Source organism: Paenactinomyces guangxiensis (assembly GCF_016055185.1).
Classification (GTDB): domain Bacteria; phylum Bacillota; class Bacilli; order Thermoactinomycetales; family Thermoactinomycetaceae; genus Paenactinomyces; species Paenactinomyces guangxiensis.
This window is the reverse complement of record NZ_JAECVR010000001.1, coordinates 115344-230686: the sequence shown is the minus strand read 5'-3', so window position 1 is coordinate 230686 and position 115343 is coordinate 115344. Positions and strand designations below refer to the sequence as shown.

The following is a 115343-nucleotide window of genomic DNA, read 5'->3' as shown; positions in this document are numbered from 1 at the left end:
TTAATTACCCGCCAGTTCCGCTTAATGCTCCAGGTAAAGATTCTGGCCCGGCAGGGGATGTCTGAGAAAGAAATGGCCTCCCATCTCAAAGTCCACCCCTATCCGGTTAAGCTGGCTCTCCGGCAAAGTGCGGCTTTTTCCGAAGAAGCCCTTCGCTCTTTGCTTGCCAGGGCGATTGCGGCTGATCAGGAGATGAAATCGGGAAAAATAGATAAAGTGTTGGCCGTGGAACGGCTCCTGTTACAGGTGAATATCCCCGCGTGATAAACCTCTGACTGGGTGTCAGGGGTTTTTGCCATTGAGAGACCGGGAAGTATAACGAAATGGGGATATTGTATAAAACAAACATACAGGACTCGTGATTCAAGTAGAGATCCGAAAATAAGCATCTGGACAACTTTAGTGTAAAGAAAGGGCGAATCAACATGACTGAAGAAAAAAACCAGCAAATTCTCCTGGTCAAGAGACCAAAAGGAATGCCAACAGAAGAAGATTTTAAAATGGTTGACAAACCTGTTCCCCAACCGGAAGAAGGGGCGGTTCTCATTCGGACACTGTACCTGTCTGTCGATCCATATATGCGCGGCAGAATGAACGATCGCAAATCGTATGTTCCCCCTTATCAGCTAAACGAAGTGATTACCGGCGGCGTTGTCGGCGAAGTGGTTCAATCCAAAGCAGCAGACCTGAAAGAAGGCGACATAGTGCTGGGCAATCTGGGCTGGCAGAAATACTCTGTTACTGGGAGTAACCAAGTAAGAAAAATAAATCCGGATATCGCACCCGTTACAACTGCTCTCGGAATTTTGGGCATGCCGGGTCTTACCGCCTATTTCGGGTTGCTGGATATCGGTCAGCCAAAAGCGGGGGAAACCGTGGTTGTATCCGGAGCGGCCGGTGCTGTTGGTTCGGTTGTCGGACAAATAGCCAAAATAAAAGGATGCCGGGTGGTAGGCATTGCCGGCTCTGACGAAAAAAACAACTATCTGGTCAATGAATTGGGATTTGATGCAGCCATTAACTATAAAACCACCCCTGATATAAAGAAGGCCCTGGCTGATGCTTGCCCAAAGGGCGTAGATATTTATTTTGACAATGTGGGCGGCGATATTTCAGATGCGGTCATATCCCTGTTAAATCATAAAGCCCGTATTCCGTTATGCGGGCAGATCTCCCTGTATAACCTGGAAAAACCGGACATCGGTCCGCGTATTCAACCCCAACTGCTGATTACCAGTGCATTGATGAAAGGCTTTATTGTCTCCGATTATGCAGATCGCTTTGATGAGGGGATCTCCCAGCTGACGCAATGGGTGGCACAAGGTCAATGTAAATTCAGGGAAAATATTATTGAGGGGTTTGAAAATACAGTAAAAGCCTTCCTGGGATTGTTCAGCGGGGAGAACATTGGAAAACAGCTTGTAAAAGTAGCCGACCCCGGACAAAAACGTGCAGTCTCAAAATAGAATTGGTTCATGTGAAAGAGTTGAAGCAGCGAAACCGGCAGCGGGATGTTACGACGTTTGCAACAACTGGATCAAGCATTAGCGCAAAAATATGTTAAGATTTTTGATGACCCGGTTCAAACGAAGCAACAAAATCCCTTGACTGCTCTGATCAGGGAGATATACAACATTTGACGAATGACGGTTTTCCTCTGGGAAACAGTAAAAAATAGCTGTATTTGTATTAGGAGGTTGTTTATGGAAGAAAGCCGGTTACGCACACTGCGCCGGAAACAGTTGCTTTATACAAATCTGCTGTTTCTTGTCAATCTGTTGATCGTATTTGCCTTGATCGCTTTTCAGGCTGCCGCCCCGGTGGTTTACACTGTGTTGGGGCTGATCTTTCTCATTCCGCCGCTCAGTTTGCAGATCATGAAACGTCCTAACCCGTTGCTGTTCTATCTACCCGGCATGAAAGAACTGTTTCAATATGAGATGGATAAGCTGGGGAGCAACTGGCGGCGTTACTATACTTCCAGTTCGATTCTGCTGGTCGCGCTCAGTGTCTTTTTCTTTGTCCAGGCGGTTATGCAGGATGGAAATAAACTGTTTATGGAGGGAATGCCGGTCTGGTATCTGGTCGTGATTCCACTCGCCTTGATTTATATCGGGAATATGAACCTGCGGTTCCATGCCCGCCGCCTTGATGAAAAAACACCGGAGCAGCTAAAAGCCTATGCTTATGACAAGATGCTTTTTTCACTCGTGTTTGCTTCCGTTTCCGTGGTGATGACGGTGCTTGGAGCGATTGTGGTTATGTTGATGACATAGCAAAAAGCAACCAGCAGTTGATTCCGCTGGTTGCTTTTTTAATTAAGCTTCTTCGATGGGGTGTTTGATGATCCGGCTGGTCACTTCATAAGCAGAACTGAAGGAGAGTTCAGAGAGCTGCCCCTCGCCTTGACACCAGTCACCGGCAAAGTAAGCATTGGGCAGGCTGTAAAATTTGACCGGCATCAGGCGCTGATCGTCAATGCACTTGATTTCCTGGACTGTTGCCTTTTTGGAGACGCGTTTGGCGACGAGGCGATCACGCCAGCCAGGGAAATGTTTGTCGTAAACAGTTTCGATAATGCCTATTTTTTCGTCCGCTTTACCATTGGCGATCTCTTCTTCATTCAGATAGGCAACTGCTTGCATTAACTGTCCGCCCTCGGGGACACAGGTGGTATCATAGTAAGAGATATCCGTAATAAAGACGCGCTGCGCCTTTTGATAGACATACGTAAACGGGCTGGCAATCCGTTCTTTAAGCCCTACGTCATAGACCACTACCTGGGTGGCGGCATAGCGGCTATATTCATCAAAATATTTCTGTTGCGGTGTATCGCTGAACAGATTGCACAACTCTTTAGGCGGAATACAGAAAATAAAAGTATCTGCCTCATAAGTTTGTTCTTTCCCGTGAACGGCAGTGATTCGGTTCCCGTTCCAATCCAGCCCGGTTACTTTTTCTTTCGGTACAATTTTGCCGCCATTTTTCTCAATAATTTCGGCAAATGAATTTACAATCGCCTGCCAGCCCCCGCCGATATAAGACACGGCCCGATGGGTGGAGAAGAGGCGCTTGTAATATTCGAAAAAGAGCGGTGAAGGGATTTTTTCAGGTTCATTGGTAAAAAAGTTAGACGAGGCAACCGTTAACAGCAGATCTCTGACTTGTTCCGGTTCTTTTTGCAAATACTCTCCGATGGGTACACCGTCTTCTCCGCGCTCAATGGAAGCCATTGTTTTAAAAACCTCGTAGGCAAAGCGCAGTTTGTTTTGTGAATCCAGGATCTTGGTTCGATAGAGGCCTTCCAGGGTTGCCGGCATGGGAGTGGTATAAGAACCCATATCGTAAAAAGCCTTGGAAGCCGAAAAGTCTTTCCAATCCACATGGAGATGGATCTCACTTTCAAATTTACGCAAAACAGATTTATCGCGTGCATAGATCGCATGTGCGCCAAAGTTAAAATTAAAGCCCTTCAGCGGAATCGTGATGGCCCGTCCGCCGAGTTTGGGAGCTTTCTCGAGCAGGGTCACTTCGTACCCGTAATGGGCGAGCCGGGCAGCAGCACTTAAGCCTGCTAATCCTCCACCCACCACAACAACCTTTTCTGACACTGGGAACACTCTCCTCTAGTAAAACGGTTACATAATTAGCAAAAAAATAATGTTATTACTTCCATTGTAACAAGTTCAGGCTTATTCGAGTAGAGCTTCTGCCGAGTTCACAACTTTCACTATAAACTTGCTTTGTGATATCCTGCATATGACGTAAAGGGAACGATGGTGAAGAAAATGGTCAGCGCCTTTTTTGCCGGTGTCTGCTGCCGGTATGATCAAACAGATCGAACAAATTCAGGAACTTGTAAAGAAAGGGGAAGCAGTGGCTGTATGTCCCGAACAGTTAGGAGGATTATCAACACCCAGAAACCCGGCGTAGATTGTCGGAGGGGACGGGGATGAGGTACTGGACGGAAAAACAAGAGAATCGACAATCAGGAAAATGACGTGACAGAGGCATTGATCCGCGGAGCACATGAAGCTTTGGAGACGGCCAAAGCTGTTGGAGCGAAGGAAGCCATCTTAAAAGAGAACAGTCCATCCTGTAGCAGCAGCATGATTTACAACGGTGGTTCAACAGCGTCAAAATAAGCGGGATAAGGAGTGTCGGCCGCTCTCTTGCGCCGCCATGGAATATAAGTTTATTCTGAGGAAACAGGCAGGGAAATAGAAGATTGAAACCCTCCGTCGCCGGGGCGGAGGGCGCCTTGTCTCAAGACTGCACCGGTTCGCGAAGCCGCTTTTTTTCGATTTGCTTATATTGGTAGTACATCGCCAGCCGCCATGGGAGCAGCATACCGAAAGCGAGAATGAAAAATAGCCCGGCTGTCTGGAAAATGCTGATATGTTGCTCAATATAGGTATGCAGTGAAAGGCGGATGATCAGTAGAGCGATCAGAATAACAATAAAAGCGCGTGAACGCTTTAAATAGATTTGATTGTCAATCACCTGGAACTTTGATGTCTGAATAAGAGGAATGGAGAGAAAGACCGCTCCTGCCAGAAAAGCAATGATTGCCCAGCTTAGTGGAATATGTGTGGGCGGATACAAAAACATCAAAAATCCTGTACTCATCCCCAACGGAGGCAAGATAATTTTCTTAACTGATGTCGGTTTTTTAGTCGCACGCAAGCGGAAGAAGATGATCAAGGAAGCCATCAAGAGTAAAATAAGTGATGTAAGCACGTGCATGTTGACTGGTAAAACGTGCCCCATAGGCCGTCCTGCAACTTTTAACACAGAAGGATATCTCCATGTTAAGAAATAGCAGGTTTTCACCTCCTAATCTAGAAAAAAGCTAGCACAATTTTTTTAGTTTGTAAATAACATATGACCGATTTTTACTTAAAAATGGCAAAAACCTGTTGAGTCATGACTATCATTTGCCAGAAAGGAATTGCTTATACCAATAAATGACAGAAAATTTAACGGCTTGTTCTGATAAAAATAAGTTTAAAATATTTAGAATTTGGATAATATTATTTATAAAGAACATACGTCTCCCCCAGACTGATTTGTAACCCTGCATAGGGTTGTTGCGGAACAGAAAGAAAACAGGAGCATCAGTTTTGGCTCTTTAAAGAACAGATGGCGGGAGGGGTGTCGATGAAAGATGTGAAACTACCCTTTCAAGCAAGTAAGTCATTTTTTGAGAAACATGTTCTGGATGATTTTAGCCACAGTCAGGAATATAAAGGGATTGTAAAAAAATTTGATGAGGTGTTAATCCTCGGGGACCGCTTGATTGAAGCATTAAAAGGGGATAACCAGTTCTATTATGTTTAGGATTTTGCCGATTCACTGCTGCAGTTTACCATGGACAGCGGGGTTCAGCCCGAGGATCTGTTGCGGAAGATAGAGGTTTGGCTGAAAGCGATTCACCGCGTCACCTTCCCGGAGTCCTGGCAAAATTGGAAGGATCAAAAGAACTATAACCTGCCCCGTGTGATTGGATTGCTTGAATTGCTTCCGAGAAAAGAGTTGTTTTTAAGTGAGGAACAATATGAAAGTATTGATGACGGAATCCGGCAGCTTATTTTTATCGCCAAAACGGTACGCAACCCCGTCACCCACCTTCCATCCAAGCTTCATACAAAATTTCAAAGAGAATTAATACCTGCTATTTTAGCCGCAATTGTATCCCCTTTATACAAGCATTTCGATGAGATCAACAAAAGTTTACATGGTTTAATTACCTCAGACTTATCCCGTGATCCCGGTTTAGTCACATTAATTAAACAGATTGCCAGTGAGAGAAACGGTCATCTGGAGTATTTTGGCGCGCGGGACAAGCTGATTCAAAATCTTCTTGAGAAATTGGCTGTGTTTCATTCCCATACGACCGGGGAGTATCTGCTGCTTTCCGGAGGCGAGGGTTCCGGGAAATCGGCGATCTGCAGCAAGATTACTGAAGAATTGGTAAAACAGATGGTCCCGCAGGGATCACAGAAAAGAAATGTTCGCCGGTTGGCTCCCTGGTTACCCGGATGCCTCCTTCATTTTGGCAAACAATCTAATCTGCCTCACGAAATTGTGGGGTCGATTGTTGCGCAGGCAAATACATTAATTATTAACAAAGTTTCTCATGAAGAGTTGGAAGGTCTGTCAGAACAAGATGATTCCGGACTGAATTCTCCTTTGAGCTCCAAACAATATTTGCGAAGACAATCCGGCTTAAAACACCGGTCAAATAATGTTTTTCGGACAGAGACAAAAGAAATGATGCAGCTATATAACCGAGTGCTTTATCAAGCGCTGGATCATGTTGTCGCTGAGCGTGGACAAGTTATTTTAATCATTGATGCACTCGATGAGATCAGCTCCAGTGGATCGGGGTTGTCATTTTTACCCAAAACTTTACCTGTGGGAGCGAAGGTGTTATTGACAGTGAGAAGAAATACTCCGGTTGAAGCCTGGTTAAAAGATCACTTGCGAGTGACTGAGTTGATCATCCCGCTTTTTGACCGCTCCGAAATTCCGCTGGTCACAAAAGTTGAGGAAATCAATGAGGAAGCCAAGCAATTTAACGACAGAGTCTGGGAAGCGAGTAATGGCTGGCCCTTAAGGGTAGCAGAGGCTGCGAGAGAAGTGAGAGAAAAACAGTGGAATTCCAAACATGTAAATATTGATAATGATGATATTTACCGGTGGCAGGCAGACAAATGGCATGATACCAATGTAACAGAAGAGGACAGAAGGGTTTTAAGTGAAACGCTTTTGCTGCTGTCAATCTTTGAACCGGTAGCACCTCTTGATTTAGCAAGCATCCAAGTATACCTGGAACATTTCGGTTTACGTTTACGCCAGCCGGAACTGCACTTTAAATTAAAAAAGCATGTGGGCTACCAGTTGCAGGGATTGGATTTAAACCGGGTTAAGTTGCGCTTGAATGCCTTTGCCGACTTTGTGCGGAACCATTATTACAGCCGCCATGACCGCAGGAGTGCCTTACGCTCGATTGTGGAGTGGCTTTCCGAATACGATGATATCCCGATTGAGACCATTGCCAGGTTTCTGTTTTTCTGGACCGATTTCCATATGGGCCAGGACGGGAAATGTTGTAAAATTGCCGAGACACTTCCTACTAAGCTGTGGGAAAAAAATAAGATTGCTACGTTATACGAAATTGCCATTTTCTCGCTCAATGAAAAAGGAGCGATTACACCGAGCGGCATGAAATGCTTAAAACTTTCGGCCGAGGCGGGATATTATAGTGCCGAGAATTTATATAGTTCCTACCTGTTGGACGGATACGGAATCGAAAAAAATACACGGGAAGGGGAACATTTACTGAGAAAGGCAGCCATGGCCGGGCATAAACCCGCCATGTGCAATTTGGGAATCCGTTTGCTTGACGGCGCCGGTTTGGAACAGGATATAGAGGAAGGAGAAAGATGGTTAAGGAGAGCAGCAAAAGAAGGACACAACCGGGCGATGACCAATTTGGGCGGGCGTCTGCTGGACGGAAATATTTTGCCTGTGAATGTAGCGGAAGGGGAAAAGTGGCTGAAGAAAGCAGTTCAGGCAGGTTATTATCCCGCAATGGATGAACTGGGACAACGGTTGCTGGATGGAAAAGGATTGCCGGAGGATTTGAAAGAAGGGGAAAGATTGTTAAGGGAAGCTGCCGAGGCGGGATTCAACCATTCCATGTTTATGCTTGGGTCCCGGCTGTTAGATGGAGCCGATTAACACAAAATGTGGTTGAAGGGGAGCGCTGGCTAAAGAGAGCGGCAATAGCCGGATATGTCAATGCAATGAGTGAGTTGGGAGAGCGTTACCTCGACGGAAATGGCTTGTCCCGGGACAGAGAAAAAGGGGAAGAGTGGCTGAGAAATGCCGTAGCGGCCAATTATCCGTATGCCATTGATGAACTGGGGCAACGTCTCTTGGATGGAAAAGGGCTGCCCCGTGATCAAGAAGAGGGGGAGAAGTGGTTAAGAAAAGCCGCACAACTGGGGTATGAACATTCGATGTATAAGTTAGGTCTGCGCTTGCTGGATGGAAACGGGCTGACTGCCAGCCCGCAGGAAGGAAGACGGTGGTTACGAAGAGCTGCTGCTGCCGGATATGTCAAAGCCATGAGTGAGTTGGCATCCCGCCTGCTGGATGGGCGCGGAATCCCAAAAAACCAAACAGATGGAGAAAATTGGCTGCGGAAGGCGGTGAATGCCGGGGATGCCGCAGCCGCCTGCGAGTTGGGAATCCGCTTGTTAAACGGAGACGGGTTAAAGAAAAATCAGCAAGAGGGAGAGAAGTGGTTGCGGGAGGCTGCCGATTTAGGGGATGCCACGGCGATTGATGCACTGGCAGGAAAATCCGCCCAGGGAGATGATTATCCCGGGGGCCGCGATGATGGGGACATGGGATGAACCGCGAATGACAAAAATAAAATAAACAGTGCTTGACATCTGTATAAAATTGGGGCAAAATACCTCATAATCATTGATTGGTGTACGATTGCAACATAACGAAATCAAACAGCGAAGCGATGAAAGAGAAGAGTAGCATAGTGGAGCTGTCCAGAGAGTTGGCGGGTGGTGCAAGCCAAACAGAAGGCTGTGTGAATGGGCTCTGGAGCTGCGATCCGAACAGAAGGCCTCAGTAGGATTAAGCCGGTGAATCCGTTATCTTCATGGAGTGCGTCTGGCTTTACGAAGCTGACGAATCAGGGTGGTACCGCGAGCAACTCGTCCCTTTTTGGGGCGGGTTTTTTATTATCAAAAAAGGAGTGTAATCAGGAATGGAACGCGTACTTTCAGGAGTTCAACCGACAGGAAATGTCCATCTGGGCAACTATCTCGGTGCAATTAAACAATTTGTGGAGTTGCAGCATCAAGCTGACTGTTATTTCTGTGTGGTTAATCTGCATGCCTTGACCATACCGCGCGACCCGGCAGAACTGCGTGAAAAAACGTTAGAACTGGCGGCATTGTATCTGGCGGTCGGGTTGGACCCGGACAAAGTGACACTCTTTGTTCAATCACAGGTTCGGGCCCACAGTGAGGCCGGATGGTTGTTACAGTGTGTCGCCCGCATGGGAGAGCTGAACAGGATGGTTCAATTCAAAGAAAAAAGCAAAGGAGCTGATTCAGTCGTAACCGGGCTTTATACCTATCCGGTTCTTCAGGCGGCAGATATTTTGCTTTATCAGGCAAGCCGTGTTCCGGTGGGCGAAGACCAAAAACAACACCTGGAGCTGACCCGGGAACTGGCTGAACGATTTAACCGTGACTATGGGGAGGTTTTTACCATCCCCGAGCCGATGATCGGTAAAGTGGGTGCCCGTATCATGGGATTGGATCAACCGGAGAAAAAGATGAGCAAAAGTGCGGAAAGTGCTTTTAACTACATTTCCCTTTTAGATGACCCCAAGACGATTGAGAAAAAGCTGAAACGTGCGGTTACCGACTCGGAAAACGAGATCCGCTATGATCCGGAGACCAAACCGGGGGTAAGCAATCTGCTGGTCATCTATAGCCTGCTTACTGATACACCGATTACCAGGTTGGAAGAAAAATATGCAGGATCAGGATACGGGGCATTGAAGAACGATTTGATTGAAGTAACGGTCGACCATCTCACTCCGATTCAACAAAAGTATCAAGAGATTAGAAAATCTGCTGAATTGATGCAAATCCTGAAACAAGGAGCGGAAAAAGCCAGTCAGGTGGCAGAGGATACATTGCATAAAATGAAGGAAGCAATGGGTGTTATATAAGCCGTTTCAGTTTTGAAGTGTGCCATGGCCAAGTGTCGCGGCACTTTTTTTATGCCAGACTCACATTGGCAGCGATTTTGACTGATGGGTCATATATTATTTTCCGAAAATTTGATACAATAACGATATAAGTACACCATAGAGAGGGAAGAAGTCAGATGTCCAAGTATTTAAAGGAGTTTCTCTTTTTTCCCGATATTTTTATAATGTGTCTCGTTTTCTTTGCGGGAATATCGACTACGCTGACCTGGTCTGATCGTGGCTGGACCTGGTTAGCCCTTGCACTGGGAGCACTGTTGTTTGCCATCAGTGAATACCTCACTCACCGCTTTATCTTTCATCTCAAACCGCCCAAAAATCAATTTCTGCTTCAGTTGTTAAAGCGCCTGCATTATGATCACCATGAAGACCCCAATAATCTCAAACTGCTTTTTCTGCCCCTCTGGTACACGGGGCCCCAGTTTATCGCGGTCGGGATTATCGCCTTTTTCATAACGAAAGATATATCTCTGACGGTGGGCTTTTTAACCGGCGGGATTGCCTATCATCTTTACTATGAATGGAAACATTATGTGGCCCACCGCCCTGTTAAACCATTTACGTCATGGGGCAGAAAGCTGAAAAAATATCATCTCTTGCATCACTTTAAAAGTGAGCATTACTGGTATGGCGTAACCAACCCGGCTATTGATCATCTAATGGGAACGTTCAAAAACGAAAAAGAGGTAGAGACTAGCCCAACGGTAAGGAAGTTAATGGCTGAGGAATCGAAAGAGCAGGTGAAGATTGGTTAACGATGAAAAAGGAGAGTTGCATCGGAAGGGAAGTCACTGCAGGTGAAATTGCCGTGACTTCCCAACTATCTGCTTCAAATTTTCAACTGCACCCCTAATTTACCTTTTTGCAATCATTTATTTATCCATATATTTCCATACTCTCAAATACTTATTATTCTAAGCTTGTTTAATGTTCACAGATTGACTAACAGCAGAGTATTCGTGCCTTAGAACCAAAGTTTGCAGCTCTTAGAGGGTACATATCATGACACCAACCGTTTCATCACTACCAATAAACCATAAAAAAAGGGACAGAGCTTGTGCTCCATCCCTGCTGTTCGTTAACCCACTTTAAGCGAGAGTTGTTTTTTGAAGGGAGTAGGGAAAGTTCGGGCAATCTTTTTAAACAAGTCATTGGTTTCCACACCTGTAATATCATAACGATGGGAACTCCAATCGCAATGACGGGTACACCCAGGGTCTCCTTCGTCAAGGCTTTGCGCTTATTGCCTACTCCCGAACCGGGGTTGATTCCCGTATCAGCTACTTGAATCGTTGTGTTCACTCTCGACAAGGCCCGGGATGCCAAAGAATCAAAGGCGATGACAAAATCCGGCTGTGCCTTTTCGACAACTCCATGCACAATTTCAGTTGTTTCAATTCCGGTTATTCCCAGAACCCCGGGTGAAATGGCACACGCGGACCGGTAACCTTCAGAAACTTGCTCCGGTGCAAGTGTAAACAGATGTCTGGTGATAAGAGCATTTTTGATGACTAACGGACCAAACGAATCAGGAGTCACATTCCAGTTACCAAGCCCTACTAACATCACACTGTCATTGATTCCAATCCCCACTTCTTCGAGAAAGCGGTTAAATTGATTGGCAAAATGAGTTGCCACCTGTTGTTCCAGCATCGAGTCCTGAGAACGGAGAGCAGGAACCTCTAAGGTCATATATGTACCAGGTACTTTCCCCATCTCCCTTGCCCCCGTCTCATCATCGATCCAAATCCAGCTGGTGGTAATGCCGTTTTCTGTTCTTTCATCGATCCGCACTCCAGGGATCGAACTTCCGTCGCCACGCTGTTGAACCGCCATGTCGTGGGCTTCCCGCGCCAGGTCGGTACGAATGGAATATCCGCTCAGATCAACTTGATTTTGACTCATTGTTTTCCCCCTTCCACTCCATCGCTTAGCAGTATTTTTACATTCACCTGTTTTATTTATTCTCGGCCTCCCGTTATTGCTTTTTACAAGTCCACATGCTAGAATATTGCGTGTTGCATATATGGAATGCGTAGCATGATCCGGGAGGTGAAATTTTTGGCTAATATTAAATCCGCAATCAAACGCGCCAAAACCAACGAAGCTCGTCGTGCCCACAATGCGGCTCAAAAATCCGCCATGCGTACGACTTTGAAAAAGTTCCTGGTGGCTGTTGACCAACAAGATAAAGAACGGGCAAGTGAATTGTTGAAAGAAGCAACCCGCAGCTTAGACAAAGCTGTAACCAAAGGCCTTATCCATAAAAACGCAGCTGCCCGCAAAAAGTCCCGTCTTGTCAAAAAGCTGAACGCTTTAAATGCTTAATGGCCCCGCCAAAATAAAAACGACCGCATTACGGGTCGTTTTTATTTTGGTTTGACAAAAAGAAGCCCCTCGCTTTTTCTTCCTCCCGGTCGGTCGCTCATAACAATCACTCCCCGAAAAAGCCTGCTCCCTAAATGGTTACAGGATCATTTATTCCTAAGTTGTGATGTAGTCATATTGACTTACTTTCCAAAAAATGAATAACTACTCAAACTACTATTTTTGATGTACAATAATTTAATAAAGGAATAACAAAATTTCAATAGAATTAACTTTAATTAAAATATTAAATATTTTACATATTAATCAATATTAAAAAATAGTCATTTAATAAAAATGGGCAGGAATCGTAAGAATAAGCTGGTTCACGGGTGGTGTGATAATTCCGAAAATATATTAAAAAATCTTTACATCAAGAAAGGGTGTTCGATTTGAAAGAGATCCCTGTTCCCTATGTACGTGCCAATCAATGGTTTACCGTGCTTTCCGTGACTGCGGCCCTCTTACTGAGCCTTCCCGCCATCTTGTTGATCCCTCTGCTGGTTGGAGTGTACAGCTTATTATTTAAACAAAATCCGATCTTTTCGCTGACCCGGCCTTTTTTAAAAAAGCCCTTGTCTTCCTATGCAAAAGAAGACGGAGACCAACAACGGTTTAACCAATGGATCTCTGTTATCTGTCTGGGACTTGGGAGTTTTGGATTTTTCTTCGGTTTTCCCATAGTAGGATATATATTTTCGATTATGGTAGCAACTGCTTCACTTGTTGCCATCATGGGATTTTGTATCGGGTGTTTTATCCGTTACCAGTATCTTCAGTGGAAACATCGCCGACAATTCAAGTCATAATGGGGTAGGTGAACGATTCGAAGAATGAGAGGCCACATTTGAAAATTACCAATTAAGATGGATCTGCCATGCAAATAGGCAGATTTTTATTTTATGATCCAAAGAGATTGAATGATTTATTGTTCCTGCGGAAATAATATTCCTCCATAGCAGAAAGGACTGTGATATGACGATGACAGAATACAACGTTCGAATCGTACCAGCGAAGAGCAAGTTGTCTCCTGCTGAAATTGAAAGCAGGGTTACAGACTTTCAGAAAGTTTTCATTCAAGTTGCATCCAGGTACTACACAGTAAAGTTTCAAGATCAAGAGAGAAGCATGTTAGGTATGAATGATTAGGAGAGCTGAATAGGCCTTTCTTTTTTTTCTTTAGCTCAGATCATGGTTTGGCTTCCTTATTTCTAAAGATGTATAATACCTGTAATAAAGTAACGGTTGATGATCGAGGTGTGTAACTGGAATGGCGGAAAAGTTGAGAGTGGCGATATTTATGAGGGCGAGTACCAATAAGCAAACGACGCAGGGAAAAAAGAAATTGATTTCAAGATCAGGGAAAGCATCTGCAAGAACGGTTTCAGATGATGAAAATGATTTACCCCTGCAAAAGAGAAAGTGTACAGAATATATAGAAAGTAAGCCGGATTGGTTGTTTACAGGGTTGGAATATGTAGAGGCAGGGGTATCCGGTTTCCATACGCATAGTAGTAAGAGGACAGGGCTGAACCGGGCTTTTGAAGATGCGAAAAAGGGTCTGTTTGATATCCTAGTGGTTTATAAATTAGACAGGATCGGCAGAAGATCGACGGAAAGCTTAAACCATGCAATTAAGTTCTTGAGGTATTGTAGAATCTGGGTCGTCGATAAGGATAGAGAATTTACCAACAATGGGGATGCAGATGAAATCCTCAACTTTATTGAGTTCTGGTCAGCGAAAAAGTCATCCTTGGATACCAAAGTCAGGGTGTCCGACATGATGAAACTCATCCATAAGGAAGGATATTGGACAGGTGGGAATCCTCCTTATGGGTACCGAAATCATCCGGAGTTATCCAATATGTTACAGATTGAACCGAAAGAGGCGGAGGTGGTGAAAGAGATATACAGGCTATATACCTCTGAGGGTTTTGGGATGCTGAAAATTGCAGGCATCTTAAATGAGAGAGGGCTGAAAACCAAGACAGGCAGAGAGTGGAAGACCGAGAGCGTGCGAAGGATTTTAAGAAATACCATTTATAAGGGTTACTTATCCTATGGTAAGACGAAGACGGTAGAAGGCGAATTTGGTTCTTATCAGGCTTATACCAAAGAAGGAGAGGAGCTTGTCTCTGACAGGTATTGGCCGGAATATGAAATCGTTCCTGCTGAGGTTTGGGAAAAGGCACAAAAAATAAAGAAAAGCCGGTCGAATATGGTTTCCAATTGGGGAAGAAAAGTCCCAAGTCGAAAAGGTACAGGGAAAGGTCTGTTAGTGGGAATCTTAACCTGTGAGTGCGGTAGTAATATGACCTATGGGAGTCAACGGGATTGGTTGGATTCCAAGCGGACAAAAAGAGGAGAACTATATGGCATATACCGATGTTTAAAAAGACTCAAAGCAGGAGTGAAAGCCTGTGGAGCCAAAAGAGGAACCCATCGGGCCGAAAAAATTGAGTCTTTGGTTGTTGATAAAGTAAAGGACTACCTAAAAGAGTTGATCAGCTCCAATATGTTAGTTGAGATTCAAAAGCAAACCATGAATGCCTCTAAGGAAATTGAAGAGAAATTGAATCAAGCGAAACAGGATCTGGAGCAGTGGCAGAGAGCGAAAGAAAATGCTAACAATCACTTGTTAAAGATTCTGATGGGTGAGGAGTCTCCTTTTTCTGAAGCTCAGTTAAAAGAGCTGTATGAAAGAGCGGTGAAAGAGGTGAAAAATGCTGAGCGGTTGGTTGAGGAGATGAAAGCATTAAAGGATGCGAATGGACTCTCTGAAATCGATTTGCTTAAACTGCAAGACCTGCTGGCCGACTGGGGGGAATTATTTAACAAAGCGACCCATGAAGAAAAAAGGCAGATGCTAGCAAGTATTATTGATCAGGTGAAGGTATATGCAGAGACAATTGAGGTAGCGATTAACTTTGATGTAGTGAAGTTCTTTGAGGCTGTAAGCTGTGCGAAAGAGATCGTTGCCAGCCTTGAAAATGCCGCAAAAGATCACGAATCCTCTATACCGCAAAATATAGATGGTAGGGGTCCCTACTGTTGTAGATGCGGTGACAATTGCCCATGATACGATTGATTTTGTGCTTTCACACTTGAGCCGCGAGATGCAGGGGGTTCGCAGCAATCCGCTTGACCCCCACAACCGGCCGAGTGTTCGTGAACTGCAGCAACAAAATGTCCCGGCAGAAACAGGTAATCAGATGATGGGGATGTTTGGCAGTCTCAACCCGGATGAGAAACGCCAGTTGATCCACGAAGTGCTGGCCCCTCTTGGACAAAACCTGATTGTTACACCTAAGGAAGTTGATTCTTTTATCGCCAATATTGCCAAGCTGGTTGCCAACGGGATCAACTGTGCCCTGCATGAATCGGTAACAATGGACAATGTCTCGTCTCATATTCATTAATGATTACTGCAAGTTGTAAGATGTAATGCGGTTCATCCAACTGCTTTCCGTGGCAGCGGCTCTGTCTCCAGCGACAGGTGATAGTTTTGCATAAAGGATATGCTCCGGTATATCCTTTATTTCTTTGTTTCGGGTTCTACTTCTTTCAACTCTCTCATAGTTTATGGTGAGACAAGCTGATAGAAGGTGAACAGGATGAGGAACCAATACCGGGGCTTTACCACAGTAAACTTATCCAGACCGGGGCAGAGACGGGTGTTTGTTCTGCTGATTCTGGGGACTGCACTCATCTTTTCGATTGCTGGTGCTTTTGCTATGTTTCAGGCCAAAAATAGTATGCAAACTTCTGATTTAAGCAAAGTAACCTCTCATCTTTCAGACAAAACATTAGTCATGTTGATTGGAGGAGAGGTTCCTTATCTGCAGGAGCATGTACAAGCCTACGGAATTGAAAAAATGGTATCCCGGCTCATTTTTGAGATGGCGACAAGTATCGACTTTCGGGACCCGCGTACTTTTTTGGGGAGAGAACTTCCTCTGTTCGCCCTGTTTGATACTGAAATTGACGTGGCCAGTTCCGATGTGGATTACACTTCGATCCCCATTGAGTCCCCGCCTCCCCCGGAATTGGAAAAGGAAATTTTAAAAGGAATGCAGGGGTCTGAGAGTTCAAATGATGAGGAGAGTTTACCTGATGCAGAGCTCAGGCAGGGGGCAAATACAAAGCATGTGTTGATCTATAATACTCACTTCTGGGAGTCCTATTTACCGGAGCTGGGAGAAACCAATCCCGGCAAAGCCAGTGATGTAGATAAAAATGTGACTCAGATCAGCAAATATATGGCCAAACAACTTGAAAAAATGGGTGTAGGGGCAATGACTGTCCAGCGGAAGTACACCTGGAACAGTTCCTATGCAAAGTCACGTAAAATGGTGCAGAGTGTGATGAAACAAAATGACGATCTTCAATATCTCATAGATATCCATCGGGACTCTCTTCCGCGGAATAAAACAACCATCAAAGGCAAAGATGGGAAAACGTATGCGAGGCTTGCTTTTGTCGTCGGGGGGTCCAGTAAAAATTACGAAAAAAATCTGAAGCTGGCGAGATATCTGCATAATCGGGTCAATCAAATTTTTCCCGGACTTTCCAGAGCAGTGGTCATCAAAAAGCGCACGAATGGCAATAACGGTGAGTATAATCAGTCCCTTTCCCCGAACAGTACCCTGGTTGAAGTGGGCGGAGTAGGAAATAATTTTGAAGAAGCGTATCGTTCGGTAGATATTTTGGCAAAAGTGTTAACAGAGAGAGTTCTCGATGCGACACCGGTTATGGGCCAACCGCAAAAACCCTGAGTATAAATCCGGCGAGGTGAAAAAGGATGCGCGTAACGATACAAATCATCGGGCTTGCTTGTATGTTCATACTGGGAATCTTTCTGGGAATCGATTCAGCCGAAAAAAATATGCATAAGATGCAGGGAACAGAAGGGGGCCCGCGCGCAATCCAAATCACTCCGCAAGATGGAAAAATTGAGATTGCTGTTCTCGGGCAGGTTGTTGAGACAAAGAATCCGGTCAAACAGGCAGAGGAAAAAGTGGAAGAAGTCAGCGGCAAAGCTGAGGCAAAGTCCAACCGGTTAGCGGCGATTGGAAACGAGGTTGGAACGGGCATGCGCGAAATTACCCGCAAAGTGGTTGAACTCCTGTTTAGCTGGGTGGAATAATTTAAATAAAAAGGAAGCCGTCTGCTTGAATCAGGCAGGCGGTTTCTGCATCCCGGATATACATTGAAGTGCCGCTTGCAGACTGCTATAATTAAGGAATGCAGTCTTGGCCGTTTTTTCAGGAGGGAATATAACGGGGATGGATAAAAAAGAGCGTCAGGCAATGATCCGTAACTTTTCGATTATCGCGCATATCGACCATGGTAAATCAACTCTGGCTGACCGGATTTTGGAAGTGACCGGTGCCTTGACAGAACGGGAAAAACAGGATCAATTTTTAGATAAAATGGATTTGGAACGGGAGCGGGGGATTACGATCAAGCTCCAATCGGTTCGGCTTCCCTATAAAGCGAAAGACGGAAAGGAGTATATCCTCAACCTGATTGATACCCCCGGACACGTTGACTTCTCGTATGAGGTTTCGCGCAGCTTACAGGCATGTGAAGGGGCATTGCTGGTTGTTGATGCCGCACAGGGAGTGGAGGCGCAAACCCTTGCCAATGTTTATTTAGCATTGGAAAACGATCTGGAAATCATTCCTGTCATCAATAAAATTGACTTGCCAAGCGCTGAACCGGAGCGCGTGAAGCAAGAGATTGAGGATGTGATCGGCCTCGATGCCAGCGAAGCCGTTTTAGCATCGGCGAAAGCCGGCATTGGCATTGAAGAGATTCTGGAGCAGATTGTGCAGAAAGTTCCCGCTCCTGTCGGTGATTCTAATGCTCCGCTGCGTGCCCTTATCTTCGACTCACTCTATGATTCCTATAAAGGCGTGATCATTTACATGCGGGTGGTTGAAGGAACGATCAAAAAAGGCATGAAGATCAAGATGATGGCAACAGGCAAAACATTTGAAGTAACTGAAGTGGGTGTATATGCCCCTCACCCCGTGCCTGTGGACGAATTGTCTGTAGGTGAGGTTGGATTTGTCGTTGCCGGCATTAAAAATGTAAAAGATACCCGTGTGGGGGATACGATTACCGATGCCAACAATCCCGCGCCAGAGCCGCTTCCCGGATACCGGCGGATCAATCCGATGGTTTTTTGCGGGATGTATCCCGTTGAGTCAGCCGATTATGATGATTTGCGGGAAGCACTTGAGAAACTGGAACTAAACGATGCTTCCCTTTCCTACGAGCCGGAAACATCATCCGCGCTTGGTTTCGGTTTCCGTTGCGGATTCCTGGGACTGCTTCATATGGAGATCATCCAGGAACGGATCGAGCGGGAATTTGACATTCCGCTGATCACCACCGCTCCAAGTGTTGTTTATAAAGTTTATCAGACCGACGGAACCGTACTTGAGATTGAAAACCCGACCTTGATGCCGCCGCAACAAAAAATTGACCATGTCGAAGAGCCTTATGTAAAAGCGAGTATTATGGTGCCCAACGATTTTGTCGGCACGGTGATGGAGCTCTGCCAAAACAAGCGCGGCCAATATATTGATATGACTTATCTGGATACCAATCGTGTAAATATCATCTATGAACTGCCGCTGGCTGAGATCGTATACGACTTTTTCGACCAGTTGAAGTCCAGCACCAAAGGGTATGCCTCTTTCGATTATGAACTGATCGGTTACAAAACATCCAATCTGGTTAAAATGGACATTCTCTTAAACGGGGAAGCGGTGGATGCCCTCTCTTTCATCGTACACCGGGATCGTGCCTATCACCGGGGGAGGTTACTGGTAGAAAAATTGAAAAAGCTGATTCCACGGCAAATGTTTGAAGTACCTGTCCAGGCGGCCATCGGAAACAAAGTGATCGCCCGCGAAACGATCAGTGCGATACGCAAAAACGTTCTTGCCAAATGTTACGGCGGAGACATCAGCCGCAAACGGAAACTGTTGGAGAAACAAAAAGAAGGTAAAAAGCGTATGAAAGCAGTGGGAAATGTGGAAGTTCCCCAGGAAGCCTTTATGGCTGTGTTGCAGATGGATGAAAACAAATAAGCTTTTTTCCATAGCTGGGGATGAAAGACCCTTTAACATTAGGGAGAGGCAGGTTTTTGCCCTTCCCCGTAAACCACACTTGCGCAACCCTCATGGCTTGCCGGCACAACTCCGGGATGAAAGTTATCTGATTGGCGCCGCTCCGAAATCATGTTGACGGCATAGAAGTTCTTGGAGCTCCAACTCTTAGAACTTCTTGTCCCTGTGGAACTCTGCTCTGTAGCGGCAGCTAAAGTCACTCGCCGCAAATATGATTTCTCCGCTCTAAATTATTCATTGACACTTTTACAGATATACCAAAGCCGTAAGTGGTTGGAGCAGAACCGCTTACGGCTTTTTGTGGACAGGAGGAAAAAGCTTTGGCTCCAAAAGCGATATACATTCATATCCCCTTTTGTACAAACAAATGTCATTACTGTGATTTTACGGCCTATGTGGTCAATGGGCAGCCGGTAGACGAATACCTGGAAGCTCTTGAGCGGGAGATGGCAATGACGGTTCAAGAAGTTTCTCCCCGGGAAATCCAGGCCATTTTTATCGGAGGAGGAACACCCACCGTTCTCACTCCGGAACAGATGAGGAAGCTCTTGAACAGAATCTCTCGTTATTTTCCTGATTGGACAGCGGACCTGGAGTTTACGGTAGAAGCCAACCCGGGCACGACCGGACCTGAATTGCTTCAAGTGATGCGGGAAGGAGGAGTCAATCGCATCAGTTTTGGCGCACAAACTTTTCGACCGGATTTGCTGCAAAAGATCGGAAGAATACATGGGGTGGAGGACATTGAGCGGAGTGTTGATCAAGCTCGTGAAGCAGGCTTTGATAATCTCTCGCTTGATCTGATGTTCGGCCTCCCGGAGCAAACGGTGGAAGATATGGAGGAAGCACTGGAAAAAGCGGTCTCTCTGGGTCCTGATCATTTTTCTTGCTACAGCTTAAAAGTAGAAGAAGGAACCCTTTTTCATCGTCTATATGAAAGAAAAGAACTGCCGCTTCCATCTGAAGACGAGGAATTGGAGATGTACCAACTGACCCGCTCTTACCTGGACAAACAAGGTTACCGGCAATATGAAGTGAGCAACTTTGCCAAACCGGGCCGTGAAAGCCGCCATAATTCAACCTATTGGCTGAACGAGGAATACTATGGACTGGGGGCGGGAGCGCATGGTTATATGAATCGGGTCAGACATGCCAACCTCAAAGGGATTCGTGCATATATTGAAAAAGTGGAGAATGGTACGCGTCCGGTGGCAGAGCAGTATACGGTTGACAGGACGGAAGAGATGGAAAACTTTATGATCCTGGGCTTGCGGCTTTTGGATGGGGTGAGCCGAACCCGCTTTCAATCCCTGTACGGAACAACTGTGGAAGAAACCTTTGGACCGGCACTTTCCCGTTTACTTGAGCAGGGGCTGATTCAAAAAAAAGGGGACCGGATTGCGTTGACGGAGAAAGGATTGATTTTTGGCAATGAAGTATTTGCTTCCTTTCTTTAAGATGAAGGTTTTATCACGGGGAACATTGACATCATTTCGGGCGTTTGGTAATTTAAATATAGTATTTTAGCACTCAAGGTTCAGGAGTGCTAACAAGGAGGGGAGGCAGATGTTAACTGAGCGGCAAAAACTGATTCTCTGGGCGATTATTGACGATTACATCTTATCAGCCGAACCTGTGGGCTCTCGAACCATTTCCAAAAAAGAAGGAGTCGGGTTTAGTGCGGCGACAATCCGCAACGAAATGGCTGATTTAGAAGAGATGGGCTTTTTGGAGCAACCGCATACATCTGCCGGACGGATACCTTCGCAAAAGGGGTATCGTTTCTATGTTGATCATCTAACCCCGCGTATATGGAAAAAAGAAGATATCATCGCTTTACACAAACATTATGCCACAAAGATCGACCGTGTAGAGCAGGCCATTCAGCATACGACATCGATTCTATCACAATTGACAAACTATATGACGATTATCCTGGGACCGCAACTCTCCGAAAGCAAGTTGAAGCATCTACAAATTGTGCCTCTTTTTGATCGTACCGCCGTTTCCATTCTGGTGACAGATACCGGTCACGTCCATCAGCAGCGTGTAACCGTGCCGGAAGGAGTTTCGCTCGGGACGATCGAAAAGCTGGTAAACCTCTTGAACCATCGCTTAAACGGGTTGCCTTTGGGCAGTCTGAAACAGGTGGTGGAGCGTGAACTATCCGATGAATTGACCAAACATGTGGCCTACTTTGAGAATTTAACTGTTTTGCTGGATCAAATTTTGCGGACTGAACAAGAAGAGCGCGTTTACACCAGCGGAGCAACCCGGATGTTGAACCAGCCTGAGTTTCAAGATGTGGAAAAAGTGAAATCTCTTTTAGATTTGATAGAAGAAAGTGATACCATTGTCCAATTATTGAAGCCACAGCCTGTAGGAGTGCAAGTTAAAATCGGATATGAAAATCATATTGAATCTATCAACCATTGCAGTATTATCTCAGCCTCCTACATGATTAACGGCGAGCCTGTGGGCACGATAGGAGTCCTGGGCCCAACTCGGATGGATTACGGGAAGGTCATTGGTTTGATTGATTTTCTTGCTAAAGATTTTTCCGTCCGTTTGAGCACCCTTTATGATGGAGAGTAATTCTCTGCTATAAATAGAATCTGGGCGATTGATCGCCGTACGCTCTGTGCGTATTAGGGGTTCAGACGAACCCCTATCCCTATGTAAGGAAAGGAAGGGAAATCGGGGTGCCTGACAAAGATCATTTCAACTCAGACAAAGGGGAGGCTCGCCTGTCCGCACTTCAAACCAACGCCAACGCGGTTAAGGCGGTTTCTTCAGCTGTTGAATCTACTCTTGGTCCCAAAGGATTAGATACAATGTTGGTGAATGAAAATAATGAAGTCATTGTTACCAACGATGGGGTTACCATTTTAGAGCGTATGGAGGTCAAACATCCGGCTGCCCGTATGATTGTCAATGTAGCAAAAGCCCAGCAAGAGGAAATGGGGGACGGAACAACAACCGCCACCCTGCTGGCCGCCGCACTGGTGGATGAAGGGGCCAAACAGGTTGCCCGCGGAGTTCCGGTGGTCAAAGTGATTGCCGGTATTCAACGGGGAATTCGCTTCTCTTTAAATAAAATGAAGGAAAAAGCACGACCTATCTGGGAACTGGATGATGAATGGTTACAGCGAATCGCATATACTGCCAGCCGTGAAAATGAAGATATCACTCTGGCAGTCATTGAAGCCGCTCATATGGTGGGACGGGAGAAGCTGGAGGAAAAACATTTTAAGCTCTCCAGTGCGGTAATCGCACACCCCCGGGCCGAAAGCAATGTGTTTTCCGGAATTTTAGTCAATAAGACACGCATGAATTCACAGATGCCTCATTTTAAAGAAGATGTGCGGGTCCTCGTTCTTGCTGATCCCTTAGAACCAGAAATGGTTGAGGAAGAGGCACGCGGCACTGATGCCGGGTTTGCAAAACAGGAAAGGCTGAAGGAAGAGTTTTATGTAGCCCTGGAACATCTTCTTCATATTAAAGTAGGACTTGTGGTGACTGGGCGAGGGGTTGATCCCCATGCCGAAGAAGTGCTTACCGATGCAGGAATCATGGTTATTCAACGCGTCGCGCGTGATGAATTAAACAGAGTAGCGGAATATACCGGGGCAAGGCCCATCAAGCGGAATGGTCTGCGCAAACCACCAGAGGAATTGGAGAGTATGCTCGGATTTTGTGAAGAAGTGGAAGATGATGAGGTATTGGAAAAAATCCGCATCAGCGGAGGACGAGGCAAACCATTTGCTACTATTTTGGTAGGGGCAGCTACTGAGGAAGTGGTGGAAGAACGGGAGCGCATCAGCAAGGATGCAGCCTCCGCAGTACAAGCAGCTGTTCGTGGGGGATACGTCCCGGGAGGCGGAGCCATCGAACTTTCCCTTGCCCGTGATGTTGAACATTTCCGTGATACAGTGCAGGGGATGGAGAGGTTTGGGGTTTCTGCCGTTGCTGAGGCTTTGCGTCGACCGATGGCTCAGGTGGTAGCCAATGCCGGATTTAATCCGCTCGAAAAAATTGAGCAGGTCAAAGCGCTTCAGTTAAAGCGTCAGTCTGATTCTCTCGGTATCGATTGCGATCGGGGGATCGTAGCGGATATGATTGAAATGGGTGTCGTCGATCCGTTGCTTGTCAAGTACCATGCGTTAAAGGCAGCTGGAGAGGTTAGTACAGCCATCTTACGCATTCATACCATTGTTAAAATGAAAGAAGAGCTTTTCTTCTAAAACTTAGGAGGATCCGATATGGATACTGAAAACCAAGAGTTCCAGCATCTACGGAGCAAAAATTCCGATCAAGAAGAGTATCCCGAAATGAATAAAGGGAATCCGGAGGAGCTTGATCTCAATTCCTTACATATGAAAGAGGAAGCTTTTCATGAAGATGAAGCCCCTTCCGGAGAAAATGACCTGACGGAAATGGATAAACTACAGAAGCAGCTGGATCAGTATAAAGGGCTTGCAGAGCAATTACAAAAGCAAGCTGAGGAAAACCATCAACAACTTCTTCGTGCTCATGCGGATTTGGAAAATGTCCGCCGCCGGGCCCGTAAAGAGAAAGAAGATGCTCTTAAGTTTGCTGTTGTCCCTTTGCTGGAATCATTGTTGCCAGTCCTGGATAATTTTGAGCGCGCATTGGAGGCTGCTGATCAAAACAATGATTTCCGGGGTCTCCAGGAAGGTGTGGAGATGGTTTACCGCCAGTTTCTCAATGTGTTGTCTCAAGCAGGACTGACGATGATTGAAGCAGAAGGCAAACCCTTTGATCCGCATCAGCACAATGCAGTCATGCAGGTGGAAAGCGATCAACACGAACCTGGTATTGTAGTAGAAGAGTTACAGACTGGTTATCGTTATCAGGATCGCGTGATTCGCCCATCAATGGTTAAAGTAAGCAGTTAATTTGATATACTAACTTCGTGATTGGATGTAGGAGGTAGCATGTGATATGAGTAAAGTGATTGGGATTGACCTTGGAACAACTAATTCATGTGTAGCATATATGGAAGGAAATGAAGCTGTTGTTATCCCTAATGCAGAAGGTGGACGTACCACCCCGTCTGTGGTTGGCTTTTCAAAAACAGGAGAACGCCTTGTAGGTGAAGCAGCAAAACGCCAGGCAATCACCAACCCTGACAAAACGATTATCTCAATCAAACGCTATATGGGAACCGACCATAAAGTGAAAATCGATGGCAAAGAATACACCCCACAAGAAATCTCAGCCATGATTCTGCAAAAGCTGAAGTCGGATGCAGAAGCCTATCTTGGAGAAAAAGTAACCCAGGCAGTGATTACTGTACCGGCTTACTTCAACGACAGCCAGCGTCAGGCAACTAAAGACGCAGGTAAAATCGCTGGTCTTGAAGTTTTGCGGATTATTAATGAACCGACAGCGGCGGCTCTTGCTTACGGTTTAGAGAAAAATGAAGAACAGAAAATCCTTGTATTTGACCTTGGTGGAGGAACCTTTGACGTTTCCATTCTGGAAATGGATGAAGGATTCTTCCAGGTGATCGCCACCAGTGGTGACAACAAACTGGGCGGGGATGACTTTGATCAGGTGATTATCGATTACCTGGTTCAAGAATTTAAAAAGGAAAATGGTATTGATCTCATCCATGACAACATGGCGATGCAACGCCTTAAAGATGCAGCTGAAAAAGCGAAAAAAGACCTGTCCGGTGTTTTGACCACAACGATCTCTCTGCCGTTTTTAACAGCAGATGCTACCGGTCCTAAGCATCTGGAGGTAACTTTAACCCGTGCAAAATTTGAAGAGTTGAGCAGTGACCTGATTGAACGCACCTTGGGACCCACCCGTCAGGCTCTTCGCGATGCAAATTTAAGCCCGAGCGATATCGACAAAGTCGTACTGGTTGGCGGTTCCACGCGGATTCCGGCTGTACAGGAAGCGATTAAAAAGCTGATCGGCAAAGAACCAAGCAAAGGCGTTAACCCGGATGAAGTTGTATCAATGGGTGCAGCGATTCAAGGAGGCATTATCGCCGGGGATGTCAAAGATGTGGTCCTGGTTGATGTAACTCCGCTATCTCTGGGAATTGAAACCCTCGGTGGAGTATTTACCAAGATTATTGAGCGCAACACAGCAATCCCGACTGATAAATCGCAAATCTTCTCCACGGCAGCTGATAACCAGACAACCGTAGACATTCATGTCCTGCAGGGTGAGCGCCAGATGGCTGCTGACAACAAAACCCTGGGCCGCTTCCAGTTGACTGATATCCCACCGGCACCGCGCGGTCTTCCGCAAATTGAAGTGACGTTCAAAATCGATGCGAACGGGATTGTCAACGTATCTGCCAAAGATAAGGCAACCGGCAAGAGTCAGGCCATTACGATCCAATCCTCCAGTGGCTTGAGCGATGAAGAAATTGAAAGAATGGTTCGCGACGCTGAATTGCACGCTGACGAGGATAAAAAACGTAAAGAACAAGTGGAGCTTCGAAATAAGGCAGATCAGCTGATCTTCACCACTGAGAAAACAATCAAAGACCTGGGTGACAAAGTAGACGCCGCTGATGTGGATAAAGCCCACAATGCGCGGGATGAGCTGAAAAAAGCGCTGGAATCAAACGATGATGAGGCGATCAAAAAAGCGACCGAAGAGCTTGAACAGGTGGTACAACAACTGTCTGTAAAACTGTATGAAAAAATGCAACAGGAAGCCCAGGCTACACAGGGTGCAGATTCAGATACGTCCCAAGCCAAGGACAAAAAGGACGATAATGTGGTAGATGCAGAATATGAGGAAGTAAAAGAAGAGAAATAATGAGGAGAAGGGGAAAGAGATCTCCTCGACTTGGAAGTCAATGTCGAGGCTCTGCCTTGGCTTGACTTTCTCTTTTTTATGAAGGAATGAATCTTCACTCATTAGACAAAACATTTTACAGGGGATGGATAGAGGAGGTGATCATGTGAGCAAACGCGACTATTATGAGGTATTGGGCGTTGGACGTAACGCTTCAGATGATGAGATTCGCAAAGCTTACCGGAAGCTTGCCCGCAAGTATCATCCGGATGTCAACAAAGAGGCTGACGCTGAAAAGAAGTTTAAGGAAGTAAAAGAAGCCTATGAGGTGCTAGGTGACCCCCAGAAGAAAGCTCACTATGATCAATTTGGACATGCCGACCCCAGTGGCGGCTTTGGCGGAACCGGAGCCGGTTTTGGAGGCCAGGACTTCGGTTTTGGGGATATTTTCGATATGTTCTTTGGTGGTGGGCGGCGTAACAACCCAAACTCTCCGCGTCAGGGAGCAGATCTTGAATACCGTTTGCAAATTGAGTTTAAAGATGCTGTTTTTGGCAAAAACGTAGATGTAGTGATCCCGCGTACAGAAACCTGTGATACCTGCCATGGCAGCGGTGCAAAGCCGGGAACACATCCGGAAACCTGTTCTGTCTGCCAAGGTAGCGGGCAAGCGGAAGTGGTACAAAATACTCCGTTTGGCAGAATTGTTAATCGCCGGGTTTGTAATGCTTGTCAGGGAACAGGCAAAGTGATCAGGGAGAAATGCTCCAATTGTCGAGGTTCTGGTAAGATAAAGCGGAAGAAAAAGATCAATGTAAAAATTCCTCCCGGAATCCATGAAGGGGCACAGCTGCGAGTCAGCGGAGAAGGAGAGCCGGGAATCAACGGCGGTCCTCCCGGGGATTTATACATTACCCTTCTGGTGAAACAACATGATTTCTTCAAACGGGATGGAGATGACCTTACCTGTGAGTTGCCGATCACTTTTGCCCAGGCTGCCCTGGGGGACGAGGTAATCGTTCCTACCTTGAATGGGCGGGCAAGATTAAAAATTCCTGCCGGTACTCAGACAGGTACAGAATTCCGAATGCAAGGAAAAGGGGTTCCCCGTTTGCGTGGATTTGGAGAGGGAGATTTACGCGTCAAAGTTCGCGTTGTCACCCCAACCAAGCTCACAGAAGAACAAAAACAAGCATTACGGGATTTTAATCGTCTCTGTGGAGAATACATTAATGAACAAAATAGTAATTTCTTTGATAAAATGAAAAAAGCATTTCGAGGCGATTAAAAATAACCGGATGGGGAGATTCCCCGTTTAACATGGATGACAAGCATAATGGGGAGCGTTAGTTGGCGCAGCGGCCTGATGGGACAAACTATCCGGAAGCAAGCCCCAATTCCCTCCCCTTAAAGAAAATTTTGTCAACAAGCAACAAACGGGCAGTCAGCCCGTTTTTGTCTATTTTGAAGGAGGACGAATTTGAACTGGGTTGAATTAAGTGTGCATACAAGCCGGGAGGCCGTCGAAGCTGTCAGTAATCTTCTTCAGGAATTGGGGGCAGATGGTGTGGCCATCGAGGACCCCGAAGTTCTTGAACGCCAGTGGGAAACCAGCTACGGAGAGGTTATTGAACTGTCCAAAGCGGATTACCCTGAACAGGGAGTGAAGATTAAAGCATATCTGCCCGAGTTTGAATTAACAGATGTAGACACCTTGCTCAAGCAAGTGAGGAGCAGGGTGCAACAGCTTAACGAGTTTGGTATCCATCCCGGACCGGCCACCGTTGAAGCCAAAACGGTTAACGAAGAGTCCTGGGCCAGCGAGTGGAAGAACTATTATAAACCGGTGCGGGTATCAGAGAGATTAACCGTGAAGCCGATCTGGGAAGAGTATGTACCCGAGTCCGACTGGGAAAAGGTGATTGAACTCGACCCGGGGATGGCATTTGGAACGGGGACCCACCCTACGACCGTTCTCAGCATGAGATTGTTGGAAAAGTATTTGACACCGGGCATGCGTGTAATAGATGTCGGCAGCGGGAGCGGAATTTTGAGTATTACTGCGGCTAAACTGGGAGCTGAAAGTGTACTGGCTCTTGATTTAGATCCTCTTGCTGTTAAAAACACAGAAAAAAACGTGAAACTAAATAACATGCAAGGTGTTGTCACGGCCCGTGAAGGAGACCTGCTGAGAGGCGTCTCAGATACTGCGGAGTGTGTCGTGGCCAATATCCTCGCAGAAATTATCTTGCTCTTTGTCTTTGAACTCCCACGGGTTCTCGTTCCGGGAGGGATTTTCATCGCATCGGGGATTATAGAGGAAAAGGCTGACCAGGTGATTCAATCCCTGCAAGAGTTCGGTCTTGAGGTGCTGGAAACCATTCACCATGAAGGCTGGGTGGCAATTGCCGCAAAAAAATGGTAAACTGATAGGAGTGTCCAATGCAACGCTATTTTATCTCCCCCGAACAAAGGGACCGGGACCGGATCCGGATTAGCGGCGAAGATGTGCACCACATCAAAAATGTGATGAGAAGCCGTCCGGGAGATCAGCTGGTCTGTTGTGATGGCCGGGGAAATGATTATCTCGCTGAGATTATAGAGATCGATCCGGCAGCTGTTTTGTGCCGGGTGATAGACAAATCCTCTTCGCTGGGTGAGCCGGAGACAAAAGTGACGATTGCCCAGTCATTGCCAAAAGGGGATAAATTGGAATGGATTTTACAAAAAGGGACAGAGATTGGTGCTGTCCGTTTTCTACCCTTTGTATCAGAACGTACAATTGTTAAGATAGATGCCCGCAAAGCGGCGAAGAAGCGTGAACGCTGGCAGCGGATTGTCAAGGAAGCGGCTGAACAGGCCCATCGCGGTTTTATTCCCGAGGTAGCCAGTCCCGTCAGCTGGACCGGACTGCTCGAGGAAATCCACCGTACTGAAGAGGCTTTGATTGCTTATGAAAAGGGCGGAGTTCCCCTTGCCAAAAGCTTGGCGCAAATTTCCTCCAAGCAGATCCTTCTCATCATCGGACCGGAGGGAGGGTTTACGGAGTCGGAAGTTGCCGGGGCTCAGCGTGCAGGGGCGATTCCCGTCACCCTGGGATCACGCATTCTTCGTACGGAAACAGCTTCGCTGGCAGCTTTGTCTTGTATATTGTTTGCACGAAATGATTTAGGAGGTGAAACGAAATGAGAACTGTTTCTTTTCATACCCTGGGTTGCAAAGTAAATGCTTATGAAACAGAAGCGATGTGGCAAATGTTTAAAAAAGCGGGTTACCAACGGGTTGATTTTGAAGAGAAAGCGGATGTTTACCTGATCAATACCTGTACGGTAACCAACACTGGGGATAAAAAAAGCCGCCAGGTGATCCGGCGGGCGATTCGTAAAAATCCGGACGCGGTTATAGCGGTAACGGGATGCTATGCCCAGACATCCCCGGGAGAAGTGGCTGCAATCCCGGGTGTGGATATCGTGATCGGTACCCAGGGACGTGACAAATTGCTTGATTATGTGGAACAGTTCCGCCGGGAACGCCAACCGATCAACGCTGTTGGAAACATTATGAAGCAGCGTGAATTTGAAGAGCTGGATGTGCCGGCTTTCTCGGAACGCACACGCGCCTCTCTCAAAATTCAGGAAGGCTGCAACAACTTCTGTACCTTCTGCATCATCCCCTGGGCAAAAGGACTGTCCCGCAGCCGTAAACCGGAAAGTGTCTTGAATCAGGCACGCCAGCTCGTGGAAGCCGGGTATAAAGAGATTGTGCTGACCGGAATTCATACGGGTGGTTACGGCGAAGACTTTGAAAACTACAAACTGGCCGATCTCCTGTGGGATCTGGACAAGGTGGAAGGCCTGAAACGTATCCGCATCAGCTCAATTGAGGCAAGCCAGATTGATGAACGTGTGATTGAAGTGCTCAACGCCTCTAAAAAAATGTGCCGCCATTTGCACATTCCTCTCCAGGCCGGCGATGACACCGTCCTCAAACGGATGCGCCGCAAATATACAGTAGCTGAGTACAAAGAAAAAATCATGCGTTTGCATGAGGCGATGCCAAATGTGGCTATTACAACAGATGTGATCGTTGGTTTCCCAGGTGAAACAGATGAGCAGTTTGAGAACGGCTACCGTTTGATCGAGGGATTGAAGATGTACCAGTTGCATGTATTCCCTTACTCCAAACGGACAGGAACTCCGGCTGCCCGCATGACCGATCAGGTTCCGGAAGAAGTGAAACATGAAAGGGTCAAGCGCATGATTGAACTTTCTAATCATTTGTCCTATCAGTATGCTGAGAAGTTTGTCGGTGATGTTCTGGAAGTGATTCCTGAGCGTCCGTACAAAGAAGACCCGCAGAGCGGATTGTACATGGGTTACTCTGACAATTACCTGCAAGTGATCTTCCCTGCCAATGAAGAGCTGGTTGGTAAAGTATGCCGTGTTCGCATTGACAAAGCAGGTTCCGAGTATTGCCGGGGCACCTTTGTCCGCGTGATTGATGATGTTCCGAGCCCCGCTGCCGTGTAATGGCGATTATGATAAAATAAGACTGTTAACTGTATTTCGGTTAACAGTCTTATTTATTTTTGTTTTACGTTTAAAATTCACTGTTCGATTGATCGATGGCTTTTATTTAAATTAATAAGTTGATCTAAATAGATATAAGGTCTTCGAATTCTCGTTCTCTCTTTGAATTTACAATTTAGAAACAAGTGTTTATTTTCCTGAAACAATCTATTTATAAAATATAAATAAGACAGTTTATAACAGTTGGGGCCACATACAGATCGATATGGCCTAAGGAGGGGGTCATATGTTCGGCTAGGTTAGCCTTACGGAGACTTCCCCTAAGAATCGGTGTAAAGTTTCCTGAACTTGTCTCAAGCTCAGAGCCCCCCGTGAAGGAGCTGTTTCTCAACGATTTAAGGTAGGTGGTTCATGTTTGGATGTAGTAACATAAGCTTATCTTGGGAGTCTGACCCTCCCATCCATCTACATATGATGTACGTATGATTATGCCATTATTTTAGTCATCTTTTGTTTGAATATTGGGCAAATCCCATGTTGTTATTTTCAGAGTTGCAGGCGTTGGCAGATTTTTCATCATGTTGATTCGCAAACGTTTTCACAGTAGACTTGCGATGCAGGATTAAATGGATTTGCTTCAAAATTTTTAATGTACGTTTAATCGGAAAGGAAGGTACAAACAAGACCAATTCCTTTCTTTTATAGTCACGCGCCTCCACGGCACGATCCTTCTTCTTTAATATGTCTGTTTCAATGGGTTCAAGAAGTGTATCAGAGTGGGATTGAATGATGGAGGAATAACAATGAATCAACAGCTTTTTAATCAAATTCATTGTTTTCATAGCAAGCTTCTCCGATCAGGAGAAATTATCTCTCTGCATCATGATAAAGTCTATATTGTAAAAGAAGGGATCGTTTATCTATGGGAGCTTTTATCTGACGGGAGTCAAGTATTAATCGACATTTTAAAAGAGGGGCATGTTGTAGAAGTTGCTGCTTGTCAATTTAATGTTTATGAATTCCGTACCAATGAACATGCAGAGATCTGTATGCTAGACTGGGAGCAAATTCATCAACAAAAACTTACTTTAGAGATATTACAGAAATTAAGAGATTTTTCTGCTCGTTCTCAAGAGCTCACCTCTATTCAGAGGTTAAAGTATGTGAAAGATCGTTTGATTAATCTATTAATCTACCTGTCTAAACAATATAGTAAGAAGAGTAAAAATGATGATGTAGTCTTAACTGTACCTATTACTCATGAGGAGATTGCCTGTGCAATCTTATCTACAAGAGCTACGATTACAAGGCATATTAAGCAATTGGAAAAAGAAAAGAAAGTCAAATATCTATACATACGGGGGAAGCGCTACCTCCAATTGTCCGATGTGATGGTATCTGGATAACATCGAATATCACGTAAACACCCGGTTCGCCGGGTTTTTTGTCTACTTGATAAAAAAACAAAAAATCCATCTCCAGCACAGAATGAGAGGTGAGAACCCGCTCACTCAACCGAGATGGATTTTTTACAATAGCCCCATTGTATTCAAAATATAAATTATATTGTCAACAATCTACCTTTGGATCATATTAAGGTGAACAAGTTGGAGCAACCTGCCCATCCGAACCTGTATACACGTAAGTATCGGAGATGTATTGGCCTGTGCCGATTCGATCCCAAAGATCGCTTGTACCATATTTACCTGTTACCGTTTCCCCTCTAATTTGGCACTCAATGGTTACAACGTCTCCATCATACTTTTTACCTACTATGCTGTAAGACGTGCCTGGACCGGATCTTACATTCACGGGAAGACCGTTGTCTGTGTGTACAGTACCTGTAATCGTTCCATTTCCACTCGGATCTAAGTCATCAGTGGTAATGGTGACCCAGTCATTTTGTAAAGAAGCTAAGCCTAGTCGTTTCGCTACTTCCGGAGTAAGATCAATTCCGGCAGGGTTAGCAACGTTTCGATCAAACTGATCTTTTCCGTTGTTGTAATTGCTATAATATGCTGCATAAGACTCTGGTACTCCCAGATCTAACTTTTGGGAAGTACAACATAATTTAGAATAGATGCGGCGTTCAGAATCCGGGTCCCAGTAGTTATCATCTTGATTCCAAGGACCTACTTCATCTACATGAACATCAGTGATGGATTTACCAGTTGATATCCGTGTAATATCAACCGTGTATGGTGGATTGTTATATGGTGGAGACGTTTGCCAGCCTAAATTAGCAAATTTGAGATATTTATCTGGCAGAGCTACTTCTAAGGCGCCTGCTTGATTGGGATTATATTGTGTAGCAAAAACACGGATATTATTAGCAGCTGCTTCCGTTTTAAACTCTGTTATTCGCATAGTACTCTCTTTTGCCCACCAAGCTTTGATATACTGGCGGAATTTAGAATAGCGACCCTTTAACACTTGACGTACCTTTTGATCAGTATTTGTAAGCGCTTGATCATGTTTCCGGGTATAGCCTGTTTCTTTAATCTTTTGTATTTTCTCTTCCTTTGATAGCTTTTCATCTAAAACAAATTGATCTGACTCTTTTTTTAGTTCTCTTAAATAGATGAATTCGTCTGCTGCGATTTGGGCGAGCTGATTCATTTCAGAATCAGTGAGAGCAAGCTCTTTTTTCATTTGTGCAACAGCTTGTTCAACGTTTGTATCCTTGGTAAACAGCAGGTAATGAAGAACGGATTTCTGAGTCCAAGGATCGGTTTTTGAGGTCGAAGATGCCTCATAAGCTTGAGTTTGCTGTAATGGATAGATCGTACTGACCAGCAAAGCTACTACCAAAGCAAGAAGCCAAAATGGATGCAGCCCTTTACGTAGATACATCACTTTTAATCCCCCTTGTATAAAAGCTTATATGATTGTAGATTAAGGCGCGCATGTTGGCGCAACTTGACCATCTGAACCTGTATACACGTAAGTATCGGAAACATACTTGCCTTCCCCAATTTGATCCCATAAATTGCTGGTACCATATGTACCCGTTACGGTCTCCCCTTTGATCTGACATCTAATCGTTACCTTGGTTCCGTCAGCTACCTGATCTACAATACTGTAGCTGGTGCCTGGGCCTGATCTAACATTTAAATTTATTCCGCTTGTATTTACGACCCCGGTTACTCTATTTATAAAGCTGCCTAATGGGCTATAGTATAGATGGTAAAGTGGATATTTCCCTCCTGAAAGGTAGGGTTTGGCCCCGGATTCAAAGCTGACATAGAGGGAATTATTAATAATGGCTAATCCTTCACTCATCGGTGGCGCCACCATGCTGTCTACTTGGGTTCCATTTGTACCTTTGGTATACGTAATTAATTTGCTGTCATTAGTACGACCACAGGATTGACTGTAGATCACGCGATCAGCAGTCATAGCCATACCTTGAATGCGGTCCGGTGTATTCCATGTTTGTGAGGGAGAGGTGGAAGAGAGTTCGTCACTGCTGTTCAATGTGTATCCGTATACTTTTCCTCCTGAAGTGGGGGAACATAAACCGGATGAACCATGCGTATAGTCACCCACCCAAAGAACTCCATTATAATAACTTGCATAGGAAGCGTCGTGACTTAAGGAGTAGCGTTTGGCCGCAATTAATTTTCCTTGATCAGGAGTGTTGATGAGATCGTCTAATTTAACTTGCAAGAGATTGTAGCTATTACCGCTTTCTTCAGAGGCTACCCACAAATTGTTTTGACTGACTGCCAGACCTCCTACATGTCCCATTTGTGGGTTGCTTGTGCTCTCATATAAGTAAACTTGTTTCACATATTGCCTGGTAGCAGCATCAACCACAGCGATAGTACTGGCCTTTTGATTGCTGGTGTACCAGTAGTAGGATATTAGAATCCAATTCTTCTCTTTCACATAAGCAAGTCCTTGTGGAACCCATTCAGAATTGGAATCAGAATAAAGAGGCATAGCTGGACCCTTCTCAAAGATCCCAAAAAACTCCGTGTAGACGCTTGCTGCATAAGCGGATGGACTCAAAGCAAAGCTGAACATAAGAATGCAGGATAATAATAGAATCGGTTTCTTAGAAATCTTCACTAATATCCTCTCCAGTCTTTCTAAACTTTTGCAATAATTCGAGAATGATAATGACGATAGAGAAGACCTCTATCGTCATCAAGATATGGAATTAGTAGATTTTAGATTTAGCCTTAAGGGGAGGGGCAAGTAGGGGCAACTTGACCATCCGAACCTGTATACACGTAAGTATCGGAGATATATTGGCCTGTGCCGATTCGATTCCAGAGATCGCTTGTACCATATTTACCTGTTACCGTTTCCCCTCTAATTTGGCACTCAATGGTTACAACGTCTCCATCATACTTTTTGCCTACTATGCTGTAAGACGTGCCTGGACCTGATCTTACATTTACAGGCAGCCCGTTATCTGTATGGACAGTACCAGTGATTTCATCTGAAGAGCCGGGAAGCACATGGATAAAGTTCTCAACACTAGAGGTAGAGAGAGTGCGCTTACCATATCCATATTTAGTAGCCCAGTTGTACTCTTCGATCACAACTTCTGTACCATTGTTTCTTACTTCAGCTACATAAGCGACATGTCCATATGATCCACTGTTCCATTGAGCAATGGCTCCCACTTTAGGTGTTTTGTTCACTGTGTAACCAAGTGCTCTTGCATTGTTATCCCAGTTATTGGCGTTACCCCAGTGTCCGCCATTCATATAGTTGGTAAATTTAAACTTATGGTTATTGTTCATGCGATGAGCTACAAAGGAAGTACAGTTGCGTTTGTAAAAACCCCAGGGGTCCGCTGAGTTCCAACTATCATTTTTGTAAGGATAGTCATCACCAATCACTGCATTGATTGTTACGGATTCAGATGGCTGAGCGGCTGTACTCTTTGCTTCTGCATGTGTAGTTGGCGAGAGCGATAGGGAAAGCATGGTGCATATAGTAGCACCAGCTAGCAGAACCAGCTTGAACTTCTTAAACATATTTTTCTCCCTCCATATTAGTCTGATTTTACTACACTTATAGAATATTATTTTATTTGAAACTAGGATGTGTTCTAAAACACAAATGATAGGTTCTATTATTTATATGAAATTCTTAAAATGTCTGAGCTGCGTAGGATCTTTTTATCAATATATACGGAATAGTATCTTTTTATTAAAATCGAAAGTTTAATATACAAATAATACAAACAATAGTTTACAATTAATAAATATAATATTATAGAAAAACAATCCAAGTGGTTTTCATTGGTATTGGTGCCGGTATCAGATATGGTGGTTTAAAAAAAGGGTGGTGCAAATAATTTGCGCGAAATCATTGATTTTGACGATGTACAAAATGCATATCAGCGGCTGCAGGGAGTCGCCCATCAAACCCCGGTATTGACCTCACGTACGTTAAACAGCCGTTGTGGGTGTGAAGTATTTCTCAAGTGCGAGAACTTTCAACGCGGAGGCGCTTTTAAATTTCGCGGCGCTTATCATATGATCAGCCAATTGTCCGTGGAAAAACAAAAGCAGGGTGTCATTGCTTATTCTTCCGGCAATCATGCCCAGGCTGTCGCGCTGGTATCCAGGTTCCTGGGAATCAAAGCAGTGATCTGTATGCCTTTGGATGCACCCCCAGTTAAAGTAGCAGCAACACGGGAATATGGAGCTGAAATCGCCTTTTATGACCGACACAAGGAAGACCGTGTCACTTTTGCTGAACAGATTGCCAAAGAACGGAACCTGACTCTGGTACCCCCCTATGACCATCCACATATCATGGCGGGTCAGGGAACGGCAGCATTAGAGTTGTTGAGGGAAATTCCTGACCTGGATGCCATCGCGGCCCCCATCGGCGGCGGCGGTTTGATCTCCGGAACCTGTATTGCTGCACATGGCATCAATGCAAAAATAAATATATATGGAGTGGAACCGGCCGGTGCTGATGATACACTTCAATCCTTACAGATCGGTGAGCGAATTCAGATCGCTCCCCCGGACACAGTCGCAGACGGCCTCCGTTCACAGATCCCGGGTGAGCTCACTTTTCCTGTTATAAAAAACCATCTGGCAGAAATCGTTACTGTTTCTGATGAAGAGATTTTGGAAACTGTAAAATTTGCCATGTTGCGCCTTAAGATTGTGATAGAGCCGTCAGCTGCGGTTGCATTAGCCGCTGTTTTGCACAATAAATTGGCTGAAGGCTGTTCACGTATAGGGGTATTGATCAGTGGCGGAAATATTGCACCCGATTTGCTGGGAAATCTGTGGAAATAAGATTTTTACCGGATTTTATAAAAATGTGATGATGGAGCCGGGCTTGGCTGTAAGGGTTCTGACCGCTTTCATTTGACACTGGGGTGAATTGATAGAAAAAGAAGACCGATCCGCGTTCATGTGGATCGGTCTTCTTTTATCAATATTGGCCTTTTTTACTTAGTATCAAATCTATAATTTTAAGTCGTTCCCGTTCTTTTTTTTGCTCTTCTTTTATCTCCGTTTTCAAGGATTTTAGTAACGAAAAACACATGAACACCATGATAATTGCAAATGGCAGAGCAGCAACGATAGATGCTTTTTGCAGACCCTGTAAACCTCCGCTGAACAATAAGACAATAGCGATTGCCGATTGCAAAATTCCCCAGATGATCTTTACTCTGGTGGAAGGATTCAGATCACCGTTTGATGAAAACATTCCCAGCACAAATGTTGCCGAATCGGCGGAGGTTATAAAAAATGTAATAATTAACAGCGTAGCCAGCCCCATAATAATCAGTCCGAGAGGCAGGTGGTTGAGGGTGACAAACAGGGCGGAAGTTACATCTTCTTGTGCAGCAGCTGCCAGTTTGAATTTGTCAAATATCTCAAATTTCAAAGCGGTTCCTCCAAATACAGAGAACCATACAAAACTAAATGCACTGGGGATCAATAAAACCCCGAGAATAAACTCCCGAATAGTTCTCCCTTTTGAAACCCTGGCGATAAACGTTCCGACAAAAGGTGCCCAGGCAATCCACCAGGCCCAGTAGAACAGGGTCCAGCTCCCGACCCAGTCTCCCTGGGTAAAGGGGGTGAGCCGCAAGCTCATTTCGACAAGATCTTGTAAGTATCCACCCAAGGTAACGGTAAAGGTATCAAAAATAAAGGAAGTCGGGCCTGCGAACAGAACAAATAATAACAGTGCTAATGCGAGAATGATGTTGAAATTGCTCAGGATCTTAATTCCCTTATCAAGCCCGGTAGTTGCAGAAATCATATAAAGGACCGTCACGATCGCTATGATGATCAGCTGCACCCAAATCGTGTTGGGGGTCCCGGTGAGAATGTTCAATCCCCCATTGATTTGTAAGGTTCCCAGTCCCAGAGATGTGGCAACCCCAAAAACGGTGGCAATAATGGCTAATATATCAATGATCTTGCCAATGGGGCCATTTACTTTGTCCCCCAACAGCGGAGTAAAAGTCCAGCTAATCAATCCTTTATACCCCTTACGAAATTTAAAATAAGCAAGTGCTAATGAAATAATTGTATAGATGGCCCAGGGATGAAGACCCCAATGAAAGAAAGAGTAGCGCATAGCCAATTGGGCAGATCTGGGGGTTCCTCCCGTAGCCCCTTCCGGGGGTGTAAGATAATGTGAGAGTGGCTCGGCAACCCCCCAAAAAACCAGGCCAATCCCCATGCCGGCGCTAAATAGCATGGCAAACCAGCTTAAATTAGAGTATTCCGGTTCATCGTCGTTGGAACCGAGTCTAATTTTTCCATACCTGCTGAATGCCAGATAAAGTGAAAATATGAGAAATCCGAGAGTGGCGATCAGGTAAAACCAGCCGAATTTTTCGATTGTAAAATTAAAGGCTTCATTTGCTGTGCTTGCTAAAACCTCAGGATAGGCAACTCCCCATATGACAAATAGCAAGATAATGGCAATCGATATATAGAAAACCATTTCTCAACCTCCTTGAAATTTTTTAGTGATGAAGGTATGATCATCACAGCTGACGGTTTGTAAAGTTTTTACCGTATGAACTGTATAAAGTATACTAATAATAATTCAATAAATCCACCTTTCGGCGGGAGAGATTAAAAATGAACGGCTTGGAAAGAATTCAAAAAGCGCGGAATCGAGTCATTGAATCAATCGCAAAAAATATGGATCTATACGGAGTGTCCCCATCGATGGGGCGGTTATACGGGATTACTTATTTTAATGACGCTCCTATGACTCTGGAAGAAATGAGCCAGGCGCTGGGGATGAGTAAAACCAGTATGAGCGCGGGTGTAAGGTTTCTGTCTGACTTAAACATGGTAGAAAAAGTATGGGTGAAAGGGCAGCGAAAAGATCTGTACCAGGCCGAACAGGATTGGTATCAAACATTTATTGATTTTTTCTGTATTAAATGGCGCAAAGGGATCGAAATGAATAGAGAAGCGATTCGCAGATCTCTGGTTGAACTGAACCAGGTTGCAAACGATCATGATGTGGAAGAAGAAATAAGGGAGATGGCCGGGAAAGATATACAAAAGTTACATCAGGCTCTCGCTTATTATGAGTGGTTGAGCAGACTTGTGGACAGTTTTGAAACTCATGAGATATTCAATTTTATCCCTAAACCGGATTCTCACCAAAACCCATAATGATCTGATAGGCCGGTTCTTTGCGGATTGTGCTGTTTCAAAAACTGACGAAGTCACCGGAGTCCGGATGGATTGCAGAGGCCGAAAAAGCGGTTATACGAAGCTTTAAAATAGATTTGGACAGCAAAAATGACTCAAGTCAAACCTTGAGTCATTTTTGTGACCGGTCTAATATGATTTTGCGAACCACACAGTATGTTTGGCAGGTTTGCCGCAGACGATACATGCGGGCAAGACCTCCGGCGGATCAAACGGGATGTTGCGGCTTGTTGCTCCAGTCTCTTGTTTGACAGACTTTTCACAGCTGTCTTCTCCGCACCATCCGGCCAGGACAAACCCCCGTCTGTCACGAATGATTTCGGCCATCTCCGTTAAGTGTCGGGCTACATGTGAGTTTGAATCGCGAAAATCTTTTGCTTTGCTGTACATGTTAGACTGAATATCCTGTAACAGGCCGGGTACCCTGTTTAGTAGTTCAGATTCAGGGACAAACAGTTTTTCGCCAGTGTCACGGCGAACGAGAACAACTTGTTCGTTCTGTAAATCACGTGGGCCAATTTCCAGGCGTACCGGAACCCCGCGCAACTCGTACTCATTAAATTTCCACCCCGGGCTTATATCTTCCCGGGCATCAATCTTGACCCGGACCCCTGTCTGGGCCAGCCGGTCACGAAGTTTGTTGGCATATGTGACGACACGTTCCAGTTCTTTCTGGGGACCGATTGGGACGATGATAACCTGGGTGGGAGCAACTTTCGGCGGGAGGGCTAACCCTTTGTCATCCCCGTGCACCATGATAATGGCCCCCAGCATTCGTGTGCTGACGCCCCATGAGGTGGTATATACATATTTGAGCGTATTATCTTTATCCAGATATTTCATGTCAAATGCTCTGGCAAAATTTTGCCCCATGTAATGGGATGTACCTGCCTGGAGAGCTTTTCCGTCTTTCATCATCGCTTCAATCGAATATGTATTGACCGCACCGGCAAATTTCTCCGAAGGGGTTTTCTGGCCGCGGTAAACAGGAATAGCCAATATATTTTCCACGAAGTCAGTATAGAGATCCAGAATCATCAGGGTCTCCTCTTCTGCCTCCGCAGAAGTTGTGTGCGCGGTATGCCCTTCCTGCCATAAAAACTCGCTTGTCCGAAGAAACGGGAGGGTCCGTTTTTCCCAACGAACAACATTTGCCCACTGATTGATCTTGAGCGGCAAATCACGGTAAGATTGAATCCACTCGGCAAACATATGTCCAATGATTGTTTCCGATGTCGGACGGATCGCCAGTCGTTCTTCCAGTTTCTCTCCACCCGCTTCAGTTACCCACGGCAGTTCGGGATTGAAGCCTTCCACATGCTCTTTTTCTTTTTGAAAGAAGCTTTCTGGGATAAACAAAGGGAAATAGGCATTACGGTGGCCTGTTTCCTTAAAGCGGCGGTCCAGTTCCCTTTGGCAGGCTTCCCATAGTTCATATCCGTCCGGCTTGAACACGATGCAGCCGCGAACGGGAGCATAATCCATCAAGTCGGCCCGTTGAATGACATCAATATACCACCGTGAAAAATCTTCGCTTTGGCTTGTGATTTTCTGCATACAGTTTCCCCCTGCGTGAAATGTATATTTTTCCGTAAGTATACCCGATGATAACCACTTTTTAAATCACCCGAGCGAGAAACTCCATAGATTTTGTTATTTTTCACAAACTCAGGCTTTCATCCCCCCATCACTTGTTCCATTTATTTAAAATATGCTATGATCACTTAGCAAGAATAGAAAAAAGGATGGAATCAGATGAAAGAAATATCCGCCGGGGGTGTGGTCTGCCGGAAACGGAACGGTCAGATTCAGGTTTTGCTTATTGAAGACCGATACGGACGATGGACATTACCTAAAGGAAAGAAAGAAGCTGGCGAGTCAGATGAACAGACAGCTTTACGGGAAATAGAAGAAGAAACAGGGATTATAGGTAAAATCATTGAAAAACTGTATACCGCGCACTATGAATACATTCACCGGGATGCCGGCAAAGTCCGCAAAGAAGTTATTTATTTTCTGGTGGAGGCTATTGAAGGAAGAGAGACACCCCAGTTGTCCGAAATTCGCGGATTAAACTGGTGCAGTATGGAAGAGGCACTGCGGTTGCAAAAGGAAAAAGGTTATGATACAAACGATCCGGTGTTCGAAAGGGCGTTTCATCTCTTAAAGAAGAATATTTATCACTGGGATGACAAAAACGAGGGATGAAAATTTACATGCCGGGGAAACAGAATTCTGCCTTCCCTTAAACATATACTTTCACAGAAAAGAGAAAGGAAAATGTGAGATGAATGGGAAAGAGATTGCAGCGTTGATTGATCATACACTGTTAAAACCGGAGGCAACCCGGAAGCAAATTCAGGTATTGTGTGAAGAAGCAAAATCGTATGGGTTTGCCTCTGTTTGTATCAATCCGTACTGGGTAAAAGAAGCAGCCCGGCATTTGGCGGGTACCGAAGTGAAAGTATGTACGGTTGTCGGATTTCCGCTCGGAGCAACAACAAAAGAAGTGAAAGCTTTTGAAACCCGCAATGCGGTGCAAAACGGAGCCACAGAGATTGATATGGTGATGAACATCGGGGCCCTGAAATCCGGTGACCTGACAACTGTCAAAGAAGATATTCAATCCGTTGTGGAAGCTGCAGAGGGAATGACTGTAAAAGTGATCCTGGAAACAGGCCTTTTAAGCAGGGAAGAGATTGTCCGGGCCTGCGAACAGGCAAAAGCAGCAGGTGCCCACTTTGTGAAGACTTCGACCGGTTTCGGTCAGGGAGGCGCTACTGTAGAAGCGGTCGAACTGATGAGAAAAACGGTTGGCCCTGAAATGGGTGTTAAAGCATCCGGCGGGGTTCGTGATCTTCAGACAGCACAGCAGATGATTGATGCCGGTGCCAGCCGGATTGGTGCGAGCGCCAGTGTTGCCATTGTTACGGGTGGACAAGGAACGGGTGTTTATTAAGAACCCGGTTTTATTTCCAGGTGGCTGCTTTATTGGGAATAAGAAAGATAATCCCTCTGGCAAATGCTTCTGAAAATGGCAGTACAATCACCGAACAGATGATATTGAATAAAGTTTGGATATGAGCGATCTGGGCAGCAGCATCAGTGGATAAAACAGGAGCGTACTCACTGATATACGGAATGAGCGGGGCAAATATCCCCACTCCGGCTATGTTGAGCACCAGATGAGAAAGAGCTACCTGTTTGGCGGCCGTATTGGTGTTGATCACTGCCAGCAGTGCGGTTACGCAAGTTCCAATATTGCTCCCAAATACCACGGCGATTGCAAACGGAAGTGAGACCACCCCCGAAGCATAGAAGCCCATGGTGATTGCGATACACGCACTGCTGCTGTGGATCATTGCGGCGAGTAAAGTACCGACGGCAATCCCGGTCCAAATCGGATTCCCGCCGTTTTCCAGCAGCCAGGAAATCCAACCGCGTTCTTTCAACGGGACAGTGATCCACTGCATGGTTTCCATCCCCAGAAAGATACAGCCAAACCCACCGATTACCAGTCCCAGTTGAGCCATATTATTAAATGGCAGGATTCGGAGAACGGCTCCTGCGATGATGAGGGGAATGGCAAAATCCTCTACATTAAGCGCTAAGATTTGTGTGGTTACTGTAGTCCCTATGTTGGTTCCCAGTATAATTCCGATTGACTGGGCAAAGGTGAGAATGCCTGCATTCACGAAACTGATGGTCAAGACAGTTACCGCACTGCTGCTTTGCAGGAACGCAGTTGACACAATTCCGGTGAAAAAACCGCGTACCGGAGTTCGTGTAAATTTAACAAGCCCTTCACGCAGCCGATCCTGTGCCAGCCTTTCCAGGCCGTTGCGCATCAATTGCAATCCAAACATAAAAATGGTCAGCCCTGTAGCAAAAGGGATAATGATGTCTTTCATCCGATCATGCCCCCTCGTATGATTCAGTATATGGGACACAAGGGACAGGCATGACCGGCATCCAAACAAAAAAAGTATCAACGGCTTCAAAAAGAAAGTGAGAAGAAATGGCGCGGAGCTGATTTTTTCGGGACTGGATTAGCTGGTCATGGGTTTTTTCGGCATATAGGGCGGAGCGTCAAAATTGCTAAAGTCGGGGCGGTAAGGTTCAGACCAGCCCGGAAGTGCCCGCGGCCGTTCCTGTTTGGAGCCTGCCGGCTTTCCTGAAACAGGCTTTGGTGAACCAAATACTGCCCATGGTGCATTTGCCGCCTCATCAGGCGTTTGCTGGTGCAGGGGTAACTCCTCCCATTTTTTCTCATGTTGAACAGGTTCTTTTGACCAAACTGCACAGGGCTTTTGGTTGGTCTCCCATTCGTGTTCATCATTTTGATCATTTACGTGCGCCAACTCTTCTTTCAGAATCCGGCGAATGAGATTTCGCAATCGTGCCTCATTTAGCAATGGGTTGCCCCCCTTTACGGCAAATCGTGATATAGTATATGCCGACAAGGGTTTATTGGTGTTGAATGAATAAAACCAGGGTATTGCTCATCCAAATGATGCTTCACGTCTGGTATAATTGGGAATGAAGAATAGGAGGAATAAGGAATGGACAATTGTATCTTTTGTCAGATTGTCGCCGGAAAAATCCCTTCCGAAAAAGTGTATGAAGATGATGATTTGTTCGCGTTTAAAGATATTCATCCTGCTGCACCCACCCACGTGCTGGTCATTCCGAAAAAGCATATCCCTTCCTTAATGGAGCTCAAGGAGGAAGACGAGCGCCTTGCCGGAAAAATTTTACTTGGTGTGCAAAAGGTTGCACGTAAATTGGGATTGCAGGAAAAAGGGTTCCGCGTTGTCAACAATATGGGAGAAGAAGGAGGGCAAACCGTTTATCATATCCATTTCCATCTTCTTGGAGGACGGCATCTTACCTGGCCTCCGGGTTAATTTTTGACATGCTCCCGCGAAATGAGATATAATAAAGTTTGACTGTATTGTCCCAACGGAAGTTCAGGGGATCAGCTACCTGAACAAAAGAGCAACCTGTGCTCTCTCGGGCATCGTTGGAATTATATTTGTCTTCTTATGCAGGTGTTGTGGGTGCTGACCGTCTCCTCTGGGGATAAGGCCGCTGCTTGCGTAAATGTGTGGGTCTTTTCCTTCAAAGTAAGGCCATCGGCCCAAGTGGTCTTACTGACCCGTGGAGGGAGGGAATAGCATGGTCGAAACACGCGTTCGTAAAAATGAATCGTTAGATGCGGCTTTGCGCCGTTTTAAGCGCTCCTGCGCCAAAGACGGAGTGCTTTCTGAAGTGCGGAAGCGCGAGCGTTACGAGAAACCGAGTGTTCGCCGTAAAAAGAAATCGGAAGCCGCTCGTAAAAAGCGTCGGTAGTGAGGTGTCGCACCAGTGAGTCTCGTGAAACAACTGGAACAGGATATGAAGTCTGCTCTTAAGAATAAGGAGAAGACAAAACTGTCCGTGATTCGCATGCTACGTGCCTCCATTAAAAAGGAAGAAATCGACCGTAGGCACGCGCTGAGTGAAGATGATGTGCTGGAAGTGATCATGCGTGAGATCAAACAGCGGAAAGACTCACTAAGCGAATATGAAAAAGCTGGTCGTGAAGAATTGGCACAAAAAGAAAGAGAAGAAATAGAGATTCTGCAAGCGTACCTCCCTGAACAATTGTCAGAGGAAGAAGTTCGGGCTTTGGTACAGCAAGTGATCCAGGAAGTAGGGGCTGCCACCAAAGCAGATATGGGCAGGGTGATGGGTGCCATTATGCCCAGAGTGAAAGGAAAAGCTGATGGCAGGCTGGTCAACCGCCTGGTTCAAGAATCACTCCGCTGACAGCGTGTTTTTTACACGCTGATTTTTTTTAAATGGATAAAATGAGGTGACCAGGTTGGATATGATTGTAAGCATTGTCACCAATCCTTATCTTGTAACCATGCTCATCACCCTTGGACTGATCGGGGTGGGTCTTGAGTTTTTTTCTCCCGGTTTCGGAGTGCCTGGAATCATTGGTTTGGGAGCTTTTGCTCTCTATTTCTTCGGAACGTATATGGCAGGATCGTCCGGATGGGGTACACTGGCTCTCTTTGTGGCCGGGGGCATTTTGCTGATTCTTGAGATATTTGTACTTGCTTTTGGTGTTTTGGGGATCTTAGGGTTTTCCGCTATGGTTGGAGCGATTATTTCAGCCGCTTCAAGTGTTTGGATGGGTGTCGTTTCGCTGGCAATCGGAATTGTTTTAGCAGCACTTATCTTATGGTTGGCAATCAGGCTTTTCGGTTTAAAGCCGTCGTGGAATAAATTGATCCTGCAATCCTCGCAAAAAAATGAGCAAGGATATACTTCCTCAGAAGATCGCCGGGAGCTGCTGGGAAAGATTGGGGTGACCATTACTCCCTTGCGCCCGTCAGGATTTGCAGAATTTGACGGGCAGCGGGAAGACGTTGTGAGTGAGGGAGATATTGTTCCACACGGTGCCAAGGTGAAAGTGATCCGGGTAGAAGGAGCCCGGGTTGTTGTAAGAAAAGTGGAAGATCAGTAAGCGGGTCGTGTATAGTAAAGTGACATAAAATTAAAATTGAGGTGTTATAGGGATGGAAGGAATATTGGGAATTGCCTTTGTTGTTGTTCTGATTGTGATTGCCCTTTCCATTTTATTTACCTTTGTTCCTGTCATGCTGTGGATCAGCGCCATGGCCTCCGGTGTTTATGTCGGCTTGACCACACTGATTGGGATGCGGCTGCGGCGAATTGTTCCGGCCCGCATTGTGAATCCCTTGATTAAGGCGCGCAAAGCAGGATTAGACGTGGATATTTCCCAGCTGGAAACGCATTATCTGGCCGGCGGAAATGTGGATCGTGTTGTTGATGCCTTAATTGCCGCTCAGCGGGCTGACATTGATCTGGTGTTTGAACGTGCTGCGGCGATTGATCTGGCTGGACGTGACGTACTGGAAGCGGTGCAGATGAGCGTCAATCCTAAAGTGATTGAAACTCCGGTTGTGTCAGCAGTCGCAAAAGACGGGATTGAAGTGAAAGTGATTGCCCGGGTAACTGTACGCGCCAACATTGATCGCCTCGTTGGGGGGGCGGGTGAAGAAACAATTATTGCCCGTGTCGGCGAGGGGATCGTAACGACCAACGGTTCAGCCAGCACCCATAAAGAAGTATTGGAAAATCCCGATCTGATCTCCAATACGGTCCTGGCTAAAGGATTAGATGCCGGAACCGCTTTTGAAATTTTATCCATTGATATCGCTGATGTGGATATCGGCAAAAATATTGGGGCGAAACTGCAAACGGATCAAGCGGAAGCAGATAAGCAAATTGCCCAGGCGAAAGCGGAAGAACGCCGGGCTATGGCTGTTGCTCTGGAGCAGGAAATGCGTGCCCGTGTGGAAGAGATGAGAGCTAAAGTTGTTGAAGCGGAAGCCCAGGTTCCACAGGCACTGGCGGATGCGCTTCGTTCCGGTAAAATGGGTGTTATGGATTATTACACATTGCAAAACATGGAAGCAGATACGCGGATGCGCCGCTCTATTGGTGAATCGAATGATGAAGAGAACTAACGGCGGGACCGGAATGAAGGGACCTGCGGGGAGGTGTTCGGCATGGACTGGCTGATCTTTTTCATTATCCTGGCTGTTGTTGGGTGGAAAGTGTTCAAGGGATCAGTCCAAACGACCCAAAAACAGCCTCAATACGTTGCTGACTGGGAAGAGGATTTGGAAGATGATTCAACTGTCTACCACTCATCCCGCCCGATGGTTGCAACAGGCTTTGAGGGTGAAAGAAGAGAAACAGAGATGGACGAACTGCCAGATTCCCGCATTTTGCAAGATCTGTCCGGGGTTCCGGCTAAACAGCCACAACGAAAAAATAAACATCTCAAATTAAATCATAAACAATTCCGCCAGGGAATCATCATGAGAGAAATTTTGGGACCGCCGCGTGCCCGCAGGCCCTATCGGTTTAATTCCTTTCGCTAAAGGAACATACAGTTGGTCCTGAAGCTGCTGACAGAGTTGCTTTAACAACCGTCAGCAGCTTTTTTCTTTGAACACTTTCCTGATCTTAACATGGAAACATATGCGTCTGATAGAACCTTCCGCTTGTTTTCATACTAAGGTTGAGGAGGTGAATGTTATATGCCACGCCGGGCAAATACCAACAGGCTGCTCGTTCCCGGAGCTGCTGCTGTGGTGAACCAGTTTAAAGAGGAAATCGCTGCCGAGTTTGGCGTCAATTTGGGTTCTGATACAACCTCCCGTGCCAACGGTTCTGTAGGCGGAGAAATTACCAAACGCTTCGTTACTCAGGCTCAAAATGAACTGAAACAATGAAGCAGTTTCTGCATAAAAGCGGTATAGCCCGTCCTATACCGCTGTTTCTTTTGACTTTGGCGAACGACCCGCCACGTGAGTGTCTGAGTTTCAATTACATCAATTCCCGCTCGCACATCATAAAACGGACCGATGGAGCATAAGAGTTAGCAAAGGAGATGGGGGGTTGATCATGGGGGGATGGCGGGGGCACATGCGCAAATGGGCTTCTGAATGGTTTGATTTACCACCAGATCTGACAAGTGAAGTTCCCCGGATCGAAATGATTGGTCCATTTCGTCTGCAAGTGGAGAATCACCGCGGGATGTATCACTTTAGTAATCGTGAGATCAAATTGAAGATACATCAAGGTTCCATCATCATTGCCGGGGAAAATTTGATGATCAAAGCCATCTATCCTGAGGTTGTACTGATAGAAGGAACCATTCATGAATTGAGATATGAAAAGTGAGGAGAGGGCAAGGTTGCTGGAGATCCAATGGCCAAATATCCTGAAAGGAAAATTGGAACTGGAATGTTATGGCCCAAATTTGGCTTCGTTTCTAAACCAGACCGTACAAGCCGGCATCTGGGTTGAGAATATTCATTGGGTGGATGAGGGGAAAATCAAATTCACCATCCTGGTACATGACTTTTTTCGCCTTGTGGCACTTATGCGCAGGAATAAAATACGAATGAGAATTGTCAGGAAAGCAGGCGTTCCTTTTCTGGTAAACAGGGTAAAACGGCGGAAAGCTTTTTTGCTGGGTATTATTTTGTTCTTTTTTCTTATTTTTCTCATGAGTTCATTTGTATGGAAAATCCAAATTGTCGGGACAGAACGAATTCCGGAGAAGCATGTACGTACTTTATTGCAAAAAGAAGGCGTTTTTTTTGGACAACTTAAGGCTCGCCTCCCCGAAAGCAAGCAGGTCCAGTATTATTTACTGTCCCGTTTACCCCAGGCTTCCTGGGTAGGATTTCGAATTGAGGGAACCAGAGTGATTGTTACCGTTGTTGAGAAAAAAGGGATTGAATCAACTCCCGAGGCTGAGGACGGGTACGGCCCGGTTGATCTGGTATCGAGAAAGGATGCCCTGGTCTATGATATGCGGGTGGAACAAGGCAATCCGCTGGTGGAAGTTAATGATATGGTGAAAAAAGGGGACGTTCTCGTTTCCGGAAAATACGGAGTCCCTGATGACCCGGAGTCGGGAACCATTGTCGGTGCAAAGGGAAAAGTGCTGGGAGAAGTTTGGTATGAATCTGAAGTGGTTGTTCCGACTGTTCAGAAAAGAAAGGTTTACACCGGTTTTCGGGAAAAAGCAACTGCTGTGTATTTAGGCAGAACGGTGTTGCGAAATCCATTTGGCAACGAACTGCCCTATAAACAATATGAAACTGTGCAGAAAGTAAAATCCATCCAGTTTGGAACATGGAGACTGCCGTTTGGATGGGTTGAGATCGAATATTTGGAAATGAAATGGATACAGAAAAAATTGACCGAACAGGAAGCTGCCAATCTTGGAAAAAGACAAGCAAAGGAGGAATTATTACAAAAGCTGGGTCGGGATGGGCGGATTCTAGAGGAAAAAGTTTTGCACCAACGCGAAGAGAATGGTAAAGTTTATTTGAAAGTACACTTTGATGCCATTGAAAACATAGCGGTTCCACAACCGATTCTGCAAGGAGAATGAACCATTGCAATCAAACGAGAACACGATTAAAATTCGTCTGCGTGATCCTGCGGAAGCACTCAGTTTGTTCGGTCCACACGATGCTTTTCTCAAACATATTGAAGCAAATACCTCAGCCAAGATTGTCTCCCGCGGGGAAGAAGTGATCATCTCCGGCTCAGCGGAAGAATGCGGAGTGTTAAATCACTTATTCCATACCCTGTTATCGTTGATTCGACAGGGCATTCAACTGACGGAGCGTGATGTGCTTTACGCTCAGCGTTTAGCGGCCCAGGGGATTGCAGATGAACTACTGGAACTTTTTCATGAGCAAATTGGAGTCACCCAAAAAGGAAAACCGGTTCGTGTGAAAACACTGGGTCAACGCCATTACGTAACCGCCATAAAAAAAGCCGATATTGTTTTTGGCATCGGCCCTGCCGGAACAGGGAAGACATTTTTAGCAGTGGTAATGGCTGTAACAGCGTTAAAAGAGAATCGTGTCAAACGGATCGTGCTGACCCGTCCGGCAGTGGAAGCAGGTGAAAACTTAGGCTTTTTGCCCGGTGATCTGCAGGAAAAAGTAGACCCGTACCTGAGGCCTCTGTATGACAGTCTCTATTTGATGTTAGGGGTAGAGCAAGTTGCAAAAATGATGGAGCGGGGTTTGATCGAGGTCGCTCCCCTGGCCTATATGAGGGGACGTACGCTTGAAGATTCCTTTGCCATTCTGGATGAAGCACAAAATACGACCCCTGAGCAGATGAAAATGTTTTTAACCCGCCTGGGCTTTGGTTCAAAAATGGTTATTACGGGCGATGTGACCCAGGTGGATTTACCCAGAGGCAAACAATCCGGCTTAAAAGAAGCACAGCGAATCCTGGGCACCGTTCCGGATATTCGTTTTGTCTATCTTGGCCAGGAAGATGTGGTACGGCACACCCTGGTACAAAAAATTATTGATGCTTATGAGAAAGATGCAGCTGCAAAGGATTAAAGCAAGGAGCCGGTTCACCATGAAAGAAAAGATAGAACCGCCATCAAACTGGATTAGAAAAAGATTATTGTCAAATAAATGGGATTCAAGTGTTCGTATCCAACTTCTCCTATACGCGATCTTTGGGGTCGCGTTCTATTTATTGTTGATGAACCATGTCTTTCCGGAACAATACAATATCCAGATCGGCAAACAAAGTCCTGCCACCATTGTCTCACCCATTACCAAAGTGGATGAATATGCGACGGAGGAAGCAAAAACTCAAGCTGCCAAAGCAGTGGAAAGGCAATATACCAAAGATGATACATTGACGAATGAACAAATTAATCATATTGATCATTTTTTTGCAGAAGTCCGAAAAATAATAACCAATCCATCTGATACAAATGAGGAAAAAATTACAAAAATAAAGGGAACTCTCGAAAAAAAGCCGTCTAATGATTTTTCTCCGGAATTTTATCAAAATCTGGTAAGCAGGTCCCCTGATCAATTGACGGAGATTCGTTTAAAAACAAGAGAGATTGTATACGATATCTTGCAAGAAGGAGTACGTAAGGAGGAGCTTGAGGAAAAGAGAAAGTCCGTTGACCGTGATCTGGTCACGTCTCTCCTGGACAGCGATGCGCTTGACGGCCCTTCAAGATCAGTGGTACGCGAGCTGGCTAAACAGAGCATTATTCCAAATGAAGTGTATGATGAAAAGAAAACAGAGCAATTGCGGGATGCTGCCCGTGACGCTGTCAAAGCGATCCCAATTAATAAAGGGCAGATTATTGTCTCCAAGGATGAAGTTGTCACCAAGGATCAATACCGAAAGCTCGAGCAATTGGGACTTCTTCGCAAAAAAACTAATATTTTCCCTTATCTTGGGCTGGCCATTCTAATCTTGCTTCTGCTTGCGATGTTGTTTTATTATGTGCGCCGCTTCCACTTTAACTTGTTTAAAAATAATGTTAATCTGATCCTGCTGTTTTCCGTACTTCTCCTCACATTACTGGGGATGAAGTTTATCGCATTGGGACAGAATCTGGAATGGAATACGATTGGTTATTTGGCTCCCGTCGGTTTGGGAACGATGCTGATCACTTTGCTTCTAAATATTGAATTGGCACTTGGTTGTGTCATATTATTGGCGATTTCGGCCAGTGTTTTTTATAACGGCGATTCACATAATCTGTTCAATTTCCATTATGGAATGGTCGCTTTGGTAAGCGGTGCGGCCAGTGCTTTTGCGTTGGCAGGTGTTCGGAAGCGAAGCTCGATTCTCAAGGCTGGGGCTATTTCATCGGCGGCGAGCATCATCCCGATTGTAAGTTTGTACTTCCTGGCTCCTGCCGAGGGAACCTGGAAAGATTTACTGCAATCAGTCTCTTTTGGAATTCTGAGCGGCATTTTTTCAGCAGTGCTTACCATCGGATTCCTTCCGTACTTTGAAACCCTGTTTGGAATCTTATCTCCCTTGCGCCTGTTGGAGTTAAGCAATCCTAACCATCCATTGCTGAGAAAGCTGTTAATTGAAACACCCGGTACCTACCATCATTCAGTCATTGTTGCCAATTTGGCAGAAGCTGCTGCGGAGGCGATCGGTGCCGACGGTCTCCTGGCAAGGGTGGGAGCTTATTATCATGATCTGGGAAAAACGAAACGACCCCAATTTTTTATCGAAAACCAGCTTTACAGGGAAAACCCGCATGATAAAATATCTCCGAATCTCAGTAAAACGATTATTATTTCCCATCCGCGTGACGGTGTAGAGCTGCTCAGGCAATACAGGATTCCCGAACCTATTCAGGATATTGCCGCCCAACACCACGGTACCACCTTGCTCAAGTACTTTTACTATAAAGCGCTTAGCCAGCAAAAAGATGGGGCGCAGGTTCTGGAAGAGGATTATCGCTATCCCGGTCCCAAAGCACAGTTTAAGGAAGCGGCGATTGTGGGAATAGCCGATTGCGTGGAAGCGGCGGTGCGTTCGTTATCACGCCCGACCCCGTCGCGCATTGAGAACATGGTCCGCAAGATTATTCGCGACCGGCTTGAAGACGGGCAATTTAATGAGTGTGATCTTACCTTTAAAGAATTAGATTTAATTGCTAAATCGATGTGCGAAACATTAAAAGGAATTTTTCATTCCCGCATTGAATATCCAGAAGAACCGGCAATTAAAGGGGTCAAACACTGATGAGCTTAAAATTGGATCTGCAGTTAAAAGTGGAAGTGACTGATGAGGAGCAAAAAGCGATGGAATGGATTAAAAAATGTCTCCGCGCTGCAGCAGAAAGTGAAGAGCTCCCGCCGGTGGAAGTCGCAGTCACCATCGTGGATAATCCAGCCATACAACAGATAAATAAAGAATACCGCGAGATGGATCGCCCCACAGATGTTCTTTCTTTTCCCCTGTGGGAGCCTGACGAAGAATGGGTGCTCTCGGAAGAGGAGGATGCTGTTCCGCTCGGGGATATTGTCATCTCTTTTCCCAAAGCAAAAGAACAGGCGAAAGAATATGGCCATTCTTTGGAACGGGAGTTGGGGTTCTTAGCGGTTCATGGATTTTTGCATTTGCTTGGATATGATCACGAGACCATGGAAGAAGAAAAAGAGATGTTTCACAGGCAGGAGGAGATTTTAGGCCGGATCGGTCTCCAAAGGTAGGGGAGTCTTACTTATGTGGGTGACCAAAGTACTGCGCAGTTTTCGCTATGCTCTCGAAGGATTAAAATATACAGTAGTCACCCAGCGCAATATGCGCATTCACTTTTTGACCGCGCTGGGTGTACTGCTTCTCAGTCTGTACCTCCCAATGAATAAAACGGAGGTACTTGTGTTATTTGTAACCATCGCGCTGGTTTTGTTTGCTGAACTGATCAATACTGCTGTGGAAGCTGTGGTCGATATGGTTACTGAGGAATACCATCCGTTGGCGAAAGTAGCCAAAGACGTGGCAGCAGGTGCTGTTTTGTTGACCGCCGGGCTTGCGGTGATCATTGGGATCAGCGTTTTTTACCCCTACATCAATTCATTGTTTACGGGGCTGACCGGTAACTCGTCCTATCCGGCCAATATCGGGCTCGCAGCAATTATTGCTTTTGATTTCTTTTTGACCTTAATGCTGAAAGCCTGGTTTCACCGCATGGGCAAAACTGAATGGGAACCCAGTATGACAACCTCAATGGCCTTTTGTGTCGCCGCGTTAATTGTGTTTGTGATCGGTAACCTGCTTGTCACACTTCTTGTTTACTTCCTGGCTGCATTGATCGTAGGTACGCGTATTCGCCTGCGGCCAAAACGCTTTCCCATTTTCCTGGGTATGATTCTCGGCACACTGGTAGCTGTCATCGGAGTGCAATTATTGTAATGAACTCAAGCCATCATTATAATAGTAAAACCAGCCAAAAGGGGAGGATCAGATGAAAGAACTGATTGAAGCAGCGATGCAAGCGCGGAAAAAAGCGTATGTTCCATATTCCAATTTTCCGGTAGGAGCGGCTCTGCTCACTAAAGATGGCCGCATCATCCAGGGATGCAATATTGAAAATGCTTCTTATGGATTAACGAACTGTGCAGAGCGGACAGCTCTTTTTAAGGCTGTTTCAGAAGGGGACAACAGCCATTTCCGGGGCCTTGCCGTTGTCGCCGATACCCCGGGCCCGATTCCTCCCTGTGGAGCATGCAGACAGGTATTAGTGGAATTCTGTCCCTGGGATATGAAAGTTTGGTTAGCCAATCTGCGTGGTGATATCACAGAAACAACGGTAACTCAATTGTTACCGGGGGCTTTTCATAAGGGGGATATGCATGCAGAGTAATTATCATTCAGGTTTTGTCGCACTGATCGGCAGACCCAATGTGGGGAAATCAACATTGATGAACCATATTGTGGGTCAAAAAGTCGCGATCATGTCAGATAAGCCCCAGACCACACGAAATAAAATTCGCGGTGTCTACACGGACGATCAGGGCCAGATCATTTTCCTTGACACACCGGGGATACATAAGCCACACTCCAAATTGGGGGAATGGCTTGTAAAAACGGCACAGGATGCGCTGGAGGAAGTAGATCTGGTATTATTTCTGGTGGACGCGGCTGAAGGAATGGGGGCAGGAGACCGCTTTATTATAGACAACCTGAAGCAGGTGAACACGCCCGTTTTTTTGATCGTCAATAAAATTGACCGGGTTCATCCCGATGAATTGCTGCCGCTCATCGACCAATATCGCCATCTCTACTCCTTTGCCGAAGTGGTTCCCATCTCCGCCTTGCAGGGCAATAATACTTCAACGCTGATCCGGTTGATTATGGATCGATTGCCGGAAGGGCCTCAATACTACCCGTCTGATCAAGTGACTGACCATCCCGAACGTTTTATCGTCGGTGAGTTGATCCGGGAGAAAGTTTTACAGTTGACCAGGGAAGAAATCCCTCATTCGGTCGCGGTAGTGGTTGAGGAGATGAAATTGCGTGAGGACAAAGACCTGATCGATATTCGTGCCACCATCTTTACTGAGAGACCCTCGCAGAAAGGAATTTTAATCGGTAAAAAAGGCGCCCTGCTCAAAGAAGTAGGAAAACGTGCCAGGGAAGAAATGGAGCGGTTGTTGGGAAGCCGCATCTTTTTGGACTTATGGGTCAAAGTGAAAAAAGACTGGCGGAATGAAGAGATGATGCTGCGGCAGTTTGGATACAATGATGAGCAATAAATGCCTGGTAATGATGTTAATTTTTCCATCTCATACTCCTGTGCCCAACAGGTCATCCTAATGGTTGTAGAAACGGGTTCAGCTGAAAGGATGATGCTGGTTGCGCAATTTCATTTGGAGTTGTTTTCGGGTAACTGGCAATATCGAAGCCTATTTGTTGTACAAAGAGTTTGAAGTGCTTAAAGGAAATGGGCGTGAAAGAGACCGCCAGGAGGGAGAAGAGGAAGAAAACGATTGAGGAAAGGACACTCGTATGTTGCACAAAGTAGAAGGGATTGTCCTGAAAGCAAAGGATTATGGGGAGAGTCATCAAATCGTCCTCATCTTTACTGAGTACCAGGGGAAAATCGCTGTTATGGCCCGCGGTTCCAAAAAGACGAAAAGCCGTTTTGGGGCTGTGACGGAACCTTTTACACAGGCCCATTTTGTTTGGTTTTCCGGAGGGAGCGGAATGGGGACTTTATCACAGGCCGACCTGATTCACTCCCGCCGCCTGATCCGATCTGATCTGCTGCTCACCGCTTATGGGGCTTACTGGTTGGATTTGATCGACAAGTGTACAGAGGAAAAAGAGCCGAACCCCCCTCTGTACCGTTTTTTGGCTTCAGCTCTCGATAAGTTGGAAAACGGTACAGATCCGGATATTTTAACAAGAATTGTTGAACTGAGGGTGATGGGGGTATCAGGGGTTCAACCCGTTTTGCACCATTGTGTCAATTGCCGCTCAAACCGCCGCCCTGTCTCATTTAGTGTTAGTCAGGGCGGATTTTTGTGTGCCGATTGTCAGTCTGTCGACCGGGACGCATTTCCAATCTCAGAAGCAAGTGCGAGAATTTTGCCGCTGCTTTCCCGGATTGAACTGGATCGGCTTGGCGAAATAAAGGTTAAACCGGAAACGAAAGAACAGTTGGAAAGAATGAATCATGCGTTTATGGATGAATATTTACCTTTTCATTTAAAGTCACGGGAGATTTTGAACCAGATTCGGCAAAATTGGGTATAAACATGTATTGACAATGGTTTTTATCTTTGCTATATCTTTTCTATATAATGTTGAAGGAGCAGAGCGGGTAAAGCTTTGCGAAGCGTGATGAGAGAAAAGAGTAACCAGGAAATCCGTTTGTAAAGCGAGTCAGGGAGGGTGGAAGCCTGATCACGGCTCCTGGTGAAAGGGCAATTCTTGAGCGCGAAAATTGAACAGTGAAGAGGGCTAACTATTTTAGCCAAATAGGGTGGAACCGCGGGAACAACCTCTCGTCCCTATGACTGAAGCGTCCTTGCTTTACGCGAAACGCTGTCATATGGATGAGAGGTTTTTTGCTGAAAAATGATGGAGGTGTGATAGATATGAATTTGCAACAGATGATTTGGAAGTTGCAAGAATTCTGGTCCGGCCAGGGATGTATTTTGGTACAGCCTTATGATGTGGAAAAAGGGGCAGGAACATTAAATCCGATGACTTTCTTGCGGGCGCTCGGCCCCGAGCCGTGGAAAGTGGCTTATGTAGAGCCTTGCCGCCGCCCGGCTGACGGACGATATGGTGAAAACCCGAACCGCCTCTACCAGCATCATCAATTTCAAGTGATTTTAAAGCCTTCTCCTGATCACATTCAGGAAATTTACCTGGACAGTCTCCGTGCTTTAGGGATTGATCCTCAGAAGCATGACATTCGCTTTGTAGAGGATAACTGGGAAAATCCCACTTTCGGTGCAGCCGGTCTGGGATGGGAAGTATGGCTGGATGGAATGGAAGTCACTCAATTTACCTACTTTCAGCAAGTGGGAAGCCTTGAAGTAGATCCTGTTTCGGTAGAATTGACCTATGGCTTGGAACGGCTTGCCTCCTACATCCAGGAGAAAGAAAATGTGTTTGACCTGATCTGGATTGACGATGTAAAGTACGGGGATGTATTTAGCCAGCCTGAATACGAGCATTCTAAATATACTTTTGAGTTGTCAGACAAAGATCTGCTCTTCCGTCTTTTTGATGCCTATGAAAGAGAAGCGGAGCGGGCGCTCGATGAAAATCTTGTTTTTCCCTCCTATGATTATGTATTGAAATGCTCTCACACTTTTAACCAGTTGGAAGCGCGCGGAGCGATCAGTGTGACTGAAAGGACAGGGTATATCTCCCGGGTGAGGAATCTGGCACGCAGAATGGCCAAAACATTTGTGGAAGAACGTAAAAAACTAGGTTATCCATTGCTGAAACAAGGAGGGGGAAACGATGAATAAACAGGATCTGTTGATCGAAATCGGATGTGAAGAAATCCCGGCCCGCTTTGTTGAAGGTGCGGTGGAACAGCTGGGTGAAAAGCTGTCCGAATGGCTCACTTCCCGCCGGATTTCTTTTGACGCATACCAAACCTACGCCACTCCCCGGCGTTTAGCTGTGCTTGTCAGCAGTGTGGCAGAACGGCAAGAGGATATCAATGAAGAAGTGAAAGGCCCGGCGGCGCGCATTGCACAAACCCCGGATGCCGGCTGGAGTAAAGCTGCAGAAGGATTTGCCCGCAAGCAGGGGGTTTCCGTGGAACAGCTGCAATTGAAAGAGTTTAAGGGAGAAACTTATGTGTTTGCACAGGTTCACCACCCCGGGGAAAAAACGGTAAATGAACTGAGTCGGGGTCTTTCCGAAGTTTTTCAAGGATTGCATTTTCCCAAAACGATGCGATGGGGAAGTAATCGCACTCGCTTTATCCGTCCCGTTCGCTGGCTGGTTTGCCTGTTTGGAGCAGAAACCATTCCTGTTCAGTGGGCAGGGATTCAAGCCGGCAATCTCACCCGGGGACATCGTTTTCTGGGAACTGAAATTGCCATTTCCTCTCCTGACCAGTATGTGGAACAACTGCGCGAGCAATATGTGATCGCCGATATCAAAGAAAGGAGAGACCTGGTCTTAAGCCAGTTGCGGCAGCTGGAGGAGAAAAATAACTGGCAGATTCCCGTTGACCCCGCTTTGTTGAAAGAAGTGGTTCATCTTGTCGAATATCCAACAGTGCTCAGCGGGTCATTTAACGAAGAGTTTCTCTCATTGCCAAAAGCAGTGTTAATCACAACGATGAAGGAACATCAGCGTTATTTTCCGGTAGAAACCAAAGAAGGAACACTTTTGCCTTTCTTTGTCACCGTTCGCAACGGAAATGATCAGGAGCTTGAATTAGTGGCCAGAGGAAATGAAAAAGTTCTCCGCGCCCGTCTTGCCGATGCCCGTTTCTTCTATGAGGAAGACTTAAAACTTTCCATTGAAACAGCGGTGGCAAAATTGGATCAAATCGTCTACCAGGAAGAACTTGGTTCGATGGGAGACAGAGTACGCCGCATTCAGGCGATTGCCCTGAAACTGGGACAACAACTTCAACTGAACCCACAGGAGATGAAGTTGTTGGAAAGAGGGGCACGGATCTGCAAGTTTGACCTGTCGACACAAATGGTAGGAGAGTTTCCCGAGCTGGAAGGATGGATGGGGCGTGACTACGCGCGGCATGCCGGAGAACCGGATCTGGTCGCAGAAGCTGTGTACCAGCACCACTTGCCGCGCTCTGCCGGGGATGAATTGCCACAAACCACCATTGGGGTACTCATTTCCCTTGCAGATAAAATCGATACAATCGCCTCGAGCTTTGGCATCGGCATTCAGCCGACAGGTTCCCAGGACCCATACGGCCTGCGCCGCAGAGCAGCCGGCATTGTGCAAATTTTACTCCAGGACAAATGGTCTTCAGTGTCTCTGGAAAACCTGTGGCAACTGGCGTTAAATCAGTTGGAAAAAGCCGCTCTCTTAAAAGTGGAGAAGGATGAAGCGGAGAGAGATCTCTTCCGGTTCTTTGCCAACCGGCTGAAAGCGGTGTTGCAGGAAGAAAACATTCGTTATGATGTGATTGATGCGGTACTCGCCGCAGGGATCAATGCCCCTTCTTTCGTGTTGAAAAAAGCCCGCGTCTTGATGGATCAAGTTGATCGTGAAATGTTCAAACATGAAGTTGAAGGGTTTACCCGGGCTGCAAACTTAGCTGCTAAAGCGGGTGATGTGGAGCTGTATAAACCGGCTCTGATCCAACCGGCGGAACGGGCCTTAGTCCGTGCTTTAGACGAAGCAACCTCACAATTGAACACCGCCCAGATCAACGAAGACCCGCTGGGGATGTACCATGCAATCGCCCGTATGGTTCCGCAAATCCACCATTTTTTTGATGAAGTAATGGTGATGGTCGAAGATCGCCAGGTTCGCAACAACAGGCTTGCCCTGCTAAAAGAGATTACACGACTTGTCAAGCAGTTTGCTGCTTTTGAGTTGATCGTATTTCCTTCTTAAAACGGAATAAAGGCGTGCAAACAGATCACTTGCACGCCTTATTTTTTAAGAATGTCTGGCAAAAAGCAATGGAAAAATCTATTTTATAAAAAGAGAAGTATAACTGTATTCAGAAACAGGGGGTCGCTATGTTCAAAGTAAGAATTGATGATGAAATCTCGCTTATGTTGTTACAGGAAAAAGACGCCGGGAAAATTTTCAAGGTTGTAGATAGTTGCAGGAATTATTTGCGTGAATGGCTGCCCTGGGTGGATGATATGAAGTCGGAAGAAGACTACCTTCCCGTTATAAAGATGTGGCTGAAGCAATTTGCAGAAAATGAAGGCTTTCAGGCCGCTATTCTTTACAAGAATGAGATTGTTGGTATGATCGGCTTTCATCATATAGATTGGAGAAATTCCAACACCTCGATCGGATACTGGCTGGCTGAAAAATTTCAGGGGAAAGGAATTATGACCCGGGCCTGCAAAGAAATGGTAAGGATCGCCTTTGAAGAATATCAGTTAAATCGTGTGGAAATCCGCTGCGGTGAGAAGAATGAGAAAAGCAGAGCCATTCCGGAACGGCTGGGCTTCAGACAGGAAGGAATCATCAGGGATGGAGAAAATTTGTACGGCCATTTTCACAATAGTCTTGTATACGGGCTTACGAGGAAGGATATAAGGTAAAGAAAGGAAGCTTGGACATGCAAATCCAGGCTTCCTTCCTTGCTTCTTTAACTTCTTTTCAAGTCATGCAGCGTCTGCAACATCTGCTTTAACTCATCTTTTGTCCGGCCAGCAGCTATGGAAATCGGCACCTGATCATCCGCCTGTTCGGCAAAGCTGATTAGTTCTTCGTAAGCGGACGAAGGAAACGGGATATGACAGGTTTGGGGAGTATCCCCCCAGCTGATTGCGTAAGAAAGGCGGATTAGTGCAACGTGGGGTTTTATCTCTTTATAAAAGTCAATCCATGTTTTGGTTGAGCTTAAAATTTCTTTCTCCGTGGCAGCTGCAAACATGCTGCGTGAGCGATGCATATAGGTTAACACATTTGATGTAATGCGGGCATGAGCTGTGTCAAAGCAGATTTTGGCTTCGGTGGCTTCAACGATCTGCAACAGGTGGCGCGGAGTGCGCAGGGCGGGGTAGATGGTTGACTGTCCAGGTTCAAAATAAGCGTGTCCCCCGACTGGCGTGTTTTCAATTAACAACTGTATGCCTCGATCTTTTGCCAGTTTCCCCAGTTGTTGGATCTGGGAAATCATGCGCTCTACATACTGTGTTTTAAAATCGTGCAGGGCATTAAAATCGGCAGGTCTCGCATCTAAGTATTCAAAAATAGCGCCCAGGGGAACGGCAGCCCCGTGGCAAATGATATGTCGATGTTCAGTATCGAGCACTGGATCTATCGTTTCGAACCAGTACTTCCACTCATCAACGGAGAATGAGGAGGTTCCTAACCCCAGATAATTCGGCATCCGAAAAGCAATCGGGGTTACTTTGCCAAGTTTCAGCATCTCGCTCAGCTCAGTGGCTGTGTACCGGTCTTCCGGCAGTTGCAGTTCCACTCTATTGATTCCTTCATCGGCAATCTGGTGCAGACGATGAAGATCAAGCGGACTGGTTATTGAAACAGGGTTTGAAAACAGCATTATGGTTCCTCCAATGTACAAGTCTTCTTTTTCATTTTATCATTTTTGCACCGATTCATCCCCCATCTTCTATAAGTGGAGGATGCATCGGCTTGTCACGAGGGAGGGTTCAATCTTCTCACAAGTCCAACATTTTTTATGTAAAACCAATTTACAAACATGTGTTCCTTTGTTGATGTTTTACCTTGGGTTGCTCTTTGAAAAGTGGATAGCATATGGGGTTGTTGTGCAAGCCAACCATCTTGCATGTAAAATGCTATGTGTACCAATAGGGTAGAAGAGATTACCCAAGAATCCCCCACCTCAAGTGTTAGCCAGGTGGTGGGAGTGTCAAAGAAAAGGTCTGTAAAATCATAGTCTCCTCTGGTATTTTTCAGAACAACCATCTTTTCGTTCACCAGCACTTTCATAGAAAAAACAGTTGCAGAGATGGGTGTAAAAGATATAGTATATACTAAATAGGGTATTTTGATTAAAAGTATGACACATTTTATAAAAGACCTTCAGTTACTATGGGAGGTGTGACAAAATCGAGCTTTCCAAGCGCCAAGAGAAAATCCTGGAGATTGTAAAAGCAGAGGGACCGATCACCGGCGAACAGATTGCGGAAAAATTAAAATTGACGCGTGCCACTCTGCGCCCGGATCTGGCTATTTTAACGATGGCCGGATTCTTGGATGCCCGACCGCGGGTGGGTTACTTTTATTCAGGAAAAACAGCCAATCAGCTGCTGGGTGAACACATCCGTAATTTATATGTAAAAGAGTATAAATCATTGCCGATTGTAGTAAAAGAAGAGACTTCGGTATATGATGCGATCTGCACCATGTTTTTGGAAGATGTCGGTTCGCTCTATGTCATCAAAAAAGAAGGGCAGCTGTCCGGAGTGATCTCAAGAAAAGATCTGTTACAAGCGGCGATGGGAAAGCAAGATCTCTCATCTGTTCCGGTTGGAGTGATCATGACCCGGATGCCCAATATCATTACTTGCCGTCCGGAAGATACGTTGTATCATGCCGCCTTACAAATGATGAGACACCAGGTGGATTCACTGCCGGTTGTAAGAGATTTTCCGGAAAGCCCCGGAGATCTGGAGATTATAGGACGTATCAGTAAAACCACCATAGTAAAGGCTTTTGTCGAACTTGGACAAAACGTCAAGATGTAAGGGGAGGAGAGACCCATTTCGATGAAAGAGCATCAACCAGTTGTCTATGTCGTTTCCGACTCTGTAGGTGAAACGGCTGAATTTGTCGTACGAGCAGCATCGAGCCAATTTAACGGAAACAATATGGATATTCGCCGGATCCCCTATGTGGTCGATCGGGAAACGATTGTGGAAACCGTTCAGGCCGCCAGAGAAGAGAATGCCCTGATCGCATTTACGCTGGTCGTTCCCGAACTGCAAAAGCTTCTCATAGAGGAAGCCAATCGGAAACAGGTACCCGTTGTTGATATTATGGGCCCGATGATCGATGGCCTTTCCAGGCTGTTTCACGGTCCTCCAAGGCGGGAACCCGGTCTGATTCATAAATTGGATGATGAGTACTTCCGTAAAGTGGAAGCCATCGAATTTGCGGTCAAATATGACGATGGCAGAGATCCGAGGGGACTTCTGAGTGCGGATGTGGTGTTGATCGGTGTATCACGCACCTCAAAAACTCCGCTCTCGATGTACCTGGCTCACAAGCGTTTAAAAGTGGCCAATGTTCCGCTGGTTCCGGAAGTAGAACCGCCCGATGAGTTGTTTTTGATCCCTTCCCACCGCTGTATCGGTTTAACGATTGAACCGCACCAGCTCAATAATATCCGCCGCGAACGGTTGAAATCCCTGGGATTGGCTTCGGGCGCGAATTACGCAAATATGGACCGGATTTTGCAGGAGTTGGAATATGCGGAAAAAGTGATTCGCAAAGTAGGATGTCCAAGAATAGATGTTTCCAATAAAGCGGTAGAAGAAACGGCCAATCTCATTCTCGACATGCTGAAAAAAGGGGGAAGTCCGGCATGACTAAAAAAGTAGTTTATTTATTTCGTGAGGGCCGTGCTGACATGAAATTTCTTCTGGGAGGAAAGGGAGCTAATCTGGCAGAGATGACACGCTCCCGCCTTCCTGTCCCGCCGGGATTTACCATTTCAACAGAAGCGTGTTCCTCTTTTTTTGCCGCCAATGAAACATTGACAGAGGACACGATGGGTCAGGTTCGTGCTGCCATCCGGCAACTGGAAACAGAGACGGGAAAACGGTTGGGAGATTCACAAAACCCCTTGCTAGTCTCTGTCCGTTCCGGTTCTGTTTTTTCAATGCCCGGTATGATGGATACCATTCTTAATCTGGGGTTAAACGACGAAACGGCTGAAGGGTTAGCAAAGCTTACCCGTAACCCCCGCTTTGCCTATGATTGTTACCGGCGTTTTATCCAGATGTTTGGTGATGTCGTTTTGGGTGTGGATTATTACCATTTTGAACAGATCATTCATAGCCGTAAAGAAGCACAAGGCTATAAACAGGACACGGAAATGAGTGCGGAGGATTGGAAATGGGTGATTGGACAATTTAAATCACTTATTCGGGAAAAGACGAAAAAGGAGTTTCCACAGGACCCCGAACACCAGCTAAAACAATCTATTATCGCTGTCTTTCAATCGTGGAATAATCAGCGGGCGCAAATTTACCGCAAAATCCATAAGATTCCCGATCATCTTGGAACAGCAGTCAATATTCAGATGATGGTGTTTGGCAATATGGGTGATGATTCCGGTACAGGTGTTGCCTTCACCCGTAACCCTTCGACGGGGGAAAAAGAATTGTATGGAGAATTTCTAATGAATGCCCAGGGCGAAGATGTAGTTGCAGGCGTTCGGACTCCTCAGCCCATTGCCCGGCTGAAACAGCAAATGCCGGCTGTTTATCAGCAGTTTCAAGAGATCTGCAACCTGTTGGAGCAGCATTATCACGATATGCAGGATATTGAATTTACTGTGGAACGCGGGCAGCTCTATATCTTGCAGACCCGGGCCGGAAAACGGACAGCCCAGGCTGCTGTCAAGATTGCCGTCAATATGGTGGAAGAAGGCATTATTGACCGTGATCAAGCCTTGATGCGGGTAGACCCGGACCAATTAAATCAAATGCTGCACCGTCGATTAGATCCTGAGGCTAAGCTGACTGTTATCGCTAAAGGATTGCCTGCATCTCCGGGAGCTGCATCCGGCAAGATTGTGTTTGACGCCGACCGGGCAGAAAAATGTGCACATGACGGAACACCCGTGATTCTTGTTCGTCCGGAAACAACCCCGGAGGATATACATGGAATTTTGGCTGCCCAGGGGATATTGACCAGCCGTGGCGGCATGACCAGCCATGCAGCTGTTGTGGCACGGGGAATGGGGAAAGCCTGCATATGCGGGTGTGAGCAGCTTGAAATCGATTTGCGTAAAAAAGAGGTGGCAATCGGCGAACTTCTATTGCGTGAAGGGGATCTCATTTCCATTGACGGGAGCACCGGGCAAGTGATACAAGGAGAAGTGCCGCTGATCGATCCGGAGCTGTCGGCGGAATTTAAACAATTGCTTGACTGGGCTGACCAAGTGAGAACATTGCAAGTGCGTGCAAACGCTGACAATCCTGAAGATTCGGCCAAGGCCAGAGAGCTGGGAGCGGAAGGGATCGGTCTTTGCCGGACGGAGCATATGTTTATGGAAGCCGGCAGGGTGCCGATCGTACAGCAGATGATCCTGGCGGAAACCAGAGATGAACGGCTTCAGGCTTTACAGAAATTGTTGCCGATGCAGAAAGAAGACTTTAAGGGAATCTTTGAAGTGATGGCTGGCCTTCCGGTCAATATCCGTTTACTGGACCCGCCACTGCATGAGTTTTTGCCTAATATTGAAGATCTGCTGGTGGAACTGACCAAAATGCAAATGGATGAACAGTCGGACCGTACAGAGCTGATCCGTAAAGAAGCCCTGTTGAGAAAAGTGCGTTCACTGCACGAGTTTAACCCGATGCTGGGACATCGCGGCTGCCGGCTGGGGCTCATTTACCCGGAAATTTACAAGATGCAGGCAGAAGCCATTTTTCTGGCCGCGGCCGAATGTCTGAAACAAGGAATTCAAGTTGAACCGGAGATTATGATTCCGCTGGTCGGCCATGTGAATGAGCTGAGACAGATGAGGGAATTGGTTGATCAGGCAGCTGAAGAGGTTCAATTGAAGACAGGGTGTACGATTCCTTATACGGTAGGTACGATGATCGAAGTGCCGCGTGCTGCTCTCACAGCGGGGGAAATTGCTGAAGAAGCTGATTTCTTCTCTTTTGGAACCAATGATTTAACCCAGACCACCTTTGGCTACAGCCGCGATGATGCAGAGGGTAAATTTTTGCACACATATGTAGAGAACAAGATCTTGCCTGATAATCCCTTTATCACCCTGGATACAGAAGGTGTCGGCCAATTGGTCCGAATGGGCGTGGAGCAGGGGCGCATGAAAAAACCAGGCTTAAAGACGGGAATTTGTGGTGAACATGGAGGGGAAAAGCGTTCCATCCAATTTTGCCACGAAGTGGACTTAAACTATGTGAGCTGTTCTCCGTTCCGGGTTCCGCTGGCACGCCTATCGGCGGCACAGGCAGTGATTCGGGCCAGATCCGGACAAAGCCAAAAAGAGATGCAATTGTCATAAAAAATTTGCATTCATTGCCCGGCAATTGTCGGGTATTTTTTTATTAAAATGATTCTAAGATAGAAGTAAAAGAATTTGTCAAGAGGGCAGGAAAGGGAGTGGTGAAATTTAGAACAACAATATATTCCATCCCCCTTCTTTCTAATTGTAAAAAAAGGTTAACAGAAGGAGAACCTATTTTTATGTAGAATAGGAGGATAAGGAATTCCAACAATTAAAGTCATCAAGATTATAGGAAATCATTTCCACACAAAAGATCTGAAGGACTTTGACGAATGATGGCGAATAGATAGAAGTTATTGTGGGAAATACACTTTTCCGGATAGAGAAATTTGGGTATAGGATAGAAAGCAGTGGTTTTCTATGCGAGGACGAATCCCTGATGACATCATTGAACGCATCCGCAGAGACTTTGATATTTTAGATGTCGTCCAGCAATATGTGCAGGTAAAGAAAAGCGGCAGAAACTATTTTGGTTTATGTCCGTTTCATTCGGAGAAATCCCCTTCTTTTTCCGTATCTCCGGAAAAGCAGATTTTTCATTGCTTCGGTTGTGGAGCTGGTGGCGACACCATCAAATTTGTGATGGATATCGAACAAATGACTTTTATCGAAGCCGTCAGACACCTCGCAGAACAGGCGGGGATCCACATTCCCGAGTCAGGTCCCGCTCTCAGTGGCAAAGAAGAGGAAGAGCGCCAGCAGATGAGGGAAGCGTTGAACTTGGCTTCTCAATTGTACCACCATGTATTAATTCATACTGAATACGGCACTGCCGCCAGAGAATACTTAAAGCAGCGTGAAGTCTCATCTGACACCATTGAAGAATTCCAGTTAGGCTTTGCACCTCCTTCATATCAGTTCCTCCTCCAGATACTTAAACGCCGGGGCTTTCAAGAAGAACTGCTTGAGAAAGCAGGTTTGATCGCTACTCGGGACTCCCCTTCTCAAAAAAAATATTTTGACCGTTTTCGTGGAAGGATTATGTTTCCCATTCATGATTCTCAAGGCAGGATCATCGGATTTGGCGGGAGGATCATCGGTGAAGGTCAACCTAAATACTTAAATAGCCCTGAAACGCCATTTTTTCATAAAGGGAATCATTTATTTAACCTTCATCGTGCGCGTAATCAAATACGTAAAGAGCAACAAGCCATTGTTTTTGAAGGCTATATGGATGCGATTACTGCCTGGCAGTCGGGCATCCGTAATGTGATCGCTACTCTGGGTACTTCGTTCACCGATGATCAAGCGAGGGTGGTCAAACGTAACGCCAGTACAGTGGTAATATGCTATGATGCAGACAGTGCAGGACAATCTGCGGCCTTACGCGGGTTGGAAATACTTAGCAATCATGATTGTACGGTAAAAGTAGCACAAATGCCGATTGGCATGGACCCTGACGATTATATTCGCCGCCACGGAGGGACAGCATTTAAAGAAGAAATCGTGGCCGCTTCGTTGTCATTAACCGCATTTAAACTGGAAAGTCTAAAAAAAGATTATAACCTGCGGGATGAAGACGAACGTATGAAATACCTGGCGAAAGCAATCGATGTGATCAGCGGTTTACCGCTGGCGATTGAACAGGATCACTATATGCGCCGGCTTGCGGAAGAGTTTCAGTTATCTCTGGAGGCCATCAAAGAGGAACAACGAAAGCGAAGAAGCCGTAAAAGGAGAGAAGCCAAAAGGGATAAAGAGCACAGTAAGTGGAATAATGGGTACCATGAGATTAGCAAACGTATGATCGGCAGATCACACCCTGTTTCTGTCGCCGAAAAGTCGGAGATGTTATTGATCGCACATATGATGCGGGACAAAGCGGTTGCAGACTGGGTTAAGAGTCATTTAGGCGCTGATTTTAATACTGAAATTTATGCTGCATTAGCTGCCTATCTTTACGCTTATTACGAACATGGGTATCCTGAAGACGCGGGAAGTTTTATCCGTTACCTTCCAAATGAATCTTTAATTCCCAAAGCCAGTGAACTGGCCATGCTGGAGTTACCTGACGAAGTTTCCGAAGAAGCCCTTCTCGATTACGTCCGACATATACGCAATTATCCCCTTCTGAAAGAGATTGAGCAGAAAGAGAAAATGGTTCAACAATTATCGCGTGCTGATGAACCCGTCAAAGCCGCCCAGCTGTCATTGGAGATTACCCGGCTGAGAAAACAATTACAATTGCGGATGAATTAAGCGAGTTCATCAGAAAGGAGGAAACATACTTTGGCGAACGAACAAAATGTAGATACAGAAATGGACTTAAACCTGGATCAGGTGAAAGATCAATTGACGGAAACCGGCAAAAAACAGGGAGTTCTCACCTATAAAACAATCATGGAAAAAATGGCCCCCTATGATCAGGATCCGCAGCAGATGGATGATTTCTTCGAGCATTTGAGCGAACAAGGTGTTGAAGTCCTGAATGATGCCGATGAAGATTATAATAGTCGTGAAAACGATGGGGACGATGCTGATGATTACCTGGATGATGATTTAAGCGTTCCACCTGGAGTGAAAATCAATGACCCTGTCCGCATGTATTTGAAAGAGATCGGGCGGGTTCCGCTGTTATCAGCTGAAGAAGAAGTGGAGCTTGCCAAGAGGATTGAAGAAGGCGATGAAGAAGCAAAACGGAGATTGGCAGAAGCCAACTTGCGGCTGGTTGTCAGCATCGCAAAAAGATATGTAGGTCGTGGCATGCTTTTCCTGGATCTCATTCAAGAAGGAAACATGGGCCTCATCAAAGCGGTGGAGAAATTCGATTTTCGCAAAGGTTTCAAGTTCAGCACGTATGCAACCTGGTGGATTCGCCAGGCGATCACCCGTGCCATCGCCGATCAGGCAAGAACAATTCGTATTCCCGTTCACATGGTGGAGACAATCAACAAGCTGATCCGTGTATCAAGACAATTGCTTCAGGAATTAGGCCGTGAACCGGCTCCTGAGGAAATTGCCCAAGAAATGGGGCTCAGTGCGGAAAAAGTCCGTGAGATCATGAAAATTGCTCAGGAACCCGTTTCACTGGAAACCCCGATCGGTGAGGAAGATGATTCACATCTCGGTGATTTTATCCCGGACGATGACGCGCAGGCACCGGCGGATGCGGCTGCTTATGAACTGTTGAAAGAGCAGTTGAAAGATGTGCTGGATACCCTGTCTGAACGGGAAGAAAACGTACTTCGCCTCCGTTTTGGTCTGGATGACGGCCGCACGCGGACTCTGGAAGAAGTAGGGAAAGTGTTTGGTGTCACGCGTGAACGGATTCGTCAAATCGAAGCAAAAGCGTTGCGTAAACTGCGTCACCCCAGCCGCAGTAAACGCCTGAAGGATTTTCTCGATTAATCAGCTTCTATCTCTTGCAGCACCTCATCCGGGGTGCTTTTTTTATTTTTTAGTCTTTTATTGATTCAATTTTATCCCTTTTCCCACGCGGATGCAAATGAGTTTATGGGCCGTCAAACCGAATATAATAGGGATTTCTAAAAATTCTTGAAGAAATGTAATGAATACACCTATAATGTTATTGAAAGCGCTAACAAATAGATAGACATAAGGAGTGGGGCTATTGAATTTTGATCTGACAGATGAGCAAAAAATGGTCCGTAAGTTAATGCGTGATTTTGCTGAAGGCGAAGTGGCCCCCGGTGCGGATGAAAGAGACCGCACAAAGCAGTTTCCCAAAGAAGTTTTCGCTAAAATGGCAAAACTGAACTTGATGGGGCTTCCTTTTCCCGAAGAGTACGGAGGGGGCGGAGCAGATTCCATCAGCTTTGCGATCGCTGTGGAAGAACTCAGCCGTGTCTGTGCCTCAACGGGAATTACTTATTCTGCACATATTTCTCTAGGCTGTGCACCCATCTATTTGTTTGGCACGGAAGAACAGAAACAAAAGTATTTAGTTCCGCTGTGTGAAGGAGAAACACTGGGTGCTTTTGGACTCACCGAACCCAATGCGGGATCGGATGCGGGCGGAACAAAAACCAGAGCAATTAAAGATGGTGACGAATGGGTCATCAATGGTTCAAAATGTTTTATCACAAATGCGAGTTACGCAAAATTTCTGGCTTTAACGGCAATGACGGGGAATATGGGAAATACCAGAGAAATCACAGCTTTTATTGTACCTACAGATGCACCAGGCTTTCGTGTTATAGATAATTATATCAAAATGGGGCTGCACAGTTCCAATACAACAGAACTTATTATGGAAAATGTTCGGGTTTCCGATCAGGAGATCCTTGGGGAGATTGGCAAAGGATTTAAGCAGTTCCTGATTACCCTTGACGGCGGGCGGATCGGAATTGGTGCCATGGCGGTAGGGATTGCCCAGGGAGCCTATGAACTGGCCTTAAAATACGCGCGCGAGCGTATCCAGTTTGGACAGTCTCTTTCCAAATTTCAGGCGATTCAGCATAAGCTGGCGGATATGCATATGCAGATTGAGCTGGCCCGAACATTTGTGTATAAAGCGGCCTGGCTGAAAGATCAGGGAAGAAAATTTACAAAAGAAGCATCTATTTGCAAACTGTACGCATCCGAAGTTGCCATGAATGTCTGCAACCAGGCTGTACAGATTCATGGCGGCTGGGGCTACATGCATGATTACAAAGTGGAACGCTTTTTCCGCGATGCCAAACTGACGGAAATTGGAGAGGGAACTTCCGAAATCCAACGAAATATTATTGCACGGGAAATTGGTTGCTAATCCCAATATGAATCCAATTCAAAGGAGGGGCACAGATGGCAGAGTTGATCAACATCACTGTAGGCAGCCTTCTCGACCGGCAAGCGGAGAAGGTTGGGGAAAAAGAAGCGGTTGTTTATCCGGAACTTGGATTGAGGTGGACTTATAAGGAATTTCAATCCGTTTGCAATCAAGCAGCCAAAGGATTGATGAGGCTGGGGTTAGACAAAGGTCATCATCTCTCCATCTGGGCTACCAACCAGCCTGAATGGCTGATTACACAGTTCGCAACCGGTAAAATGGGAGCCGTACTGATCACCGTCAATACCAATTATCGTACCCGTGAACTGGAATATCTCCTGAGTCAGTCAGATACGGAGACACTGATCCTGATGGAACAGGTGCGCGGAACCAGTTATGTGGATATGCTTTTTGAGATTTGCCCGGAGCTTAATACATGTGCCCCGGGACAATTAAAGTCAGAACGGTTGCCACGGCTGAAAAATGTGATTCTCCTGGGGGAAAAGCGCTATCCCGGCATGTTTCTGTGGAAAGATATGATTGAGATGGGAGCAGAAATGACAGATGAGAAGCTTTATGCCCGACAGCAGTCTCTGTCCCCTGATGATGTCATTAATATGCAGTACACTTCCGGAACAACCGGCTTTCCTAAAGGAGTTATGCTGACTCATTATAACATTGTGAATAATGCCCGTAACATTGCGGAGTGTATGAATCTGACCCCGGCCGACCGCCTTTGTATCCCAGTTCCCTTTTTTCATTGCTTTGGTTGTGTACTGGGTACGCTCGCCTGTGCCAGTGTGGGGGCGACCATGATTCCTCTTACCATGTTTGAGCCGGGAGCTGTCTTAAACGCTGTTGAGCAGGAGAAATGTACAGGATTGCATGGGGTACCAACGATGTTTATCTCCGAGCTGAATCATCCCGACTTTGCCAACACGGATTTCAGTACGCTGCGAACCGGAATTATGGCCGGCTCCAATTGCCCCATCGAAGTGATGCGAAGGGTAACCGGGGAGATGGGAATTACAGAGTTAACCATCGCTTACGGACAGACCGAGTCTTCTCCGGTCATTACTCAGACAAAAACCGATGATCCGATTGAGATTCGTGTAGCTACCGTCGGTAAACGCCTGCCCGGTGTGGAAGTGAAAATCATTGATCCCCAGACCGGGAAGGAAGTACCACCCGGAGTGCAGGGAGAACTATGTACACGCGGTTATCATGTAATGAAGGGCTACTACAAGATGCCGGAAGCGACCGCCGAAGCGATTGACGGGGAGGGGTGGCTGCATACCGGAGACCTGGCTGTACAGGATGAACAGGGATATTTTAAGATAACCGGACGCTTGAAAGATATGATTATCCGTGGCGGAGAAAATATCTATCCGCGTGAGATTGAAGAATTTCTCTATACACATCCCAAAATCCTTGATGTCCAGATTGTGGGTGTGCCGGATGAAAAGTATGGGGAAATCCCGATTGCCTTTGTCATAAAGAAAGAAGAGGTACAACTGACGGAAGAAGAGGTCATAAACTATTGTGTGAATCAAATAGCTAAATATAAAATTCCGGCGCAAGTTATTTTTTTGGATCAGTACCCGATGACTGCCAGTGGTAAAATACAGAAGTATAAATTGCGTGAACAATATGTGAACCAGTTCTCCAAAAAACAATAAATAAACATCTAAATCTAACCGAATCTAAACATAGGTTCGGTTTGTTTTTTTGGTTGTTTTCTGTAAAATTTGGTATAAAGAATTTTACTTAGAAATGGAGAAGCCAAAGATGGATCCACTGCCCCCGATCTTAAAAGACTTTCCCCATTCTTTTGAAACGGAGAGATTATTGATTCGCTTACCGCTGCCCGGAGACGGAGAATCGGTGAATGAAGCGATCCTCGAATCACTGGAGAGCCTGCAGCCATGGATGCCCTGGGCACAACATCCTCCTACAAAGGAAGAATCGGAAGCCAGTGTGCGACGCGCGCATTGCAAGTTTTTGGAGAGGAGCGACCTTCGTTTTCATTTGTTTGAAAAAGAAACAGGTGTGTTTATCGGAAGTAGTGGATTGCATCGCTTGGATTGGAGCATCCCCAAGTTTGAAATCGGATATTGGTGCAGGACGAGTTACACCGGTAAGGGATATATTACAGAGTCGGTTCGGGGCCTCACTGTTTTTGCCTTTGAAATTTTAAAAGCGAATCGCCTTGAAATCCGCTGTGATCAAAGAAATGTACGGAGCCGTAAAGTAGCGGAAAGGCTTGGCTACCGATTGGAAGGCGTTCTGCGAAATTGTCGTGTGGCGGTGGACAACCGATTGGAAAACACCTGTGTTTACTCGATGATCCCTGAAGAATTCCGCAGTCTTTCATTGCGACAAAGCGATGGCGCAGCACCGTAGATGCTTGCGTCGTTTTTTTTTCACAGTTAATCTGAAAGTAAAGACAGATCATAAGGGGGAAATGGTATGCTTCGTGATTCTTCCGTATCTGCAGAACTGAAAGACGATTTCTTGCCCATTCTTGACGTTGATTATCTTGAAATTTATACTGGGAACGCCAAACAAGCTGCCTACTTCTTCTGCCGTACCTTCGGATTCCGCCCCGTTGCTTATTGTGGCCTGGAAACAGGGAGCCGTGAAAAAGTATCTTATTTAATCGAACAGGGAAAGGTTAAATTTCTCATTAGCGGCGCTTACTCACCGGATCACGAGATTTCTGAATTTGTGAAAAAGCATGGCGACGGGGTCAAAGATATTGCCCTGCAAGTCAGCGATGTTGACAAGGCATTTTCGGAAGCGACTTCACGTGGTGCGATCGTCATCAAAGAACCTTTTGAAGAAAAAGATGAACACGGGGCAGTCAGGAAAGCAGTGATCGGAACCTACGGAGATACCATACACACCTTGATTGAACGCAAAAACTATGAAGGATTGTTTGCCCCCGGATTTGTTGCCTGTGACCTGGAGATTCCTTCAGAATCGACAGGTCTGGTAGCCATTGATCACATTGTGGGCAATGTTGAGCGGATGGATGAATGGGTTTCTTATTATGAAAAGGTGATGGGCTTTAAACAAATGATCCATTTTGATGACGAAGATATCAGCACGGAATATTCCGCTTTAATGTCCAAAGTGATGCACAACGGAAAAGGACGGGTCAAATTCCCGATCAATGAACCGGCGGAAGGAAAGCGGAAATCTCAAATACAGGAGTATTTGGAGTTCTACCGGGGAGCCGGGGTGCAACACATCGCCCTCCTCACCAATGACATTGTGAAAACAGTAGAAGCATTAAAGGCAAATGGTGTACCATTTCTCTCAACCCCCGAAACTTACTATGAAGAGTTGAAAGCAAGAGTCGGGAACATTGATGAAAAGGCGGAAGACTTAAAGCGGCTCAGTATTCTGGTTGACCGCGACGATGAGGGGTATCTCTTGCAGATTTTTACAAATCCGCTGGTCGATCGGCCCACTCTGTTTATTGAAATTATCCAGCGCAAGGGAGCCAGAGGTTTTGGGGAAGGGAATTTTAAGGCCCTTTTTGAGGCTATCGAACGGGAGCAAGAGCGCAGGGGCAACCTCTAAACAGACGGGGGGTAAAAACCGGTCTCATCGTGGAAGACGATTTGTTTGCCCCGTTTTCCAGCCGGGGGCAGACCCCAAAAAAAGATCAAAGAGTGGGAAGGAAGGGAACCACTAAAAACCGATCCGGAATCCTGTCATATTTTTACTGCAGTTGGGTCATCCTATTCAGGAACAACTGATTCTAACTGCAGGGGTGAATCGACAGATGAAGCGTCGGTTTTTTTCTTTTAGTATGAGTTTTGTCCTGGTCATGATGGCTTTGGTTAGTACCTTGGCAAATCTGCCGCCGGAGAGACAGCTTTCCGGAGAAGCTCCCGTCCGGCATAAAGCAACAGCTCCATCGGCAACGGCGGCAGCAGACCGGCCGATCTACAAAATAGAGGCCACATATGACCATCATAAAGATGAAGTGACCGGACATATGTCTGTTTCGCTTCCGAAAACGAGATCGGAGCCACAGACGGAGGTTTATTTTCATCTTTATCCCAACGCCTTTCACAAATGGAAATACGGGAAAGAGTCAAAGCCAAGCCGTCCCGGTTATATTCAAGTATCCCATGTAAAAGTAAACGGGACTCCGGTCAAGGCAAAGATCCGGGACACCATTATGAAAGTAAGGCTGCCCGAGCCTCTTCCGATTGGCAAATCTGCTAAAATTGAAATGGATTATCGCCTTCGCCTTCCATACGGAGGCACCCGCTTAAACGTTTATAAAAATACGGCTTTCCTTGCACAGTGGTATCCGATATTAGCCGTGAAGGATCAAGAGGGATGGCATTTAGAACCCTATACGACCACTGGTGACCCGTTCTATACCCAAATGTCCGACTTTGAAGTAACCTTTCGCGTCCCGCAAGGATACCGAATTATCTCTACCGGTTATGACCGGGCAAAGGATTATCGTTCCCCGGTTACGATCAAACAAGAAAATGTACGTGATTTTGTTGCGGTGTTAACCAGAGATTACAAGGTGCTGAAAGGAAAGGCAGGGGATACAGAGGTAAATCTCTGGTATCTCAAGGGAATGGAAGGTGTGTCTCAGATTCTTCGCGATGCCGCTGTTTCAGGAATGAATTTCTACAGCGAAAAGTTCGGGAAATATCCGTACAAGGAAGTTGATGTCGTTCTGGGTGAAACCGGATACGGGATCGCCGGTATGGAGTATCCCGGCCTGGTGACTTCAATTCCAAGAGTTCCGACAAGAAAAGGGCACAGCCCGGCCATAAACGTTGTTGTCCATGAGTTGGCACACCAATGGTGGTACGGTGTTGTGGGAAATAATCAGGTGAAAGAGCCCTGGCTGGATGAGGGATTAACCACTTTCTCCGAGTTTCTTTACATGCAGGAGAAAATGAAAGAAGATGAAAAAGATCTTCTGAACAGGGCCACTGTGCGAACCAACGAAATCCACAAAGCAGTCGGAGTTACATCTGCCGATTCACTTTATGATTATCCGGACTCCGTCTATGGATTAATGGTGTATATTCGCCCGGCGGCGATGATGTTTAACTTGATGGATGAGATCGGTAAAGATAAAGTAATCCGGATTCTGCATACCTATTACGATAAATTTCAATACCGGACGGCAACAACCCGTGATTTTATTCGTGTCGCGAATGAAGTTGCCGGCAAAGATTTAACTCCTTTCTTTCAGGAGTGGTTGTATTTTAAAGAAAAAAACAAAAAGGGATAGGCTAAAGATCCGGCAGGCCCATGCTTGCCGGGTTTGCCCTGTTTACCAGTTATGCCGTTTGCATCCGAAAGGCCTCCGGAATGAGATTGTTTTACTGTTTTGGAGGAATGCTCACCGAGCATTTGTGAGTGATGCTATAATAGAAAGGCGCAGGAACAGGGAAGGGACGATTGGCAGACGATGAAACGGGAGTTTCTGAATGATGATTGGCAGATTTCATATCGTTTACAAACGATTGCAGATTTTATACCCGATCAGATGCGTGTGGCTGATATCGGCGGAGATCATGCTTTTTTGTTACTGCATCTGGCCAAACAAGGGCGTTTGCGCCGGGGAATTGTGGGGGAGATAAATCCTGGCCCCTTTGAAAACGCACAGCACCGTGTTTCCATGATGGGGTATTCACCGTTGATTGAAGTCAGGCTTGGTGACGGGTTATCTGTTGTGGACCAGGATGAGATAGATGTTGTCGTTATAGCTGGAATGGGCGGGGCGTTGATTTCACAAATCTTAGAGGAGGGAAAAGAAAAGCTCTCCCATATCAAACGGTTGGTGCTACAGCCCAATGTCGGCGGCAGACGGGTTCGCACTTGGCTAAATGAAAACCATTTCCAAATCATTGAAGAGACGATTGTAGAAGAGGCCGGGATTTTTTATGAGGTGATCGCAGCCGAACCAGGCGAGGGACAGCATCTCTACCGGCATCCGAAACTGACTGCCGGACAACTGTTGGAGCTCGGTCCGATTTTATGGCGAAAGAAGCACCCGCTTCTCAAGAAAAAGCTGTTGGAAGATTGGCGTGCCAAACAAAAAATTTTGCGGCAACTGGAAAATGGAAGGTCGGAAGAAGCACGGAGAAGAAAAGAGGAATTGGAACAGGAAATGAAAGAATGGGAGAAGGTGATGACATGGCTGTCCGCGGAGCAGAATTGATCCAGTGTATAGATACATACGCTCCCCCGTCCTTAGCCATTGAAAATGATCGTATCGGCTTGCAGATTGGTGAACCCAATACGATTGTAACAGGAGTGCTTGTCACCCTGGATGTGACTGAGGCGGTGGTCGATGAGGCGATTCAGAAGGGAGCCAATTGGATTGTTGCCCACCATGCGGTCATTTATCAGCCGTTAAAATCCATTCGCACCGATCAACCGGCAGGGCGAATGATTGCAAAAATGCTTCGTCACGGGATCAATGTCTATATTGCGCATACCAACCTGGATGCGGCTGATGACGGAGTGAATGATGTGCTGGCGGAAAAACTTCAGTTAAAAGAGACAAAAGTCCTGATCCCCTATGGGGAAGAAAAACTGAAAAAACTGGTTGTTTTTGTACCTGAAGACCATCATGACAAACTGCTTCAGGCACTCGGAGAAGCCGGTGCCGGCTGGATCGGGAATTACAGCCACTGTACATTTAACACCCCGGGTGTGGGAACTTTTTTGCCCACAGAAGGAACCAATCCTTTTATCGGCAAACAGGGGCAGCTTGAGAAAGTGAAAGAGATTCGCCTGGAAACGGTTGTGCCTGAGAGGATCGAGCGGCAAGTCATTGATGCGATGTTGAATGCACATCCGTATGAAGAAGTGGCTTATGATGTATATCCTCTGGAGATCAAAGGAAAAGATTTAGGGTTCGGTCGGGTGGGCCGATTGGAACAACCTGTGTCATTAGGGGAGTTTGCCCGACATGTAAAACAAGCGTACCAGCTTGAAGGATTGCGGATCACAGGGGATCTGCAACAAAAGGTCCAATCTGTTGCCGTTTTGGGTGGCTCCGGCGGCAGATACTTCATGGATGCGAAACGTGCGGGAGCTGATGTTTACATTACGGGTGATATTGACTATCATGTGGCCCAGGATGCATTGGCCCACGGCTTACATGTGATTGACCCGGGCCATCATGTGGAGCATCTTGTGGTGGAACGCGTTTGTCAGGTCCTCATGCAAAAGTTGGAGAAAGCAGTGCCGATCTATGCATCCCGGGTTAATACTAATCCATTTCGCTTTTTTTGAATAAAAAAATAGGATTAGAGTGATACTAAAGCTGTATTTTCCGATAATTACCTGTTGATATAAACCGTTTCGTTTGTTAAAATTACCTCTGTTGCGGAGGAAAGTAAACAAGGCAATCGCCGGTGGTGTACCGCAAGGTCCCACGGGAGGAAAGTCCGAGCTCCATAGGGCAGGGTGCCGGCTAACGGCCGGTGGGGGCGACCCTAAGGCTAGTGCCACAGAAATGTAGACCGCCGATGGAGGCTGTGCCTCACAGGCAAGGATGCAACGGTGCGGTAAGAGCGCACCAGCAGCATGGAGACATGCTGGCTAGGTAAACCCCACCCGGAGCAAGACCTGATAGGAGATCCGCACATTTGTGCAGCTGTTGCCCGCAGCGATCTCGGGTAGGTCGCTTGAGCCGTGTAGCAATACACGGCCTAGACAGATGATTGCCACTCCAAGGGGTGGAAGACGAACAAGCCGTCGCTTGTACCACTCGGAGTACAGAACTCGGCTTATTGTTTGCTTTCCTGGAGAGCTTGTTTTCTATAAGACGCTGATCCGGCGTCTTTTTTACTTAGATCAAGCGCATTGCTTTTTACATACTTTAAAAGAACAGCTTCAACGATGATGTCTGCTTTTAAATATCGGAATGTTGGGCCATTTTATGGAGTTATAGAGTGTATTGGATGAATGGAGCCTTTTTGTACAGATATATGACATTGTCTCCCTGTTCTTGGTATACTGGATGTAACACAATGTTCACAAAGAGTTTTAAATCCTGTCACATTCAGTTGTTCAAAAGGGAGAGACTGATCATGAGCGTATTTATGGTTTATTTATTTGTAGCCAGCGCGACACCGTTGTTCTTATGGACGGAGAGAAGAAGGCTGGCTCTTTTGCATCTTCCGTTTATTGTTGCGATGTGGGTATATTTTATCCTTTATGTGACCACTGAATTAAGTGTATGGTCTCATCTTTTATTTGGCATCATCTTTATAGGCAATATTATTTTTGCACATGTTGCAGCATTTTTAATTTTTGCTTCTCCGGTTTTAGAACGTCGGCACAGGAAGATCTGATCAGGTAAGAGGGGAACAGGATGTCCCGAAAACGGAAGTACACGTTTTGGGACATCCGTATGGGGAAGGTTCTTTTTTACTTCTTATTGATGGTTTTCCAGTCGGGCGGGCGATTCAGAGTGCATTTCATGTGTTTTCTGTTTTCCGTCATGTGCTGCGTGTCCTGAGGACATGACCCAAATGGACCCGGCAACGATGGTTATCGCAATAAAAGCCGCATAAAGCATCGTCCCTGTTTGAATCTTTCCGCTGTTGCCCTCTGTTAAGTGCATAAACATAAGCAGTTGCAATACAGCTTGAAAAATAGCGAGGATGACGATCATAACCAGAATGGATTTTAAAGAAAGGCCGGATTGGAAGGCCACCCATAGTGCCATCAACGTCAGTACAATGGAAAGCACAAAACCAATGAGATGTTTCCACGGAAAATGGTTATGTGCCGGTGATGGACTCTGTTTGTGATTATCCATGGTTCATCACCATCCCTATCAAATACACACCTGTAAAAATGAAAATCCATATCACATCCAGGAAGTGCCAGTACAAGCTTGAAATAAACACTTTACTGGAAGTGGCTGCGGTCAGACCCCGTTGCTTTAACTGAATCATAATTAAAATGATCCAACCGAGACCAAATGTTACGTGGGCACCGTGTGTACCCGTCAGGACAAAGAATGAAGACCAGAAAGCGCTCGTGGATAACGTGACGCCTTCATGGATGTAATGAACAAATTCGTTTATTTCAAACGCTAAAAATCCTGCTCCCAATAACAGAGTTACGGTCAGCCAGACATACAGCCCTTTCAGATTCAAGCGGCGCATTTCATGAATTGCCAGTCCGCATGTGAAACTGCTCATCAGCAGAAAAAGGGTCATTATCAACACGCCTTTAACTTCAAAAAGCTCACCCGGCAAAGGGCCGCCCGCGGTTCGGTCCATCAGGACAAAATAAGTTGCAAACAGCGTAGAGAATAAAGCGATTTCCGCCCCGAGAAAGATCCAGAAGCCGAGAATGTTCAATCTTCCCGTTTCAGATTGATATTCTAAAGGCGTGTCAGGATTTGCGTGTTGCTGATGGTGCTTATACGCCTGTTCCAACTTTCCCGCCTCCTTTTATACAGATAGTTGTTCTGTTTTTTTAATCTCCTCGACGCTGACATAATAACCGTCATCGTAATCGAAGGAACGGAGAACCATACACAGCAGGGCACCGATGGCACCGCCAATGGCCAGCCACCACCACTCAAATACCAGGCCAAAACCGCTGATGAAGAGGAAAACAGACATGACAAACGGCCGGCCGGAATTCCTTGGCATATGAATCGGTTTAACAATTTCATTGTTTGATGGTTTATTCTGCTGTTTTATCCTCCAGAACGCATCTAAACCCGTTACTTCGGGGATTTTTGCAAAGTTGTAATGAGGGGGAATCGCCGTTGGAGTAGACCATTCCAGAGTGCGTCCATTCCAGGCATCTCCTGTTTGTTCACGTTTTGCATAGCGAAAGCTATAGTACATGTTGTATACGAGAAGAAAGAAACCGATCCCCATCAAGAATGCGCCGGCAGTGGCAACTGCGTTTAGACCAAACCAGCCGTCAGCAGCATCATAGGTGTATATCCGTCTCGGCATCCCGTCCAATCCCAGGAAGTACATGGGGAAGAAGCAGATGTTGAAACCGATCATGAACAGCCAGAAACACCATTTTCCAATCCGTTCATTCAGCTTGTGGCCGACCATTTTCGGATACCAGAAATGTAAGCCTGCAAAACAGCCGAATACCGTTCCGGCAATCAATACATAATGAAAGTGGGAAACCAGGAAATAGGTATTGTGATATTGATAATCAGCAGCCCCCATGGCCAGCATCACACCTGTCACGCCACCGATGACAAAGTTAACCATAAACCCGAGTGACCAGAGCATCGGTGTTGTAACCTCGATTTTTCCTTTATACATCGTAAACAGCCAGTTGAATATTTTAACACCTGTCGGAATGCCGATTGCCATTGTTGTGATAGAGAAGAAGGAATTAACCGCCGCTCCTGACCCCATTGTGAAGAAGTGGTGAACCCAGACAACAAAGCTGAGTCCGGCTATAACAACCATCGAATAAACCATGGCTTTATATCCAAACAGCGTTTTCCGGGAAAACGTACTGATAATTTCGGAGAACATCCCGAATGCGGGCAAGATGACAATATAAACTTCCGGGTGTCCCCAAAGCCAGAATAAATTCGCCCACAGCATGTCCATGCCGCCGCCGCTCAGTGTAAAGAAATGGCTGCCAAAAAGACGGTCAAAGGTCATCAGTGCCAAGGCGACTGTTAAAATTGGGAAGGCGAAAATAATGATGACACACGTAATCAATGTGGACCACGTAAACATCGGCATACGAAGCAAAGTCATGCCGGGAGCACGCATTTTAAGAATCGTGACCAGAAAGTTAATCCCTGTGAGCAATGTTCCGATCCCGGAAATTTGCAATCCGAGAAGATAATAGTTTTGGCCGGGTCCGGGACTCATCTCATTGCCGGCAAGGGGCATATAACTGGTCCAGCCGGCTGACGGAGAACCGCCAATGACGAATGAAATATTGAATAACATCGCTCCGAAAAAAAATGTCCAGAAACTGACGGCGTTCAAATACGGATAGGCAACGTCACGCGCCCCGATTTGCAGTGGAATCACAACGTTCATCAAACCGATTAAAAACGGCATGGCCATGAAGATAATCATAATGGTGCCGTGAGTCGTAAAAATTTCATTATAATGTTGTGCACTCAAAAAACCGGCACCCGGCACGGCTAACTGAGTCCTCATCAGAAGGGCGTCTACCCCGCCTCGGAACAGCATCAAAACGGCAGAAATGATGTACATAGTCCCGATTTTTTTATGATCAACAGTGGTAAGCCACTCATTCCACAACCATTTCCACTTTTTAAAATATGTCAGGACAAAAATAATCCCAAGTACAGTTAAGATAATGGAAACACCCGCACCTGCAATCAGCGGGTCTCCGGTGACAAAAAATTGGTCCCACTTCATTTGCCAGCCCACCTCTCTGAATGCGAATGGGAATGTTTATGAGGATTTTCTTTCGGTGTTTCCGGGGAATCCTCCAGCTGATTTCGCACCCTGAGCGCATATTCAGGGTCCTTTGCATGATCAACCCATTCTAAATGCGTGGAAGAAAAACTCATTTCCTGCGAATGACCTTCCTGCATGAAATCATCATATCGAGCTTTCGTAAGTTTCGGAGCCTTGCTTTGCGTTTCTTTAATCCATTGGTTAAAGTCTTCTTCTGTCTGTGCTTTAACTGTAAACTCCTGTTTTGCAAATCCTCTCCCGTTAAAGTTTGAATTTCTTCCTTCATACGTTCCGATATGGTCTGCCTGTAAGTAAAGCTGGGTTTCCATACCGGCCATCGCATACTTTTGTCCGCCCAGGGAGGGAATCCAAAAGGAAGACATCGAATCAGCTGATGTTAATTTAAACAGAACCGGACGACCTTTCGGAATATTTATATAATTGACAGTTTCGATGTTTTGTTCCGGATAACTGAAAATCCATTTCCAATTTACCGAGGTCGCGTGAATGACTAACGGCTTTTTATGAGCCGTTTCTTTCGGAGGCTGTTCCAGTGCATAAATCGTTTTCACAGTTGGAACGGCCAGTGCGATCACGATGAGAACCGGAATAAGTGTCCAGACAATCTCCAAAATCTTGCTGCCTTCCTGCTGGGGGTTATATCCTTTATGATTCTTACGCTCCCGATATTTCACAAGAATCCATGTAAACAACACATAGACGACAGCAATAATTAGGAGCATGAACCCAATCGACCAAAGAATTAAGTCTTTTTGTTGTTCCGCTACCGGTCCTTTTGGATCAAGAACTGTCAATCTGCTGCACCCGCCTGACAGAAAGACGGATATCATGATAAATCCTAACCTTAAAAACGGTTTGATCCGCTTAGTCACGGGCCCCACCTCTCTTCTGAACCGAAATCTGAAGCATTTTCCTCATCATAGCAGAGTGCAGACGTGAAATTATGTGGTTTTGAAAGACTTCATTATGTTTTCATGAAATGATTAACACTTGATCACAAATTTGACCAAAAAATAATACAATATTGTATAATATTTCCAAATAGATATTGGATTGTTCTCTCCTGCCAAATGCCAGTCTGTAATGCCGGATGGCTTTCTTGAGCAGTTTTTTCATTCAAGGTCTTTACACTGACTAAAGTTTGTACTACAATGGGACCGATTTCATGAAACCGATTCCATAAATTCCGTTACCGGAAGGTTGTTAGGCAAATGGCAAAGAGTATCAGAAAAAAACTGACAGAACGAGTAACAATTACAGATGTGGCACATACCGCGGGGGTTTCAAAAACAACGGTCTCCCGGTATTTAAGCGGGCAATATCACATCTTATCAGAAAATGCCCGTAACCGGATTCAAGAAGCAATCCGGGAGCTAAACTATCGGCCCAACCAGATGGCCCGGGGGTTGAAACAGGATCGCAGCTATTTGATTGGCATGGTAATCGCCGATATCACAAATCCTTTTTCAACCGCTATACTGCGAGGGGCGGAAGATGTATGCAAGCAGCGGGGTTACAGTATCATGGTTTGCAATACTGATAACGACCCGGCCAAAGAGCGGGAATATATCTTTATGCTTCAGTCACGCCGGATTGATGGCTTACTGATCAATACAACCGGACGAAATAATCAGTTTCTGCGCCAGTTGGCTGAAGAACATACAGCCATCGTCCTTGTTGACCGGAAAGTCCCGGAATTGGGACTGGATACGGTCGGTGTCGATAACGAACTGTCAACCAAAGAGGCGATCCGGTTTATGATAAACCGGGGATACGAGCAAATCGCCTTTTTCACCGAACCTCTAGAAGGAGTCAGTACCCGTCAGGAAAGGGCTAATGCCTTTAAAGACATACTTATTCAATATGGTTTCCCCGTGGCTGATTTGTATGAAGCAGATCTGCAACAGGCGGAGCCGTTATTGAAACAGCTGGAACGTTTTTTGGAGAGTTCCCGGGAAGGCAAACGGGCAATATTTGCTGCCAATGGGGTTATTCTGCTCAAATTGATTCATGCTCTAAAACATAAAGGGCTGCGTATTCCCGATGATGTTGCGATCGCCGGATTTGATGAGATGGAGTGGACTGATCTCATCGGGCCGGGTATTACGACGGTTTCCCAGCCAACCTATCAAATTGGGGTGACTGCGATGGAACGAATTTTTCGCCGCCTTGAAGGTGATCACTCTCCTTCGCAAAATATTGCTTTTGCCGGGAAGTTAATCATCAGAGGCTCTACACCTTCTGTGAAAGGTCTGTAATTCTTCTTATCTTGTTTTATCCGGTCCATTTGATTTACTGATGGTATCGGTTTCATTTTTAATAAAATAAGTGCTTTGCCTTCACAAATAGAGTCTTGTAAAACTGATTTCATTTTGTAGCTTAGCTATCGGGATGGAATTGAAGAAGGGAGATCGTAAATGAAATCATTAGATATTGTTACTTTTGGCGAAGCAATGGCCTTATTTATTGCGGATCAAATCGGCGAGCTGCATCAGGTGGAGCATTTTACACGAAATCTGGCAGGGGCTGAGACGAACGTTGCCATCGGACTGTCACGCCTTGGTTATCAAGTCGGGTGGGTAAGTAAGGTCGGAAATGATCCATTTGGCAAATATATCGTTGAAACCTTAAAAAATGAACAAGTGGATACATCACAGGTATCAGTTGATGCCAACCATCCCACCGGCTTTCAGCTCAAGTCAAAAGTGGTCACAGGTGATCCTCAAGTGCAGTATTTTCGCAAAGGATCGGCGGCCAGCCATATCAGTACCGGGGATTTTTCAGCCCCCTATTTTACTGCGGCACGCCACATGCATATGACAGGAATTCCGCCTGCGCTCTCCCGGACCGCATGTGCGTTTGCCCAACATGCACTCTCCGTGATGAAAGCAGCCGGAAAAACTATTTCTTTTGACCCCAATTTGCGCCCGCAGTTGTGGAGCAGCCGGGAAGAAATGATTCGTATCATTCAATCACTTGCCGTCCAGGCTGACTGGGTATTGCCCGGTATATCAGAAGGCGAAATTTTAACCGGATATTCACAGCCAAGGGATATTGCCGCCTTTTTCCTTGATAAGGGAGTGAAGCTTGTCGCCATTAAGCTGGGCCCTCAGGGAGCTTATTTCCGAACGGCTGATGAAGAACAAGAGGTTGCAGGATATCCGGTGGAAAAAGTGATTGATACAGTCGGGGCCGGAGACGGTTTCGCGGTTGGTCTGATTAGCGGAATGATGGATGGATTATCGACCGCGGAAGCCGTATTGCGTGGAAACGCGATTGGCGCTTTGGCCGTGATGTCCCCCGGTGATATGGATGGCCTTCCAACCAGGGACAGATTAACTGAATTTATGCGCCAATGCCGTAAAAACGACCAAGAATCATGAAAGGTGAAAACTCTATGAAAATACAACTTGCTCTCGACCGGTTCACGATTGAACAAGCGATTGCCATCACCAAACGGGTTTATCCGTATATTGATTGGATTGAAGTGGGAACTTCCCTGATCAAAGAGTTTGGCATGGAAAGTGTCAGGGCTTTGCGTAAGGAGTTTCCGGGCAAAACGATTGTTGCCGATATAAAAACATTTGACAATGCCGCATATGAATTTGAAATGTGTTATGCTGCGGGAGCCGATGTTGCGACTGTTATGGGAGCCTCTCCCGTCGTCACCATTGAAACATGTATGAATGTGGCTGTGAAACACGGGAAGCAGGTAATGATTGATCTGCTGAACACTTCAGATGATCAGTTGGAAAAATTAACTGTATACCGCGAGGCGATCTTTTGTGCGCATGTGAGTAAAGATCAGCAAGAAATCACCGGGCAAAAACAAGGCTTGGCAGGCATTCATTTGCCCGGCTCCCGGTTCCGGGATACAAACCGGAAAGTGGCCCTGGCGGGGGGAATTAACGCTGAATCTCTGCCATCTCTGGCAAAGGTTCAGCCGTCTGTTGTGATTATTGGGTCTGCAATTACAAAGGCTCAGGACCCCGTTCTGGCTGCCCGTACGATCAAAGCGTTGACTACATCGGCAGAAGGGGGAACTTCGGTATGAGTGATATTACTACCATCATGAATGAGATCGATACGGTTCTGAGTAAGCTGAAAAAGGAAGCGATCGCGGAGTTCACCTCTGTCCTTCAATCGGGAAAAAGGATTTTTGTTTCAGGTGAAGGCCGCTCAGGATTGATGGCGAAATCTTTTGCGATGCGCCTGATGCATCTGGGTGCAAATGTATTTGTGGTTGGCGAGACCATTACTCCGGCTCTGGAAAAAGGGGATGTTCTGGTTTCCGTTTCAGGCTCGGGAACAACCCAGAGTGTTTTGTTGGTTGCCAGAAAAGCCCGGGAACTCGGCTGTCCTGTCGTTGCTGTCACCACAAATCCTGAATCGGAGCTGGCCGGTTTGGCAACTTATACGCTGCATGTTCCTGCGGCAACCAAATATCGCCGCACAGGGGAACAGGCAAGTGTACAGCCTCTCGGGTCCCTGTTTGACCAGTGCACCCACATTTTGTTTGATGCGGTATGTTTACACTATGCGTCCTTAAACACGGTTGATCATGACTCCGCTTTTAAAAAGCACTCCAACTTGGAGTGAACCTCTCGCCATTGAAATGGCGAACTTCTCGTTTCATCTGGTGTAGCCACCCACTACCATTCGAAGGCGCGTTCCATGCCCTAAGCAAGGTTTAATTCCAGTTGACCGGGTCGTTCGGGAATGTAACCCTTTGCTTTTTTTAGGATATTCCGTGCTGCGTTCACATCCCGGTCTGCGGTATATCCGCAAGAGCAACGATGGATGCGTTCTCCTAGTTTTTTTCTTCACGATCTCCCCACATTTCGAGCAAGCCTGTGATGTGTTTCAGGGGTCCACCCATTCTACTTTCTTACCAGCGTATTCTTTAAACTCCGGACATTCTTTTTTGACGGAAGGAAGCTCGGTGGCTTGTAAGTGCAATTCCATGATATTTATAAGCGCTCTTTCTTTGCTCTAGCATACAGTTATACAGCCAGCGGCACATGAAAAAAAGAGTCCATTCTGATCTTCTTGATCTGCTCAGGGGTGGGATTCAGCTTAAACTTGTACGCCTTCCTCATAGGGCCTCACTCCTTTATTTGGTATTCAATTCCTGGTGATCAGAGGTTCTTTTTGCAATGATCCTCTCCCACCGTACCGGACCATCTACTACTTCTCGCATTAGCAATCCGTAGGATACGTTGTACTCTATAGGTCCTATTTACGGTCTTGCAGGAATCATTTTACGTGGTGACTGCTGCTCCTCACCACACCCCCAAATGACTCAGTGATCAAGGTACACATGTTCGCATGATGAATTTCGACACGTATTGCTTTTTTCCTTCTTTTAGGAAAAGAGTTTGTTCTAAGTATCCCCAGAAGGGGATACCAAACAAAGCCCAATTCATCTCACGCTTGTAGAAGCGGGAGACTTCTTGCGCAAGTATGTTAAATTGTGTTGCCAATAGCCACCTTGATACAAACTTTTCCTGTGAACAGGCGGAAATGTATTGACACGGAATCATTTTCGTAATAATATATTTGTACGAAACAAATTATTTTCACGGAGTGAAGATAATGCCAGATATTTTAGAAACATATGTGGTTGAGTTGCCGGAACAAGCAACAGCTTTATTGAATCCTCTGCGCGGGGAGATTGTTTCCCATCTGGTGGAACCTGCGTCGGCAGCTGAGGTGGCCCGCTTGATGAATGAGGCGCCACAGCGGATTAATTACCATTTGAAAACGCTGGAAAAAGTAGGGTTAGTCCGCAAGGTGGGCACTCGCCAGGTTAAAAATTTGGTTGAAGTTTTATATCAATCAGTCGCCCGTTCTTTTCTGCTGGCCGATACTTTGGGACTCAGTCCACATGCCTTGCAGCAACTGAAGGACCAGAGCTCGCTTGCCCACCTTATTCATGCGACAGAGCGTATCAAAAAGGATACTCTTCAATTGATGGAACAGTCGGATCAAGATGAGAAAATCCCCAGCGCTACCTTGCAAACGCAAATTTTCTTGAGGAATGAAGAGGAGCGCCAGGAATTTGTACAGGAATATGTAGACCTGTTGAAGAAGTTGGCGGCTAAATATCAGCCTGCTCATCAGTCGAAGACGGCTTACCAGGTGGTGTTAGCCGTATATCCGAAACCCGGAAAGGAAGAGAGCTATGAGCCAAAAAAGTAAATGTCCGGTGGTCTCTTTGACGGCCTCAAGAGAAGCTTCGTATCAGAAAACAGATCAAAAATCGTCTCATGTGATCCCTTTTAAGCGAAAAGGTGACAGTAAAACGGAACCTTTGATTTCCACCTGGACACTGGAGCCAAAAAAAGGAAGCTTGCCGTTGAAAATCACGCAGGTTTCTTCAGGATTTGGTAAGGTTCACCAGTCCGGTACCGGCCCGAAATGTTCTCTTGCTGCCTGAGAAGATCGTTTTCAAGGAAAAACACTTGTTTTCCGGAGTGTAAAGCAAACCATCACACTTGAAAGCGCGTGAAGCATGATGGAGGGAGGATAAACAAATGAACTTAATTCCCACCGTACTGGAACAGACTGACCGTGGTGAACGCGCCTATGATATTTATTCCCGGCTGCTGAAAGAACGGATCATTTTTCTCGGGGGATCTATTGATGATGCGATCGCCAACTCGGTCGTAGCCCAACTATTATTTCTTGCTTCAGAGAATGCTGAGAAGGATATACATCTCTATATCAACTCTCCGGGGGGATCGACGACTGCGGCGATGGCGATGTACGATACTATGCAACACATTCGCCCCGATGTTTCCACTATATGCATCGGGATGGCTGCCTCGGCGGGAGCTTTGTTGCTCGCATCAGGTGCGCCGGGGAAGCGAATGGCACTTGCCAATGCCGAAGTGATGATCCACCAGCCGTGGGGAGGGGCACAAGGGCAAGCATCCGATATTCATATTCAAACGAAACAAATCTTAAAAACAAGGGATATGATTAACCGTATCCTGGCCGAACGATCAGGCCAGCCTTTGAAGAAAGTGGAAAAGGATACAGACCGTGATTTCTACCTGTCTGCGCAAGAAGCGAAAGAGTATGGCCTGATTGACAAGGTGATCTGATTTTGGTTTTCACCTCACAAATAATGGGTGATTGCATAATTAAGGATAGGACAAGAAAAAATATCAACTGATAAAGCAAATGAAACAGCAAAGGTTGAGGATGGATGAATCCTGATTTCTTTTCCTATGACGCTTATCTGGAACGGTATAAAATGTTTTACAATGAAGAGGGAGATGGCCGCCCGTCCATTTTAAGCGAAGAACAATTTAAAGGACGGCTATTGCTTAAAGAATGTTACCAGGCGTATGAAGATTTAGTACAGACAGGTCAGATCGACCGGGCTTCCAATTACTACAGCCAGGTGATAAACAAATTGGAGAACGAGTTGGCGATGGCTGATGCTTCCGACAATCTCCACATACAGATGTTTGAATATTAAAGGAAACCCTCAGATTCCTCACTGCGATTTGGATCTGAGGGTTTGTTCGTGGAGCAGCAAAATCCCCCTGTATGCACAGGGGCATCAATTTATCGCTGATCGTTGGCCACTTGAGTCAGTTCTGAAGCAAATGAACTGATATCAAAGAAGTATGCACCCGTACCGCTGTAAGAATAGGCGCGAAGTTTATATTGTCCTGTTTGGGTCGGACTAAAGGTGATTGTCTCCTGTCTCTTCGTTCCTTCAGATTTGCCGACCTGATTACCGCTGGGATCATACAGATAAATATCAAAATCCGGAGAAGAGGAGAACCAGGAACCGGTCCAATCGGGCATGATAAAGGTGACGGCAATGGGAGCCTGGGTTGAATCAACCTGGAACGTCCATTCATCCTTATAACCGGAGGTGTTGATGGATCCCTGAGCAAAAAGGTGGTTTGGCAAGGAAGGACCTGTACCGCTAAAGTTTCCGGCTGTTTTTACGGCTTCATATCCTCTCATATTCCCTGAGCCGTAGTCAATATCTTTGCCCGTAGGACCAAAATCAATCGCAGTAGAAGCAAGAGTTGATTTTACCTGCTCAGGGGTTAGGGAAGGATTGGCATCCAGCATGAGAGCCACCGTTCCTGCGGTGAAAGGAGTAGCCATACTGGTTCCGCTATAGGTGACATATCCGTTGTTACTGTTTGCCTGGGCGGCGGTAATGTTAAAGCCGGGAGCAGCGATATCCGGTTTGATGCGGCCATCGGCAGTGGTGCCGCGGCTGGAAAAAGAAGCGAGATTAAATCCTTTTTCTCCGGGATCAGCCATCGCCCCGACTGTAAGGGCCTTGTCAGCAGCACCGGGTGAGCCGATCGTTTTCCTTGCCGGCCCGCTGTTTCCTGCTGCCACAGCAACGACGATTCCCGCATCTGACGCGCGGTTGGCCGCTTGAGAAGTGGCATCTGTTCCGTCTGAGCTTCCGGTCGTTCCCAAGCTCATATTGATCACTTTGATTCCGTAAACATCTTTGTTTGAGATGGCCCAGTCGATGCCGGCAGTTACATCGCTCATTGAACCGCTGCCATTTTGGTCAAGCACTTTGACCCCGACAAGTGCCGCCCCGGGAGCAACCCCTGTGTAGGCGGAGTTTCCGTCGCCCGACCCTGCCGCAATACCGGCAACATGCGTTCCATGCCCTTGATCATCGTACGGAGCGGAACGGTTATTGACATAATCTTTCCATCCGATGACTTTGCCGCCGTCTAAATCCACATGGGAGGCGTCGATTCCGGTATCAATCACGGCGATTACGATATCATCTTTTGAATACGAAGAGGGTTGACCGTCGCGGTCACCGGTGACCCCAAAGTCTGTTCGCGCTTTTTGCGTTCCGTACCAGGTATTTGCCGTTTGCGAGAATGCTTTGACGGGCTCGTCATATTCAATTTGTACCACATCCGTAGACTTGGATAGCTCTTCAATTTGAGCTTTCGTAAGGGTGGCTGACATGGCAGGGATATTTTTGTAAACATGACGGGGGGCAAATGTTTCGATATGTTTTTTTGCAGATTGTAAATTCACAGATTGATTGAGGGTTTTATAGGTAATAATCACAGGGATTTTGTCCGTCTTGTCCGATTTTGCAAGATGATGGTGCAAATTGCTCAGCCATTTGGATCCCTTTACTTTGTGAATCGGAGTGATCTCCTTTTCCGACACGGGGAGGGACGTTTTTTTACTCTTTGATGGCGTTTCAGCCACAGCGATGGAAGCGAATGAAAACAAAACCGCCAAAATGATCGACAGCACTCTAATTGCCCTCATGTTTTGCCTCCTTAGCAGAACAAAATATATAAATTTAGGTGAAAAACAAATTGATACATACTAACAAAACATTATCATTATTATTAATTTTTTTACAATAGTACTTTCGACCTATTTTTTCTTTGTATATTTAGAAACGAGATGGCAGAAAATATAGAAAATCAATCTCTTATGCAGGAGGAGAATTTATGCGCTTACTTCAGGAACTGACAGAAGCGAAAGGTGTATCCGGGTATGAGCAAGAAGTCCGGGACATTATGTACCGGGAGCTGAAAAAGGTAGATGCGGTTATTCAAACAGATCATTTGGGAAGCATCTTCGGAGAAAAGCAAGGGGGGAGTGCCACGCCGAGAATTATGCTTGCCGGCCATCTGGATGAAGTAGGATTTATGGTGACGGAGATTACCAAACAGGGCTATTTGCGCTTTACCCCCCTGGGAGGATGGTGGGAACAGGTATTGTTGTCCCAACGCGTTTCCATTGTGGGCGAGAATCGGGTATTTACAGGTGTGATCGGTTCAAAACCCCCGCACATTTTAACAGCTGAAGAGCGCAATAAGGTTTATCCCATGAGAGAAATGTTTATCGATGTGGGTGCCCACAGTGATGAACAGGTAAAAGAGTGGGGGATTCGCGTCGGTGATCCGGTTATTCCCATTTGTCCATTTGAGATTTTGCCGGATAACGATACCATCCTCGCCAAAGCACTGGATAACCGGGTTGGTTGTTATCTGGCGGCTGAAGTAATTAATCAGCTAAAGGTGGAAAACCATCCGAATACGATTATTGCCGGGGCAACTGTTCAGGAAGAAGTCGGTTTGCGCGGGGCCACAACCGCTCCGTATCAAGTGGACCCGGACGTTGCGTTTGCTCTTGATGTAGGTGTTGCAGAGGACGGGCCGGGAGCCGGTGGCGACAATAAAGCCAAGCTGGGGAAAGGGCCTTTGATCACATTTTTGGATGCAACCATGATCCCCAATATTAAATTGCGTAACCTTGTCATCGAGATTGCCGAAAAGAAAAACATCCCTTACCAGGTGGATACCATGATGGGCGGGGGGACGGATGCAGGCCGCTTCCATCTTTTCCGCCGCGGAGTTCCCTCCTTGGTAATCGGAGTGGCAGCCAGATATATTCACAGCCATGTCTCCATGGTAAGCAAACAGGATGTAGAGAACGCAGTCCGCTTATTGGTGGAAGTGGTGAAAGAGTTGGATGAGGAAAGGGTAAAAGGATTAACCCGGTACACATAAGTATGCTTCAACCCCAACAGCGTTCATGATAAGATGAAAGCGAATCATCACTTTTCAACTGCGGGGAGCGTGTGAATCAAGTTGAAAACATCAAGTGCTTTCATCTCTTATATGTCGTCTCAACTGGCAAATGCACCGCAAGAGTCGATCACTTCGATCGTACAAAAAGCCGGGGATATCAGCAATGTTTATCTCGTTTTTGTCGATATCCTCAAAGGTTTTTGTGAAACCGGGGCCTTATCAAGTGAACGGGTAAATGAGATGGTAGAGCCGGTCGCCCGGTTTGCCAATCAATGTTTGGATGAAGGTCTGCCAAATGAAAATCTTATTTTTTTAAATGATAACCACCCTGCTGATGCAGTGGAATTTGAGGTATTTGCCCCACATTGTATCCGGGGAACAGCTGAAGCGCAGGTTGTCGGCCCTCTCCAAGCCATACAGCAACGGCAGGGTGTCCAAACTTTCTTTAAAAATGCCACGAATGGACTTTTTGGCCGTAATGAGAACGGCCTGCGCTTTTTTGAATGGCTGGAACAGATTTTTGATAAAGGGACTTCTGTATTTATCGTGGTTGGAGATTGTACCGATCTGTGTATTTACCAGAATGCCATGGCTATTCGGCTGCTGGCCAATGAGAAGAACATCCATACCCGGGTGATTGTTCCCCAATCCCTTGTCCGGACATATGATCTTTCCGTTGAACAGGCGAATCAGTTAGGGGCTCTGGCTCATGATGCAGACCTCATGGACTTAGTCTTTTTATACCATATGAAGATGAACGGAGTCGAAATCATTTCTTCCTTTTACAAAGAGTAAGTCAGAATAAACAACTGCAGAGGCAGTCAACCGGCTTCAATGCCCGGGGGATTCTGAAAATCTCACGATTTCCCGTATCTTTTTCTCAAATTTATAGTATGATATTCTAAGAGTGTTCTGCATGTTAAGGAAAAACGGGGTTGTACCATGGAACAATCATTGATTGACTTACTACAGGAGTATGGATATCTGGGGATTTTTCTTTTTCTGGTATTAGGAATCGTCGGGCTGCCTTTGCCTGATGAGATCATGATGACCTTTATCGGGTATCTGACTTCAATCGGACAACTTAATTTGGCTCTTACTTATCTGAGTGCCCTGGCCGGTTCGGCCTGTGGAATAACAATCAGCTATATGTTGGGGACGAAGTTGGGGTATCCGTTTTTGAGAAAATACGGCAACAAGATTTTTATTACCCGTCGCCGATTGCGGATCACCCAGGTTCTTTTTCGCAAATATGGAAACTGGTTGTTATTTGTCGGCTATTTTATTCCCGGAGTCCGTCATGTCACGGCCTATCTGGCAGGCATCTCAAAGCTACCGTATTCCCGTTTTTCACTGTTTGCCTATTCAGGGGCAATGGTTTGGTGTGCAACTTTTATCGGCCTCGGCCATATTCTCGGAGCAAACTGGGAAACTGTGTTTGAAGTGATGCACAAATATGGTGCCCGGCTCTTACTGATTGCACTGCCGATTATCGGAATCGCGGTCGGTTTGTACTATTGGAATCAAAGCCAAAGCAAATCACTGGACACCAAGTGAGGAAATGATTGATCTAACACTGCCATCATCTTTTGTTCGGGATGATGGTTTTTTACGTAAAAGCTGTTTTGGAAAACAGCCTTCTGTGCCGGCAATATGATTGCAGAGCGGATCATGTTGTCTTGCAGATCAATCAAAGGGGGGATTTTGTTTGCCTGAGGTGACGATCCGACTGGGGACAGAAACCTATCAGATGGAAGTTCCCATGGGAGCTAACCTGCTTTTGGAAGCAGTTTCAAGGTCCATCCCTTTACCCTTTCATTGTACCACCGGAAAATGTGGCACCTGTCAAATGCGGGTGATTAAAGGGCAAGAGAATTTAAGTGATTACAGTGAACAGGAGCTTTACCGTATCGACGGAGAAGCAATTTCATCCGGTTATCGCTTTGCCTGTCAAACTTATGTCTATGGAGATGTTACCATTGAAGCTGTACCCTAGACGATCATGTTTGCTGAGGGATGGGCTGCTCCCAAGATGAGAAGACGAGTTGGTTGACGGATCAGAAACAAGCTTGCTACAATAAAATAGACAATTACATACTTGTCGGACCACTGGGGGTGCACCAAAGGTGCTGAGAGGAACTTTGTTCCAACCCTTTGAACTTGAACTGGATGATACCAGCGGAAGGAATGTGGGGAATGGTTGAATGATGAAATCGAAACGCCGATGTCCCCTGGATGTCGGTGTTTTTGTTTGGGAGGGAAACTGGTGGAGCTGCATGTGATCACCGAAGAAAACCAGCAAACAGATGACCTCCTCCGACTGTGGCCGGGACTTGTGCCATGGGTCGATTATTTTCACTTAAGATTTAAATCAAAATCACAAGATCAAGTTTTTCAAATAGCAAAAAAGATTTTGTCCCACAATCTCATTCCCCGCTCTTCTCTCATCATCAATCGCCATATGGAGGTGGCGGAACAATTGCGATGCGGCGGAGTTCATCTCCCGGAAGATACAGCCGATTGGAAAATTGATAATCATGTGGTTGCACATATCCGCCGGGGGCGGTCGGTTCATTCGTTGGAAAGTGCCATTCGGGCGGAATCAGATGGAATGGATTATATCATGGTCGGCCATATTTTCCCTTCCCGTTCCAAACCGGGCGTTCCACCGATGGGGTTGAAACGGCTGGAGAAAATTGTAGCAGCCGTGAAGATCCCGGTGATCGCTGTCGGGGGGATCGGACCAGATCAGGTGGCGGATGTCATGGGAGCAGGATGTGCAGGGATCGCCGTGATCTCAGCTGTTTACAGCCATCCGTCTCCGGAACAAGCCGTACAGCAGTTAAAAAGGAGTGGAGAAGGTGGATAAAGATGTACTCATTATCGGTGGCGGAGTGATTGGATGTTCCATCGCTTATTACCTGGCTAAAGCGGGCGTAAAAAGTATTGTCCTGGAACGTGACCGAATCGGGGCACATGCTTCCTCGGCCGCAGCCGGAATGCTGGGGGCTCAATCAGAAATGGCAGAGCCGGGTCCTTTGACGGAACTCTGCTTATCCAGCCGTTTGATGTTTCCGCGCTTACAGGAAGAATTGCGGGAAGTGACGGGGTTAGACATAGAGTTGAATCGCGCAGGCTTATTAAAAGTAGCCGTTGATGAGCAGGAAGCGGAGCACTTACAGATGAGGGGAAATTGGCAAAAAAGCTCGGGACAGACCTCTTACTGGTTAAGCCGGGAAGAATGTTTGCGCCTGGAACCCCATCTGTTTGCGCAGGCAGCAGGAGCGCTTTATTTGCCTGAAGATCACCAGGTTTCCGCGCCGCGCTTAACCCGTGCGTTTGCCCTGGCAGCGAAAAAGCTGGGAGCCACATTGATTGAAGGCTGCCAGGTTGTTGATGTAAAACAAAGAAATGGCCGAATCTCTGAAGTTGTCACCACACAGGGGAAATGGAGCCCGGAATATGTCGTTTTGGCAGCAGGAGCCTGGAGCCAATGGATTGCCCAATGGATGCAATTGGAACTTCCGGTTTTTCCGATTAAGGGTGAGTCCCTGTCGATCCTGCTGCAGCAACCATTGATTGGACGAACAATCTTTACCTCAAGCGTTTATCTTGTCCCTAAAGCTGATGGCCAGGTTATTGTCGGTGCCACTGAGAAACCTCATCAGATGGGCCCGGGAGTTGATGCCAAAGCGGTTCAAACACTGCTAGAAGCGGCCATCAGGACGGTGCCGGGACTCGCTGAAGGCCGGATCAATCGGATTTGGTCCAGTGTCCGGCCCGGTTCACAGGATGGAAACCCTTATCTGGGCAGATGTTCTGCGATTTCAAATCTCCTGGTTGCCAGCGGGCATCAGCGAAACGGTATTTTGCTCAGCCCGATTACCGGAAGTCTTATCTGCCGGCTGGTTCTGGGTGAAGAACCCGCTGTCTTACAGCCATTTCAGCCGGACCGTATCTTTTCTGGGTCAGAAGTGAAAGGAGGAGAGGAAATGTGAAGATTCAATTAAACGGGAAAGAGTATTTAGTGGCCGAAGGGGTTGTTACCATTGCCCACTTACTTGATCATCTGCGTTTGGGACAGCGGGTGCTGGTAGTGGAGCACAACCGCAAAGTACTGCAAAAAGAGGATCATCCTCAGTCGGTTCTGGGCGAGGGTGATGTAGTAGAGATTGTTCATTTTGTCGGAGGAGGTTAAATCGATCCATGCTGAAAATCGGCGCTTATGAATTTAAATCACGTTTATTTTTGGGAACGGGTAAATTTTCTTCACTTGATGTACAGAAGAAGGCAGTAGAGATTTCTGAAACAGAAGTGCTCACTTTTGCCATTCGCCGTATGGATATATATGATCCGGACCAGCCTAACTTTTTGGAGATGCTCGATTTGAAACGTTATACGTTATTGCCCAATACAGCAGGCGCAACCACAGTGGAGGAAGCTGTAAGAATTGCCCGGCTTGCACGTGCCTCCAATCTATGCGATATGATTAAAGTGGAGGTTATCGCCGATTCCAAAACGTTGCTTCCCGACCCCATTGCCACTTTGGAAGCAACACGCCTTTTGGTTGAAGAAGGATTTATAGTGTTGCCTTACACCTCAGACGATCCTGTTCTCGCCAGAAAATTGGCGGAAGCCGGAGCCCATGCCATTATGCCGGGAGGTTCCCCGATCGGTTCAGGCCAGGGGTTGCTCAATCCTGCATATTTACGGCTGATTATCGAGGAATCTCCTGTACCGGTAATTATTGATGCGGGGATTGGTTCCCCCGCTGATGTTGTTCAGGCGATGGAACTGGGAGCAGACGGGGTTCTTTTAAATACAGCCGTTTCCGGGGCGAAAGATCCGGTGAAAATGGCAGAAGCGATGAAATGGGCAGTGAGGGCCGGACGTCTTGGCTACGATGCCGGAAGAATCCCCAGAAAACCCTATGCCAGTGCGAGCAGTCCCGGCGAAGGCCTGTTCACATCATAAATAAAATCCCCCTTTTGCACAGAGCCAAAAGGGGGATTTTCTATCAGCTAAGCTTGTACGGGCCGGGCAGAAGGAGCGGCCTTGGACGCTTTTGCTTTTCGAACCCGATAACGGGAGATATTGATCAGGATCCCCAGTTCGACCAAGTTCATCATCAAAGCGGTTCCCCCGTAACTAATCAGGGGTAAGGGAACCCCGGTTACCGGGAAGAGAGCGGTAACAACGGCTAGATTAAAAATGGCTTCAACCGCCAGCAAGGTAACGATGCCAATTCCGAGCAACGTACCGAACTGATCCGGCGCTTGCAGTGAGGTAAGCACCCCGCGAACGATAAAGAAAATAAAAAGGGAAATAAGAAAGACCCCGCCAATAAAACCAAGCTCTTCTGCGATGATGGAAAAGATAAAGTCTGTGTGTGCTTCAGGCAAATAGGCATATTTCTGGATGCTGTTTCCCAATCCGGCACCGGTTAATCCACCCGGACCGATGGCAATCAGTGATTGGGTAACCTGATAACCTTCACCGGTGCGGTCGCTGAAGCCGTTGAACAGAGCAGTGATACGATCAACCCGGTAATCTCCTAAAAACAGAGCCACAACCAGGACCGGCAATCCGACCAGAGCGAGGAACAGCAAGTGCTTCACTTTTGTACCCGCACAGAACATGACGGTGATACAAGTGGTTAGAATAATGACAATGGCACTGAAGTGGGGTTGTTTCATCAGCAACAGGCAGGCGATTCCAATCACGACGAGCGGGGGGATGACCGCGCGTTTAAAATTGTCGATAATGGGTTGCTTCTTAATCATGATCGAAGCTGTATAAATAATCAAGCCAAGTTTGACATATTCAGAAGGTTGAAAAGAGAAAATCCCCAGGTCAATCCAGCGGCGGGCATTGTTTACCACTTTGCCGATTGGAGGAATCAGTACTACCAAAAGCGATACGAAACAGATAATCAGGATCAATCCCACGTATTTTCTGTAGATGGTATAGGGGATATTGGAGAAAATAAAAAACAAAACCAAGCCGGTCAGGCCATATCCCAGCTGTCTGTTAAAGAAAAAATAGGGATCTTTGAAATCGGTCAAGCCTTTATAATAGCTGGTACTGAATACCATCACCAAACCGAAGCCGAGTAATAAAAAGGTAATCAATATGATCCAAAAGTCGGGTTTATCGCGTTTCATATGTACAAACTCCTTCAGTCACATGTTTTGCGAAAAATAAAATTGTGTTAAGGTGAACGTAAGATTGATAGGAGAAATAGGGGTTTAAAAATGAAAAAAAGCCATCTGATCTGGCAGATCGATTTTCTGCTCATACTTATTCTCTTCATTCTGGCAACTATTGGCATTGTATCCATTTCCAGTGCAACCTACACTGACAACCAATCTTATGTAGAAAAACAGGCGTGGTGGTACTTATTGGGGTTTCTATTTATGTTCGCCGTTCTCCTGTTTGATTATAAAATTTTGTCTCAAGGCAGATTTCTCTACCTCTTATATGGAATCGGACTGCTTTTCTTACTGCTCGTATTTATTCCTGGTCTGGGTGTTAAAGTAAATGGTGCACAACAGTGGATTGGAGTGGGCAATTTTCAATTTCAGCCTTCAGAGATGATGAAGCTGATCCTGATTTTATTGCTGGCAAAGCTCCTGTCTGAAAAGAAGCCTTCCTCGTGGCGGGACCTGTCCGGATTGGGATTGATTTTGGGTCTGTTCGGGATTCCCTTTTTCATTATTTTATCACAGCCCGACCTGGGTACAGCGTTAGTTTTCGTAGGAATTGTTTGCAGCATGTTGCTGGTGGGGGGGCTTGATTGGAAATGGATTATGAGTGGGATTCTCCTCGTTTCCATCATCTCCGGCGGGATTCTTCTTTTATATGTGACTGATCACCCCCTATTGCAGGTGATCTTGGAAGACCATCAGATCAGCCGCATTCAAACCTTTTTAGATCCTGCCTCTGATCCTACAGGTGCGGGATATCAGTTGACACAGGCCAAAATTGCGATCGGTTCCGGGATGATGACGGGAAAAGGGCTCCATCAGGGCACACAGGCACAGGGAAATTGGATTCCCGAACCTCATAATGATTTTATTTTTGCAGTGTTTGCGGAGGAACATGGCTTTATCGGCGGAAGCTTATTGTTATGTGTCTATCTGATCTTTTTTTACCGGATGATTTTGATCGCCACCCGGTCTGATGATCGTTTTGGATCTTATATTGTTGCAGGTGTCACCGGAATGCTTGTGTTTCAAGTATTTCAAAATATTGGTATGACCCTGGGGCTTGTTCCCATTACGGGCCTGCCTTTACCCTTTGTCAGTTATGGGGGGAGTTCCCTTACTACCCAACTTATTGCTGTCGGCCTTGTGTTGAACGTGGGTATGCGTAAACAAAGTGACATGATCATTTTTCAGCGATGAAAGCCTTCTTTAGATCAAGTTTTGACAGTTTAATTCAATCTTTGAAAAGGAATAAATATAGGTGAAAAATCATTCTGGCTAAATAAGCATACATGATCATTGGATTTTGGATAGAAAGGGAGCATAAAGAATGTTTGGGTTGTTACTGTTTATACTGGGCCTGATTCTTACCCTCTGGGCTCAGTTTAGAGTCAGGTCAAATTTCCGTCGATGGTCCCGGGTCAGGTCACGATCCGGGATGACGGGGGCTGAGGTGGCAAGGCGAATTTTGGATATGAACGGATTGCATCATGTTCCCGTCGAACCGGTTCACGGAACATTGTCTGACCATTATGACCCGACGGCACCAGCTGTTCGCCTGTCGGAACCCGTTTACTCATCTTCTTCCATTTCTGCCGTTTCTGTTGCGGCGCATGAATGCGGCCATGCCTTGCAACATAAAGAGAAGTATGGAGCCCTCGTATTTCGCCATCGAATGGTTCCCGTTCTGAACTTTACTTCGGGAGTGGCTCCCTGGCTGTTGTTGGCGGGAGTCTTTATGAGGGCATCGGGCTTATTGCTGGTTGGGATTGCCTTTTTCTCCATCGCTGTTTTATTCCACCTGGTTACATTACCCGTAGAATTTAACGCAAGTTCGCGGGCAAAACGAATCATGATTCAGGAAGGGTTTGTAGCTCCGGATGAAGAGAAGGGCGTCAATCGCGTGCTTGGGGCCGCTGCCTTCACTTATGTGGCGGGAGCCCTCGTAGCCTTGCTGGAGTTGTTGCGGTTTGTTTTGATTTTCCTGGGTCAAAGAGATGATGATTAACTCAGACACACCTCGTCCGATTGTCGGGCGGGGTGTTTTTTTCTTTTCGACTAAATAGTGGAATGACAAGGGTTCAGGGGAACGGGCTACATATTTTTGCTTGATGATCAAATACTAACTGTGAATCAAATTCCTGATCCAGAGGAGGACAGATGATGAAAGTGAATCGTTTGTTAAGTGGATGGATCATCCTTACCCTTCTCTTGACTAGCGTAGGATGCGCTACCAATGACAGGCGGGATGAATCCTTGGAAAGGCCGGGTTACCGTACCACACGGGTGGGTAATGATGTAAGGAATTACGTGCGGGATGATGATGTGAGAAACAGAACCATCGCCAATCGCGGAAATGATACCAGGAATAATTATCCTTCCTACCGCATTGTAAGAGACAATGCCCGCTATAATACCTCCAACAATATGATGGCGCAAAACTTCCGTGTCGCGGATGATGTGGCTGATTCCATTACCGATTTAAACCGGGTTAAATCATCCGCAGTGGCAATCTTAGGCAGAAATGCTTATGTCGCTGTCGTGTTAAAAGGAAATGATAAATTAACAGATCAAATGAAAAAGAATATCGCCAACAGAGCCCGCGCTACAGATCCGGCCATCCGAAATGTTTATGTTTCCGCCAATCCGGAATTTGTAAAACAAATGAACCAATATGTTCAGGATTTGCGTAACGGCCGGCCCGTCAGCGGAATCATCAACAATATGGTGGATATCATTAAACGCACGTTCCCTGAGGCGAAGTAAATCAAAATAGAACGCAGACTACTGAAAAAAGGTCTGCGTTTTCTTTTTTTCATTAGTTTGAGAGAAGGGCAAATTCATATATAATAGTGAATTGAAAAGTTGAATAGGGAGTGCAGTCATCATGAAGCGATTAACACCAATGGAAATTTTTAATAAAGATTTTAAACATGTAATGAGAGGGTATGATATTGATGAAGTAAATGAATTTTTGGATTTGGTCATCAAAAGTTATGAGGATGTGTTGCAGGAGAATGAATATTTAAAAGAACAGCTTCGGGCGGCAAAGAAACAAAATACCGGACGAAATAATCGCGTTCAGGAGCAAACCGGCCAATATGACGAAATTATTAGAGAAATTCTTGCCCGTATTGATCGTTTAGAAAAAATGATGCGGAGATAGAGGTGAAGTGATGTCAGGAATGCGACGCTTTTTCAGCGGAATTACCGAAACCGGAGACCGTGCGCCCGAAGACTGGCTGCGTAGCCGATATTACCGGGGGAGATCGCTCGAAGCGGGTGATCAGCTTTTGCAATTGCCGAAACAACATCCTTCTTTTAAGTTTGTCCATTATGATAAAGAGCGCGGGGAAGTGATGTTTGAGTATAGAAATCCGCTCGGATTCACACATGATATTGTGATTACGATATATGAGATTACACCGATCCGCCTGGCTGTCGATATTCATGCAGCGATTCGCAGCAGAATGTTTGACTTTGGCTGGAATCGTAAAATCGTGGGAATCATTTATAGTTATTTGGATCAAAAGCTTACAAAAGATACCAAATCTTAAGGGAGATCTCCCATGAACAATCCATTTCAGCTGCTATTTTCCAACTGGCGAAAAAAAAGCGGGGAAGTGGGTGCCAATATAGGTTTCAGCGTCCACGAATGTTCCGCGAATGAAACCGAAGAATGGAATGCAGACACATGGTTTATTCCCGCCTCCAACAATAAACTCTGGACAACCGCTGTTGCCCTTGATCTGCTTGGTCCTGATTATCGTTGGAAAACAACCTGCGGCGTACATGAAGGAACTCTCTGGGTAAAAGGCGGCGGTGATCCTGTTTTTACATGGGATGATGTCCGGAAAGTGGCGGCAGAACTAAAAGCTAATGGTGTGACTATTCTGAATAAAACAGCATTGGATGATTCACTTTTTGTGCTGCAATCACGGGGAAGCGGATGGATGTGGGATGATTTGCAAAATGGCTTTGCGGCGCCCATCCATGCTCTTAATCTGGAAAGGAATCGCATTCCCTTTCAAGTTGACCGGACGGGTCCCAAACCTGAATTAAAAAATCCCTATCCTTTTATTGAAGCACACACTGTTTCCGAAATGCACTGGAGTGACGACGATCAATCCGATTATCTGATCCGCCGCCTGCGAGGGTCTTATCAATTTGAGGTGACGGGTAAGCTCTCCCGAACGGAACAAGAAGTGGAAATTGCTGTTCCGTCAGGTCCCCACTTTTTTGCACAGGCTTTGTCCTTTGCCTGTCAAAAGGAAGGGATCGTCGTTAATCCGAAGTCCGTGCGGGTTCGACCGGTTCCGGTCAAATGGATGGACGAGGCAAAGGTTCAGATTACACACTACTCTCCTCCGCTTCACAAGGTTCTTCAAACCGTTAACCAGGAAAGCCAAAATTTGGTTGCGGAGGTCCTTTTGCGTACTCTGGGGCTCCAAGCCGGTGGAAAGGGTTCAGTTGAAGCGGGGAAGAAGTGTGTATATCTGACCTTGCAAAAATGGGGTCTGCCGTTGCCGGGCAATTATGCGGATGGTTCAGGACTGTCGATGTATAACTTATCCTCGCCAAGAGGTATGATGCAATTATTGCGCTTTTACGCAAAGCATCGCTACTTTTCTGTTTTCCTTGACAGTTTGGCTCAATATGGAATTTCCGGCACGTTAAAAAACCGTACATTGTCTTTGCCGGCCGGATGGGATGTCAGAGCCAAGACGGGTACGGTGTATGGGGTTAAAACCTTATCGGGATATCTGTCCTATCAGGGTAAAATTTGTTTTATCTTTTCTTTGATGATCAACGGACTGCTGGAAGAGAAGCATGGAGAACAATTGCAGGATGATTTCTTGCAGTTTTTGATCGGCAGGAATGGCTAAATCATTCGCTACCCATAAAAACATTTTCATTTTGCAGGATTTCTCTTTATTATAAGCGAAAAAAGTTTGAGATAAACAAATAAGGGGGTACTAATTTGAAAAAGTTTGGGATCTTATCCATTGTCTTACTCATTGCAATTGTAAGTGGTTTAACCGGCTGTACAACGGGGGCGGACCAAACTGAGAAGACTGAAAAAATTCTCAATCTTAATTTAACGGGAGAACCTACCTCACTTGATCCCGCGAAAGCTTTTGATGAAGATTCGCTGGATGTAACCCATAATCTGTTTGTCGGTTTGATGAGACTCGATAAAAATCATCAGCCCCAGAAAGCGATTGCCAAGGAAGTGAAAACGAGCTCCGACGGACTCACTTATACATTTACTCTTAACAAGACCAAATGGTCTAACGGTGAAAACCTGACAGCCCACGATTTTGAATTTGCCTGGAAACGGGTTCTGGATCCGAAAACCGCTTCAGAAGCCGCATTTCTTCTGTACTTTATAAAAGGAGCCGAGGAATATAACACAGGGAAGGGCAGTGCGGATCAAGTCGGTGTGAAAGCGCTGGATGATTATACACTGGAAGTAAAACTGACGCGCCCGACACCTTCTTTCCTTCAGCTGACCGCCTATTCGGTTTACTCCCCTGTTTATAAAAAAGGGGCTGAACAAAATCCCGCCCTTTACAATGAAGCGAAAAGTTATGTCAGCAACGGCGCTTTTAAAATGACCGAATGGAAACACGATGGACATATTAAAGTTGCCAGGAATGAAAATTATTATAACAAGGAAGTTGTAAAACTAAGCGGGATTCACTTCTCCATTGTGACAGACAGCAACACTGCATATCAAATGTATAAAACCAAAAAACTGGATGTTATTGCCAAAAAGTCAATTCCCGGAGATCTTCTGGCACAGATGATCAAAAGCGGTGAAGTAAAAACCTGGGAATCAAACGGATTAGCCTTCTTCCGCTTCAATGTGAAAAAAGAACCGTTTACGAACGTTAAAATCCGCAAAGCATTTGCTCTGGCTGTCGACCGGAAATTGATTGTCGAACAGATTGTGCAAAGCGGAGAGCAACCTGCATACGCGTATGTAGCCCCTTCTGCCCCCAATAACTTCCGCCAAAAAGGCGGCAACCTCATCCAGGACGGCCAGTTTGCAGAGGCGAAAAAGTTGTTGGAAGAAGGAATGAAGGAAGAGGGATGGAGCAAACTCCCAACGGTTACACTTCTGTACAGTAATACGACCGAGAAAAACAAAAAAATTGCTGAAGCGGTTCAGGAGATGTATCGTAAACACCTTGGTGTGGAAATTCAGCTCCAGGCCAAAGAAAACAAGGTTTACTTTGCTGACCAGCGCAGCAAAAACTATATTATGACCACATCCAGTTTTCTGGCGGATTACAATGATACCTATAATTACCTGGAAAGCTTCCAAACCGACCATTCGATGAACCGAACCAACTGGAGCAACAAAAAATATGACGAGTATCTGCAAAAAGCGGCCCAAAGCTCCAATCAGGAGGAGCGCGACAAGTTTCTTCATGAAGCTGAAAAAATCCTGTTTGAAGAAATGCCCCTCTTTCCGCTGTACTTTTACAATACGGCAGCGGCCGAACAACCCGGTGTAACAGGAATTATACGCCACCCGGTTGGCCAGAACGATTACACACAGGCAGATAAAAAATAAAAGAAATGCACATCATCCATCCTGATCCTGTCAGGATGGATTTTTCATGTTTTTTTGTGAAACACACATACTATGTGTAGGTTCGGATTTACTGGGGGGAAAAATATGGCGAAAGATAAACGCAATGATGAGCGAAGACAGTCCCCGGAGGCTGTACAGACGGACGAAGCACGAGTGGATGCAGCAGCTTCGCCGCAAGATGATGGGGAGTTGAATGCCGCCCTGGATGCAGGCAAGCGAGATGAGGAGTTTGCCGAGGACATGGCTGTTTCATCTCCTGAAGCTCTTCGGGAAAAAAAGGACAGACGGGCAGAGGATGGAAGAGAAACCGCTGATGCCGGAAGAGGATTAGGAATCACAGCAATTATTTTGTCAGTGCTTGCCTTTTTCCTCTGGCCTTATATATTGGCACCGGCGGGAATTATTATTGGGGTGATCAGTGCCCGCAGAGGAAGCTCACTGGGCTGGTGGGCAGTTGGAATTGGCGTGCTGGCGTTGATCATTATGACGTTAATCGTACCATTCAGGATCCTATTTTAAATTCATCCGGACCAGGTCAGGGTTCCCGGCAGGGAACCTTGACTTTTTAAGGAAAGAGAGTTGCCGGTATATTTTTTTGAAGTCTTCTTGCTGTAATCCAGTGTGCATGTTATAATAAAAAAGAATTTTGCGGATGTAGTTCAATGGCAGAACCCTAGCTTCCCAAGCTAGTAATGCGGGTTCGATTCCCGTCATCCGCTCCAACGGAAAATGATACCATTACTTATGTAGTGGTATCTTTTTTATTTTCAGAGATGGTAAAGTCTTCCATGCCCGCCTGGCAGAGAATATAAGGGGTCACTGATTCTTGCAAATAAACTGGCCCGGGCATTTGACTGTTTGATTGAAGATTTATTTATTTTTGTGGGGGATGAGAATAACAGGAGTATTTCTGTGCTGCATAAGATAAAATAGGATCAGGACTTTTATTCGGAAATTGGAAACTATTGATATTTCATCGGAGATCTTATACAGAAGCAACAATGAATACAAAAAGAGTGGAAGAGGGTGCCTGCATGTTGGAAAAAGAATATGTCCGTTCTTTGTTTGTTCAGGAGGACGAAGTACTTCGGTCCATATCAGCGGGACCTGGCAGAAAGGGAGATGCCGCAAATCTCTGTCCCGTCTGAAGTAGGGAAAACCTTATATCTGCTTGCTAAAATATCCGGTGCAAAACGGATCCTGGAGATCGGGGCTCTCGGGGGTTACAGTACGATTTGGCTGGCCCGGGCTTTACCGCGAACCGGAAAAGTGGTCTCATTGGAAATCAGCCAAAAACACGCTGACTTTGCGAAGGAAAATATTGAGAAGGCAGGGTTAAGCAGTCTCGTTACCTATCAGGTTGGAAATGCAAGGGAAAGTTTGGAACAATTGATCCGTCAAGGGGAGAAATTTGATTTCTTTTTTATCGATGCGGATAAACCAAGCTATATCTACTATCTGGAAAAGGCAATTGAACTGGCGAACCCGGGAGCTATTATTACTGCCGATAACCTGCTCCAATCCGGCCGTATTTTTGATGAAGAGGATCAAGGGCCTTCCCCGCAAACGATTCGCAAGTTTAACCGGCAAATTGCTACAGATCCCCGGCTTGAATCAATATTACTGACGATCGGTGACGGTCTCGGAGTTTGCCGGGTAAAGGAAAAATGAACGGTTTTTTGTAAGCCAAACTACCTGCAGAAAAAGCTGCAGGTTTTTTCTGTATGGAAGTTAAAACAAGAATGGCTAGGAGGTTGATTTCCACTTCAATTTCTTCAAAAACCTATCCGACTTTGCAGACATTTTAGGATAGCGGTTTCTTAGTTTTTGGAGTAAACGCTTAGCCCAGGGAGAATAGTCGGATAATATAAACAGCCCGATAATAGTGAAGAGAAGCCCCTGCAATACGGGAAAAACCATGCCCAGTATACCGAGGATGAGGAAAGTCCAACCGAGAATGTTCATGAGTATATATTTCAACCGTGCATTCATGGGGCAATCTCAAACTCCTTCAGGGTTTATTTTTGGTGATAGTTATACCGATCCTCTCATCACCTTGTTTCTCTCATAAGTATATCATACGAACTGACTGTTTATGAGAAAGCCTTTTCCCCATTGAGGGAAAGCGTATAGCTTCAGGTTTCAATCATGCAGTCTTGTATGATAGAATCTTCCTCTTGCTTTTGTTCATATTGAGAACTGGACAACAATCGGGATAAATTTTATTATACAAAGTGCTTCTCTTTTACTACCTTGTACTAAGTGATGAAATCTGATGCAAAGGAGCATGAGAGCATGTTGGTAAGCAATCTCGATGAGATTTTGTCATTTAATGAAGAATTTGTAAGCAGTCAATCGTATGAACCCTACAGGACGGACAAATTTCCCAGCAAAAAAATGGTGATCGTCACATGTATGGATACCCGTTTGACAGAATTGTTGCCACGAGCGATGAATTTCAAAAACGGGGATGCCAAAGTGATAAAAACAGCGGGTGCTCTTATTTGTGAACCATATGGAAGTGTCATGCGAAGTCTTTTGGTCGCTGTTACTCTTTTAAAGGCAGAGGAAGTATTTGTTGTGGGACATTTGGATTGCGGGATGATCGGACTGCAGGCGGCACCTGTTCTTGCTGAGCTGGAGAAAAAGGGAATATCAAAAGAGAGAATGGAGAACTTGCGCCACAGTGGTGTCGACATCGAGAACTGGTTACACGGATGTCAGGATGTAGAAAGCGGAGTGATGGAAAGTGTAAATCTGATCAGAAATCACCCTCTTTTCCCATCACATCTGATGGTCCATGGATTGACGATTAATCCGGTGACCGGCAAGTTACATCTTGTTTTTGACGGCAGGGAAGCGAAAAACCTCTGATTTGCTTTCCGGTTGGGTACTTACATTTTGCATGACAGACGTGACATATTATAATGAGAAGAGAAAAAGGGGGGATCAAGATGGCTATAGCAACTTTTGGAGCAGGATGTTTCTGGGGAGTGGAAGAAACTTTTCGCAAAGTACCGGGTGTGAAAAACACGGCTGTTGGATATATGGGCGGAACAACTGTCAATCCTACCTATGAAGATGTTTGTACCGACAAAACAGGGCACGCTGAAGTGGTTCAAGTGGAGTATGACCCGGCAGAGGTTTCGTATGAGGATTTGCTGGATGTATTTTGGAATAATCACAATCCCACCACGCTCAACCGTCAGGGCCCGGATGTAGGCACCCAGTATCGCTCCGTGATCTTCTATCACACACCGGAACAGAAGGAACTGGCGGAAGCCTCCAAGAAAAAAATGGATCAGTCAGGCAAATGGAAAAATCCAATTGTAACGGAAATTACACCGGCTGCTTCTTTTTACCGTGCTGAGGAATATCACCAGCGTTATTTGCAAAAGCGGGGAATTGATTCCTGCCATATTTAAATGCAGTACTCGCCGACCCGGATCGTCGGCGTTTTTTATGCGCGCATAAATATTTCGTTAATTCTCAATTGAAATAGTTATATATAAATATTAAAATGGTTTTAGAGTACAGAATTCTGTATATTGGTGATTTCTAATGAGTGATACCAGTAAACTTTTTTATACGAAGAATGGTTATGCAGCGATGAAAATTGCCCGTCGTCTGCTAAGTCTGGAAGCAGGGGAACGAATCCCGAGGATTGACGACTTTGTAAAGCAATTGTCGACTGGAAGGGGGACGGTCCAGGGAGCATTAAAATTATTGGAAGAAATGAAGGCAGTTTGTTTGGAAACCCGTGGTCACATGGGAACTTTTCTAATCCAAAAAGATGAAGCCGCCCTGTGGGAAGTCGCCGGGCTGGGCCGGTTGGTGGGAGTGATGCCGCTTCCCTATTCGCGAAAATATGAAGGGCTTGCGACCGGATTGATGGAATCGTTTGAATCACAGGGAATTCCTTTTAGTCTGGCTTATATGAGGGGTGCGGCTCATCGGATTGAGACACTCCGACATGGCCGCTACGACTTTGCGGTGGTTTCGCGATTTGCCGGGGAAGTGGCCGTCCAAAAAACGAAGGAACTCCAACTCGTAAAAGGGTTGGGGTCCGGCTCTTATGTATCGGGGCATGAGGTATTCTTTTCTAATCCCCGGGAAACCGTCATTCGCGACGGTATGTATGTCGGAATCGACCCTTCCTCCACTGACCAGGCGTTATTAACGGAATATGAGTGTAAAGAGAAGCGGGTTCAATGGGTGGAAATCAGCTATATGCAACTGCTGGATATGCTGAAAGAGGGTAAAATCGATGCCGCTGTCTGGAATAAAGATGAAGTGAAATTCTCCTTACCGTTGGGAAGAGGAAAGCTTCAGTCCAGACAAGCCTATGAGACTTCTCTGGCAATGAGTGAAGCGGTAGTTGTTACGGCGCACAAAACAGAAGAGTTTTATCCGATTATCGACAGACTGGATCCTGTTCAGGTTCGCCGTGTCCAGCAAATGGTAGAACAAGGGGAGACATATCCAAGATATTAAAGCCGATGGGGGGATGAATATTTGCAACAACTTGAGCAACGGCTGGAAATTTTGGTGCATGGCGGGGTTGTTTCAGCAGAGGCGGCCCGGGTGACACTTACAGCGTGTGATCGGCTGCAAAATAAGAGCACACGTACCCTTAACCTGGAAAAACTTCAAATGTTGGCGACCCATTTAGCGACCGCTCTCACACGCATTTCTCGAAAAGATGGACTGACAACCGGATTAACGGCTGAGTCCCTGGCGGAACTCAGATGTTCTCCCTGCATGGAAGCAGCCGAGGAAGAGATTGACTGGCTCAGTCAAACATGGAATGACTCCATCCCGGATGTTGAAAAGGAGTACTTACGTCTGCATTATGTTTCAATCCTTCAGGACATGGATGAAAGCGGGGATGCTTAATGAAAATAATCATCGGCGGACAGGTTGACAAAAAAGAAGTGGAGGCATTGGTGCAAAAGTACGGTCCCGAAGGAGTCATCACAGAGATCCGTTCCGATCTCGAAGCTGCGCTGGCTTTGAAAACAGGGACGGGGGATTACTATCTGGGCGCCTGTCATACGGGCGGCGGGGGAGCCCTGGCGATGGCGATTGCGATCCTGGGTGCGTCTCAATGTGAGACGGTTTCCATGCCGGGAAGACAGCCAACTGAACAGAAAATCAGGGAAGCTGTACAGGCAGGGAAGAAAGCATTCGGCTTTACCGCTGATCACAAAGAGATGGCCGTGTCCATGATCATGCGGGCCATTCAAGAGTTTCAAAAAGGAGTGGCGGGCTGATGACAGAACTGATTCTCGCCACACTGGTCGGAGCGATGGCTGCGCTTCTGGCTAACCGGAATATCGCTGTATTTAATGATGGTCTTCGCCCCATCCTGCCGGAAAATATTGAGGGGAGAATGGACCGGCGTACTCTGGCACTCACCTCCTTTGCCATGAGCTTCGGGTTAGTGATCGGATTTGGGATTCCCTTTTCCCTCACCGCAAAAATTTTGTTAATCCACAGTATTTTATTGGGAACTGATATGATCGGCTTATCGCTTCCTTCCAATCGCTGGGGAAATGCGGGAGCAGCCGTAGTCGGAGGGATTTATGGAGCGGGTTTGTCCGCCGGTTTAGACAGTATTGTAAATATATTCAAAATGTTGCCGGTTGATGTGCTGAAACCGCTGGAGCAAGTCGGGGCACCTGTTGTGGTCGGTTTTATGGCTTTCCCCGCTCTTGCCGTCGCTTTGCAATTCAGCATCAAGAAAGGGATTGTTACCTTTGCCGTCTCTGCTCTGGCCCGACAGCTGGCTGTGTGGTGCAATGAGCAAAAATTGTTAACGTTCGGGCAATCAACCGTCACATTGAATCAAGAAGGGGTTGCTCTGATCACAGGCATGATCTTTCTTATCATTTTTGCGATACGCCAGAAAAAGCCTGAAACGGATGGAAGCTCCCCGGTGGATCTGGCCGCGATTTTCAGCGAAAGAGTGAATCGGATTCGCAAACAAGTTGTTTTCTTCATGATGATGGGGGGAGTGATTGCCGCTGCGGCCAACCTGTTGGTATTGGCGGGAGACCCCATTTCCTTACAGTTGTTGTCTGAAGGTAACCGGACCGATGCCGCGCTTGCGGCTGCAGCACGAGCCGTTGGATTTATCCCTCTCATCGCCAGTACGGCAATTGCTACCGGAGTCTACAGCCCGGTTGGATTTACCTTTATTTTTGTGGCTGGCTTGCTTGCGCCCAACCCGTGGCTGGCAGGTATTCTCGGGTGTGTAATCATCTTTATTGAAGTTTTTCTGTTAAGCAGTGTATCCCGCTTTCTGGACCGCTACCCGGGTGTGCGGGAAGCCGGTGAGAACATTCGTACCGCAATGACCCGTCTTCTTGAAGTAGCACTGCTGATCGGAGGGGCAAATGCGGCCAATATGATGGCACCGGGGTTGGGGTACTTCTTGATCGGGGGATTTTATGTACTCAACGAGGCGGCCGGACGGCCCGTGGTGCGTATGGCGATCGGGCCGATTGGTGCGATTGTCACAGGTATTATCGCTAACTTGTTAGTGGCTTCAGGACTAATGTCACCGCCCTTGATGAAATAGCAATGAAGGATGGTTGCCATGATTCAAACAGTAACAGGCACGATTGAAGCAAGCCAATTAGGAATTTGTGCGGTTCATGAACATTGCTGTATTGACTTGTCTCATGTGAAACAAGACCCGGATACCCGATTGGACGACCGAAAAGCGATGGTGTTGGAATTGCAGCGCTTTGCCCGGGCGGGCGGACGTTCCATCATTGAAGTAACCAATGTTGGAATGGGAAGAGATGTCCTTTATCTGCGGGAGTTAAGTCTCCGAACAGGTTTACAGATCATCGCCAGTACCGGCTGTTATAAAGATCCCTACTTGCCGGAGGAGATCAAAGACTGGGATCGTGAGCAATTTGCTGAGTTTATGGTGAAAGAGATTCGGGAGGGAATCGACGGGACGGGGATTTTTCCGGGAGTGATCGGTGAAGTGGGCAGCAGTTTGAATGAAATAACCGCCAGAGAACAATGTTTGCTTGAAGGAGCCGGATTGGCAGGGATGATGACAGGTCTGCCCGTCACTACCCACACTACTCTCGGGACGATGGCATTACAGCAAATCGAACTTTTCAGCCGGATCGGTCTGCCCATGGATCAGTTAATCATCGGGCATCAGGATCTTAATCAGGATCGACAGGCGGTATTCGGGGTTGTGGAAGCGGGGGCTTATGTGGCCTTTGATACGATTGGGAAAAACAATTATCTCCCGGACCGGGAACGGGTGGCCATGCTGCTGGATCTATGGGAGAGAGGATATGGCGGGCAAGTTCTTCTCTCCGCCGACTTGACGCGGAAATCACATTTTTTCAGCAATGGCGGCCCCGGTTATGATGTGGTTTTGCGTGAGTTTGTCCCCATGTTGAATCAAGCCGGGTTCACCGCGGAACAGATCAGGCAAATGCTGATTGATAATCCTGCCAGTGCTTTTGCTCAAAAGGAAGTGAGCTTGACATGAATCTGGAATCATTGCCGTATGCCGGGGGGGTTCTCTCCACGTTAACAGTGGAAGAAGCGAAGAGGCTTCAGTTTCAGTTGGTTGATACGATTTCACGCCACTTTTCCGGCGAAGAGTGGTACCAGCAGGGTGATGTCGGCCTTCACCCCGACTTTCAACGACCGCGCGCAACGGCGAAAGTAGAGCAGGTGTTGGCCGAGTTTTTTGGAGCAGAAGCGGCTGCACTGGTACGCGGGGCGGGAACAGGAGCGATTCGCTCGCTGTTGAGCTGGTTGCTTTCACCGGGAGAATCCCTGTTTATGCACCAGGCCCCTGTTTATACCACAACAAAAGAAATCATTCGTATGCTCCATCTACAGCCGATCTTTACTGATTATAATGATCTGGCAGAAGTGGAAAAAGTGGTTGAACAACATCCGGAATGCCGTCTCTTTTATATTCAACATGCCAGGCAGCAACCTCAGGATACGTACCAGCTGGACCGGCTCATCAGCTGTGTGCGTACTGTACGCCATGATTGTATCATTGTGGTGGATGATAATTATTGTGCGCTAAAAGTAGCACGGACAGGAGTGCAGGCGGGGGCGGACTACTCTGCATTTTCCGGATTTAAACTGCTGGGCCCCGAAGGGATCGGAGTGATCGTCGGACATCAGGAAGCCATTGAGGGAGTACATCGGATCAATTATTCGGGGGGCGGGCAAGTTCAGGGATGGGAAGCGATGGAATTGTTGCGCTCGATCGTTTTCGCTCCGGTCTCCCTGGCTGTGCAGGGGGAACAGGTGGAAGAGTTGTGCCGGAGATTAAACGAAGGAGAAGTACCTGGCATACGACTGGCTTATATTACCAATGCACAATCCAAAAATGTAAATGTTGAATTGGAAGAGCCGATAGCGGGAGAAGTGATTGCTGCCAGTGAATCGCTTGGAGCCGCAGTCTATCCGGTGGGAGCCGAGTCAAGATATGAAATCTTGCCCATGATCTACCGCGTATCCGGCAGTTTTTTGGAAGCAAGGCCGGAATTGGCCGACTGCGGGTTAAGAATAAACCCGATGAAGTCGGGAGCCGACACCGTGATTCGCATTTTGCAGCAGGCCATTGAGAAGGTACAGCGGACCGGGAAACAAAAATAGCCGGGGACTTACAGGAGGGGTCTCATGTTTCTTGATATGATGTCCCGGCGCAACCCGGGGTTGATTCAAGCCGGAGTTCAGCTTCACCAGGAGGGGGTGATTCCTCCCAACACGTACTTAATTGATGTGGATGCTGTGCTGGAAAATACGACAAAGCTGGCCGCAGCCGCCAGAGAGGCTCAACTGACTCTTTATTTTATCAGCAAACAGTTTGGGCGGGTTCCTCCCCTTTGCCAGTGGATTTCACAACAGGGGATTCCACAGGCAGTGGCGGTGGATATGGATGAAGCGCGTATATTGCATCGGGCCGGAGTGCAGCTCGGTCATGTCGGACATCTTGTGCAACCGGGAAAAAATGAATGGAACGAGGTTTTAAGTCTCAAACCTGAAGTGGTGACTCTGTTTAGCCTGGAACGTGCCCGGCAGCTGTCCCGGCAAGCTGAAAAGATGGGGTTGAGGCAACCTGTTTTGCTCCGTGTGATCAAAAAGGGAGATGAGATTTACCCGGGGCAGCAGGGCGGATTTTCGTTGCAGGAATTGCCCGGAATGATTCCTGAACTGTTATGGCTGGGAGGCATTAAAATCGCCGGTGTCACTTCTTTTCCCGTTCTGCAGATGGACCCTGGCAGAGACCAATATCAATTTACGGCCAATTTGGAGACTTTGAAAGCGGCCCGTCTGATTCTGGAGGGTGCAGGGGTGAAAGTTGAACAGATCAATGGCCCGGGGGGCACCTGCTGTTTGACCATCCCCGAACTGAAGGCTGCCGGAGTCACTCATGGTGAACCGGGTCATGCGCTGACAGGTACAACCCCTCTTCATGCAGTGCGGGAAGATCTGCCGGAAATACCGGCGATCATTTATGTGACTGAAGTTTCACATCAAGATGACGCACATACATATGTCATTGGCGGGGGTTTTTACGGACGCTCCCGGATGACAGGTGCATTTGTGGGTTCCAAATCTTCGGATATCCTTAGCCGGAAAGTGCCTGCTTCTCCGCTCGCTGCTGAGTATATTGACTATTATGGTGCATTATCGGCGATAGAGCAGATTCACCCCGGTGATACAGCCATTTTCTCCTTCCGTACGCAAATATTTGTCACCCGGTCGCATGTCGCCCTGGTTTGCGGCATCCGGCAAGGGAAACCTGAAGTGGTTCACTTTTACTGGAGAGGATAGAAAAATGCCTAAAGCGATCTTGTTGGTATTGGACAGTTTCGGCATTGGAGCGATGGAAGATTGTGAAGAAGAGAGGCCTCAGGATGTAAATGCCCATACCTATCTTCATATCCGCGAGGTGACGGGTCTCACGCTTCCCACTCTGTACCATCTGGGTTTAAATCAGCTTGTCGACGGGACGGGACTAGCGCGGGGCGCATTCGGAAGGGCTGCTTTGGCCCATTTTGGTGCGGATACATATATGGGCCATCAGGAACTGATGGGAAGCCGCCCGTTAAAACCGGTACGCCGGTTGATGAGGGAGGTGGGGGAATCC

At 46.2% G+C, this 115343-nt stretch carries 122 protein-coding genes, 1 tRNA gene, 1 other RNA gene, 1 pseudogene, 1 riboswitch and 1 other annotated feature (2 of these 127 cut by a window edge); of the genes and pseudogenes, 102 read left to right on the top strand and 23 right to left on the bottom strand.

Annotated elements, in window-relative coordinates:
• The 4 genes from holA to I8U27_RS01190 all read left to right on the top strand — a co-directional run.
• Positions 1 to 264, top strand: partial view of a DNA polymerase III subunit delta gene (holA, locus tag I8U27_RS01200; RefSeq protein WP_181750315.1) — the 3' end only. The gene continues 759 nt to the left of window position 1, outside the view; only the last 264 of its 1023 coding nucleotides appear in the window; its start codon lies beyond the left edge, outside the window; it ends in the stop codon at positions 262 to 264.
• A 161-nt stretch (positions 265 to 425) separates the two neighbouring features.
• Positions 426 to 1466, top strand: coding sequence for an NADP-dependent oxidoreductase (locus I8U27_RS01195; RefSeq protein ID WP_181750316.1), 1041 nt, complete (start codon positions 426 to 428; stop codon positions 1464 to 1466).
• A 45-nt stretch (positions 1467 to 1511) separates the two neighbouring features.
• Positions 1512 to 1640: a hypothetical protein gene (locus I8U27_RS20895; RefSeq protein ID WP_258567723.1), complete on the top strand. Its 129-nt coding sequence runs from the start codon at positions 1512 to 1514 to the stop codon at positions 1638 to 1640.
• Positions 1641 to 1703: 63 nt separating this feature from the next.
• Positions 1704 to 2276 (top strand): hypothetical protein, encoded by a 573-nt coding sequence (locus tag I8U27_RS01190; RefSeq protein WP_181750317.1) that lies wholly within the window; start codon positions 1704 to 1706, stop codon positions 2274 to 2276.
• A 42-nt stretch (positions 2277 to 2318) separates the two neighbouring features.
• Here I8U27_RS01190 and I8U27_RS01185 read toward each other — a convergent pair whose 3' ends face one another.
• Positions 2319 to 3611 (bottom strand): phytoene desaturase family protein, encoded by a 1293-nt coding sequence (locus I8U27_RS01185; protein WP_181750318.1) that lies wholly within the window; start codon positions 3609 to 3611, stop codon positions 2319 to 2321.
• Between the two features lie 390 nt (positions 3612 to 4001).
• On the opposite strand from I8U27_RS01185, the gene I8U27_RS21235 reads away from it, so the two are divergent.
• A complete protein-coding gene (locus tag I8U27_RS21235) occupies positions 4002 to 4145 on the top strand; it encodes a DUF523 domain-containing protein (protein WP_374057896.1) in 144 nt (47 codons plus the stop codon).
• Between the two features lie 121 nt (positions 4146 to 4266).
• Here I8U27_RS21235 and I8U27_RS01175 read toward each other — a convergent pair whose 3' ends face one another.
• The gene (locus I8U27_RS01175) at positions 4267 to 4794 is read right to left on the bottom strand and encodes a CcdC family protein (RefSeq protein WP_309506077.1); all 528 of its coding nucleotides are present in this window, start codon (positions 4792 to 4794) and stop codon (positions 4267 to 4269) included.
• A 366-nt stretch (positions 4795 to 5160) separates the two neighbouring features.
• On the opposite strand from I8U27_RS01175, the gene I8U27_RS01170 reads away from it, so the two are divergent.
• The 5 genes from I8U27_RS01170 to I8U27_RS01150 all read left to right on the top strand — a co-directional run bounded on the left by I8U27_RS01170 (position 5161) and on the right by I8U27_RS01150 (position 10569).
• Positions 5161 to 5340: a hypothetical protein gene (locus tag I8U27_RS01170; RefSeq protein ID WP_181750319.1), complete on the top strand. Its 180-nt coding sequence runs from the start codon at positions 5161 to 5163 to the stop codon at positions 5338 to 5340.
• A 30-nt stretch (positions 5341 to 5370) separates the two neighbouring features.
• Positions 5371 to 7746: a tetratricopeptide repeat protein gene (locus tag I8U27_RS01165; RefSeq protein ID WP_181750320.1), complete on the top strand. Its 2376-nt coding sequence runs from the start codon at positions 5371 to 5373 to the stop codon at positions 7744 to 7746.
• Between the two features lie 8 nt (positions 7747 to 7754).
• On the top strand, positions 7755 to 8426 hold the full coding sequence (locus tag I8U27_RS01160) for a tetratricopeptide repeat protein (RefSeq protein WP_181750321.1): 672 nt from the start codon (positions 7755 to 7757) through the stop codon (positions 8424 to 8426).
• A gap of 110 nt (positions 8427 to 8536) precedes the next feature.
• Positions 8537 to 8755 (top strand) — a binding site (T-box leader).
• A 42-nt stretch (positions 8756 to 8797) separates the two neighbouring features.
• Positions 8798 to 9775 (top strand): tryptophan--tRNA ligase, encoded by a 978-nt coding sequence (gene trpS / locus I8U27_RS01155; protein WP_181750322.1) that lies wholly within the window; start codon positions 8798 to 8800, stop codon positions 9773 to 9775.
• Between the two features lie 158 nt (positions 9776 to 9933).
• Positions 9934 to 10569, top strand: coding sequence for a sterol desaturase family protein (locus tag I8U27_RS01150; RefSeq protein ID WP_181750323.1), 636 nt, complete (start codon positions 9934 to 9936; stop codon positions 10567 to 10569).
• 268 nt (positions 10570 to 10837) lie between these two features.
• Here I8U27_RS01150 and gpr read toward each other — a convergent pair whose 3' ends face one another.
• The gene (gpr, locus tag I8U27_RS01145) at positions 10838 to 11719 is read right to left on the bottom strand and encodes a GPR endopeptidase (RefSeq protein ID WP_181750324.1); all 882 of its coding nucleotides are present in this window, start codon (positions 11717 to 11719) and stop codon (positions 10838 to 10840) included.
• Between the two features lie 156 nt (positions 11720 to 11875).
• Here gpr and rpsT point away from each other — a divergent pair, with 156 nt between their 5' ends.
• The 7 genes from rpsT (at position 11876) to lepA (ending at position 19284) form a co-directional block, all read left to right on the top strand.
• A complete protein-coding gene (gene rpsT / locus I8U27_RS01140; RefSeq protein ID WP_181750325.1) occupies positions 11876 to 12142 on the top strand; it encodes a 30S ribosomal protein S20 in 267 nt (88 codons plus the stop codon).
• A gap of 422 nt (positions 12143 to 12564) precedes the next feature.
• Positions 12565 to 12990: a DUF4395 domain-containing protein gene (locus I8U27_RS01135; protein ID WP_181750326.1), complete on the top strand. Its 426-nt coding sequence runs from the start codon at positions 12565 to 12567 to the stop codon at positions 12988 to 12990.
• A gap of 461 nt (positions 12991 to 13451) precedes the next feature.
• Positions 13452 to 15260 carry a recombinase family protein gene (locus I8U27_RS01130; protein WP_181750327.1) on the top strand — a complete coding sequence of 603 codons (1809 nt, stop codon included), beginning with the start codon at positions 13452 to 13454 and terminating at the stop codon, positions 15258 to 15260.
• Positions 15244 to 15600, top strand: a complete 357-nt coding sequence (locus tag I8U27_RS01125; protein ID WP_309506078.1) for a GPR endopeptidase — start codon at positions 15244 to 15246, stop codon at positions 15598 to 15600. Before I8U27_RS01130 ends, I8U27_RS01125 begins: the two co-directional genes overlap by 17 nt.
• 195 nt (positions 15601 to 15795) lie before the next feature.
• Positions 15796 to 16956 (top strand): stage II sporulation protein P, encoded by a 1161-nt coding sequence (gene spoIIP, locus I8U27_RS01120; RefSeq protein WP_181750329.1) that lies wholly within the window; start codon positions 15796 to 15798, stop codon positions 16954 to 16956.
• Positions 16957 to 16982: 26 nt separating this feature from the next.
• Positions 16983 to 17327, top strand: a complete 345-nt coding sequence (locus tag I8U27_RS01115; RefSeq protein ID WP_181750330.1) for a DUF3679 domain-containing protein — start codon at positions 16983 to 16985, stop codon at positions 17325 to 17327.
• Between the two features lie 139 nt (positions 17328 to 17466).
• The gene (gene lepA, locus I8U27_RS01110) at positions 17467 to 19284 is read left to right on the top strand and encodes a translation elongation factor 4 (protein ID WP_181750331.1); all 1818 of its coding nucleotides are present in this window, start codon (positions 17467 to 17469) and stop codon (positions 19282 to 19284) included.
• Between the two features lie 38 nt (positions 19285 to 19322).
• Here the strand turns inward: lepA and I8U27_RS01105 are convergent, their stop codons facing one another.
• Positions 19323 to 19532: a hypothetical protein gene (locus I8U27_RS01105; protein ID WP_181750332.1), complete on the bottom strand. Its 210-nt coding sequence runs from the start codon at positions 19530 to 19532 to the stop codon at positions 19323 to 19325.
• Between the two features lie 111 nt (positions 19533 to 19643).
• On the opposite strand from I8U27_RS01105, the gene hemW reads away from it, so the two are divergent.
• The 10 genes from hemW (at position 19644) to mtaB (ending at position 30641) form a co-directional block, all read left to right on the top strand.
• The gene (gene hemW, locus I8U27_RS01100; protein ID WP_181750333.1) at positions 19644 to 20780 is read left to right on the top strand and encodes a radical SAM family heme chaperone HemW; all 1137 of its coding nucleotides are present in this window, start codon (positions 19644 to 19646) and stop codon (positions 20778 to 20780) included.
• Between the two features lie 109 nt (positions 20781 to 20889).
• Complete coding sequence (gene hrcA / locus I8U27_RS01095; RefSeq protein WP_181750334.1) at positions 20890 to 21918, top strand: heat-inducible transcriptional repressor HrcA; 1029 nt, start codon at positions 20890 to 20892, stop codon at positions 21916 to 21918.
• Positions 21919 to 22025: 107 nt separating this feature from the next.
• Positions 22026 to 23567 carry a TCP-1/cpn60 chaperonin family protein gene (locus tag I8U27_RS01090; RefSeq protein ID WP_181750335.1) on the top strand — a complete coding sequence of 514 codons (1542 nt, stop codon included), beginning with the start codon at positions 22026 to 22028 and terminating at the stop codon, positions 23565 to 23567.
• Between the two features lie 18 nt (positions 23568 to 23585).
• The gene (grpE, locus tag I8U27_RS01085; protein ID WP_232345168.1) at positions 23586 to 24242 is read left to right on the top strand and encodes a nucleotide exchange factor GrpE; all 657 of its coding nucleotides are present in this window, start codon (positions 23586 to 23588) and stop codon (positions 24240 to 24242) included.
• 46 nt (positions 24243 to 24288) lie between these two features.
• Positions 24289 to 26133: a molecular chaperone DnaK gene (gene dnaK, locus I8U27_RS01080; protein WP_181750336.1), complete on the top strand. Its 1845-nt coding sequence runs from the start codon at positions 24289 to 24291 to the stop codon at positions 26131 to 26133.
• A gap of 145 nt (positions 26134 to 26278) precedes the next feature.
• Positions 26279 to 27400 carry a molecular chaperone DnaJ gene (dnaJ, locus tag I8U27_RS01075; RefSeq protein WP_181750337.1) on the top strand — a complete coding sequence of 374 codons (1122 nt, stop codon included), beginning with the start codon at positions 26279 to 26281 and terminating at the stop codon, positions 27398 to 27400.
• Positions 27401 to 27462: 62 nt separating this feature from the next.
• Complete coding sequence (locus tag I8U27_RS01070; protein ID WP_181750338.1) at positions 27463 to 27606, top strand: hypothetical protein; 144 nt, start codon at positions 27463 to 27465, stop codon at positions 27604 to 27606.
• On the top strand, positions 27593 to 28537 hold the full coding sequence (gene prmA / locus I8U27_RS01065) for a 50S ribosomal protein L11 methyltransferase (RefSeq protein WP_181750339.1): 945 nt from the start codon (positions 27593 to 27595) through the stop codon (positions 28535 to 28537). The genes I8U27_RS01070 and prmA overlap by 14 nt, the downstream gene beginning before the upstream one ends.
• A 17-nt stretch (positions 28538 to 28554) precedes the next feature.
• Entirely contained in the window at positions 28555 to 29301 is a 747-nt protein-coding gene (locus tag I8U27_RS01060) for a 16S rRNA (uracil(1498)-N(3))-methyltransferase (RefSeq protein WP_181750340.1), read from the top strand.
• Positions 29298 to 30641, top strand: coding sequence for a tRNA (N(6)-L-threonylcarbamoyladenosine(37)-C(2))-methylthiotransferase MtaB (gene mtaB / locus I8U27_RS01055; protein ID WP_181750341.1), 1344 nt, complete (start codon positions 29298 to 29300; stop codon positions 30639 to 30641). The genes I8U27_RS01060 and mtaB overlap by 4 nt, the downstream gene beginning before the upstream one ends.
• Before the next feature lie 503 nt (positions 30642 to 31144).
• Here the strand turns inward: mtaB and I8U27_RS01050 are convergent.
• On the bottom strand, positions 31145 to 31483 hold the full coding sequence (locus I8U27_RS01050) for a hypothetical protein (protein ID WP_181750342.1): 339 nt from the start codon (positions 31481 to 31483) through the stop codon (positions 31145 to 31147).
• Between I8U27_RS01050 and I8U27_RS01045 the strand changes: the two genes are divergently transcribed.
• Entirely contained in the window at positions 31445 to 32047 is a 603-nt protein-coding gene (locus I8U27_RS01045; protein WP_181750343.1) for a Crp/Fnr family transcriptional regulator, read from the top strand. The two genes, I8U27_RS01050 and I8U27_RS01045, sit on opposite strands and share 39 nt — an antisense overlap.
• A gap of 187 nt (positions 32048 to 32234) precedes the next feature.
• Here the strand turns inward: I8U27_RS01045 and I8U27_RS20435 are convergent, their stop codons facing one another.
• From I8U27_RS20435 to I8U27_RS21230, 3 genes are all read right to left on the bottom strand, one after another.
• Positions 32235 to 33494, bottom strand: coding sequence for a hypothetical protein (locus I8U27_RS20435; RefSeq protein WP_181750344.1), 1260 nt, complete (start codon positions 33492 to 33494; stop codon positions 32235 to 32237).
• Positions 33495 to 33536: 42 nt separating this feature from the next.
• Complete coding sequence (locus I8U27_RS21105; protein ID WP_309506079.1) at positions 33537 to 34715, bottom strand: SH3 domain-containing protein; 1179 nt, start codon at positions 34713 to 34715, stop codon at positions 33537 to 33539.
• A gap of 113 nt (positions 34716 to 34828) precedes the next feature.
• Positions 34829 to 35584 (bottom strand): CHAP domain-containing protein, encoded by a 756-nt coding sequence (locus I8U27_RS21230; RefSeq protein ID WP_181750345.1) that lies wholly within the window; start codon positions 35582 to 35584, stop codon positions 34829 to 34831.
• A gap of 375 nt (positions 35585 to 35959) precedes the next feature.
• Here I8U27_RS21230 and I8U27_RS01020 point away from each other — a divergent pair, with 375 nt between their 5' ends.
• The gene (locus I8U27_RS01020) at positions 35960 to 36919 is read left to right on the top strand and encodes a pyridoxal-phosphate dependent enzyme (protein WP_181750346.1); all 960 of its coding nucleotides are present in this window, start codon (positions 35960 to 35962) and stop codon (positions 36917 to 36919) included.
• A gap of 139 nt (positions 36920 to 37058) precedes the next feature.
• On the opposite strand, the gene I8U27_RS01015 is transcribed toward I8U27_RS01020, so the two are convergent.
• Positions 37059 to 38591: a glycine betaine uptake BCCT transporter gene (locus I8U27_RS01015; protein ID WP_181750347.1), complete on the bottom strand. Its 1533-nt coding sequence runs from the start codon at positions 38589 to 38591 to the stop codon at positions 37059 to 37061.
• Positions 38592 to 38731: 140 nt separating this feature from the next.
• Between I8U27_RS01015 and cudC the strand changes: the two genes are divergently transcribed.
• Entirely contained in the window at positions 38732 to 39280 is a 549-nt protein-coding gene (gene cudC, locus I8U27_RS01010) for a choline uptake/conversion transcriptional regulator CudC (protein WP_181750348.1), read from the top strand.
• A gap of 168 nt (positions 39281 to 39448) precedes the next feature.
• Here cudC and proS read toward each other — a convergent pair whose 3' ends face one another.
• A complete protein-coding gene (gene proS, locus I8U27_RS01005; RefSeq protein ID WP_181750349.1) occupies positions 39449 to 40876 on the bottom strand; it encodes a proline--tRNA ligase in 1428 nt (475 codons plus the stop codon).
• Between the two features lie 198 nt (positions 40877 to 41074).
• Between proS and I8U27_RS01000 the strand changes: the two genes are divergently transcribed.
• Together I8U27_RS01000 and deoC are read left to right on the top strand one after the other, a co-directional pair.
• A complete protein-coding gene (locus tag I8U27_RS01000; protein WP_181750350.1) occupies positions 41075 to 41527 on the top strand; it encodes an NUDIX hydrolase in 453 nt (150 codons plus the stop codon).
• Positions 41528 to 41606: 79 nt separating this feature from the next.
• On the top strand, positions 41607 to 42278 hold the full coding sequence (gene deoC, locus I8U27_RS00995) for a deoxyribose-phosphate aldolase (RefSeq protein WP_181750351.1): 672 nt from the start codon (positions 41607 to 41609) through the stop codon (positions 42276 to 42278).
• A gap of 10 nt (positions 42279 to 42288) precedes the next feature.
• Here the strand turns inward: deoC and I8U27_RS00990 are convergent, their stop codons facing one another.
• Both I8U27_RS00990 and I8U27_RS00985 read right to left on the bottom strand, forming a co-directional pair.
• Positions 42289 to 43230: a Na/Pi cotransporter family protein gene (locus I8U27_RS00990; protein ID WP_181750352.1), complete on the bottom strand. Its 942-nt coding sequence runs from the start codon at positions 43228 to 43230 to the stop codon at positions 42289 to 42291.
• 138 nt (positions 43231 to 43368) lie between these two features.
• Positions 43369 to 43734 carry a hypothetical protein gene (locus I8U27_RS00985; protein WP_181750353.1) on the bottom strand — a complete coding sequence of 122 codons (366 nt, stop codon included), beginning with the start codon at positions 43732 to 43734 and terminating at the stop codon, positions 43369 to 43371.
• Between the two features lie 147 nt (positions 43735 to 43881).
• Here I8U27_RS00985 and I8U27_RS00980 point away from each other — a divergent pair, with 147 nt between their 5' ends.
• From I8U27_RS00980 to I8U27_RS00885, 20 genes are all read left to right on the top strand, one after another.
• Positions 43882 to 44226, top strand: a complete 345-nt coding sequence (locus I8U27_RS00980) for a histidine triad nucleotide-binding protein (RefSeq protein ID WP_181750354.1) — start codon at positions 43882 to 43884, stop codon at positions 44224 to 44226.
• 271 nt (positions 44227 to 44497) lie between these two features.
• Positions 44498 to 44671: a 30S ribosomal protein S21 gene (gene rpsU, locus I8U27_RS00975; RefSeq protein WP_181750355.1), complete on the top strand. Its 174-nt coding sequence runs from the start codon at positions 44498 to 44500 to the stop codon at positions 44669 to 44671.
• Between the two features lie 15 nt (positions 44672 to 44686).
• Positions 44687 to 45130, top strand: a complete 444-nt coding sequence (locus I8U27_RS00970) for a GatB/YqeY domain-containing protein (protein WP_181750356.1) — start codon at positions 44687 to 44689, stop codon at positions 45128 to 45130.
• Between the two features lie 61 nt (positions 45131 to 45191).
• Positions 45192 to 45836, top strand: a complete 645-nt coding sequence (locus I8U27_RS00965) for an NfeD family protein (RefSeq protein WP_232345197.1) — start codon at positions 45192 to 45194, stop codon at positions 45834 to 45836.
• A 52-nt stretch (positions 45837 to 45888) separates the two neighbouring features.
• A complete protein-coding gene (gene floA, locus I8U27_RS00960) occupies positions 45889 to 46863 on the top strand; it encodes a flotillin-like protein FloA (RefSeq protein WP_181750358.1) in 975 nt (324 codons plus the stop codon).
• A gap of 42 nt (positions 46864 to 46905) precedes the next feature.
• Entirely contained in the window at positions 46906 to 47283 is a 378-nt protein-coding gene (locus I8U27_RS00955) for a hypothetical protein (protein ID WP_181750359.1), read from the top strand.
• 159 nt (positions 47284 to 47442) lie between these two features.
• On the top strand, positions 47443 to 47637 hold the full coding sequence (locus I8U27_RS00950; protein WP_181750360.1) for an alpha/beta-type small acid-soluble spore protein: 195 nt from the start codon (positions 47443 to 47445) through the stop codon (positions 47635 to 47637).
• 172 nt (positions 47638 to 47809) lie between these two features.
• Positions 47810 to 48088 (top strand): sporulation protein YqfC, encoded by a 279-nt coding sequence (gene yqfC, locus I8U27_RS00945; protein WP_181750361.1) that lies wholly within the window; start codon positions 47810 to 47812, stop codon positions 48086 to 48088.
• A 13-nt stretch (positions 48089 to 48101) separates the two neighbouring features.
• Entirely contained in the window at positions 48102 to 49313 is a 1212-nt protein-coding gene (gene yqfD / locus I8U27_RS00940; protein WP_181750362.1) for a sporulation protein YqfD, read from the top strand.
• Between the two features lie 4 nt (positions 49314 to 49317).
• Positions 49318 to 50289 (top strand): PhoH family protein, encoded by a 972-nt coding sequence (locus I8U27_RS00935; protein WP_181750363.1) that lies wholly within the window; start codon positions 49318 to 49320, stop codon positions 50287 to 50289.
• A 19-nt stretch (positions 50290 to 50308) separates the two neighbouring features.
• The gene (locus I8U27_RS00930) at positions 50309 to 52471 is read left to right on the top strand and encodes an HD family phosphohydrolase (RefSeq protein ID WP_181750364.1); all 2163 of its coding nucleotides are present in this window, start codon (positions 50309 to 50311) and stop codon (positions 52469 to 52471) included.
• Entirely contained in the window at positions 52471 to 52941 is a 471-nt protein-coding gene (gene ybeY, locus I8U27_RS00925; RefSeq protein WP_181750365.1) for an rRNA maturation RNase YbeY, read from the top strand. Before I8U27_RS00930 ends, ybeY begins: the two co-directional genes overlap by 1 nt.
• Before the next feature lie 13 nt (positions 52942 to 52954).
• Complete coding sequence (locus I8U27_RS00920) at positions 52955 to 53644, top strand: diacylglycerol kinase (protein ID WP_181750366.1); 690 nt, start codon at positions 52955 to 52957, stop codon at positions 53642 to 53644.
• 52 nt (positions 53645 to 53696) lie between these two features.
• The gene (locus tag I8U27_RS00915) at positions 53697 to 54095 is read left to right on the top strand and encodes a cytidine deaminase (protein WP_181750367.1); all 399 of its coding nucleotides are present in this window, start codon (positions 53697 to 53699) and stop codon (positions 54093 to 54095) included.
• On the top strand, positions 54085 to 54987 hold the full coding sequence (gene era / locus I8U27_RS00910) for a GTPase Era (protein ID WP_181750368.1): 903 nt from the start codon (positions 54085 to 54087) through the stop codon (positions 54985 to 54987). Before I8U27_RS00915 ends, era begins: the two co-directional genes overlap by 11 nt.
• A gap of 100 nt (positions 54988 to 55087) precedes the next feature.
• Positions 55088 to 55225 carry a YqzL family protein gene (locus I8U27_RS00905; protein ID WP_181750369.1) on the top strand — a complete coding sequence of 46 codons (138 nt, stop codon included), beginning with the start codon at positions 55088 to 55090 and terminating at the stop codon, positions 55223 to 55225.
• A gap of 15 nt (positions 55226 to 55240) precedes the next feature.
• Positions 55241 to 55990, top strand: coding sequence for a DNA repair protein RecO (gene recO, locus I8U27_RS00900; RefSeq protein ID WP_181750370.1), 750 nt, complete (start codon positions 55241 to 55243; stop codon positions 55988 to 55990).
• Positions 55991 to 56334: 344 nt separating this feature from the next.
• Positions 56335 to 57222, top strand: a complete 888-nt coding sequence (gene glyQ, locus I8U27_RS00895; RefSeq protein WP_181750371.1) for a glycine--tRNA ligase subunit alpha — start codon at positions 56335 to 56337, stop codon at positions 57220 to 57222.
• Positions 57215 to 59302: a glycine--tRNA ligase subunit beta gene (glyS, locus tag I8U27_RS00890; RefSeq protein WP_181750372.1), complete on the top strand. Its 2088-nt coding sequence runs from the start codon at positions 57215 to 57217 to the stop codon at positions 59300 to 59302. The genes glyQ and glyS overlap by 8 nt, the downstream gene beginning before the upstream one ends.
• 128 nt (positions 59303 to 59430) lie before the next feature.
• Positions 59431 to 59970 (top strand): GNAT family N-acetyltransferase, encoded by a 540-nt coding sequence (locus tag I8U27_RS00885; RefSeq protein WP_181750373.1) that lies wholly within the window; start codon positions 59431 to 59433, stop codon positions 59968 to 59970.
• A 47-nt stretch (positions 59971 to 60017) separates the two neighbouring features.
• On the opposite strand, the gene I8U27_RS00880 is transcribed toward I8U27_RS00885, so the two are convergent.
• The gene (locus I8U27_RS00880) at positions 60018 to 60938 is read right to left on the bottom strand and encodes a TIM barrel protein (RefSeq protein WP_181750374.1); all 921 of its coding nucleotides are present in this window, start codon (positions 60936 to 60938) and stop codon (positions 60018 to 60020) included.
• Positions 60939 to 61467: 529 nt separating this feature from the next.
• On the opposite strand from I8U27_RS00880, the gene I8U27_RS00875 reads away from it, so the two are divergent.
• From I8U27_RS00875 to I8U27_RS00810, 14 genes are all read left to right on the top strand, one after another.
• Positions 61468 to 62106 carry a helix-turn-helix transcriptional regulator gene (locus I8U27_RS00875; RefSeq protein ID WP_181750554.1) on the top strand — a complete coding sequence of 213 codons (639 nt, stop codon included), beginning with the start codon at positions 61468 to 61470 and terminating at the stop codon, positions 62104 to 62106.
• A 21-nt stretch (positions 62107 to 62127) separates the two neighbouring features.
• Complete coding sequence (locus tag I8U27_RS00870) at positions 62128 to 62949, top strand: pyruvate, water dikinase regulatory protein (protein ID WP_181750375.1); 822 nt, start codon at positions 62128 to 62130, stop codon at positions 62947 to 62949.
• Complete coding sequence (gene ppdK / locus I8U27_RS00865) at positions 62946 to 65624, top strand: pyruvate, phosphate dikinase (RefSeq protein WP_181750376.1); 2679 nt, start codon at positions 62946 to 62948, stop codon at positions 65622 to 65624. The genes I8U27_RS00870 and ppdK overlap by 4 nt, the downstream gene beginning before the upstream one ends.
• Positions 65625 to 65987: 363 nt before the next feature.
• Positions 65988 to 67826 carry a DNA primase gene (dnaG, locus tag I8U27_RS00860; RefSeq protein ID WP_181750377.1) on the top strand — a complete coding sequence of 613 codons (1839 nt, stop codon included), beginning with the start codon at positions 65988 to 65990 and terminating at the stop codon, positions 67824 to 67826.
• A 60-nt stretch (positions 67827 to 67886) separates the two neighbouring features.
• Positions 67887 to 68975 carry an RNA polymerase sigma factor RpoD gene (gene rpoD / locus I8U27_RS00855; RefSeq protein WP_374057899.1) on the top strand — a complete coding sequence of 363 codons (1089 nt, stop codon included), beginning with the start codon at positions 67887 to 67889 and terminating at the stop codon, positions 68973 to 68975.
• Between the two features lie 223 nt (positions 68976 to 69198).
• Complete coding sequence (locus I8U27_RS00850; RefSeq protein WP_181750379.1) at positions 69199 to 70338, top strand: acyl-CoA dehydrogenase; 1140 nt, start codon at positions 69199 to 69201, stop codon at positions 70336 to 70338.
• Positions 70339 to 70373: 35 nt separating this feature from the next.
• Positions 70374 to 72017 carry an AMP-binding protein gene (locus tag I8U27_RS00845; protein ID WP_181750380.1) on the top strand — a complete coding sequence of 548 codons (1644 nt, stop codon included), beginning with the start codon at positions 70374 to 70376 and terminating at the stop codon, positions 72015 to 72017.
• 118 nt (positions 72018 to 72135) lie between these two features.
• Complete coding sequence (locus tag I8U27_RS00840; RefSeq protein ID WP_181750555.1) at positions 72136 to 72741, top strand: GNAT family N-acetyltransferase; 606 nt, start codon at positions 72136 to 72138, stop codon at positions 72739 to 72741.
• Between the two features lie 66 nt (positions 72742 to 72807).
• Positions 72808 to 73926 carry a 4-hydroxyphenylpyruvate dioxygenase gene (hppD, locus tag I8U27_RS00835; protein WP_181750381.1) on the top strand — a complete coding sequence of 373 codons (1119 nt, stop codon included), beginning with the start codon at positions 72808 to 72810 and terminating at the stop codon, positions 73924 to 73926.
• A 205-nt stretch (positions 73927 to 74131) separates the two neighbouring features.
• Positions 74132 to 75619 carry a M1 family metallopeptidase gene (locus I8U27_RS00830; RefSeq protein WP_181750382.1) on the top strand — a complete coding sequence of 496 codons (1488 nt, stop codon included), beginning with the start codon at positions 74132 to 74134 and terminating at the stop codon, positions 75617 to 75619.
• Positions 75620 to 75799: 180 nt separating this feature from the next.
• A complete protein-coding gene (locus I8U27_RS00825; protein WP_181750383.1) occupies positions 75800 to 76552 on the top strand; it encodes a tRNA (adenine(22)-N(1))-methyltransferase in 753 nt (250 codons plus the stop codon).
• Positions 76528 to 77634 carry a Nif3-like dinuclear metal center hexameric protein gene (locus I8U27_RS00820; RefSeq protein ID WP_181750556.1) on the top strand — a complete coding sequence of 369 codons (1107 nt, stop codon included), beginning with the start codon at positions 76528 to 76530 and terminating at the stop codon, positions 77632 to 77634. The genes I8U27_RS00825 and I8U27_RS00820 overlap by 25 nt, the downstream gene beginning before the upstream one ends.
• Positions 77635 to 77734: 100 nt before the next feature.
• Positions 77735 to 78149: RNase P RNA component class A (gene rnpB, locus I8U27_RS00815), an RNA gene on the top strand.
• 285 nt (positions 78150 to 78434) lie between these two features.
• Positions 78435 to 78698, top strand: coding sequence for a spore morphogenesis/germination protein YwcE (locus tag I8U27_RS00810; protein ID WP_181750384.1), 264 nt, complete (start codon positions 78435 to 78437; stop codon positions 78696 to 78698).
• A gap of 149 nt (positions 78699 to 78847) precedes the next feature.
• On the opposite strand, the pseudogene qoxD reads toward I8U27_RS00810, so the two are convergent.
• The 4 genes and pseudogenes from qoxD to qoxA all read right to left on the bottom strand — a co-directional run.
• A pseudogene (qoxD, locus tag I8U27_RS00805) lies at positions 78848 to 79168 on the bottom strand (cytochrome aa3 quinol oxidase subunit IV); the annotation flags it as partial.
• The gene (gene qoxC / locus I8U27_RS00800) at positions 79161 to 79796 is read right to left on the bottom strand and encodes a cytochrome aa3 quinol oxidase subunit III (protein WP_181750386.1); all 636 of its coding nucleotides are present in this window, start codon (positions 79794 to 79796) and stop codon (positions 79161 to 79163) included. The pseudogene qoxD and the gene qoxC, both read right to left, overlap by 8 nt.
• 15 nt (positions 79797 to 79811) lie before the next feature.
• Positions 79812 to 81746 (bottom strand): cytochrome aa3 quinol oxidase subunit I, encoded by a 1935-nt coding sequence (gene qoxB / locus I8U27_RS00795; RefSeq protein ID WP_181750387.1) that lies wholly within the window; start codon positions 81744 to 81746, stop codon positions 79812 to 79814.
• Entirely contained in the window at positions 81743 to 82681 is a 939-nt protein-coding gene (qoxA, locus tag I8U27_RS00790; protein WP_309506080.1) for a cytochrome aa3 quinol oxidase subunit II, read from the bottom strand. The genes qoxB and qoxA overlap by 4 nt, the downstream gene beginning before the upstream one ends.
• A gap of 351 nt (positions 82682 to 83032) precedes the next feature.
• On the opposite strand from qoxA, the gene I8U27_RS00785 reads away from it, so the two are divergent.
• The 4 genes from I8U27_RS00785 to hxlB all read left to right on the top strand — a co-directional run bounded on the left by I8U27_RS00785 (position 83033) and on the right by hxlB (position 86408).
• Positions 83033 to 84067, top strand: coding sequence for a LacI family DNA-binding transcriptional regulator (locus I8U27_RS00785; protein ID WP_181750558.1), 1035 nt, complete (start codon positions 83033 to 83035; stop codon positions 84065 to 84067).
• Between the two features lie 159 nt (positions 84068 to 84226).
• The gene (locus I8U27_RS00780) at positions 84227 to 85192 is read left to right on the top strand and encodes a sugar kinase (RefSeq protein ID WP_181750388.1); all 966 of its coding nucleotides are present in this window, start codon (positions 84227 to 84229) and stop codon (positions 85190 to 85192) included.
• A 14-nt stretch (positions 85193 to 85206) separates the two neighbouring features.
• Complete coding sequence (gene hxlA, locus I8U27_RS00775; protein ID WP_181750389.1) at positions 85207 to 85863, top strand: 3-hexulose-6-phosphate synthase; 657 nt, start codon at positions 85207 to 85209, stop codon at positions 85861 to 85863.
• Entirely contained in the window at positions 85860 to 86408 is a 549-nt protein-coding gene (gene hxlB / locus I8U27_RS00770) for a 6-phospho-3-hexuloisomerase (protein ID WP_181750390.1), read from the top strand. The genes hxlA and hxlB overlap by 4 nt, the downstream gene beginning before the upstream one ends.
• 80 nt (positions 86409 to 86488) lie before the next feature.
• Here hxlB and I8U27_RS21225 read toward each other — a convergent pair whose 3' ends face one another.
• From I8U27_RS21225 to I8U27_RS00755, 3 genes are all read right to left on the bottom strand, one after another.
• Entirely contained in the window at positions 86489 to 86611 is a 123-nt protein-coding gene (locus I8U27_RS21225) for a zinc ribbon domain-containing protein (RefSeq protein ID WP_181750559.1), read from the bottom strand.
• A 101-nt stretch (positions 86612 to 86712) separates the two neighbouring features.
• Positions 86713 to 86832, bottom strand: a complete 120-nt coding sequence (locus tag I8U27_RS21220) for a hypothetical protein (RefSeq protein ID WP_374057897.1) — start codon at positions 86830 to 86832, stop codon at positions 86713 to 86715.
• Positions 86813 to 86908: a helix-turn-helix domain-containing protein gene (locus I8U27_RS00755; protein ID WP_181750392.1), complete on the bottom strand. Its 96-nt coding sequence runs from the start codon at positions 86906 to 86908 to the stop codon at positions 86813 to 86815. The genes I8U27_RS21220 and I8U27_RS00755 overlap by 20 nt, the downstream gene beginning before the upstream one ends.
• 493 nt (positions 86909 to 87401) lie before the next feature.
• Here I8U27_RS00755 and I8U27_RS00750 point away from each other — a divergent pair, with 493 nt between their 5' ends.
• The 4 genes from I8U27_RS00750 (at position 87402) to I8U27_RS00735 (ending at position 89298) form a co-directional block, all read left to right on the top strand.
• Positions 87402 to 88010: a winged helix-turn-helix domain-containing protein gene (locus I8U27_RS00750; RefSeq protein WP_181750560.1), complete on the top strand. Its 609-nt coding sequence runs from the start codon at positions 87402 to 87404 to the stop codon at positions 88008 to 88010.
• Positions 87994 to 88248, top strand: a complete 255-nt coding sequence (locus I8U27_RS00745; RefSeq protein WP_181750393.1) for a hypothetical protein — start codon at positions 87994 to 87996, stop codon at positions 88246 to 88248. Before I8U27_RS00750 ends, I8U27_RS00745 begins: the two co-directional genes overlap by 17 nt.
• A 97-nt stretch (positions 88249 to 88345) precedes the next feature.
• On the top strand, positions 88346 to 88918 hold the full coding sequence (clpP, locus tag I8U27_RS00740) for an ATP-dependent Clp endopeptidase proteolytic subunit ClpP (RefSeq protein ID WP_181750394.1): 573 nt from the start codon (positions 88346 to 88348) through the stop codon (positions 88916 to 88918).
• 104 nt (positions 88919 to 89022) lie between these two features.
• Positions 89023 to 89298: a hypothetical protein gene (locus tag I8U27_RS00735; RefSeq protein ID WP_181750395.1), complete on the top strand. Its 276-nt coding sequence runs from the start codon at positions 89023 to 89025 to the stop codon at positions 89296 to 89298.
• A gap of 89 nt (positions 89299 to 89387) precedes the next feature.
• On the opposite strand, the gene I8U27_RS00730 is transcribed toward I8U27_RS00735, so the two are convergent.
• Positions 89388 to 91103 carry a S8 family serine peptidase gene (locus tag I8U27_RS00730; RefSeq protein WP_181750396.1) on the bottom strand — a complete coding sequence of 572 codons (1716 nt, stop codon included), beginning with the start codon at positions 91101 to 91103 and terminating at the stop codon, positions 89388 to 89390.
• Between the two features lie 188 nt (positions 91104 to 91291).
• On the opposite strand from I8U27_RS00730, the gene I8U27_RS00725 reads away from it, so the two are divergent.
• The 8 genes from I8U27_RS00725 to I8U27_RS00690 all read left to right on the top strand — a co-directional run bounded on the left by I8U27_RS00725 (position 91292) and on the right by I8U27_RS00690 (position 97351).
• Positions 91292 to 92356, top strand: coding sequence for a M42 family metallopeptidase (locus I8U27_RS00725; RefSeq protein ID WP_181750397.1), 1065 nt, complete (start codon positions 91292 to 91294; stop codon positions 92354 to 92356).
• Positions 92357 to 92437: 81 nt separating this feature from the next.
• On the top strand, positions 92438 to 93172 hold the full coding sequence (locus I8U27_RS00720; RefSeq protein ID WP_181750398.1) for an isochorismatase family protein: 735 nt from the start codon (positions 92438 to 92440) through the stop codon (positions 93170 to 93172).
• A gap of 147 nt (positions 93173 to 93319) precedes the next feature.
• Positions 93320 to 93934 carry a DedA family protein gene (locus I8U27_RS00715; RefSeq protein WP_181750399.1) on the top strand — a complete coding sequence of 205 codons (615 nt, stop codon included), beginning with the start codon at positions 93320 to 93322 and terminating at the stop codon, positions 93932 to 93934.
• 160 nt (positions 93935 to 94094) lie between these two features.
• Positions 94095 to 94373, top strand: a complete 279-nt coding sequence (locus I8U27_RS00710) for a 2Fe-2S iron-sulfur cluster-binding protein (protein ID WP_309506088.1) — start codon at positions 94095 to 94097, stop codon at positions 94371 to 94373.
• Between the two features lie 105 nt (positions 94374 to 94478).
• Positions 94479 to 94582: riboswitch (TPP riboswitch) on the top strand.
• Positions 94583 to 94643: 61 nt separating this feature from the next.
• Positions 94644 to 95246 (top strand): thiamine phosphate synthase, encoded by a 603-nt coding sequence (locus I8U27_RS00705; protein ID WP_181750401.1) that lies wholly within the window; start codon positions 94644 to 94646, stop codon positions 95244 to 95246.
• The gene (gene thiO, locus I8U27_RS00700; protein ID WP_181750402.1) at positions 95239 to 96375 is read left to right on the top strand and encodes a glycine oxidase ThiO; all 1137 of its coding nucleotides are present in this window, start codon (positions 95239 to 95241) and stop codon (positions 96373 to 96375) included. The genes I8U27_RS00705 and thiO overlap by 8 nt, the downstream gene beginning before the upstream one ends.
• Positions 96372 to 96575, top strand: coding sequence for a sulfur carrier protein ThiS (gene thiS, locus I8U27_RS00695; protein ID WP_309506081.1), 204 nt, complete (start codon positions 96372 to 96374; stop codon positions 96573 to 96575). The genes thiO and thiS overlap by 4 nt, the downstream gene beginning before the upstream one ends.
• A gap of 8 nt (positions 96576 to 96583) precedes the next feature.
• On the top strand, positions 96584 to 97351 hold the full coding sequence (locus I8U27_RS00690; RefSeq protein WP_181750403.1) for a thiazole synthase: 768 nt from the start codon (positions 96584 to 96586) through the stop codon (positions 97349 to 97351).
• Positions 97352 to 97398: 47 nt separating this feature from the next.
• Here I8U27_RS00690 and ftsW read toward each other — a convergent pair whose 3' ends face one another.
• Positions 97399 to 98541, bottom strand: a complete 1143-nt coding sequence (ftsW, locus tag I8U27_RS00685; RefSeq protein WP_181750404.1) for a putative lipid II flippase FtsW — start codon at positions 98539 to 98541, stop codon at positions 97399 to 97401.
• Positions 98542 to 98631: 90 nt separating this feature from the next.
• Here ftsW and rodA point away from each other — a divergent pair, with 90 nt between their 5' ends.
• The 10 genes from rodA to I8U27_RS00635 all read left to right on the top strand — a co-directional run bounded on the left by rodA (position 98632) and on the right by I8U27_RS00635 (position 106858).
• Positions 98632 to 99783: a rod shape-determining protein RodA gene (rodA, locus tag I8U27_RS00680; RefSeq protein ID WP_181750405.1), complete on the top strand. Its 1152-nt coding sequence runs from the start codon at positions 98632 to 98634 to the stop codon at positions 99781 to 99783.
• Positions 99784 to 99913: 130 nt separating this feature from the next.
• Positions 99914 to 100591: a zinc metallopeptidase gene (locus I8U27_RS00675; RefSeq protein ID WP_181750406.1), complete on the top strand. Its 678-nt coding sequence runs from the start codon at positions 99914 to 99916 to the stop codon at positions 100589 to 100591.
• A 155-nt stretch (positions 100592 to 100746) separates the two neighbouring features.
• Positions 100747 to 101349: a YhcN/YlaJ family sporulation lipoprotein gene (locus I8U27_RS00670; protein WP_181750407.1), complete on the top strand. Its 603-nt coding sequence runs from the start codon at positions 100747 to 100749 to the stop codon at positions 101347 to 101349.
• Between the two features lie 121 nt (positions 101350 to 101470).
• Positions 101471 to 101749 (top strand): DivIVA domain-containing protein, encoded by a 279-nt coding sequence (locus I8U27_RS20885; protein ID WP_181750408.1) that lies wholly within the window; start codon positions 101471 to 101473, stop codon positions 101747 to 101749.
• Between the two features lie 10 nt (positions 101750 to 101759).
• On the top strand, positions 101760 to 102140 hold the full coding sequence (locus tag I8U27_RS00660; RefSeq protein ID WP_181750409.1) for a hypothetical protein: 381 nt from the start codon (positions 101760 to 101762) through the stop codon (positions 102138 to 102140).
• 12 nt (positions 102141 to 102152) lie between these two features.
• Positions 102153 to 103469 carry a D-alanyl-D-alanine carboxypeptidase/D-alanyl-D-alanine endopeptidase gene (gene dacB / locus I8U27_RS00655; protein WP_181750410.1) on the top strand — a complete coding sequence of 439 codons (1317 nt, stop codon included), beginning with the start codon at positions 102153 to 102155 and terminating at the stop codon, positions 103467 to 103469.
• Positions 103470 to 103564: 95 nt separating this feature from the next.
• Positions 103565 to 105166 carry a peptide ABC transporter substrate-binding protein gene (locus I8U27_RS00650; RefSeq protein ID WP_181750411.1) on the top strand — a complete coding sequence of 534 codons (1602 nt, stop codon included), beginning with the start codon at positions 103565 to 103567 and terminating at the stop codon, positions 105164 to 105166.
• Positions 105167 to 105271: 105 nt separating this feature from the next.
• A complete protein-coding gene (locus I8U27_RS00645) occupies positions 105272 to 105706 on the top strand; it encodes a YrzE family protein (RefSeq protein ID WP_181750412.1) in 435 nt (144 codons plus the stop codon).
• Between the two features lie 129 nt (positions 105707 to 105835).
• Positions 105836 to 105909: transfer RNA gene (locus I8U27_RS00640), tRNA-Gly, on the top strand.
• 400 nt (positions 105910 to 106309) lie between these two features.
• Entirely contained in the window at positions 106310 to 106858 is a 549-nt protein-coding gene (locus tag I8U27_RS00635) for an O-methyltransferase (RefSeq protein ID WP_232345166.1), read from the top strand.
• Positions 106859 to 106933: 75 nt separating this feature from the next.
• On the opposite strand, the gene I8U27_RS21215 is transcribed toward I8U27_RS00635, so the two are convergent.
• The gene (locus I8U27_RS21215; RefSeq protein ID WP_377534570.1) at positions 106934 to 107152 is read right to left on the bottom strand and encodes a PGPGW domain-containing protein; all 219 of its coding nucleotides are present in this window, start codon (positions 107150 to 107152) and stop codon (positions 106934 to 106936) included.
• A 330-nt stretch (positions 107153 to 107482) separates the two neighbouring features.
• On the opposite strand from I8U27_RS21215, the gene I8U27_RS00625 reads away from it, so the two are divergent.
• From I8U27_RS00625 to I8U27_RS00580, 10 genes are all read left to right on the top strand, one after another.
• Entirely contained in the window at positions 107483 to 108061 is a 579-nt protein-coding gene (locus tag I8U27_RS00625; protein WP_181750414.1) for a beta-class carbonic anhydrase, read from the top strand.
• A gap of 80 nt (positions 108062 to 108141) precedes the next feature.
• Complete coding sequence (msrA, locus tag I8U27_RS00620) at positions 108142 to 108612, top strand: peptide-methionine (S)-S-oxide reductase MsrA (RefSeq protein WP_181750415.1); 471 nt, start codon at positions 108142 to 108144, stop codon at positions 108610 to 108612.
• Positions 108613 to 108748: 136 nt separating this feature from the next.
• Positions 108749 to 109681: a GntR family transcriptional regulator YhfZ gene (gene yhfZ / locus I8U27_RS00615; protein ID WP_181750416.1), complete on the top strand. Its 933-nt coding sequence runs from the start codon at positions 108749 to 108751 to the stop codon at positions 109679 to 109681.
• A 21-nt stretch (positions 109682 to 109702) separates the two neighbouring features.
• Complete coding sequence (locus I8U27_RS00610) at positions 109703 to 110083, top strand: PRD domain-containing protein (RefSeq protein ID WP_181750417.1); 381 nt, start codon at positions 109703 to 109705, stop codon at positions 110081 to 110083.
• Complete coding sequence (locus I8U27_RS00605) at positions 110083 to 110460, top strand: DUF2620 domain-containing protein (protein ID WP_181750418.1); 378 nt, start codon at positions 110083 to 110085, stop codon at positions 110458 to 110460. The genes I8U27_RS00610 and I8U27_RS00605 overlap by 1 nt, the downstream gene beginning before the upstream one ends.
• Positions 110460 to 111770, top strand: a complete 1311-nt coding sequence (locus I8U27_RS00600; RefSeq protein ID WP_181750419.1) for a YhfT family protein — start codon at positions 110460 to 110462, stop codon at positions 111768 to 111770. Before I8U27_RS00605 ends, I8U27_RS00600 begins: the two co-directional genes overlap by 1 nt.
• Before the next feature lie 18 nt (positions 111771 to 111788).
• Positions 111789 to 112712: a phosphotriesterase family protein gene (locus tag I8U27_RS00595; protein ID WP_181750420.1), complete on the top strand. Its 924-nt coding sequence runs from the start codon at positions 111789 to 111791 to the stop codon at positions 112710 to 112712.
• A complete protein-coding gene (locus I8U27_RS00590) occupies positions 112709 to 113845 on the top strand; it encodes an aminotransferase class V-fold PLP-dependent enzyme (protein ID WP_181750421.1) in 1137 nt (378 codons plus the stop codon). The genes I8U27_RS00595 and I8U27_RS00590 overlap by 4 nt, the downstream gene beginning before the upstream one ends.
• Positions 113846 to 113869: 24 nt before the next feature.
• Complete coding sequence (locus I8U27_RS00585; RefSeq protein WP_181750422.1) at positions 113870 to 115027, top strand: YhfX family PLP-dependent enzyme; 1158 nt, start codon at positions 113870 to 113872, stop codon at positions 115025 to 115027.
• Between the two features lie 4 nt (positions 115028 to 115031).
• Positions 115032 to 115343 carry the beginning of a phosphopentomutase gene (locus tag I8U27_RS00580; RefSeq protein ID WP_181750423.1) on the top strand. It continues 885 nt past the right edge of the window, so the window shows 312 of its 1197 coding nt (coding positions 1–312); its start codon is at positions 115032 to 115034; its stop codon lies off the right edge, out of view.

Bases quoted from the DNA above. Each gene is read 5' to 3' on its own strand.
- I8U27_RS01195 (WP_181750316.1), top strand. From the start codon at position 426: ATGACTGAAGAAAAAAACCAGCAAATTCTCCTGGTCAAGAGACCAAAA.
- I8U27_RS20895 (WP_258567723.1), top strand. From the start codon at position 1,512: ATGTTACGACGTTTGCAACAACTGGATCAAGCATTAGCGCAAAAATAT.
- I8U27_RS01190 (WP_181750317.1), top strand. From the start codon at position 1,704: ATGGAAGAAAGCCGGTTACGCACACTGCGCCGGAAACAGTTGCTTTAT.
- I8U27_RS01170 (WP_181750319.1), top strand. From the start codon at position 5,161: ATGAAAGATGTGAAACTACCCTTTCAAGCAAGTAAGTCATTTTTTGAG.
- I8U27_RS01165 (WP_181750320.1), top strand. From the start codon at position 5,371: ATGGACAGCGGGGTTCAGCCCGAGGATCTGTTGCGGAAGATAGAGGTT.
- trpS (WP_181750322.1), top strand. From the start codon at position 8,798: ATGGAACGCGTACTTTCAGGAGTTCAACCGACAGGAAATGTCCATCTG.
- I8U27_RS01150 (WP_181750323.1), top strand. From the start codon at position 9,934: ATGTCCAAGTATTTAAAGGAGTTTCTCTTTTTTCCCGATATTTTTATA.
- gpr (WP_181750324.1), bottom strand. From the start codon at position 11,719: ATGAGTCAAAATCAAGTTGATCTGAGCGGATATTCCATTCGTACCGAC.
- I8U27_RS01130 (WP_181750327.1), top strand. From the start codon at position 13,452: ATGGCGGAAAAGTTGAGAGTGGCGATATTTATGAGGGCGAGTACCAAT.
- spoIIP (WP_181750329.1), top strand. From the start codon at position 15,796: ATGAGGAACCAATACCGGGGCTTTACCACAGTAAACTTATCCAGACCG.
- I8U27_RS01115 (WP_181750330.1), top strand. From the start codon at position 16,983: ATGCGCGTAACGATACAAATCATCGGGCTTGCTTGTATGTTCATACTG.
- lepA (WP_181750331.1), top strand. From the start codon at position 17,467: ATGGATAAAAAAGAGCGTCAGGCAATGATCCGTAACTTTTCGATTATC.
- hrcA (WP_181750334.1), top strand. From the start codon at position 20,890: ATGTTAACTGAGCGGCAAAAACTGATTCTCTGGGCGATTATTGACGAT.
- grpE (WP_232345168.1), top strand. From the start codon at position 23,586: ATGGATACTGAAAACCAAGAGTTCCAGCATCTACGGAGCAAAAATTCC.
- dnaK (WP_181750336.1), top strand. From the start codon at position 24,289: ATGAGTAAAGTGATTGGGATTGACCTTGGAACAACTAATTCATGTGTA.
- I8U27_RS01060 (WP_181750340.1), top strand. From the start codon at position 28,555: ATGCAACGCTATTTTATCTCCCCCGAACAAAGGGACCGGGACCGGATC.
- mtaB (WP_181750341.1), top strand. From the start codon at position 29,298: ATGAGAACTGTTTCTTTTCATACCCTGGGTTGCAAAGTAAATGCTTAT.
- I8U27_RS01045 (WP_181750343.1), top strand. From the start codon at position 31,445: ATGAATCAACAGCTTTTTAATCAAATTCATTGTTTTCATAGCAAGCTT.
- I8U27_RS01050 (WP_181750342.1), bottom strand. From the start codon at position 31,483: ATGAAAACAATGAATTTGATTAAAAAGCTGTTGATTCATTGTTATTCC.
- I8U27_RS20435 (WP_181750344.1), bottom strand. From the start codon at position 33,494: ATGTATCTACGTAAAGGGCTGCATCCATTTTGGCTTCTTGCTTTGGTA.
- I8U27_RS21230 (WP_181750345.1), bottom strand. From the start codon at position 35,584: ATGCTTTCCCTATCGCTCTCGCCAACTACACATGCAGAAGCAAAGAGT.
- I8U27_RS01015 (WP_181750347.1), bottom strand. From the start codon at position 38,591: ATGGTTTTCTATATATCGATTGCCATTATCTTGCTATTTGTCATATGG.
- cudC (WP_181750348.1), top strand. From the start codon at position 38,732: ATGAACGGCTTGGAAAGAATTCAAAAAGCGCGGAATCGAGTCATTGAA.
- proS (WP_181750349.1), bottom strand. From the start codon at position 40,876: ATGCAGAAAATCACAAGCCAAAGCGAAGATTTTTCACGGTGGTATATT.
- I8U27_RS01000 (WP_181750350.1), top strand. From the start codon at position 41,075: ATGAAAGAAATATCCGCCGGGGGTGTGGTCTGCCGGAAACGGAACGGT.
- deoC (WP_181750351.1), top strand. From the start codon at position 41,607: ATGAATGGGAAAGAGATTGCAGCGTTGATTGATCATACACTGTTAAAA.
- I8U27_RS00990 (WP_181750352.1), bottom strand. From the start codon at position 43,230: ATGAAAGACATCATTATCCCTTTTGCTACAGGGCTGACCATTTTTATG.
- I8U27_RS00980 (WP_181750354.1), top strand. From the start codon at position 43,882: ATGGACAATTGTATCTTTTGTCAGATTGTCGCCGGAAAAATCCCTTCC.
- rpsU (WP_181750355.1), top strand. From the start codon at position 44,498: ATGGTCGAAACACGCGTTCGTAAAAATGAATCGTTAGATGCGGCTTTG.
- I8U27_RS00965 (WP_232345197.1), top strand. From the start codon at position 45,192: ATGATTGTAAGCATTGTCACCAATCCTTATCTTGTAACCATGCTCATC.
- floA (WP_181750358.1), top strand. From the start codon at position 45,889: ATGGAAGGAATATTGGGAATTGCCTTTGTTGTTGTTCTGATTGTGATT.
- I8U27_RS00955 (WP_181750359.1), top strand. From the start codon at position 46,906: ATGGACTGGCTGATCTTTTTCATTATCCTGGCTGTTGTTGGGTGGAAA.
- I8U27_RS00950 (WP_181750360.1), top strand. From the start codon at position 47,443: ATGCCACGCCGGGCAAATACCAACAGGCTGCTCGTTCCCGGAGCTGCT.
- yqfC (WP_181750361.1), top strand. From the start codon at position 47,810: ATGGGGGGATGGCGGGGGCACATGCGCAAATGGGCTTCTGAATGGTTT.
- I8U27_RS00930 (WP_181750364.1), top strand. From the start codon at position 50,309: ATGAAAGAAAAGATAGAACCGCCATCAAACTGGATTAGAAAAAGATTA.
- ybeY (WP_181750365.1), top strand. From the start codon at position 52,471: ATGAGCTTAAAATTGGATCTGCAGTTAAAAGTGGAAGTGACTGATGAG.
- I8U27_RS00920 (WP_181750366.1), top strand. From the start codon at position 52,955: ATGTGGGTGACCAAAGTACTGCGCAGTTTTCGCTATGCTCTCGAAGGA.
- I8U27_RS00915 (WP_181750367.1), top strand. From the start codon at position 53,697: ATGAAAGAACTGATTGAAGCAGCGATGCAAGCGCGGAAAAAAGCGTAT.
- era (WP_181750368.1), top strand. From the start codon at position 54,085: ATGCAGAGTAATTATCATTCAGGTTTTGTCGCACTGATCGGCAGACCC.
- recO (WP_181750370.1), top strand. From the start codon at position 55,241: ATGTTGCACAAAGTAGAAGGGATTGTCCTGAAAGCAAAGGATTATGGG.
- glyQ (WP_181750371.1), top strand. From the start codon at position 56,335: ATGAATTTGCAACAGATGATTTGGAAGTTGCAAGAATTCTGGTCCGGC.
- glyS (WP_181750372.1), top strand. From the start codon at position 57,215: ATGAATAAACAGGATCTGTTGATCGAAATCGGATGTGAAGAAATCCCG.
- I8U27_RS00885 (WP_181750373.1), top strand. From the start codon at position 59,431: ATGTTCAAAGTAAGAATTGATGATGAAATCTCGCTTATGTTGTTACAG.
- I8U27_RS00880 (WP_181750374.1), bottom strand. From the start codon at position 60,938: ATGCTGTTTTCAAACCCTGTTTCAATAACCAGTCCGCTTGATCTTCAT.
- I8U27_RS00870 (WP_181750375.1), top strand. From the start codon at position 62,128: ATGAAAGAGCATCAACCAGTTGTCTATGTCGTTTCCGACTCTGTAGGT.
- ppdK (WP_181750376.1), top strand. From the start codon at position 62,946: ATGACTAAAAAAGTAGTTTATTTATTTCGTGAGGGCCGTGCTGACATG.
- dnaG (WP_181750377.1), top strand. From the start codon at position 65,988: ATGCGAGGACGAATCCCTGATGACATCATTGAACGCATCCGCAGAGAC.
- rpoD (WP_374057899.1), top strand. From the start codon at position 67,887: ATGGACTTAAACCTGGATCAGGTGAAAGATCAATTGACGGAAACCGGC.
- I8U27_RS00845 (WP_181750380.1), top strand. From the start codon at position 70,374: ATGGCAGAGTTGATCAACATCACTGTAGGCAGCCTTCTCGACCGGCAA.
- hppD (WP_181750381.1), top strand. From the start codon at position 72,808: ATGCTTCGTGATTCTTCCGTATCTGCAGAACTGAAAGACGATTTCTTG.
- I8U27_RS00830 (WP_181750382.1), top strand. From the start codon at position 74,132: ATGAAGCGTCGGTTTTTTTCTTTTAGTATGAGTTTTGTCCTGGTCATG.
- I8U27_RS00825 (WP_181750383.1), top strand. From the start codon at position 75,800: ATGAAACGGGAGTTTCTGAATGATGATTGGCAGATTTCATATCGTTTA.
- I8U27_RS00820 (WP_181750556.1), top strand. From the start codon at position 76,528: ATGGCTGTCCGCGGAGCAGAATTGATCCAGTGTATAGATACATACGCT.
- I8U27_RS00810 (WP_181750384.1), top strand. From the start codon at position 78,435: ATGAGCGTATTTATGGTTTATTTATTTGTAGCCAGCGCGACACCGTTG.
- qoxB (WP_181750387.1), bottom strand. From the start codon at position 81,746: ATGAAGTGGGACCAATTTTTTGTCACCGGAGACCCGCTGATTGCAGGT.
- I8U27_RS00780 (WP_181750388.1), top strand. From the start codon at position 84,227: ATGAAATCATTAGATATTGTTACTTTTGGCGAAGCAATGGCCTTATTT.
- hxlA (WP_181750389.1), top strand. From the start codon at position 85,207: ATGAAAATACAACTTGCTCTCGACCGGTTCACGATTGAACAAGCGATT.
- hxlB (WP_181750390.1), top strand. From the start codon at position 85,860: ATGAGTGATATTACTACCATCATGAATGAGATCGATACGGTTCTGAGT.
- I8U27_RS21220 (WP_374057897.1), bottom strand. From the start codon at position 86,832: ATGTGCCGCTGGCTGTATAACTGTATGCTAGAGCAAAGAAAGAGCGCT.
- I8U27_RS00755 (WP_181750392.1), bottom strand. From the start codon at position 86,908: ATGAGGAAGGCGTACAAGTTTAAGCTGAATCCCACCCCTGAGCAGATC.
- I8U27_RS00745 (WP_181750393.1), top strand. From the start codon at position 87,994: ATGAGCCAAAAAAGTAAATGTCCGGTGGTCTCTTTGACGGCCTCAAGA.
- clpP (WP_181750394.1), top strand. From the start codon at position 88,346: ATGAACTTAATTCCCACCGTACTGGAACAGACTGACCGTGGTGAACGC.
- I8U27_RS00735 (WP_181750395.1), top strand. From the start codon at position 89,023: ATGAATCCTGATTTCTTTTCCTATGACGCTTATCTGGAACGGTATAAA.
- I8U27_RS00730 (WP_181750396.1), bottom strand. From the start codon at position 91,103: ATGAGGGCAATTAGAGTGCTGTCGATCATTTTGGCGGTTTTGTTTTCA.
- I8U27_RS00725 (WP_181750397.1), top strand. From the start codon at position 91,292: ATGCGCTTACTTCAGGAACTGACAGAAGCGAAAGGTGTATCCGGGTAT.
- I8U27_RS00715 (WP_181750399.1), top strand. From the start codon at position 93,320: ATGGAACAATCATTGATTGACTTACTACAGGAGTATGGATATCTGGGG.
- I8U27_RS00690 (WP_181750403.1), top strand. From the start codon at position 96,584: ATGCTGAAAATCGGCGCTTATGAATTTAAATCACGTTTATTTTTGGGA.
- ftsW (WP_181750404.1), bottom strand. From the start codon at position 98,541: ATGAAACGCGATAAACCCGACTTTTGGATCATATTGATTACCTTTTTA.
- rodA (WP_181750405.1), top strand. From the start codon at position 98,632: ATGAAAAAAAGCCATCTGATCTGGCAGATCGATTTTCTGCTCATACTT.
- I8U27_RS00675 (WP_181750406.1), top strand. From the start codon at position 99,914: ATGTTTGGGTTGTTACTGTTTATACTGGGCCTGATTCTTACCCTCTGG.
- I8U27_RS00670 (WP_181750407.1), top strand. From the start codon at position 100,747: ATGAAAGTGAATCGTTTGTTAAGTGGATGGATCATCCTTACCCTTCTC.
- I8U27_RS20885 (WP_181750408.1), top strand. From the start codon at position 101,471: ATGAAGCGATTAACACCAATGGAAATTTTTAATAAAGATTTTAAACAT.
- I8U27_RS00660 (WP_181750409.1), top strand. From the start codon at position 101,760: ATGTCAGGAATGCGACGCTTTTTCAGCGGAATTACCGAAACCGGAGAC.
- dacB (WP_181750410.1), top strand. From the start codon at position 102,153: ATGAACAATCCATTTCAGCTGCTATTTTCCAACTGGCGAAAAAAAAGC.
- I8U27_RS00645 (WP_181750412.1), top strand. From the start codon at position 105,272: ATGGCGAAAGATAAACGCAATGATGAGCGAAGACAGTCCCCGGAGGCT.
- I8U27_RS00635 (WP_232345166.1), top strand. From the start codon at position 106,310: ATGCCGCAAATCTCTGTCCCGTCTGAAGTAGGGAAAACCTTATATCTG.
- I8U27_RS21215 (WP_377534570.1), bottom strand. From the start codon at position 107,152: ATGAACATTCTCGGTTGGACTTTCCTCATCCTCGGTATACTGGGCATG.
- I8U27_RS00625 (WP_181750414.1), top strand. From the start codon at position 107,483: ATGTTGGTAAGCAATCTCGATGAGATTTTGTCATTTAATGAAGAATTT.
- msrA (WP_181750415.1), top strand. From the start codon at position 108,142: ATGGCTATAGCAACTTTTGGAGCAGGATGTTTCTGGGGAGTGGAAGAA.
- yhfZ (WP_181750416.1), top strand. From the start codon at position 108,749: ATGAGTGATACCAGTAAACTTTTTTATACGAAGAATGGTTATGCAGCG.
- I8U27_RS00605 (WP_181750418.1), top strand. From the start codon at position 110,083: ATGAAAATAATCATCGGCGGACAGGTTGACAAAAAAGAAGTGGAGGCA.
- I8U27_RS00600 (WP_181750419.1), top strand. From the start codon at position 110,460: ATGACAGAACTGATTCTCGCCACACTGGTCGGAGCGATGGCTGCGCTT.
- I8U27_RS00595 (WP_181750420.1), top strand. From the start codon at position 111,789: ATGATTCAAACAGTAACAGGCACGATTGAAGCAAGCCAATTAGGAATT.
- I8U27_RS00590 (WP_181750421.1), top strand. From the start codon at position 112,709: ATGAATCTGGAATCATTGCCGTATGCCGGGGGGGTTCTCTCCACGTTA.
- I8U27_RS00585 (WP_181750422.1), top strand. From the start codon at position 113,870: ATGTTTCTTGATATGATGTCCCGGCGCAACCCGGGGTTGATTCAAGCC.